Annotated in this window: 105 protein-coding genes and 1 tRNA gene (2 of these 106 running past the window's edge); 32 read left to right on the top strand and 74 right to left on the bottom strand. The window is 59.1% G+C overall.

Annotated elements, in window-relative coordinates:
- Window positions 1-227: the final stretch of a RecB family exonuclease gene (locus tag MHY08_RS03465; protein ID WP_239235336.1), read on the top strand. It extends 604 nt beyond the left edge of the window; only the last 227 of its 831 coding nucleotides appear in the window; its start codon lies off the left edge, out of view; it ends in the stop codon at window positions 225-227.
- A gap of 11 nt (window positions 228-238) precedes the next feature.
- On the opposite strand, the gene MHY08_RS03460 is transcribed toward MHY08_RS03465, so the two are convergent.
- From MHY08_RS03460 to MHY08_RS03420, 9 genes are all read right to left on the bottom strand, one after another.
- The gene (locus tag MHY08_RS03460) at window positions 239-1906 is read right to left on the bottom strand and encodes a formate--tetrahydrofolate ligase (protein ID WP_239235334.1); all 1668 of its coding nucleotides are present in this window, start codon (window positions 1904-1906) and stop codon (window positions 239-241) included.
- 138 nt (window positions 1907-2044) lie between these two features.
- Window positions 2045-3352, bottom strand: a complete 1308-nt coding sequence (locus tag MHY08_RS03455; RefSeq protein WP_239235332.1) for an anaerobic C4-dicarboxylate transporter — start codon at window positions 3350-3352, stop codon at window positions 2045-2047.
- Window positions 3353-3705: 353 nt separating this feature from the next.
- On the bottom strand, window positions 3706-5265 hold the full coding sequence (gene aspA, locus MHY08_RS03450) for an aspartate ammonia-lyase (protein WP_005324790.1): 1560 nt from the start codon (window positions 5263-5265) through the stop codon (window positions 3706-3708).
- A gap of 111 nt (window positions 5266-5376) precedes the next feature.
- A complete protein-coding gene (gene hisG, locus MHY08_RS03445; protein ID WP_204609054.1) occupies window positions 5377-6222 on the bottom strand; it encodes an ATP phosphoribosyltransferase in 846 nt (281 codons plus the stop codon).
- A 29-nt stretch (window positions 6223-6251) separates the two neighbouring features.
- On the bottom strand, window positions 6252-6515 hold the full coding sequence (locus MHY08_RS03440) for a phosphoribosyl-ATP diphosphatase (RefSeq protein WP_204609052.1): 264 nt from the start codon (window positions 6513-6515) through the stop codon (window positions 6252-6254).
- Between the two features lie 52 nt (window positions 6516-6567).
- Window positions 6568-7290: an HAD family phosphatase gene (locus tag MHY08_RS03435; protein ID WP_316971537.1), complete on the bottom strand. Its 723-nt coding sequence runs from the start codon at window positions 7288-7290 to the stop codon at window positions 6568-6570.
- A gap of 128 nt (window positions 7291-7418) precedes the next feature.
- Window positions 7419-7802 carry a hypothetical protein gene (locus MHY08_RS03430; protein WP_005324796.1) on the bottom strand — a complete coding sequence of 128 codons (384 nt, stop codon included), beginning with the start codon at window positions 7800-7802 and terminating at the stop codon, window positions 7419-7421.
- A gap of 24 nt (window positions 7803-7826) precedes the next feature.
- The gene (mshC, locus tag MHY08_RS03425) at window positions 7827-9065 is read right to left on the bottom strand and encodes a cysteine--1-D-myo-inosityl 2-amino-2-deoxy-alpha-D-glucopyranoside ligase (protein ID WP_239235329.1); all 1239 of its coding nucleotides are present in this window, start codon (window positions 9063-9065) and stop codon (window positions 7827-7829) included.
- Between the two features lie 25 nt (window positions 9066-9090).
- Entirely contained in the window at window positions 9091-9945 is an 855-nt protein-coding gene (locus tag MHY08_RS03420; protein ID WP_239235327.1) for an undecaprenyl-diphosphate phosphatase, read from the bottom strand.
- Window positions 9946-10011: 66 nt separating this feature from the next.
- Between MHY08_RS03420 and MHY08_RS03415 the strand changes: the two genes are divergently transcribed.
- Both MHY08_RS03415 and MHY08_RS03410 read left to right on the top strand, forming a co-directional pair.
- Window positions 10012-11058 (top strand): hypothetical protein, encoded by a 1047-nt coding sequence (locus tag MHY08_RS03415; protein WP_239235325.1) that lies wholly within the window; start codon window positions 10012-10014, stop codon window positions 11056-11058.
- A gap of 4 nt (window positions 11059-11062) precedes the next feature.
- The gene (locus MHY08_RS03410; protein WP_239235323.1) at window positions 11063-12178 is read left to right on the top strand and encodes a quinone-dependent dihydroorotate dehydrogenase; all 1116 of its coding nucleotides are present in this window, start codon (window positions 11063-11065) and stop codon (window positions 12176-12178) included.
- Between the two features lie 92 nt (window positions 12179-12270).
- Here the strand turns inward: MHY08_RS03410 and MHY08_RS03405 are convergent, their stop codons facing one another.
- Both MHY08_RS03405 and MHY08_RS03400 read right to left on the bottom strand, forming a co-directional pair.
- On the bottom strand, window positions 12271-12663 hold the full coding sequence (locus MHY08_RS03405; RefSeq protein WP_239235321.1) for a hypothetical protein: 393 nt from the start codon (window positions 12661-12663) through the stop codon (window positions 12271-12273).
- Complete coding sequence (locus MHY08_RS03400; protein ID WP_005324806.1) at window positions 12663-13202, bottom strand: YbhB/YbcL family Raf kinase inhibitor-like protein; 540 nt, start codon at window positions 13200-13202, stop codon at window positions 12663-12665. The genes MHY08_RS03405 and MHY08_RS03400 overlap by 1 nt, the downstream gene beginning before the upstream one ends.
- A 227-nt stretch (window positions 13203-13429) precedes the next feature.
- Between MHY08_RS03400 and MHY08_RS03395 the strand changes: the two genes are divergently transcribed.
- The 3 genes from MHY08_RS03395 (at window position 13430) to MHY08_RS03385 (ending at window position 14942) form a co-directional block, all read left to right on the top strand.
- Window positions 13430-13515: transfer RNA gene (locus MHY08_RS03395), tRNA-Leu, on the top strand.
- Between the two features lie 78 nt (window positions 13516-13593).
- Entirely contained in the window at window positions 13594-14310 is a 717-nt protein-coding gene (locus tag MHY08_RS03390; RefSeq protein WP_204609032.1) for a TVP38/TMEM64 family protein, read from the top strand.
- A gap of 53 nt (window positions 14311-14363) precedes the next feature.
- Window positions 14364-14942, top strand: coding sequence for a MarR family transcriptional regulator (locus MHY08_RS03385; protein ID WP_198493063.1), 579 nt, complete (start codon window positions 14364-14366; stop codon window positions 14940-14942).
- Here the strand turns inward: MHY08_RS03385 and MHY08_RS03380 are convergent.
- Window positions 14939-15778 (bottom strand): DUF3097 domain-containing protein, encoded by an 840-nt coding sequence (locus tag MHY08_RS03380; protein ID WP_239235319.1) that lies wholly within the window; start codon window positions 15776-15778, stop codon window positions 14939-14941. The two genes, MHY08_RS03385 and MHY08_RS03380, sit on opposite strands and share 4 nt — an antisense overlap.
- Before the next feature lie 33 nt (window positions 15779-15811).
- On the opposite strand from MHY08_RS03380, the gene MHY08_RS03375 reads away from it, so the two are divergent.
- Window positions 15812-16585, top strand: coding sequence for a hypothetical protein (locus tag MHY08_RS03375; RefSeq protein ID WP_239228798.1), 774 nt, complete (start codon window positions 15812-15814; stop codon window positions 16583-16585).
- Here MHY08_RS03375 and MHY08_RS03370 read toward each other — a convergent pair.
- The 3 genes from MHY08_RS03370 to MHY08_RS03360 form a co-directional block, all read right to left on the bottom strand.
- Window positions 16582-17655 carry a ferrochelatase gene (locus MHY08_RS03370; protein WP_239235317.1) on the bottom strand — a complete coding sequence of 358 codons (1074 nt, stop codon included), beginning with the start codon at window positions 17653-17655 and terminating at the stop codon, window positions 16582-16584. The genes MHY08_RS03375 and MHY08_RS03370 overlap by 4 nt on opposite strands.
- A 31-nt stretch (window positions 17656-17686) precedes the next feature.
- Entirely contained in the window at window positions 17687-19141 is a 1455-nt protein-coding gene (locus MHY08_RS11730) for an NlpC/P60 family protein (RefSeq protein ID WP_239228799.1), read from the bottom strand.
- A gap of 1714 nt (window positions 19142-20855) precedes the next feature.
- Complete coding sequence (locus MHY08_RS03360; RefSeq protein ID WP_204609022.1) at window positions 20856-21320, bottom strand: DUF6676 family protein; 465 nt, start codon at window positions 21318-21320, stop codon at window positions 20856-20858.
- A gap of 328 nt (window positions 21321-21648) precedes the next feature.
- On the opposite strand from MHY08_RS03360, the gene acnA reads away from it, so the two are divergent.
- Together acnA and MHY08_RS03350 are read left to right on the top strand one after the other, a co-directional pair.
- Window positions 21649-24462 (top strand): aconitate hydratase AcnA, encoded by a 2814-nt coding sequence (gene acnA, locus MHY08_RS03355; protein WP_239235315.1) that lies wholly within the window; start codon window positions 21649-21651, stop codon window positions 24460-24462.
- 191 nt (window positions 24463-24653) lie between these two features.
- Window positions 24654-25229, top strand: coding sequence for a TetR/AcrR family transcriptional regulator (locus MHY08_RS03350; protein WP_239235312.1), 576 nt, complete (start codon window positions 24654-24656; stop codon window positions 25227-25229).
- Between the two features lie 76 nt (window positions 25230-25305).
- On the opposite strand, the gene MHY08_RS03345 is transcribed toward MHY08_RS03350, so the two are convergent.
- From MHY08_RS03345 to MHY08_RS03325, 5 genes are all read right to left on the bottom strand, one after another.
- On the bottom strand, window positions 25306-26442 hold the full coding sequence (locus tag MHY08_RS03345) for an ATP-binding cassette domain-containing protein (protein WP_239235310.1): 1137 nt from the start codon (window positions 26440-26442) through the stop codon (window positions 25306-25308).
- Complete coding sequence (locus tag MHY08_RS03340) at window positions 26433-27125, bottom strand: energy-coupling factor transporter transmembrane protein EcfT (protein ID WP_239235308.1); 693 nt, start codon at window positions 27123-27125, stop codon at window positions 26433-26435. Before MHY08_RS03340 ends, MHY08_RS03345 begins: the two co-directional genes overlap by 10 nt.
- A complete protein-coding gene (locus tag MHY08_RS03335; protein WP_204611436.1) occupies window positions 27125-27835 on the bottom strand; it encodes an ECF transporter S component in 711 nt (236 codons plus the stop codon). Before MHY08_RS03335 ends, MHY08_RS03340 begins: the two co-directional genes overlap by 1 nt.
- Window positions 27836-28017: 182 nt before the next feature.
- Complete coding sequence (locus MHY08_RS03330) at window positions 28018-28989, bottom strand: nucleoside hydrolase (protein WP_239235305.1); 972 nt, start codon at window positions 28987-28989, stop codon at window positions 28018-28020.
- A 21-nt stretch (window positions 28990-29010) separates the two neighbouring features.
- A complete protein-coding gene (locus MHY08_RS03325) occupies window positions 29011-29685 on the bottom strand; it encodes an NAD(P)H-binding protein (RefSeq protein WP_204609009.1) in 675 nt (224 codons plus the stop codon).
- A 104-nt stretch (window positions 29686-29789) separates the two neighbouring features.
- Between MHY08_RS03325 and MHY08_RS03320 the strand changes: the two genes are divergently transcribed.
- Entirely contained in the window at window positions 29790-30059 is a 270-nt protein-coding gene (locus tag MHY08_RS03320; protein ID WP_179386521.1) for an ACT domain-containing protein, read from the top strand.
- A 1-nt stretch (window position 30060) separates the two neighbouring features.
- Window positions 30061-31425, top strand: a complete 1365-nt coding sequence (locus tag MHY08_RS03315) for a PFL family protein (protein WP_239235302.1) — start codon at window positions 30061-30063, stop codon at window positions 31423-31425.
- A 24-nt stretch (window positions 31426-31449) separates the two neighbouring features.
- Here the strand turns inward: MHY08_RS03315 and MHY08_RS03310 are convergent, their stop codons facing one another.
- The 9 genes from MHY08_RS03310 to MHY08_RS03270 form a co-directional block, all read right to left on the bottom strand.
- A complete protein-coding gene (locus MHY08_RS03310; protein WP_239235300.1) occupies window positions 31450-32772 on the bottom strand; it encodes a DUF2254 domain-containing protein in 1323 nt (440 codons plus the stop codon).
- Window positions 32773-32778: 6 nt separating this feature from the next.
- Window positions 32779-34410, bottom strand: coding sequence for an ABC-F family ATP-binding cassette domain-containing protein (locus tag MHY08_RS03305; protein ID WP_005328391.1), 1632 nt, complete (start codon window positions 34408-34410; stop codon window positions 32779-32781).
- Between the two features lie 114 nt (window positions 34411-34524).
- Window positions 34525-34932: a metal-sulfur cluster assembly factor gene (locus tag MHY08_RS03300; RefSeq protein WP_239235298.1), complete on the bottom strand. Its 408-nt coding sequence runs from the start codon at window positions 34930-34932 to the stop codon at window positions 34525-34527.
- The gene (gene sufU / locus MHY08_RS03295; RefSeq protein ID WP_005324831.1) at window positions 34933-35385 is read right to left on the bottom strand and encodes a Fe-S cluster assembly sulfur transfer protein SufU; all 453 of its coding nucleotides are present in this window, start codon (window positions 35383-35385) and stop codon (window positions 34933-34935) included. It abuts the gene before it with no gap.
- Window positions 35382-36629: a cysteine desulfurase gene (locus MHY08_RS03290; protein WP_239235296.1), complete on the bottom strand. Its 1248-nt coding sequence runs from the start codon at window positions 36627-36629 to the stop codon at window positions 35382-35384. Before MHY08_RS03290 ends, sufU begins: the two co-directional genes overlap by 4 nt.
- 45 nt (window positions 36630-36674) lie before the next feature.
- Window positions 36675-37433, bottom strand: a complete 759-nt coding sequence (gene sufC / locus MHY08_RS03285) for a Fe-S cluster assembly ATPase SufC (RefSeq protein WP_198493085.1) — start codon at window positions 37431-37433, stop codon at window positions 36675-36677.
- Between the two features lie 30 nt (window positions 37434-37463).
- Window positions 37464-38618, bottom strand: a complete 1155-nt coding sequence (gene sufD, locus MHY08_RS03280) for a Fe-S cluster assembly protein SufD (RefSeq protein WP_005328395.1) — start codon at window positions 38616-38618, stop codon at window positions 37464-37466.
- Between the two features lie 5 nt (window positions 38619-38623).
- Window positions 38624-40063, bottom strand: coding sequence for a Fe-S cluster assembly protein SufB (sufB, locus tag MHY08_RS03275; RefSeq protein WP_301438137.1), 1440 nt, complete (start codon window positions 40061-40063; stop codon window positions 38624-38626).
- On the bottom strand, window positions 40060-40797 hold the full coding sequence (locus MHY08_RS03270) for a metalloregulator ArsR/SmtB family transcription factor (RefSeq protein WP_005324839.1): 738 nt from the start codon (window positions 40795-40797) through the stop codon (window positions 40060-40062). Before MHY08_RS03270 ends, sufB begins: the two co-directional genes overlap by 4 nt.
- Window positions 40798-41066: 269 nt before the next feature.
- On the opposite strand from MHY08_RS03270, the gene mptB reads away from it, so the two are divergent.
- The 5 genes from mptB to MHY08_RS03245 all read left to right on the top strand — a co-directional run bounded on the left by mptB (window position 41067) and on the right by MHY08_RS03245 (window position 46689).
- Window positions 41067-42791 (top strand): polyprenol phosphomannose-dependent alpha 1,6 mannosyltransferase MptB, encoded by a 1725-nt coding sequence (gene mptB / locus MHY08_RS03265; protein ID WP_239235294.1) that lies wholly within the window; start codon window positions 41067-41069, stop codon window positions 42789-42791.
- A gap of 6 nt (window positions 42792-42797) precedes the next feature.
- Window positions 42798-43727, top strand: a complete 930-nt coding sequence (locus MHY08_RS03260) for an ABC transporter ATP-binding protein (RefSeq protein WP_239228809.1) — start codon at window positions 42798-42800, stop codon at window positions 43725-43727.
- Between the two features lie 57 nt (window positions 43728-43784).
- Entirely contained in the window at window positions 43785-44549 is a 765-nt protein-coding gene (locus tag MHY08_RS03255) for an ABC transporter permease (RefSeq protein WP_239228810.1), read from the top strand.
- A 69-nt stretch (window positions 44550-44618) separates the two neighbouring features.
- Entirely contained in the window at window positions 44619-45647 is a 1029-nt protein-coding gene (locus MHY08_RS03250; RefSeq protein WP_239228811.1) for a heme A synthase, read from the top strand.
- 64 nt (window positions 45648-45711) lie between these two features.
- Window positions 45712-46689: a quinone oxidoreductase gene (locus MHY08_RS03245; protein WP_239235292.1), complete on the top strand. Its 978-nt coding sequence runs from the start codon at window positions 45712-45714 to the stop codon at window positions 46687-46689.
- Window positions 46690-46771: 82 nt separating this feature from the next.
- Here the strand turns inward: MHY08_RS03245 and MHY08_RS03240 are convergent, their stop codons facing one another.
- Window positions 46772-47716 carry a heme o synthase gene (locus tag MHY08_RS03240; RefSeq protein WP_204608987.1) on the bottom strand — a complete coding sequence of 315 codons (945 nt, stop codon included), beginning with the start codon at window positions 47714-47716 and terminating at the stop codon, window positions 46772-46774.
- Window positions 47717-48064: 348 nt separating this feature from the next.
- Here MHY08_RS03240 and tkt point away from each other — a divergent pair, with 348 nt between their 5' ends.
- The 5 genes from tkt to pgl all read left to right on the top strand — a co-directional run bounded on the left by tkt (window position 48065) and on the right by pgl (window position 54636).
- Complete coding sequence (gene tkt / locus MHY08_RS03235) at window positions 48065-50137, top strand: transketolase (protein ID WP_239235421.1); 2073 nt, start codon at window positions 48065-48067, stop codon at window positions 50135-50137.
- A gap of 27 nt (window positions 50138-50164) precedes the next feature.
- Window positions 50165-51250: a transaldolase gene (tal, locus tag MHY08_RS03230; RefSeq protein ID WP_239228813.1), complete on the top strand. Its 1086-nt coding sequence runs from the start codon at window positions 50165-50167 to the stop codon at window positions 51248-51250.
- A gap of 99 nt (window positions 51251-51349) precedes the next feature.
- Window positions 51350-52882 (top strand): glucose-6-phosphate dehydrogenase, encoded by a 1533-nt coding sequence (zwf, locus tag MHY08_RS03225; protein ID WP_239235291.1) that lies wholly within the window; start codon window positions 51350-51352, stop codon window positions 52880-52882.
- Window positions 52883-52896: 14 nt separating this feature from the next.
- Window positions 52897-53832 (top strand): glucose-6-phosphate dehydrogenase assembly protein OpcA, encoded by a 936-nt coding sequence (locus MHY08_RS03220; RefSeq protein ID WP_239235290.1) that lies wholly within the window; start codon window positions 52897-52899, stop codon window positions 53830-53832.
- Window positions 53833-53874: 42 nt separating this feature from the next.
- A complete protein-coding gene (gene pgl / locus MHY08_RS03215) occupies window positions 53875-54636 on the top strand; it encodes a 6-phosphogluconolactonase (RefSeq protein WP_204608980.1) in 762 nt (253 codons plus the stop codon).
- A 146-nt stretch (window positions 54637-54782) separates the two neighbouring features.
- Here the strand turns inward: pgl and secG are convergent, their stop codons facing one another.
- The 4 genes from secG to gap all read right to left on the bottom strand — a co-directional run bounded on the left by secG (window position 54783) and on the right by gap (window position 58365).
- Window positions 54783-55016 (bottom strand): preprotein translocase subunit SecG, encoded by a 234-nt coding sequence (gene secG / locus MHY08_RS03210; RefSeq protein WP_005324856.1) that lies wholly within the window; start codon window positions 55014-55016, stop codon window positions 54783-54785.
- A 184-nt stretch (window positions 55017-55200) separates the two neighbouring features.
- Window positions 55201-55983: a triose-phosphate isomerase gene (gene tpiA, locus MHY08_RS03205; RefSeq protein ID WP_005328415.1), complete on the bottom strand. Its 783-nt coding sequence runs from the start codon at window positions 55981-55983 to the stop codon at window positions 55201-55203.
- A gap of 39 nt (window positions 55984-56022) precedes the next feature.
- Window positions 56023-57240, bottom strand: coding sequence for a phosphoglycerate kinase (gene pgk / locus MHY08_RS03200; protein WP_239228816.1), 1218 nt, complete (start codon window positions 57238-57240; stop codon window positions 56023-56025).
- A gap of 117 nt (window positions 57241-57357) precedes the next feature.
- Entirely contained in the window at window positions 57358-58365 is a 1008-nt protein-coding gene (gap, locus tag MHY08_RS03195; RefSeq protein ID WP_049378190.1) for a type I glyceraldehyde-3-phosphate dehydrogenase, read from the bottom strand.
- A gap of 540 nt (window positions 58366-58905) precedes the next feature.
- Here gap and MHY08_RS03190 point away from each other — a divergent pair.
- Complete coding sequence (locus MHY08_RS03190; protein ID WP_370658781.1) at window positions 58906-60552, top strand: L-lactate permease; 1647 nt, start codon at window positions 58906-58908, stop codon at window positions 60550-60552.
- Window positions 60553-60684: 132 nt separating this feature from the next.
- On the opposite strand, the gene whiA is transcribed toward MHY08_RS03190, so the two are convergent.
- The 25 genes from whiA to pyrR form a co-directional block, all read right to left on the bottom strand.
- Window positions 60685-61674, bottom strand: a complete 990-nt coding sequence (gene whiA, locus MHY08_RS03185) for a DNA-binding protein WhiA (protein ID WP_239235289.1) — start codon at window positions 61672-61674, stop codon at window positions 60685-60687.
- A gap of 162 nt (window positions 61675-61836) precedes the next feature.
- The gene (gene yvcK / locus MHY08_RS03180) at window positions 61837-62832 is read right to left on the bottom strand and encodes a uridine diphosphate-N-acetylglucosamine-binding protein YvcK (RefSeq protein WP_239235288.1); all 996 of its coding nucleotides are present in this window, start codon (window positions 62830-62832) and stop codon (window positions 61837-61839) included.
- A 23-nt stretch (window positions 62833-62855) separates the two neighbouring features.
- Window positions 62856-63737, bottom strand: a complete 882-nt coding sequence (gene rapZ / locus MHY08_RS03175) for an RNase adapter RapZ (RefSeq protein ID WP_239192193.1) — start codon at window positions 63735-63737, stop codon at window positions 62856-62858.
- A 40-nt stretch (window positions 63738-63777) separates the two neighbouring features.
- A complete protein-coding gene (uvrC, locus tag MHY08_RS03170) occupies window positions 63778-65853 on the bottom strand; it encodes an excinuclease ABC subunit UvrC (RefSeq protein WP_239235287.1) in 2076 nt (691 codons plus the stop codon).
- 3 nt (window positions 65854-65856) lie between these two features.
- Window positions 65857-66405, bottom strand: coding sequence for a PH domain-containing protein (locus MHY08_RS03165; protein WP_005328429.1), 549 nt, complete (start codon window positions 66403-66405; stop codon window positions 65857-65859).
- A gap of 75 nt (window positions 66406-66480) precedes the next feature.
- Entirely contained in the window at window positions 66481-66960 is a 480-nt protein-coding gene (gene ribH, locus MHY08_RS03160) for a 6,7-dimethyl-8-ribityllumazine synthase (protein ID WP_049378203.1), read from the bottom strand.
- A 29-nt stretch (window positions 66961-66989) separates the two neighbouring features.
- Window positions 66990-68252 carry a bifunctional 3,4-dihydroxy-2-butanone-4-phosphate synthase/GTP cyclohydrolase II gene (locus MHY08_RS03155; protein WP_239235286.1) on the bottom strand — a complete coding sequence of 421 codons (1263 nt, stop codon included), beginning with the start codon at window positions 68250-68252 and terminating at the stop codon, window positions 66990-66992.
- Window positions 68253-68263: 11 nt separating this feature from the next.
- Window positions 68264-68878 carry a riboflavin synthase gene (locus tag MHY08_RS03150; protein ID WP_239191981.1) on the bottom strand — a complete coding sequence of 205 codons (615 nt, stop codon included), beginning with the start codon at window positions 68876-68878 and terminating at the stop codon, window positions 68264-68266.
- 35 nt (window positions 68879-68913) lie between these two features.
- Window positions 68914-69936, bottom strand: a complete 1023-nt coding sequence (gene ribD, locus MHY08_RS03145) for a bifunctional diaminohydroxyphosphoribosylaminopyrimidine deaminase/5-amino-6-(5-phosphoribosylamino)uracil reductase RibD (RefSeq protein ID WP_239191983.1) — start codon at window positions 69934-69936, stop codon at window positions 68914-68916.
- Entirely contained in the window at window positions 69936-70604 is a 669-nt protein-coding gene (gene rpe, locus MHY08_RS03140; RefSeq protein ID WP_239191985.1) for a ribulose-phosphate 3-epimerase, read from the bottom strand. The genes ribD and rpe overlap by 1 nt, the downstream gene beginning before the upstream one ends.
- Window positions 70605-70623: 19 nt before the next feature.
- A complete protein-coding gene (locus MHY08_RS03135) occupies window positions 70624-72174 on the bottom strand; it encodes an RsmB/NOP family class I SAM-dependent RNA methyltransferase (protein WP_239235285.1) in 1551 nt (516 codons plus the stop codon).
- Entirely contained in the window at window positions 72171-73118 is a 948-nt protein-coding gene (gene fmt, locus MHY08_RS03130) for a methionyl-tRNA formyltransferase (protein ID WP_239235283.1), read from the bottom strand. Before fmt ends, MHY08_RS03135 begins: the two co-directional genes overlap by 4 nt.
- A 76-nt stretch (window positions 73119-73194) precedes the next feature.
- Window positions 73195-73707 (bottom strand): peptide deformylase, encoded by a 513-nt coding sequence (gene def / locus MHY08_RS03125; RefSeq protein WP_239235280.1) that lies wholly within the window; start codon window positions 73705-73707, stop codon window positions 73195-73197.
- 99 nt (window positions 73708-73806) lie between these two features.
- The gene (locus MHY08_RS03120) at window positions 73807-75846 is read right to left on the bottom strand and encodes a primosomal protein N' (RefSeq protein WP_239235278.1); all 2040 of its coding nucleotides are present in this window, start codon (window positions 75844-75846) and stop codon (window positions 73807-73809) included.
- An 11-nt stretch (window positions 75847-75857) separates the two neighbouring features.
- Complete coding sequence (gene metK / locus MHY08_RS03115; protein ID WP_040425247.1) at window positions 75858-77090, bottom strand: methionine adenosyltransferase; 1233 nt, start codon at window positions 77088-77090, stop codon at window positions 75858-75860.
- A 108-nt stretch (window positions 77091-77198) separates the two neighbouring features.
- Window positions 77199-78446 carry a bifunctional phosphopantothenoylcysteine decarboxylase/phosphopantothenate--cysteine ligase CoaBC gene (gene coaBC / locus MHY08_RS03110; RefSeq protein WP_239235276.1) on the bottom strand — a complete coding sequence of 416 codons (1248 nt, stop codon included), beginning with the start codon at window positions 78444-78446 and terminating at the stop codon, window positions 77199-77201.
- A 131-nt stretch (window positions 78447-78577) separates the two neighbouring features.
- Window positions 78578-78880, bottom strand: a complete 303-nt coding sequence (gene rpoZ, locus MHY08_RS03105) for a DNA-directed RNA polymerase subunit omega (protein ID WP_005324891.1) — start codon at window positions 78878-78880, stop codon at window positions 78578-78580.
- A 40-nt stretch (window positions 78881-78920) separates the two neighbouring features.
- Window positions 78921-79490 carry a guanylate kinase gene (gene gmk / locus MHY08_RS03100; RefSeq protein ID WP_239235274.1) on the bottom strand — a complete coding sequence of 190 codons (570 nt, stop codon included), beginning with the start codon at window positions 79488-79490 and terminating at the stop codon, window positions 78921-78923.
- Between the two features lie 8 nt (window positions 79491-79498).
- Window positions 79499-79819 (bottom strand): integration host factor, actinobacterial type, encoded by a 321-nt coding sequence (mihF, locus tag MHY08_RS03095; RefSeq protein WP_005328460.1) that lies wholly within the window; start codon window positions 79817-79819, stop codon window positions 79499-79501.
- Window positions 79820-80078: 259 nt separating this feature from the next.
- Window positions 80079-80918, bottom strand: a complete 840-nt coding sequence (gene pyrF, locus MHY08_RS03090; RefSeq protein WP_239235272.1) for an orotidine-5'-phosphate decarboxylase — start codon at window positions 80916-80918, stop codon at window positions 80079-80081.
- A complete protein-coding gene (gene carB, locus MHY08_RS03085; RefSeq protein ID WP_239235270.1) occupies window positions 80902-84243 on the bottom strand; it encodes a carbamoyl-phosphate synthase large subunit in 3342 nt (1113 codons plus the stop codon). Before carB ends, pyrF begins: the two co-directional genes overlap by 17 nt.
- A gap of 25 nt (window positions 84244-84268) precedes the next feature.
- Window positions 84269-85450: a glutamine-hydrolyzing carbamoyl-phosphate synthase small subunit gene (gene carA / locus MHY08_RS03080; RefSeq protein WP_239235417.1), complete on the bottom strand. Its 1182-nt coding sequence runs from the start codon at window positions 85448-85450 to the stop codon at window positions 84269-84271.
- A 23-nt stretch (window positions 85451-85473) separates the two neighbouring features.
- Entirely contained in the window at window positions 85474-86811 is a 1338-nt protein-coding gene (locus MHY08_RS03075) for a dihydroorotase (protein ID WP_239235268.1), read from the bottom strand.
- 34 nt (window positions 86812-86845) lie between these two features.
- Complete coding sequence (locus MHY08_RS03070; RefSeq protein WP_239235266.1) at window positions 86846-87802, bottom strand: aspartate carbamoyltransferase catalytic subunit; 957 nt, start codon at window positions 87800-87802, stop codon at window positions 86846-86848.
- Between the two features lie 2 nt (window positions 87803-87804).
- A complete protein-coding gene (gene pyrR, locus MHY08_RS03065; RefSeq protein WP_239192044.1) occupies window positions 87805-88413 on the bottom strand; it encodes a bifunctional pyr operon transcriptional regulator/uracil phosphoribosyltransferase PyrR in 609 nt (202 codons plus the stop codon).
- 145 nt (window positions 88414-88558) lie between these two features.
- Between pyrR and MHY08_RS03060 the strand changes: the two genes are divergently transcribed.
- The 3 genes from MHY08_RS03060 to MHY08_RS03050 all read left to right on the top strand — a co-directional run bounded on the left by MHY08_RS03060 (window position 88559) and on the right by MHY08_RS03050 (window position 90978).
- Window positions 88559-89914 (top strand): TIGR01777 family oxidoreductase, encoded by a 1356-nt coding sequence (locus tag MHY08_RS03060; RefSeq protein WP_239235264.1) that lies wholly within the window; start codon window positions 88559-88561, stop codon window positions 89912-89914.
- A gap of 70 nt (window positions 89915-89984) precedes the next feature.
- Window positions 89985-90476: a YbjN domain-containing protein gene (locus MHY08_RS03055; RefSeq protein ID WP_204608924.1), complete on the top strand. Its 492-nt coding sequence runs from the start codon at window positions 89985-89987 to the stop codon at window positions 90474-90476.
- On the top strand, window positions 90469-90978 hold the full coding sequence (locus MHY08_RS03050; protein WP_239235262.1) for a YbjN domain-containing protein: 510 nt from the start codon (window positions 90469-90471) through the stop codon (window positions 90976-90978). The genes MHY08_RS03055 and MHY08_RS03050 overlap by 8 nt, the downstream gene beginning before the upstream one ends.
- A 219-nt stretch (window positions 90979-91197) precedes the next feature.
- Here MHY08_RS03050 and nusB read toward each other — a convergent pair whose 3' ends face one another.
- Both nusB and efp read right to left on the bottom strand, forming a co-directional pair.
- The gene (gene nusB / locus MHY08_RS03045; RefSeq protein WP_370658782.1) at window positions 91198-91836 is read right to left on the bottom strand and encodes a transcription antitermination factor NusB; all 639 of its coding nucleotides are present in this window, start codon (window positions 91834-91836) and stop codon (window positions 91198-91200) included.
- Window positions 91837-91874: 38 nt separating this feature from the next.
- Window positions 91875-92438, bottom strand: a complete 564-nt coding sequence (efp, locus tag MHY08_RS03040) for an elongation factor P (RefSeq protein WP_005324919.1) — start codon at window positions 92436-92438, stop codon at window positions 91875-91877.
- A gap of 253 nt (window positions 92439-92691) precedes the next feature.
- On the opposite strand from efp, the gene MHY08_RS03035 reads away from it, so the two are divergent.
- Window positions 92692-93588 (top strand): GDSL-type esterase/lipase family protein, encoded by an 897-nt coding sequence (locus MHY08_RS03035; RefSeq protein ID WP_239235260.1) that lies wholly within the window; start codon window positions 92692-92694, stop codon window positions 93586-93588.
- Here the strand turns inward: MHY08_RS03035 and MHY08_RS03030 are convergent.
- From MHY08_RS03030 to aspS, 13 genes are all read right to left on the bottom strand, one after another.
- Window positions 93585-94691 (bottom strand): aminopeptidase P family protein, encoded by a 1107-nt coding sequence (locus MHY08_RS03030; RefSeq protein ID WP_239235258.1) that lies wholly within the window; start codon window positions 94689-94691, stop codon window positions 93585-93587. The two genes, MHY08_RS03035 and MHY08_RS03030, sit on opposite strands and share 4 nt — an antisense overlap.
- A 120-nt stretch (window positions 94692-94811) precedes the next feature.
- Window positions 94812-95240 (bottom strand): type II 3-dehydroquinate dehydratase, encoded by a 429-nt coding sequence (aroQ, locus tag MHY08_RS03025; protein ID WP_239235256.1) that lies wholly within the window; start codon window positions 95238-95240, stop codon window positions 94812-94814.
- A 2-nt stretch (window positions 95241-95242) separates the two neighbouring features.
- Window positions 95243-96313, bottom strand: coding sequence for a 3-dehydroquinate synthase (aroB, locus tag MHY08_RS03020; protein WP_239235254.1), 1071 nt, complete (start codon window positions 96311-96313; stop codon window positions 95243-95245).
- A gap of 65 nt (window positions 96314-96378) precedes the next feature.
- A complete protein-coding gene (locus MHY08_RS03015) occupies window positions 96379-96915 on the bottom strand; it encodes a shikimate kinase (RefSeq protein ID WP_204608902.1) in 537 nt (178 codons plus the stop codon).
- Window positions 96916-96918: 3 nt separating this feature from the next.
- On the bottom strand, window positions 96919-98130 hold the full coding sequence (gene aroC / locus MHY08_RS03010; protein WP_204608899.1) for a chorismate synthase: 1212 nt from the start codon (window positions 98128-98130) through the stop codon (window positions 96919-96921).
- 68 nt (window positions 98131-98198) lie between these two features.
- Window positions 98199-98591 carry an A24 family peptidase gene (locus tag MHY08_RS03005; protein ID WP_239192073.1) on the bottom strand — a complete coding sequence of 131 codons (393 nt, stop codon included), beginning with the start codon at window positions 98589-98591 and terminating at the stop codon, window positions 98199-98201.
- 113 nt (window positions 98592-98704) lie between these two features.
- Complete coding sequence (locus MHY08_RS03000) at window positions 98705-99532, bottom strand: shikimate dehydrogenase (RefSeq protein WP_239192076.1); 828 nt, start codon at window positions 99530-99532, stop codon at window positions 98705-98707.
- Window positions 99533-99563: 31 nt separating this feature from the next.
- Window positions 99564-100757 carry an endolytic transglycosylase MltG gene (gene mltG, locus MHY08_RS02995; RefSeq protein WP_239235415.1) on the bottom strand — a complete coding sequence of 398 codons (1194 nt, stop codon included), beginning with the start codon at window positions 100755-100757 and terminating at the stop codon, window positions 99564-99566.
- 38 nt (window positions 100758-100795) lie between these two features.
- A complete protein-coding gene (gene ruvX, locus MHY08_RS02990) occupies window positions 100796-101347 on the bottom strand; it encodes a Holliday junction resolvase RuvX (RefSeq protein WP_204608884.1) in 552 nt (183 codons plus the stop codon).
- 10 nt (window positions 101348-101357) lie between these two features.
- Window positions 101358-104042, bottom strand: coding sequence for an alanine--tRNA ligase (alaS, locus tag MHY08_RS02985; RefSeq protein WP_239192079.1), 2685 nt, complete (start codon window positions 104040-104042; stop codon window positions 101358-101360).
- Between the two features lie 101 nt (window positions 104043-104143).
- The gene (locus tag MHY08_RS02980) at window positions 104144-105535 is read right to left on the bottom strand and encodes a replication-associated recombination protein A (protein ID WP_204608879.1); all 1392 of its coding nucleotides are present in this window, start codon (window positions 105533-105535) and stop codon (window positions 104144-104146) included.
- Window positions 105536-105578: 43 nt separating this feature from the next.
- Window positions 105579-106793: a phosphotransferase gene (locus MHY08_RS02975; RefSeq protein ID WP_239235252.1), complete on the bottom strand. Its 1215-nt coding sequence runs from the start codon at window positions 106791-106793 to the stop codon at window positions 105579-105581.
- A 123-nt stretch (window positions 106794-106916) separates the two neighbouring features.
- Window positions 106917-108749, bottom strand: coding sequence for an aspartate--tRNA ligase (gene aspS, locus MHY08_RS02970; RefSeq protein WP_239192083.1), 1833 nt, complete (start codon window positions 108747-108749; stop codon window positions 106917-106919).
- A gap of 244 nt (window positions 108750-108993) precedes the next feature.
- On the opposite strand from aspS, the gene MHY08_RS02965 reads away from it, so the two are divergent.
- From MHY08_RS02965 to MHY08_RS02940, 6 genes are all read left to right on the top strand, one after another.
- Window positions 108994-109872 carry a neutral zinc metallopeptidase gene (locus MHY08_RS02965; protein ID WP_005328496.1) on the top strand — a complete coding sequence of 293 codons (879 nt, stop codon included), beginning with the start codon at window positions 108994-108996 and terminating at the stop codon, window positions 109870-109872.
- A gap of 240 nt (window positions 109873-110112) precedes the next feature.
- Window positions 110113-111699 carry an inorganic phosphate transporter gene (locus tag MHY08_RS02960; RefSeq protein ID WP_152687338.1) on the top strand — a complete coding sequence of 529 codons (1587 nt, stop codon included), beginning with the start codon at window positions 110113-110115 and terminating at the stop codon, window positions 111697-111699.
- A 146-nt stretch (window positions 111700-111845) separates the two neighbouring features.
- Window positions 111846-112568: a CBS domain-containing protein gene (locus MHY08_RS02955; protein WP_239192089.1), complete on the top strand. Its 723-nt coding sequence runs from the start codon at window positions 111846-111848 to the stop codon at window positions 112566-112568.
- A 75-nt stretch (window positions 112569-112643) separates the two neighbouring features.
- The gene (locus tag MHY08_RS02950; RefSeq protein ID WP_204608869.1) at window positions 112644-113756 is read left to right on the top strand and encodes an LLM class flavin-dependent oxidoreductase; all 1113 of its coding nucleotides are present in this window, start codon (window positions 112644-112646) and stop codon (window positions 113754-113756) included.
- Window positions 113757-113758: 2 nt separating this feature from the next.
- Window positions 113759-114418: an FMN reductase gene (locus tag MHY08_RS02945; RefSeq protein ID WP_239235250.1), complete on the top strand. Its 660-nt coding sequence runs from the start codon at window positions 113759-113761 to the stop codon at window positions 114416-114418.
- A 171-nt stretch (window positions 114419-114589) separates the two neighbouring features.
- Window positions 114590-115343: the 5' portion of an L-serine ammonia-lyase gene (locus tag MHY08_RS02940; protein WP_239235248.1), read on the top strand. The gene runs 656 nt beyond the window's last position; the window shows 754 of its 1410 coding nt (coding positions 1-754); its start codon is at window positions 114590-114592; the stop codon falls past the right edge of the window.

Below are 115343 nucleotides of genomic sequence, written 5' to 3'. Positions count from 1 at the left end.
TGGACTCGATGTTTCTTACCCCGAACCGTGAGGAACTCGAATACTTCGAGCGCGATCTCGGCGAGCTGTGGGCCAAAATTGAGGCGGATGGGCGCGCCGGGGATTTCCGTCCGAAGCCATCCAAGCTCTGCGGCTGGTGCGCCCACCAGGATCTCTGTCCGGAGTTTGGCGGCACTCCGCCGCAGTACCCGGGCTGGCCGGGTTCCGCGGCAGATGCAAAGGACTAGCGCCCACCTGCCTAGAAAAGGCCCGAAATGGTGCCCTGCTTATCGACGTCGATATTATTCGCCGCCGGCTTTTTCGGCAGTCCCGGCATCGTCATGACGTTGCCTGTGAGCACGACGATAAATCCCGAACCGGTGCGCGGCAGTAATTCGCGGACGTGCAGCGTATGGTCTTCCGGCGCCCCCAGAGCAGAGGCATCATCGCTGAAGGAGTACTGCGTCTTAGAGATGACCACCGGCAGCTTGTCCCAGCCATTGTCCTGGATGTACTTCAGATCCTTGAGCGCCTTAGCCCCGTATTCCACACGGTCCGCGCGATAGATCTCGCGAGCGATGGTCTCGATGGAGGCCTCGATTCCCTCCTGCGGATCGTAGAGCTGCTTGGCGCCGCCCTGCAGGTTTTCCAGCAAGGTCTCTGCCAGCGTGGTAGCGCCCGCGCCGCCCTCGGCCCACACGTTGGCTTCCTCCAAGGCCACGCCGAAATCTTCAGCCCACTGCTGCATGAACTCGCGTTCTGCTTCGGTATCGGACCAGAAGAGGTTGAGCGCTACTACCGGTTTGATCCCGAACTTGCGCAGGTTTTCTACGTGGCGCTCTAGGTTGACTATGCCCGCCTTGAGGGCGTCCAGGTTTTCCTCGGTGAGCTTATCCTTGGCCACACCGCCGTTGTATTTCTGCGAGCGGATGGTGGCAACGACCACGGCGCCAGCAACATCTAGGTCGCCAAAGCGCGCCTTGATGTCGACGAACTTTTCTCCGCCTAGGTCGGAACCGAAGCCGGCCTCACTTAAGACGATATCGCCGAATTGGAGCGCGGTTTGGGTTGCCAGCAGGGAGTTGCACCCGTGCGCAATATTGGCGAATGGCCCACCGTGTACCAAGGCCGGCACGCCGCCAAGGGTCTGTACCAGGTTGGGGTTGAGGGCATCACGCATGAGCGCCGTGAGCGCCCCCTCCGCATTCAAGTCGCGCGCAGTAACAGGGCGCTGATCATAGGTGAAGCCGATGGTGATATCGCCGAGGCGCTTCTTTAGGTCATCGAGGTTCGTGGCCAAGCACAGGATTGCCATGATTTCGGAGGCCGCGGTAATGGTGAAACCGGTTTCTGCAGGCACACCGTGAGCTGGCCCGCCCAGACCGGTCACCACGTTGCGCAGGGCACGGTCGTTGACGTCCATGCACCGCTGCCACGTCACTCGTCGCGGGTCGATGCCCAAGGCGTTGCCTTGATGGATGTGGTTATCAATGATGGCGGCCAGGGTATTGGTTGCAGAGGTAATGGCGTGAAAATCGCCGGTGAAGTGAAGATTGATGTCTTCCATGGGGACGATCTGTGCATAGCCGCCGCCAGCCGCGCCGCCCTTAATGCCCATCACTGGTCCTTGGGAGGGCTCGCGCAGTGCAACGATGGCCTTCTTGCCCAACTTGTCCAGGGCGTCGGTAAGGCCAATGAGAACGGTGGACTTGCCCTCGCCGGCAGGTGTGGGCGATACACCGGTGACAAGCACCAGCTTGCCCTGGTTTTCCTTGGAATAGTCAACCTTGGTGATATCGACTTTGGCTTTGGTGGTGCCGTAGGGAATCACGGCGTCGGCAGGAATGCCTGCCTTGGCCGCGATCTCCGCGATTGGCTGCAGTTGGTGGGCTTGGGCAATTTCAACATCGGATGGCTGAGTAGTCATGTTTTTAGCCTACCGAGCCTGCGAGTTAAATAACCCGCATTTTTCTAAGAAAGTGAATTGAATCAACCAGCCCGTCCTTGCTGCGATCCAAAAAGGCGCCCTCCAGGGCGCCTTGTGGGTGGACTTGTCGTCTATCTTTTACAGGATGACGAGGCCGAATGCGTAGCCCAACAGGACAGAAACCACGATGCTGACCGTGCCTGGGATAAGGAATGGGTGGTTGAATACGGCCTTGCCGATTCGAGTCGAACCTGTATCGTCCATCTCCACCGCTGCCAGCAGCGTTGGGTAGGTCGGCAGGATGAACAGAGCCGAGACGGCCGGGAAAGCAGCGACTGCGGTAAGGGGGCTTACGCCCAGAGCCAGGGCTGCTGGCATGAGGGCCTTGGTCGTAGCGGCCTGCGAGTACAGCAGCGCTGCGGCGAAGAACAAGACCACCGCGAGCAGCCACGGCGAAGACTCAATAACGCTGCCAGCCATAGACTGAATATCGTCCATGTAGTGGTTGATAAGGCTGGTACCCAACCAAGCAACGCCCAGCACACAAATACATGCGGACATACCGGACTTAAATACCGGCGTATTGAGAACATCCCCCGCCGGGACCTTCGTCATCATGACGATGATGGTGGCCGCGGTGAGCATAACCGTCATAATGGCCTCATTACGTGGCAGGGTTGGCTCTGCAATTAGGCCGACCTGCTCCGAGGTCAGCGTGGCCCAGGCCATCACGATGACGATGGCTACCAGGAACACCAGAACAGAAGCCTTGGCACCCTTCTGCGGCTGGAAGTTCTCAGCACCCAGTGGTTGCTTAACCAGGCCTTGCGCCTTGCGCTCCTGGTACACCGGGTCATCATCTAGTTCCTTGCCAAACTTATTAGCAATCCACGCAGCCGGGAAGATAGACAGGAACGTTGCCGGAATGACGACCGCCAGCACCTGCAAATAGCCCACTCCAGCTGGTTCCAACAGGCTGGCTAGGAGAACCACTGCGGCAGAAATAGGCGAGGCACAAATTGCCATCTGAGAGGCAACTACCGCAATGGAAAGCGGGCGTGAAGGGCGAACCTTGCCTTCTTTAGCTACCTCAACAATGACCGGTAGCGTGGAGAATGCAGTGTGGCCGGTACCAGCCAGTACCGTCATCAACCACGTAACGATGGGCGCGTAGAACGTAATCCGCTTTGGGTTCTTGCGCAGAAACTTTTCTGCAATGTGCACCAGGTAGTCCATGCCACCAGCCCTCTGCATCGCGGCGATGGCGGCAATAACGGTCATGATGATACCGATGACATCGAACGGGATGTCTTCCCTAGTAACCGGGACACCGGTAAGACCAAGGGCCAGCACACCGAGGCCGCCGGCCATACCGATACCAATTGACCCAATCCTCGCGCCCAGGAAGATGGCGGCGAGAACGATGACTATATGAACAATAACCATGGACATACTCCATACGCTCTGTATGCAAACTAAGGGCACGCATCTCCATACAGAGTGCATGCCGTCCTCAACACCTTCTATTTTGCACCTGTCACGTCGATTTATTCACTCGAATTGTCCGTTTGTGTTGATTCCCACATGTATTTAGCGTCTCGTTATAAGACGGTCGGTATCCTTCTCCACATTCTCCCTGCACAGGGACGTAAAAGGAAACTAGCAACCGCCGATTCCAAACACGCAAAAGACCCCCGCGGCCTTCGCCAGATTTCCTTCTCATGAAGTGAAAGTGGCAAAGACCGTGGGGGCCTAAGATGCGGGGCGCTATGCCCTACTGCTTCTCAAAAGCCGCGACTTTAGTCCTCGTCGATGAAGAGCTGACCGCGGAACTCTGGGTGCATGAGGTTTTCAACGGACAGGACCTTGTTCAAGGTTGCTTCATCCAGCAGGCCCTTCTCCAGGACGAGTTCCTTGACGCCCTTGCCGGTCTCCAGGGACTCCTTGGCAATCAGGTCACCGTTGTGGTGGCCGATGAACGGGTTGAGGTAGGTGACGATACCGATGGAGTTTTCCACGTAGGCACGGCAGACATCCGGGTTGGCGGTGATTCCGGTGACGCACTTTTCGCGCAGGGCATCGACGGCGTTACCCATGATGCGAATGGACTGGAACAGTGCCTCGCCGATGACCGGCTCCATGACGTTGAGCTGCAGCTGACCAGCCTCAGCGGCCATGGTGACGACGTGGTCATTGCCGAAGATCTTGAAGCAGGTCTGGTTCACAACCTCCGGGATAACCGGGTTAACCTTACCCGGCATGATGGAGGAGCCGGCCTGACGGGCAGGCAGGTTGATTTCAGCCAGGCCAGCGCGTGGGCCGGAAGACAGCAGGCGCAGGTCATTACAGATCTTGGCGAGCTTCATCGCGGCGCGCTTGATGGTGGCGTGCAGCAGCACGTATGCACCACAGTCAGAGGTTGCCTCAATGAGATCGCGGGCTGTCTTCATTTCCAGGCCGGTGACCTCAGACAGAGCTGCGGTGACCTGGTGGCGGTAGCCGGCCGGGGTGTTCACGCCGGTGCCGATTGCGGTTGCGCCCAAGTTGATCTCGAGTAGGCGGCGCTGGGCATCGCGCAGCAATGCCTGCTCCTCGTTCAGGTTATTGGCAAAGCCCTTGAACTCATCACCCAAGGTCATCGGAACCGCATCCTGAAGCTGAGTACGACCCATCTTCAGGATGTCCTGGAACTCATTGCCCTTGACCTGGAATGCGGCACGCAGACCATCCATGCGCTCAATGAGGTGATCGACTGCTGCGTGCAGACCCAAGCGGAAGCCGGTCGGGTAAGCATCGTTGGTGGACTGGGACATGTTCACATCATCATTCGGGTTGATGATGTCATAGGAGCCCTTCTCCTCGCCGAGGTACTCCAGCGCAAGGTTGGCCACAACCTCGTTGGTGTTCATGTTCAGCGAGGTACCAGCACCACCCTGGAAAACGTCCAGCGGGAACTGATCCATGCAGCGACCCTCTTCCAGGATCTGGTCACAGGCCCAGATGATGGCTTCAGCCTTCTTCTTGGGCAGTACGTGCAGGCGGCGGTTTGCCATGGCGGCCGCCTTCTTGACCTGGACCATTCCGCGAATGAAGTGCGGGATGGTGTTGATGGTCACGTAAGAAATCTGGAAATTCTCCATGGCGCGTACGGTGTGCACACCGTAGTAAGCGTCAGCGGGTACCTCCAAAGAGCCAAGAAGGTCGGTCTCGGTGCGAGTCTTCTTGCTGGAGTTCTTAGGTGCCTTTTGTTCGGCCACCTTCTGCTGTGCGGCGTGAGTGGAAGTGTCAGCTTCCTTCTTCTTCACGTCCTTTGCTGCAGACTTGGTGTCCTTTTCTTCTTTCTTAGAGGACTTTGCCATGATGGCTCGGCTCCTTTGCCTGTCGAGACTTATATTCGAATGAGTAACCTCAAGCGCTAATGTTAGCCACGACTGAATCTATTTGGGCCGACCCAGAGAAATTGCTCCCCCCTAAAAGCGGGCGATGCGCAAATCGGAAGCCAAAATTGCTTCCGCTCCAAGTTGGGAAAGTCGGTCCATGACTTGGTTAGCTTGCTTCTTCGGAACCATCGCTCGCACTGCCACCCAGTCCTCACGGGCCAAAGGCGACACCGTAGGACCGGTCAATCCTGGAGTAATACCAGCGGCTGCGTCGAGGTTGGATTGAGCGATGTTGTAGTCGATCATCAGATAGGTGCGGGCGTGCAGAATTCCCTGAATGCGGTCGAGCACTACCTGCTCTTCCTCAGTGACCTCTACCCCCGTGCGCTTAATGACTACCGCCTCGGATTCAATGATCGGCTCCCCGAATGGTGCTAACCCTTGCTGGCGCAAAGTAGTACCAGTTGACACGACATCAGCAATAACATCGGCAACCCCTAGCCGGATGGAGATCTCTACGGCGCCGTCCAATCGAATAACATCGGCCTCAATCGCATGTGTGGCGAGGTTTGCGCGGACAAGATTGGGGTACGACGTCGCGATCCGCCGCCCAACCAGTTGAGAGATATCCCACTCCTCCCCTTGCGGGGCTGCGTACCGGAACGTGGACCCACCAAAGCCTAAAGGCAGCACTTCATCAAAGTTCGCTTTAGAATCAAGCGCCAAGTCCCGGCCCGTAATGCCTAGGTTTAAGACGCCGCGGGCAACATAGATGGCGATGTCTTTTGGTCGCAGGAAAAAGAACTCAACTCCGTTATCGGAATCCACTACGTTGAGCGCCTTGGAATGCCCGCGGCCCTTATAACCGGCCTCTGTAAGGATCTCCACGGCAGCTTCTGACAACGAGCCCTTATTCGGTACAGCAATCTTGATCATGCGGATCCTTCCATCCTGTGGGGTGTTGCCTAGAGGTACTTATAAAGGTCTTCAGGGGTAAGTCCGCGCTTAAGCATCATGACCTGAGTCCAATAAAGCAGCTGGGACATCTCTTCCGCCAGCTCATCGTCGGACTGATATTCTGCGGCGATCCATACTTCCCCGGCTTCTTCGATGATCTTTTTACCAATGAAATGCTCGCCTTTATCCAGCGCGGCAACGGTGCCAGAACCAGCTGGACGCTGGTCGGCCTTCTCGGCTAACTCGGCAAAAAGAGTCTCAAAGTTCTTCACGTCTACCTATTGTTCCACAGGTAGTTAGAGAATGTAGGGGAACTCTGAATTTCTACTGCCCCGCCGAAATCTTAGCGAACCACTCATATACGTCAGCGGCCTTAGCCCCAGCGAGATGCCGCGAATCGCGGAGGCGAGAAATTTCGGTGACCTCTGGCGGTATCTCAACCTGGTTATCTTCTGGCAGCCCGATCACCGCACAGCCGGCATCGACTGCGGCGCGCATGCCGGTTGCGGAATCTTCGAAAACTAAGCAATCCGCGGGATCTGCTCCGATGCGTCGGGCGGCCTCGCGGTACATATCCGGCGCTGGTTTGCCGGCGGGAACCTCATCCCCGCAGATAGTATCGACGAAATAGTCCCGCCCCAACGCAGTGATGGCAGCGTCAGCGACATTGCGCTCGGTATTCGTCGTGACCATCATGGGCACCCCATCGGCTTTCAGTTCCTGAAGCAGTGCAGGGATTCCCGGGAAGATCTCCAGCTTGCGAGCAAAAAGGCCTTTGACATAGTCAAACATTCGGGCGCGGTAACGCTCGCTGTCACCGGGTTGCAGCGTCACCCCCGCATTATCCGCGCAGATTGCCAGGGTGGTATCAAAGGTCGCGCCCACAGTAGCTAGGCGCTGGGTGGGAGTGAGCCGTTTGCCCAGCAGTTCTGAAAGATAAAATGTTGCCTCCGCCCAGAGGGGCTCCGAATTGGTGAGGGTGCCATCCATATCCCAGAAGATGGCGGCGGGCTTAGTCAGGTTGGAAGCGGCGGTGGAGTGCGGCACGAGAATAAAGCTAGCTTTCTCTTTCAGGAAGGAAATAGTGTCACCGTCTACAGTGCAAGCACACGGCGGGGAAGTGCCAGCCGCGCAGTTAGCGCGAGCTGGCACTTACTAAGGCGGAAGGGTCTGAACTAAAAGTCCAGTTCCGGAATCTGCGAGAGGGCTTCGTCGTCCGCTCCGGTGGCCGCGCTGGCGTTATAAATAAGCTCAGAGAGCTCTTCCTTTTCCTCTGGCTCGAGAACGGCATCGTGCTGAGCGCGATTAAAATCTGCCAACTTACGAACGGTCTTGGACAAGACGGTGACCAACTGTGGTCCGTCTGGATCGTCCGGAAGAGCATCCAGCCCATCGAGCATCTGCTCAAGATGGCCGCGCAGCTCTGGGAGGACGTTGGCGTCAAACGGTGCCTCCCAAAACTCCTTTTCCTCTTCCTTGAGGTAATCGCCGGTGGCGAAGGACTTCAGGTCACTAATGAACTCATCTACGGTGGGCTGGAAATCGGCGCGAATGCTCATGCTGTAGATACTGCCCTATCTTGCCTAAGCCCGCACGCCGAGGAGCGAATTTAGTGCGGTGCGAACCAAATCGGCTGCGCCGTCCTCGTCCGTGCCACGGTCGGCCTCTGCCCACTCATCCACGGCAGCGAGCGCGGCCGGGGTATCAAGGTCGTTGGCGATTGCGGCACGCAGCTTGGCGACGACCTCTTCGGCCCCAGCCATGCTTCCCGGCTGCGCCAAGGCCTCCCGCCATGCGGCGAGGCGGCGCTTAGCGCCATCGAGCACCTCGTCGGACCAGTCGCGCTCGTCGCGGTAATGGCCTGCGAATACGCCCAAGCGGATCGCGGAGGGATCTTCACCCGCTTCTACGAGCTTGTGGACGAAGACGAGGTTGCCCAAAGACTTAGACATCTTGACCCCGTCGAGGCCGATCATGCCGGTATGCACGTAGAACTGTGCCATGCGATCGACGTTGAGGGCGGCCTCGGCGTGGGCAGCGGAAAATTCATGGTGTGGGAACTTCAGGTCGCTGCCGCCACCCTGGATATCAAAGGTTGATCCCAAGCGGTTGGTGGCGATGGCGGAACATTCAATATGCCAGCCTGGGCGGCCAGGCCCAAAGGGCGACTCCCAGGCTGGTTCGCCCTCGCGGTGGGCTCGCCAGATGAGTGCGTCGAGCGGATTCTTTTTCCCTGGGCGATCGGGATCGCCGCCGCGCTCGGCAAAGAAGGTGCGCATCTCTTCGGCAGAGTAATTGGACTCATAACCAAAGTGCTCGGTGGCTTCGATGGAGGCATAGATATCTGGGTGCTCGGGGTCGTCTACGACGTAGGCCGCTCCGGCGTCGAGAAGCTTCTGTACCATTTCCACGATTTCATCGACGGCTTCCATAGCGCCGATATAGTCCTGCGGCGGGAAAACGGAGAGTAGCTCCATATCGGAGCGGAAGAGGCCAATTTGAGAAGTGCCGAGCTCGCGCCAATCTACACCGTCGCGTTCAGCACGTTCGAATAGCGGATCATCGACGTCGGTGATGTTTTGGACGTAGTGAACCTTCTTCCCGGCATCCAGGAACGCACGGTAGATGAGGTCAAAGGTCAGGTACGTGGCGGCATGGCCCAAGTGGGTGGAGTCATAGGGCGTGATGCCACACACGTACATGGTGGCGGTATCCCCTGCGACCTCTACGGGAGCGATGGTTTGGTTCGCAGAATCGTACAAGCGCAGCTGTGCCGCATCACCCGGCACAGGACGGAAGGAAGGTGTTGGCCAAGAATGCATAGCCACCATACTAACGCGGCGTGCCTTAGAGCGGCTGCAGGACTCCCAATGCCAAGAGGATCATGACGAGCACGCCGACCGGGATGCGGTAAGCGGCAAACCAAGAGAAGGAGTGGTTGCCCACAAACTTCAGCAGCCACGCAATGGAGGCGTAGCCCAGTACAAAAGCGATGCCAGTGCCGACCAGAAGCTGCAGGCCGGAGGCTGCTTGGCCGGATTCGGGAGAAAAGGCGTCGGGAAGCGAGAAAAGCCCCGAAGCCAGCACGGCTGGAATGGCGAGCAAGAAGCTAAAGCGAGTAGCCACCTCGCGGTCCAGTCCCAGGAATAGACCACCGGAAATGGTGCCGCCGGAGCGGGAGACACCCGGGATGAGCGCCAAGCATTGGCACAGGCCCATAATAATGGCGTCTTTCATGGTCAACTGGTCAAAGCTGCGTTCCTTCTTACCCAGTTTTTCTGCGGCGATGAAGACAAAGGAGAAGAGGATGAGCATTGCGGCGGTAATCCACAGGTTGCGCAGGGCGCCGCGAATCGCATCCTCGAATGCGTAGCCGATGATGCCGATGGGAATGGAACCCACGATGACCATCCACCCCATGCGCCAGTCCTGGCCACGAGAGGCCTTATCGGCCCAGCCGCGGAACCAGCCGGAGAGAATCTGCCAAATCATTGGGGCGAAATAGACCAGCACAGCCAACTCCGTTCCCAGCTGGATAACTGCGGTGAAGGACGCGCCGGCGTCGTTGCCCCAAAAAAGCTCGGAAACAATGCGCAGGTGACCGGAGGAACTTACCGGAAGAAACTCGGTAAGCCCCTGCACGATGGACAAAACAATGACCTGCGCCCAAGAAACAGCGTCAGTTGCGGTATTAGAAATCACCCGCTTCACACTACAGCCGCGCTGGGCTTCGAGTTTTTACAACGCGCGCTGTTAGGATTAGTAGCCGTGAAATCTCAATCTGGCTCCGCACTTATCCTTTCCAGTTTGCTGGCGCTGAGCGCCACCGCGTTGGCCGCCTGCCAGCCCGAAGTGGGCGTGGGCGCCGATCCAGAGACCGCGGTCAAGGGCAATGCCACCCCAGCGGTCTCCCCGGCTAAGGCGGATGCGGAAGGCACTGTGGTCGACCTTAAGGCAGACATCACTGACCTTGCCGCCTTTGATGACTCACTGGCAGTGCGCACCAAGGACGAGCTTCTCATCGGTAGCCAGAAGGATTTTGAAGGGAAGAAGGCTACCTCGCTAGACATTTCTGCGGAGTGTGGTGACCTCAGTTCTTCGGAGTCGGGCTTCGTGCTCGCTTGCCCAGATAAGGTTCTCCTCATCGATCCCGCTTCCCCGGATTCTCCCCAAGAGGTCGATATGGAAGAGGACTCCCCCGTCACCGCCGCCACCCAGCTATCCAGCGGCGAGATCTTTGCCACCTCGGCCGATTCCACCACGGTAGGCGTCTATAAAGACGGCAAGCGTGACGGAGACATCGAGGTGGAAGCCGGCTCGGACCAGCTATTGGCCGTGCCCAATTCCTCGGGTGATGACGGAGTGGTGCGCATCCACCGGGAGGATTCCACTATCCAAAACGTGGACTGGACGAATGATCGTGCGGGCGGCCGACTGCGCGTTGGCCAGGGAGTCGGCAGCATCGCGGTGGGCGATAACGGCGTGGTCCTCGCCTCCGATACCGAGGGCGGCCGCTTGGCCATCTACACCTCCGATGACGTCGTCCGCCTGCACCAATACGGCAACGTTGAGGGCACCCCATGGGGCGTAGCCTGGGATAATAAGCGCAATCTGGCGTGGGTAAGCGCCACCGATACCAATAAGGCTTATGCCTATGAAATTGGCAAAGGCGTCCCAGAGCTGCGCGGAAGTCTCTCCACCGTGCCGGATGCGCAGAATATTGCAGTGCTTGGCGACGGCACCTTTGTCGCCGCCTCCGCCACCGGCCACGGGCTGCAGTTCGTGGACACCCCGCACCTGAAAAAGGAGTCTTAACACCATGACCAGCACTATTGACCAATTGCGCGCGCAGGCTTACCAGCTTGCCTTGCGGGGCATGTTCACACTGAGCCCGGAGCGCATCCACGAAATTATCAACACTGCGCTCAGCGGACTCCAAGCCGCCGGGCCAGCCAACCGGGCCCTGGCAAAGATCCTGCCGGTCAACGATCCAGTGCTGCGCCAAGAGGTCTTCGGAGTAGAATTCCCCCGCCCGTTGGGACTTGCCGCCGGCTTCGATAAAAACGCCGCGGCTGCTGATACGTGGACTCCCATTGGCTTTGGCTTTGCAGAGTTGGGAACCGTCACCGCCCAAGCACAGCCCGGCAATCCTGCTCCGCGACTCTTCCGCCTGAAGGCCGATAAGGCCATCTTGAACCGGATGGGCTTTAACAATAAAGGTGCGGCAGCCGCCGCGGAAAACCTGCGCAAGCGTCGCTACAGCGATGTCATTGGCATCAACATTGGCAAAACCAAAGTCACCCCTGCCGAGCATGCAGTAGAAGACTACCGCCGCTCCGCGTCGGTGTTGGGCGATTTGGCAGATTTCCTGGTGGTCAACGTTTCTTCCCCGAATACCCCGGGTCTGCGCGACCTGCAAGCAGTGGAATCGCTGCGCCCCATTCTCTCCGCCGTGCAAGAATGCACCGCGGTTCCGGTGCTGGTGAAAATTGCCCCAGATCTCTCCGATGCCGACGTTGACGCCGTGGCAGACCTAGCCCTCGAACTAGGCCTCGACGGAATCGTAGCGACAAATACCACCATTTCCCGCGAGGGGCTCAAGACCTCAGCCGCCGAGGTAAAGGAGATGGGTGCCGGTGGCGTATCCGGCCCTCCGGTAGCTGAGCGCTCACTAGAGGTACTGCGCCGCCTTAATGAGCGAGTCGGCGGCCAGCTCACCCTCATCTCCGTGGGCGGCATCTCCACGCCAGAACAGGCATGGGAGCGCATCACTTCCGGTGCTTCCCTACTGCAGGGCTACACCGGTCTCATCTACGGCGGACCGGACTGGATCCGCGATATCCACCGCGGCATTGCCGCTCAAATCCGTGCCCACGGTTTGAGCAATATTTCCCAGGCCGTAGGCTCCGGCCTCCCCTGGAAGCCTTTGGATTAGTCCAGCCCAAGGCTTTTCAACACAAGGTCCGCCTACTTCTCCTGCTGCACGCGCAGAGGAAGTAGGCGGACCCTTTGTCTTTGCGGTGCTGACTAGGTCTGCGCCATAACGCTGCGCCTGAGAACCAGTGCGCACAACACCGCGAAGCCGGCGTAGAACACGACCCAATACTGTGGTTGAGCAAATAAGACATCGCCGGGCACAAAACGGCTGGCTGCAATGATCACAATGGCGATGACCAATGCGGCAACCTGCGCGCGACTTCCCGCCTGACTTTTGCTCATGGTGCTAAAGGCCCCGACGATGACCGCGGCGACAATAATCGCCCCTTTGGAATACGTCCATTCGAAAAGGGCGCCCCAGCCATCCGTGAAGACGGAGATCAACGCAAAGAGCACCAGCACGAATGCGACCACCATGAAGGCGCCGCCGACCCGCAGCGCCGTCGGCGGGCTAGGCTGCGATGAAGTAGAGCTACTCGCCATTACTTCGCCTCGTACCAGCCCCACAAAATGGCGCGGCCAAGAGCGTGGAAATGCAGGTTGAACCCAAGCACGGTCGGCGAAGCATCTGGGTCGATGTCGAGTTTTTCTACGTCGACCGCGTGGACGGCATAGAGGTAGCGGTGCGGGGCGTGTCCGGCAGGCGGGTTCGCACCGAAGTATGTGCGCTCGCCCGAATCGTTGCGCAAGCTGATGACGCCGTCAATGCCCAAGTCCTCGGCAGCGCCGGCATTGGTAGGCAGCTCGCTTACCTCGACGGGGATATTGAACGCCGCCCAATGCCAGAAACCAGACGCTGTTGGCGCATCTGGGTCGAAACAGGTCACGGCCAGGGACTTAGTGCCTTCCGGCAGTCCGGACCACGCAAGCTGCGGCGATACGCTCTCTGGGGCGCGGAGCTTTTCCTGCAGCTCGTCTCCTTCCACCACATCAGTGGACGAAAGAACGAAGGAAGGGACATCGCGCAGCGGTGCGTAAGGATCTGGACCGGGAAAGCGGGAATCATCTGCATAAGAAGTCATAGACCCATTTGTACCCCACCTCACAAGCCGATGTCGATGTGGTGTAACCGCCGCACCCTGCATATTATTTGCCGCACACGCTGAAAGCCCCCACCCAGACTTACAACCATGTATTTCCACACCTCACTAACGGTAGCTTTTTCACACCATACGCTGGCGATTTGTAAAGCAAGCATCGAGCAGGATACAGTATCGGAGTGCCCAGCCGAGAGGCTGATAAACACCCTGCCCGGGTGGCGGAATGGCAGACGCGCTAGCTTGAGGTGCTAGTGTCCTATTAACGGACGTGGGGGTTCAAGTCCCCCCTCGGGCACAGCGTTCCGGCGGTTACCACCAAGGTAGCCGCCGGATTTTTCTATTCAGTACTCCCACAAGGACTACGATCTCCCCCATGACCACACTTTTGAGTTGGGCGCGCAGCTTCGGCCATTTCCTCATGTCGCTCGCCCGGTCCGCTCGGCGGTCAATTCTCCAGTGGTCGATGCAGCGTTGGATCACCGTCCTCGCCGCCATCGTCGCCGGCGCCACCCTCCTTTATCTCTTCGATCTGCCGGACGTGGCTCAACTTCGCGGCGCCTCCACCCGCTATGGCGCGTGGTTTCCCCTCCTTTTCACCCTAGGTTATGTCATATTTACGCAGCTTCCATTTCCCCGCACGTTGTGGACGGTAGCCGCAGGAATACTTTTTGGCCCATGGAAGGGCCTCGCCCTCTCCCTGTGCGCCCTGACGGTGTCAGCGGTCCTGTCGCTCCTCATCGTCCGCACGCTCCTTGGAGACTGGATCCGCCCGCACCTAACCCACCCCGCAGTGTTTAAAATCAATGCCCACTTAGAGCGGCGCGGCTGGCTGGCCATCGCTTCGCTGCGAATGGTGGCCGGCGTGCCCTTTAGCCTCCTAAACTACGTTGCCGCCCTAACTCCGGTGAAGCTTAGCCATTTCACCGTGGCCACTCTCCTCGGTTCCATCCCGACTACTGCCCTCGGCGTCTTCTTCGGCGATGCCCTCACTGGCCACACCTCGCCCGGCATCATTGTCGCCATGGTGGCTTTTGCCGCCGTCGGTATGGGCGGGCTGTATATGGATTCGCGTCTACCCACTCGCCCATAAGTCAAGTACGAGCGGTAGACTATGTCGCAATTGGTTCCTTAAGGAGGATTTCCGTGCTTGCTGTCCACGCCCGCTACCGGGGCCGCTCCGTGCGTCGCGCAGAGTTGGTCCAACGCTCTGCAACGGCGCTATCCACCCTCAACGGTGTGGGCGAGTTCCACGTGCTCGGCGTGGAAGATATTTGCGCCGTAGTAGATTCAGCAACTGCCGTGTGCGACGTGGTCATGGCCCTGCTTGCCGACGGCGACTGGGCCATCGGCATCGGCATTAGTCCCGGAAACCAAGAAGATGAGGAAGGCGCGCGCCAGGTAGCAACCGCCGCATTGCGGAAGTCCGCCCGCATGGGGCAGGTCTACGCCAAACTCAATAAACGCGGCCGCGCTTCGGAGGCGAGCGATATCGCGGCCACCTTTGCCCTACTTGGGTACGTTCTCCACAAGCGCACCATCGAAGGCCGCGAAGCAACCTCGCTTGTCCGCGCAGGGCTCAACCAGAATGAGGCCGCCGAAGAGCTGGGGATTTCCAAGCAAGCCATGTCACAACGCCTCCAGGCGGCCGGCTGGAGCGCGGAGATGGCGGGGTGGCAGTTGGCCGTCAACCTCATTGAACGCGCCAACCTTGCCCACCCCTAGAGCAAGTCGGACTTGCTCAACTCAGGTGTAGTAACGAAGTCCACGAGGCGCTCCACGGCACCGATCAGGCTGGAGTCTAGGTCGCGAAAAGAATGCACGGCGTTATAGACATGACGCCACCCATCCTTCGGGTCGCTCCACCCTACGCGGCGGCAAATACCGGTTTTCCAATCCTCGCCGTAGGGCACATCTGGCCATTCGCGCAGTCCTACGCGCTGCGGTTTTACCGCCGCCCAGATATCGATGAAGGGGTGTCCAGTTACCAGGACATGCTCTCCCACGGTTTCCGTTAAGCGGGTTTCCTTGGAGCCTTGAACCAAGTGATCCGCCAATACTCCGACCCTGCGGCCCGGCCCCGGCTGAAACTCTGCGAGGCGCGCCTCCAAGTTGTCCAAACCCTCGAGGTATTCGACTACCACGCCTTCCACACGCAGGTCGTGACCCCACACTTTTTCCACAATGGCGGCATCATGCACGCCTTCTACCCAAATTCGCGACGGCGCGGCGACCTTAGCCTCCACGTTTTCTACGCGGCGGGAGCCGGAGTTAGACTTACGGGGAGCCTGCTTTTCGACGTACCGGGTAAGCGTCACTGGCTTGCCTTCCACTAGGAACCCGCCTTTGACAAGGTTAAAGACCCGTTCTACGCCGTGGCGATCCTCAAGGCGTACCACCTCACCGAAAACGGTTTTGTCCACGCCCATAACAGCCCCCACAAAGTCATCGCCGCGCACTTCCACTACCATTCCGCGCTCGGCTGGTACTTCCGGGTACTGGCGCGGCTTCGACCGCGAGTGGCCAGCAAAAATATCTCCGCCATAAGGATCAAAACTCATGGCCCGTTAGTCTATCTACTAGACTGGCTCGCCATGGATATGCGCGCCGAAGTATGGTCACCTTTACAAAACACCGCCGTCTGGCTTGGCTCGTGGCTATGGGGACATGAAACCACCGATGACTTGCTGGACGCGCTTACTGAGCTTGGCGGACGTCCAGAATGCTGGGACGAATCCCCCTTCGTCGATCTGCTAGCCATGCTGCGCGCGGAGACCTCCGAGCTTACGGCTCATCGCGGTGTACGTGCAGAGCCTATTGTGCGCCTCGCACTGTCCGGGCCAGGCGAGCCGCCTGCATTGCCGGCAGGATCGGAGTCTTATCGCGCGGCCGCACAAAGTTCTGCCGGGGCAATCATAGTTCGTACCAATGATCCCTTGCGTAACTTAGTCCTCATCGCCCACATTCACCACAGCCATACAGCGTGGCAAGTGGTCGTCGAAAAGCAGCAGCTCCCCGCGCCCGCCTGGCTAAGCCCCGGTGAAGCTGATGCGCTCCTCTCTCAAGCAACCAATGAGTCCGCCGATCTCATCGCCGCAACCGGGTATACCACCGAGGCCTTGCCCAACCCCCGCCTCACCGTGGGAACCCTGAGCGACTTCTATGACACACCTGGCCTTCCCCACTCAACGCCAGCTCGAGCAGCCAAGCTCTTTGCCCGAGCCGATCGGGTAGCCGCAATCATCGAAACCGTCACTGACCGCATCAATGACCACAGCCTTGACCCACAATTGCTTCGCTTGTGGCGCCACATACGCCAGGCCCGCATGACAGGCGTGTCTTATGCGCTGGGAGAATTTGCCCGTTAACGGGACCAGATATCGCAGCACCCCGCCGCACACGGTGCACCATTGACTGTGCACCCTTGCACCGTGACACTCCCGCTGGTCTCCCACTCGCGGCCGTGCTCTAGCTCATCGATGAGATCAACGACCATCTCCGCAAACCGTGGAGTCGGACCCGCTGTCCGGGTGCGCAGGACCTTGACACCCATCTCGTCTGCCGCCTTCTGCAGCTCGGAATCGAGATCCCAGATAACCTCCATATGATCAGAGATGAAGCCAATCGGACACACCACTACCGTGTCGATACCTTCGTTATGGTGAATATCTGTGGTGTGATCAACAATGTCTGGCTCGAGCCACGGAGTGCGTGGGTTGCCCGAACGTGACTGCCATACGAGGTCGTAGTCAGAAATATGTGCCTGCGACGCCACCAACCGCGACGCCTCTGCTACCTGGCGGGAGTAAAGGTTTTTATCACCTTCCACACCGCCCACGTTATCGTGCGCGACGGGAACCGAATGGGCGGTAAACAGCATGCGAGTGGATTCCTTCTTTTCTTCCGGAACCTGTCCCCAGACCTCTGTGACGGCGGCTGCCATTTCGACCACGAACTTCGGATGATCGAAGAATTGGCGAATCTTAGTAAATTCAATGTCCGGCAACCCCTGCTCCGCCAGATGCTCACGCATCTGCTGAATGTCCTCATCATATTGCCGGCATGCGGAGTACCCACCCCATGCAGAGGTAGCGAAGACGGCCACCTTGCGGACCCCGTCCTGGGACATCTTCTCCGCAGTCTCGCTGGCAAAGGGATGCCAATTTCGATTGCCAAAGTAGACTGGTAGATTATGCCCGCGTTTTTTCAGCTCCCCTTCGAGATGATCGATGATTTCGCGGTTAAGCGCATTGAGCGGACTTACACCCCCGAAGTGGTAATAATGCTCGCCCACCACTTCTAGCCGCTCGCGAGGGATACCTCGGCCTCGGGTAACGTTCTCCAAAAAAGGAACGACCTCCTCGTTTCCTTCCGGGCCACCGAAAGAAAGAACGAGGAGGGCGTCGAAGTTTTGGGCATTCTGTTGTGCGTCAGTCATGCCCTAAACCATACCAACCAAAAGTTGGAGATTAGAGAAGGCGCACGACATCGGGAGTAGCGCCACCCCAGCGAACTGGAACTACTGAAACAGTCTGACCAGACTGTGGCGCTTCAATCATTTGGCCGTCGCCTAGGTAGATAGCTACGTGCTGGCTTCCACCAGCTCCGTAGAAGATAAGGTCACCACGCTGTGCGTTCTCGCGAGGAATCTTCTTGCCCTGCTGGTACTGCGCACCAGTGTAGTGAGGAAGGTCCAGGCCGGCTGCCGCGTAGGCATACTTAACTAGTCCCGAGCAGTCGAAGCCAGACTGGCCGAAGTCGCCGAAGGAATCAGCCACGCCACCGTCTCGAAGACCGCCGGTTGGACCATTATTATCGCCGCCACCCCACACATAAGGGACGCCGACCTGAGACTCAGCGCGAGAAATCACGGCCTCGATCTGAGCGTCTCGGCCCGCGTCTGCACCAGTGGTGGTTTCCTCGGACTCAGTTACCTCATCCAATTCGGGAGCATCAACATTGGCGGCAGGTGCAGTGTTCGGACTGCCCAAACCAAGCAAGTCAGAAGAGCCCTGCATGAGGGTGCGCACATCGTCCTCATCAACGGCTGCAGCGATATCATTCGCAAGTCCGAGCGCATCGTTAACAGAGGACCCAGTGCCGAAATCGACGTTCTGGAACGTCGGAGTAGCACCCTTGTTGAGGGCGTTTCCAAAGTCCGCTTCTGGAGTAGTCTTATCCTGCTCAGCAACGGATGGAGCCTCCGGATTATCGGCAACGTCCGCACTGCCAGGAGCCTCAAGCGATCCCCGATCTACTACCTCATCCGTAAAGCCCTGAGACTTGTCCTCGGAAGTCAAGTCTTCAGAATTGACCGTAAAGGCGTTAGCCGGAGCTGCAGAATCAAGATTATCAACTTGATTTGGCGAGGTTGGAAGAGAATCCTGCTGCGAGAGCTGCATCCCGCTTGCTGCCTCCTCTTGGGGCGCAGCCTGCTGCTGGCGGGCAAAAGTGGCCTCCGCAAACCTTTGGGTAGCGTTTAGTCGCGCTTCATTCTGGGCCAGCTCCCGACGCTCCTGCGCAACCCGATTCTCGGCTTCTCGCTTTTCCTCACCGGCCTGGCGCAGCTCATCTTCCAAGCTGGCAACGTACTCTTCATTAGTGCCCGGCTCGCCGTTCACTTGTTCCAATTGGGTTCGGATCTGAGCAATACGGTCTTCCGCTCCGGAAACATCTGCTTCCGCGCGACCTAGCTCTGCCCGGGACTCCTCCACAGCGGCCTGCAGCGAATCTGCATTGGCAACCGCACGGTCAATTGCTACGTGGTCTGACTCTTGGTCCTGGACCGAACCCGGATTTGGCGTCGATACTTCATCGGCGCCTGCTGGGGCTACGGTGGAAAGTGTTGAAATGGCTGCGGTACCTGCTACTGCAGCAATGAAAGCGCGAACATGTCGAATGCGCGGAAGGCGAATGGTGGCCACTGAAATACTCCTAGTTTGGGCCCACCCTGCTCCTTTTGTGAGAGTCCACGAAGACCTCCGGACATAGGTATGCCCGGGCTCCCCGCCTGCATATTTCGCACAAACACAGGCGTTATCGCATGCCTTATTGGGTGGCCTAGGAAATCGCTTCGACTAGATATCTATAGCTACGCGAAACTATCCCCTAGCGCCCGCAGACACTAGAGCGGTAACTGGTATTGGACTGCCTACATTGGCTGAGACTTCACTCCGGGTGTGCACATTCTGTGGACGCTCAGCAGACTTAGGGCTTTCATGTTGGAACTAGAGAGAGTTGAGGACGATTGCTGCGCCGATACTGGATGACTCTAACCGCTACTGTTTCCCCACAACAGCGATATCCAGCCAACTAGTGCTCCGACAAGAGAGCCTAAAAGTCTACTTGCGTGAGTCCGACAAGTCGGCCACAAATGGTCTACAACTATTCTCTGTTCAAACAAATTCCCACGACTGCGAAATCCACTTCTATTCTTCGCTGTGCGCGACATACGCTCCAGGATGCGTCTAACAACCCGCGATTCCGTATGCCCCGATCACGTCTTCGTTGCACTGAGCACCGTGAGAACTGCTCTACGGGTTCTGGCAGACCTCGCCGCGGCGCCGACCGGAACCCAAAAGGTCTAGCCTTTTAGTACTACCGAGCCGTCGAGGGCAAGCAGCCACAAACCATGAACAGGCCGCACGAAGCTGACCCTTGTGGAGTGATTCGGCGTTCCCAGACCCTATCCCTATGGACCTCTCCGTACGCACCTTCTGCAACAACAGGCTTTCAGCCTTAGCCATATAAAGGTTCGCACCAAAATTTCCACACGGTGGAGTTCTAATGAACCCGTCTCACCTCATAAACGGAAGGTGGGTTGATGTGTAATTTTTCGAACATTGTAATCGCTCAAGTTCTTTGCCTGCGTTCCCAATCGCTATCGAAAGGTCCCGGTTCATTGACTTCCAAGAACGGCCACTCGACGTTCTAACTTTCGCTCGAGGCGTGCTTCCCCACATACCCGTGCGAGTTCTCTCGTGACAGTCAAGGCTAAGCCCATGAACCCAGGAAGCAAGAAATGTCTCCTGAGTCGACACCCGAACCTTACGTCACGACACGCCCGTTTCGCACAATTTTCCCGCAATTCACGTGAGTCAAGTTAATTCACATGACTCAACATGTGCACCTAACCTGCAATGATTTTGTTACCGTCCCGTTATTGTGACTTTAATCACTATCAAACCGGAGTCCCATACGCTCTACCAACCCCGAGTCTGACCACGACCAGGACAACTGAACCACTCCCCCACCGGATGTCAACCCCTAAGGGTTTACTTTGACCACTCCCCCGCCCCATCCACGATCCCCAATTAGGCATCCGGCTCACGCTAAGTCCAGGCCGAACTTCTGCCTCCCCAATCCGCAACCGACTCTCCCGGCACCCCGTGAGTGAACGAAACTGCGTCATCCACATTCGCCCGGAGTTCTTCAGTACACGCCTTCGGGACAGTTGCCCGAATTTTCCGCGCATCAAAGGCTCGCAAAAGTTTCACCCTCTAACGCGATACTTTCTCGAACAAACTTAATTTTCAGGTACTATTTGTCGAATTCTGGAAGGCCATGTTCCACGCTTCTCGCCCGGCTTTCATTACTGGCCGGCTCGCACCCTCAGCTTCCGTAGATCCTCTTCAACTATTAGGGCTTGCGACGGCCGGCCGCTAGGAAAGAGCCAACCAATACAATCACGGCGATTACGGCAACTGCCCCCACCACTGCGCCGACCGGGAAGCTGATTTGGTCTAGCCCCCTGTAGTACTCAGACAGAAGGTCTACTTGGTTAGCCCCAGGCGCGATCTGCGCCTGTACCGACTCAATGTCAGCGCGGCTATAAGTGTCACTAACGGAAGAAACATGGCGAGGGGTTTGTACGATGACGGTGTTTAAACCTGTCGCATCCTGGAGCTCTTGGGCAATGTCACGGACATCAGGTGTACGATCAGCCACCACATCAACCACGGCCACTCCGTCACCGTCTCGCAAGCCTTGAGCTACCTCCGCGTTGAGCTGTGCATCTTGGCTGAGCGTTGGGGACGTGTAGGCCACGCCGTCCTCTTCCAGCTGGCCTGCCAAATCAGCTACATCTACGCCCGCGGGAACCATGTGTATCTCTTCCTTATATATAGGGCTCCTAAACTTCTTCTCCCCCAAGATACGGGCGGGCCACAGACGTCCATCCCCTCAACTCGCCGAATTTCTCAAAAAGGTGAAAACAGAACGCTTGTACTGTTACAATGGCAGCGACCGAAGGTTTTAGCCTCTACAATATCTAGGTGAACCATCGCGTTCTTTGTCGCCTTCAACACAGCAGGCCCCATGGTCGCGTCGAGTCACACTCGTGACCGTTGACGCTGAGCACTGCCCCGCTGTGACGAAAGGCGGCGAGTACCAAACAGAACACACTGTTTATTAACAAGGAATGGAGCTCCCTGTGACTGAAAGCTTGAACTCCTTCGAGGCCAAGAAGACCCTTGACGTCAACGGCAAGTCTTATGACTACTTTGACATCAACACCGTCTCCGGCTTGGAGAAGTTGCCTTACTCCCTCAAGGTGCTGGCAGAAAACCTGCTGCGTAACGAGGACGGCAAGAACGTAACCAAGGATCACATTAACGCCTTGGCAAACTGGGATCCGGAGGCAGAGCCGGACACCGAAATCCAGTTCACCCCAGCGCGCGTCCTCATGCAGGACTTTACCGGTGTTCCTTGCGTTGTTGACCTCGCCACCATGCGTGAGGCCGTCTCCGCACTGGGTGGTACCCCAGATCAGGTTAACCCTCTCAACCCGGCCGAAATGGTCATTGACCACTCCGTCATCGTTGAGGCTTTCGGCTCTACCGATGCGCTGGAAAAGAACGTTGAAATCGAGTACCAGCGCAACGAAGAGCGCTACCAGTTCCTGCGCTGGGGTGCTGAGAACTTCTCCAATTTCCGCGTAGTTCCTCCGGGAACCGGCATTGTCCACCAGGTAAATATCGAGTACCTGTCTCGCGTTGTATTCGACAACGAGGGCCTTGCTTACCCGGATACCTGTATCGGCACCGACTCCCACACCACCATGGAAAACGGCCTGGGCATTCTGGGCTGGGGCGTCGGCGGCATCGAAGCAGAGGCTGCCATGCTCGGCCAGCCGGTATCCATGCTCATCCCGAAGGTCGTAGGCTTCAAGCTGACCGGTGAGATTCCCACCGGCGTTACTGCAACCGACGTCGTTCTTACCATCACCGAGATGCTGCGCGAGCACGGCGTTGTTCAGAAGTTCGTTGAGTTCTATGGCAACGGTGTTAAGTCTGTCCCGCTGGCAAACCGCGCCACCATCGGCAACATGTCCCCTGAGTTCGGTTCCACCGCTGCGATCTTCCCGATTGACGAGGAGACCACCAAGTACCTCGAGCTCACCGGCCGCCCGCAGGAGCAGATCGACCGCGTCGAGGCCTACGCCAAGGCACAGGGAATGTGGCTGGAGGAGGACGCTCCAGAGGCAAAGTACTCCGAGTACCTCGAGCTGGACCTGTCCACCGTTGTTCCTTCCATTGCCGGCCCGAAGCGCCCGCAGGACCGCATCCTGCTGACCGAGGCCAAGGAGCAGTTCCGCAAGGATCTGGCTAACTACACCACCGACGAGGTTTGCGTTGACGAATCCTCTGTCGAGGCAAAGCGCATGTCCGCAGAAGGCGGCGCCCCAGCTATGGAGGACGTCACCGGCGGCTTGAACAAGGCTCGTGAGGGTCACGGCGAGTCCTCGGCTACTGGCGCGAAGGGCCGCCACTCCAACCCGATTACCGTTGAGTCCCAAAACGGTGGCGAGTTCACCTTGGACCACGGCATGGTTGCCATTGCCTCCATTACTTCCTGTACCAACACCTCTAACCCATCCGTCATGGTGGGCGCAGGCCTTATCGCCCGTAAGGCAGCAGAAAAGGGTCTGCAGTCCAAGCCATGGGTTAAGACCATCTGTGCTCCTGGCTCCCAGGTTGTTGATGGCTACTTCCAGCGTGCAGACCTGTGGAAGGACCTCGAAGCCATGGGCTTCTACCTCTCCGGCTTCGGCTGCACCACCTGTATTGGTAACTCCGGCCCACTGCCGGACGAGGTTTCTGCAGCCATCAACGAGAATGACCTCGCTGCCACCGCGGTCCTTTCCGGTAACCGCAACTTCGAGGGCCGTATCTCCCCGGATGTCAAGATGAACTACTTGGCTTCCCCAATCATGGTTATTGCCTACGCAATCGCCGGTACCATGGACTTTGACTTTGATGCACAGCCACTGGGTCAGGATAAGAAAGGCAACGACGTCTTCCTGAAGGACATCTGGCCATCCCCGCAGGAGATTGAGGACACCATCCAGTCCGCTATCTCCCGCGAGATGTACGAGGCTGACTACGCCGACGTCTTCAAGGGCGACGATGCTTGGCGCAACCTGGACGTGCCGGAGGGCGAGACCTTCAAGTGGGATGAGGATTCCACCTACATCCGCAAGGCTCCTTACTTCGACGGCATGCCAACCGAGCCGAACCCGGTTGAGGACATCAAGGGCGCACGCGTGCTGGCAAAGCTGGGCGATTCCGTCACCACTGACCACATCTCCCCTGCTTCCGCTATTAAGCCGGGCACCCCGGCTGCGCAGTACCTCGATGAAAACGGCGTTGCCCGCCAGGACTACAACTCCTTGGGCTCCCGTCGCGGTAACCACGAGGTTATGATGCGCGGTACCTTCGCGAATATTCGCCTGGCTAACCAGCTGGTCGACGTCACCGGTGGCTACACCCGTGACTTCACCCAGGAAGGCGGCCCGCAAGCCTTCATCTTCGATGCTTGCCAGAACTATAAGGAAGCCGGCATCCCGCTCGTTGTCATCGCCGGCAAGGAGTACGGCACTGGCTCTTCCCGTGACTGGGCAGCCAAGGGCACCAACCTGCTTGGCGTGAAGGCTGTTATTACTGAGTCCTTCGAGCGCATCCACCGCTCCAACCTGATTGGTATGGGCGTTATCCCACTGCAGTTCCCACAGGGCGAGTCCCACGAGACCTTGGGCCTGGATGGTACGGAAACCTTCGACATCGAGGGCATCTCCGCATTCAACGATGGCTCCATCCCGAAGACCGTCCACGTCACCGCTACCAAGGAGTCCGGCGAGACCGTCGAGTTCGATGCCGACGTCCGCATCGACACCCCGGGTGAGGCTGACTACTTCCGCCACGGCGGCATCTTGCAGTACGTTCTGCGTCAGATGGTCAAGAACTAAGCGTCTTCGCGCAGTCCTTTAGCCCAACCGATGGGTTAAAGGACTAAGTTCAGTCGACAACGCGGGGTTGCACCGCCCTCTCTCAGGAAGGGCAATGCGGCCCCGCGTTTCGTCACGTCGACTTTATTTCTTATTTAAAATTACTGATTAAACAATCTTTAGATATCCCCCATTAAGGAGAGTTCCCTACTATGCCCATCGTGAGCGAATCTGAACTTAGCCGCCGCCGGCACGACATTCTCGTAGGTGCCCGCCGCTGCTTTGCAGAGCACGGGTACGAGGGAGCAACTGTTCGGCTACTCGAGCAAGCGACGGGTAAGTCACGTGGCGCAATTTTTCACCACTTCGGTGACAAAGAGTCACTATTTCTTGCCTTGGCGCAAGAAGATGCCGCTCGTCAGGCCGAAGTCGTGGCTCAAAATGGCTTGGTAGAAGTCATGCGGGAAATGCTCCAGCATCCTGAGCGCCACGATTGGTTGGCCACTCGCTTGGAAATCACTTCCCTGCTACGCACTGACCCCTCGTTCGCCGCTCGGTGGAAGGAAAATCAGTCGGTTCGTGATGAAGCCGTTCGCGCACGCTTGGCATCTAATGCGGATAAGGGCCGCCTTCGGGATGATGTAGAAATCGATACCTTAGCCATCTATCTTGAGGTGTTCATGGACGGATTCATTAACCGGCTTGCCTTGGGCGATACAGCGGAGCTGGAGAATGTTCTTGACTTAGTAGAGCAGTCCATCCGCGGTGCTCAGGCGGGCGCACAGTAACCCCCATACAACTACTTTTGCTCCCGGCAGCGTTTTAACTGATGTTGGAAACAGCCGGGAGCAATTTTGTATGTGCTTATAGATGCTGCGCCGGCAGTGTCTTTTCCGTTACTTCAGCATAGGTTTCTATTTCAGCCACAAACTTAGGATCGTGGCAGGTAACCACCAGCGCGCTGCCGGACTGCAGTGCGTGGTGGATCAGTTGGTGCATGAGCCAGCGGTCGGCAGATGAAAGCAAGGTGTCTGGTTCGTCGAGCAGGACCACTGGTCGCTGCTGCCCTATGACGTGGGCAACTTGCGCAAGTCGCAGGCGAGACGATGATAAATCGAGAGGATGGTCTGCAGGATTTAGTCCCATCAGGTTGCGCACGGTGTCATTGGGGACGAATTCCTCCACTGTTTGGAATACTGCCTGATCAAATGGCGATTGCAGGGCAAGAGCGGGTGGATTCGGGACGACTCCGGCGCCATCGAGCCCAGCAGCAGCGCGCAGGAGCGTGGTCTTGCCACTGCCATTATCGCCTCGCAGCCACGTAACCGCAGATTTCGCAATAGGGATTTCTACCGGTCCGACGCTGAAGGAAGTGCCACGGGGCTGAGAAAAGTGCCACCATTTTTTCTTTGCTGCACCCCGGCGAGCCGTTAGCGGACCGATACTCCCCGTCCGGAGGCTCGCAGAAACCCGCGGTAAGTCGACGGCCGCTACGAGTGGGTCTGTGCCAATGATGTCGCCACCCAATTCTGGCCAGGAGGAACTAGAAACGGAAATAACGCAAGTCTCCGGCATCGACTCCAAGAGTCGAACCACTTGCGTGCGCGAATCAGCATCAAGCCCGGCTGCGGGCTCGCACACAATCATGATTTCCGGCTCGCGAATGGCGACACAGGCTGCCGCCAACCTGCGTGTTTGGCCACCGGATAGCTGTGTAGGGTCATGTTCACAGTAGTCAGACAGGCCCACGGCGCGAAGCATTCGCTGCCCGCGCCGCTGCATTTCAGGGGCAGGAACGCCGGCATTTTCGAGGCCTAAAACTACTTCTTCGATACAGGCTTCCCGCAGGAAGCTAATCTGTGCTGAGGCATCCGTACCGATGATGGCTTCGGTAGATAGGTGCTCGGCTAGTTCCACGGCAACGTCTTCGACGGCTGTGTCAGGTTCGACGAGTACTTGATATATAGCCCCAGGACTGGGCTTAATGCGGGCTAAATCCATGCAGCAATCACCACCACAAGGCTAACTAGCGGAATGACGAAGCGTAAGACGCGGGAGACCATGGAGTCGGCAACGGGGCGCAATAGGGTGCGTTGCCCTTCCTGGTCGAATCCGACGGCGGCCAGGGCCTGACCGCGTTGGGTTCCTTGGGTAAGGAGGCGAGCGATGACGGGAATAATGACGCGCGAGATGGTATTGCGCCAGGTCACGGTGATGCCGGCGAGCTGGTTGGCTTCACACACGCAACGCCAAGCATGCGCGCCTTGAGGCAGGGTTTGTAGGGAGGCTCCAACGATATACGCGACCTTGTGGCCAGCGCGCGAAACTTGCAGCCACTTGGCGATATCAGCAATGCGCAGGGCTGCCATGGCCGCGATGAAGCAGGCCATGAGGGCGCAGAATCGGAGGGTGAGGGTGGCGGCGAGAACCAGGCCGTCGCTAGTGACCAGCGGCAGCACTGGGTCATCACCGTAGGGGGCGTGAATGACCAGCATGGAAAGGGCCGCTGGGGCGCTTAACGCCATAGTTGTCAAAATCACGGAGGCGTTGCGGGTAGCGGCAGTACCGCAGGCTAGGGCGATGAGCACTACGCTTGCCGACGCCACCGGGGTATTCAGCGCCAAAGTAAGGACCCAGCCGCAGGCCGCGATGGTGACGACGGTGGCGGGATGAAGGACGTGCATTAACGTGGCTGGAGGGATTCTCGGGTGCGCTGCGGCAGTGCTTTGACCGCTGCCCAGACAATGAGGAAGACCAGTGCCTTATCCAGGGGATCCGAAATAAAGGACTGCAGCGTAACCGAGGCGATGAGGGAATTGCCCAGTTCTCGAAAGAGCGAAACAACTGCGCCCGTACCAAGACCTGCGGTACCGCCATAAACAAAGGCAGCTACTGGTGCGGCGAGCATGCCGGAAATGATGCCGATGATGGCGCCGCTGAGAATGACCCACCACACCTTAGTGAAAGCGCCCTTCTTGATTACCAGTCCAGAGAGGAACCCCGTGGCGGCGGACACAGCGGCGAAGGGCAAAGCGGCGGGGTTCAACAGTCCCCATACGACGGAGGACAAGGTACCAGTAGCCAATCCGGCGATGGGTCCCGCGAGCGCGGCTACCAGGATCGTTCCCACGGAGTCGATATACAGCGGAACGCCGATAGAACCGATGATTTCGCCGACAACAATATTGAGCACTAGCGCTACCGGGATGATGGCGATGGTTCGCGCCGGTAGCGCCGGAACGGTGCCGGCTAGAAGGAGCGCGGCGCCAACGAGGTAGCCGGCGAGGGTAATAAGCGCCTCTGTCGAGCCGGCAACGGATTCCCAATCAGTAGGACGCAGAAGAACCAGATAAATCCAGGTTGCGGCGACAATGAGAGCACCCGCGATGACCATAGCCTTGCGGGCGGGGGTGAGAGAAAGCTGTGACACAGTAAAAGTCCAAATCCATATACCGAAAAATGGGCAAAATAAACGACGACCGCGGATGGTGCTGCGTTCCTATGTCACCTCGGAAAGCGAGCTTGCACGGCACGTGCGCCGCGGATAATAGTAGAGGCTCTGCGTGTTAAAAGCTACTAATGCGAAGCTAATAGCGTGAATCCCCGCGCGCATTCGTGGTGTGCGGCCTCTATATCTGCGCCTGTTACCAGCCGCGCGTTGTGGGCGCGGCCCCAATGGTTGCGCAAATCCGCAACGCTCGTGCCACGCATCAGTGGCGATTCCGCCTCGACATCCACGGTGGTTTCTATCGCTTCATCAGGGATACGCCCCAGGGCAATCATGCAGGTCAAGAGGTCGTGGATCTGGGCTTGATAGCCCTCTCCCTGTGCCTGGTGGAATTCAAAATAAAAACGCAGCACGTCCGGCAGGATCTGTGCTGTAGGGTGATCCCCCAACAATTCCAGGACCTCGTCTAGGCGCTGCGGAGTAATGAGAAACTGTTCCGTTACTTCGAGGGAACACAGCGTGGTGAGAACGCGTGGGGCGGTTGAATGAAAATGTTGGGCGGCGGCGTGTGGATCCACCCAAAAGTTCCACTCGGCAGTTGGCGTGGTGTTTCCGCGGTAATTGACCGCGCCGCCCATGATTGTGATGGCACCGAAGCGCGCGGCAGCCTCGCTATGGGTTGCCTCGAAAGCAGCAAGGTTGGTGACCGGTCCAGTAACGATCAGCTGCAGATCGTCGTGGGTGGCTAATGCTTCTTCCCATACCTGCTGCCAATCGCGCTGTTGCAGCTTGGCGGCGGCAGCGGGGGCATGTGCATAGCCCAGCCCTGTCGGGCCATGGGTCTCAGGGGTGGTGGTGAGATCCACCTTGAGGGGTTGGGGTACGCCGGGGGCTACGGGGACGTCGGCAAGCGAGCAAAGGTCCAAAATCCAGCGGGCATTAGCCGCGGTCTGGTGGACCTCGACGTTGCCGGCCGTGGTGGTAACGCCCACCAGCTCGATCTCACCGGCATGATGCAGACCCGCCAAGTACATGAGGGCGAGGCAATCATCGATACCGGGATCGCAATCAATAAGTACGGCTGGTGGCTTAGCAGTCATAATGCCAGCCAGTTTAGCGCCTTACTTGATAGAGCTCACTGGATTGTCGCCATCAACGAAGGCAAGCGGGGATTCCGGCAGGTTTTCGCGGCCAAGGGCCTCGACGATGACGTCCGCAACCAGCTCGCGGGAAGAAGTCATAGACTCCTTCAGCATCTTATCCTCAATCATTTCCAGGCCCTTGGCTGGTTCCTCGGTCAGCATCGCTGGCTTGAGGATGAGGTGCGGGTAGCTGGCCTGTACAAGGCGGTTGTCTACTTCCTTCTTGGACTCCACGTAGGCATACCACTTCTCATCGGCAGGATCCGTGGTTGCTACCTGGGAGCCGACGTAGGAGATCATCACATAGGCAGGTACATTCTTGCCCTCCTGCTGTAACTGGTCCATCGCGTCGAGGGTAGCGAGGGCGCCGTCGCGGTCGACGGCCCAAGTGAGGTCTGCCCCACCGCGGCCGCCATTGCCGGCGCCCCAGACTACAGCGTCATAAGCGGCGAAAAGCTCTGCCCACTGATCCACGGTTTGTTCAGTAATATCCGCCATAACCGGGGTCGCGCCGAGCTTTTCAATCTCGGCCTTTTGCTCCGGATTGCGGATGAGGGAGTGGACCTCATGACCGGCCTCAACCAGCTTAGGTGCGGTCAGCAGCCCGACCTTGCCGTGTCCACCGATGTACAGAAACTTCTTCTTATCAGTCATACCTCCCCACCGTAACAACGGCGCGGTCGGCGTGCAGACGGCCTCCTTACTCCGGCACGCACAAACCACCGCGGCGCGCCCGGCAAGCAGATAGAATTGCATGCATGTATGCCATTATGACCGTCACCGGTGCCGATAGCACCGGCATCATCGCCGCGGTGACCACTACCCTTGCAGAACTCGATATCAACGTCATCGACGTCTCCCAGACGCTCATGGGCGGATACTTCACCATGATCCTGCGCGTCGAATTCGATGCGGACAAGGTCTCCATCCAGACCATTAAGGAGCGCATGCGCCCCGTTGCGGAAGAAAAGCACCAGTCCATCCGCATTCAGTCCGAAGACCTCTTCACCGCCATGAACGAGATTTAGAATGAGTACGCGTTTTAATACCACCAATATCTTGGACACCATCGAGATGATTGAGAACTATCGTCTCGATATCCGCACCGTGACCATGGGCATCTCGCTCCTCGGATGCACCCGCTCCACCATGGAGGCTACCTGCCAGGCCATCTATGACCGCGTCACCCAGCAGGCAGGGCGCCTCGTCGAGGTATGCGAAGGCATCGAGGGCGAGCTCGGTATCCCCATTGTGAATAAGCGAATCTCCGTAACCCCCATCTCGTTAGTGGTGGCCGGCGTAGAGGGAAACCCCGTTGACGCAGCAAAGGCGCTGGACAAGGCGGCAAAAGAGGTTGGCGTCAACTTCGTGGGCGGCTATTCCGCCTTGGTAGAAAAAGGCGCTACCACCGCGGAGCAAAAGCTCATCAGCTCCATTCCGGAGGCGCTGGCTACTACGGACGTTGTGTGTTCCTCCGTGAATATCGCTAGCTCCCGCGCCGGCATCAACATGGATGCAGCCAAGAAGATGGGCGAGGTCATCAAGGAAGCGGCTGAGCTGACCAAGGACGATTCCGCCATTGCGTGCGCCAAGCTCGTGGTCTTTGCTAACTCCGTGGGAGATAACCCCTTCATGGCCGGCGCCTTCCACGGCATTGAGGAACCCGATTGTGTGGTCTCCGTGGGCGTTTCCGGCCCGGGTGTGGTCGACCGTGCCTTGGGCTCGCTCGAGGGGGCCAGCTTAGACCAGGTTGCAGAAGAGGTGAAGAAGGCTGCTTTCAAGATCACTCGCGCCGGGCAGCTGGTGGGCAACATGGCCTCGGAGCGCCTGGGAGTGCCCTTCGGCATCATCGACCTTTCGCTTGCCCCCACCGCCGAATTGGGCGATTCGGTTGCGCACATCTTGGAGCACATGGGCCTGGACCAAGTGGGCACCCACGGCACCACTGCGGCCTTGGCTCTGCTTAACGACGCCGTTAAGAAGGGCGGCATGATGGCTTGTTCCCGCGTGGGCGGGTTGTCAGGTTCCTTCATCCCCGTTTCCGAGGACAAAGGCATGATCGACGCGGTCAAGTCCGGCTCCATTTCCATGGACAAGCTGGAGGCCATGACCGCTATTTGCTCGGTTGGCTTTGACATGATTGCCCTGCCGGGCGATACCTCGGCCGCGACGATCTCGGGCATGATCGCCGATGAGGCCGCCATTGGCGTGATGAACCATAAAACCACCGCGGTGCGAGTCATCCCGGTACCTGGAGCCCAGGTAGGCGACGAGGTCAGCTTCGGTGGGCTTCTCGGCTACGCCCCAGTTATCCCGGTCAATCAGGTGGGCAATGCGCAGTTCATTAACCGCGGCGGCTTCATTCCGGCCCCGGTGCACGGATTCCGCAACTAGCGCCAGCAACAACCACGCCGCGGTCTAGTCCGCGGCGTGCTCCTCGCCCGGCTTATCGGATTCCGCCCACGCAGCTAGGTTGGCCTGAAAGTGCTGGTAGGAAGCCTCCAACTGTTTCAGCTCCACCTCGCCGCCTACTTGGCGGCGGGCATCGGAGTAGATGGCCCGGGCGGCGTCATCAAGCACGCGCCGGCGTTCCGCTGTGCGAAGAAGGGCAACCACCTTAGCCAGGTTATCCAGCAGGCTGAGGTAAATCTCCGCGTTATCGGCCGCATCGCGCCGAATCTGTGTAAACATCGCTTCGACGATTTCGGCATAGCTAAAGGTCTGATAATCCAGCCGAAACTCGCCGCCCACATGCACAATGCCCTGCGGAAGCCGCTTATCCCCAATCACCGTAAGAATCTGGGTGAAGCGGTCGATGATATCAATTACCGTGAATGGGTCATTAACGCCGGTACTCAAAGCGCGGGCAGCAATTTCTGCGAGGTGCCGGGCGGTAAAACGCGGGTCATGGGCAGAGGCGTTTTCGCGGTGTTGCGTGAGCACGATATGACGCTCAATATCTTCCGGCAACCGTGGCACGCCGTGGGCAATGACCTCGCCTTCCAGCACTAGGTCTCCCGGTGCCACGCCGAGGTGCACCGCGCAATTTTCCCGCGCCGCAGCCTGCGCGATGGCGTCATAGTCCACGAATTTGAGATAGCCAGTCTCACCACTGCGGCGCTTTTGCGCGTTCGTGTAGAACTCTGGCCCCGGCGCTTTTACTCTCTCTTCCTCCTCACCGCGGCGGATGAGCCGGCGCATGTGGCTTTCTACGTCTTGGGCAACCACGTGCACCACGTGGGACATGCTGATCGATTGCGCAATGTGCACGATGAAGTAGATGAGGAAGACAACGCAGGCGATGGCCAGCAGCACCGTTACGGCTACATTGAGGGAAGGAACGTATTCTTCTTCCCCACTGCCGCCGCTACGGACCGCGCGCAGGGATAGGAGCGCAAAAATAAAAGTTGCCAGGTAGATCGCCAACGTGGATTGAATGGAGCGATCCTTTAAAAACTCATGCAGGAGGCGTGGTCCCATCACCGTGACCACGCCCGACAGCGCGGTCAGGGTGATGAAAAAGACGGTGCCGGCCAAGGAGAGTGACGAGGTTGCTACCGCGCTTAAAATCCCTTGCGCGCTATCGGCGCTGCCGTCATAAAAGGGCGTGTCCGACACGTCAAAATTGCTACCAACCGCAATGAGCAATTCCGCGCCGACTGCGGCGAGGGCCACCGCCACAGCAGGAATGAGCCAAAACTTTTCCCGCCAGGCGGGCATCCTCTCCAGCAGTGTCTTCATATATCCCTAAGCTAGCTCCACGATCTCCATATAATCATCGGACCACAGGTCCTCATCACCATCGGGCATGATGATCACGCGTTCCGGATCCAGTGCCTTAACCGCACCCGGGTCGTGCGTCACCAGCACCACAGCGCCCGTATACGTTTTCAGTGCATCAAGCACCTGCTCGCGGGAAATTGGGTCTAAGTTATTGGTGGGCTCATCGAGCAGCAGTACATTCGCGCGACTGGAGACCAAGGCGGCCAGTGCAAGGCGTGTCTTCTCGCCGCCGGAGAGGGTACCCGCAGGCTGTTCCAGCTTCTCGCCGGAAAACATAAAGGCACCAAGCAGGCTGCGCAACTCCTGCTGATCCGCATCCGGGCAGGCATCGATGGTGTTTTGCCACACGGACTTATCCGGGTCGATGGTGTCATGTTCCTGGGCGAAGTAGCCGATACGCAGGCCGTGGCCGCTGACGATGCCACCTTCACCATCGGTGCGTTCCACACCGGCCAGCAATTTCAACAGAGTGGTCTTACCTGCACCGTTATAGCCGAGAACGACCACCCTAGAACCTTTGTCGATAGCGAGGTCTACGCCCACGAAAACCTCCAGCGAGCCATACATCTTGGTCAGGCCCTTGGCATTCATGGGGGTCTTGCCGCACGGCGCCGGCTCGGGGAACTTAATATTGGCCACCTTATCGGCCACGCGGACTTCATCCAGCTCGCTCATCATGCGTTCAGCACGGTGGAGCATCTGCTTTGCCGCGGCGGCCTTGGTTGCCTTAGCACCGAGCTTGGCCGCCTGCTTTTGCAGTGCAGACGCCTTCTTTTCGGCATTGGCACGCTCTCGGCGACGCCGCGCCTCATCGGTAGCACGGGCATCGAGGTACTTCTTATAACCCATGTTGTAGACGTCGGCCTCGCCGCGGACCGCGTCAAGGAACCACACCTTATTGCACACGGCTTCTAGCAGTTCGACGTCGTGGGAAATCATAATGAGCCCGCCCTCATGCTTGGACAGGAATTGGCGCAGCCACGTAATAGAGTCGGCATCCAAGTGGTTAGTCGGCTCATCCAGGAGCAGGGTGGTCTGGGATTTGCCGGAGCCTTCGGTAGCCGCAAAGAGAATCTGTGCCAGCTCCACACGGCGGCGCTGGCCGCCCGAGAGAGTCTTGAGCTTTTGATCTAGGACACGCTGTGGCAGGCCCAAATTATCGCAAATCTGAGCACACTCGGAGTCGGCCTCATAGCCGCCGAGCGACTCAAACTGCTCCTCTAAGCGGGAATACTTACGGATGGCCTTATCCCGGAACTTATCGTCCGTGGCCGATTCCATGAGCTCTTGTTGCTTCGCCATGCGGCGCTTAAGATCATCCAGGCCGCGTGCGGAGAGAACGCGCTCGCGCGCCGTTTGCTCGATATTTCCCTCGCGGGAATCCTGGGGCAGATAACCAATGGGGCCCGAGCGAGTCACAGAACCACCATAAGGCTCCGTCTCCCCTGCCAAGATGCGCATGGTCGTCGTCTTGCCCGCGCCGTTGCGGCCGATGAGGCCGATGCGGTCGCCGGGCTGCACGCGGAGGTGCTGCCCGGGGGCGTCGAGAAGCGTGCGCGCTCCTACCCTGACTTCGAAATCATTGGTTACAATCACGAAGAAATAGTCTAGCAATTGACGCGGCCAACGCTAAGACGCACTAACGCCCCCAACAGTCACTTCCCTAATCCGAGAAATGCGCTGCTGGGGGCGCGGGATTGCTACGCGACTCTACACCGCGAAGCCGAGGGCCTGAAGCTGCTCGCGGCCCTCCTCAGTAATCATCTGCGGACCCCATGGCGGCATCCATACCCAGTTGATGCGGACGGCATCTGCCAGCTTATTGGCCTTGACGATGTCTTCCACCTGCTCTGCAATGACATCGGTCAGCGGGCACGCCGGCGAGGTCAGCGTCATATTGATCATGACGATCTCCTTGCCATTGTCCTCTTCAAACCAAAGATCATAGACAAGGCCCAGGTCAACGACGTTAATGCCGAGCTCGGGGTCAATGACATCACGCATGAATTCGGTGACATCAAAGGCCTTAGAAATCTGCTCTTCAGTCTGCTCCGGGCGCTCGCCGCTGCCGGAGAATGAAGAGCTCTCGTTCTGATAAGGATCTACGGGTTCGGTCATCTAGTTCTCCACTTCAGTTAGTGCATCGGCGGATGCAGCCTGGAAGGCCTTCCATCCGAGGAGCGCACACTTTACGCGCGCTGGGTACTGGGACACGCCGGCGAAGGCAACACCGTCACCGATGAGGTCTTCATCGCCCTCTTCTTGTCCACGCGAGGTAATCATCTTCTCAAACTCGGCCAGCTTCTCATTGGCTTCCGCAAGCGGCAGTCCAACGATCTCTTCAGCCATAACCGAGGTAGAAGCTTGCGAAATGGAGCAACCTTCCGCGTCATAGGAGACGTCCTCGACGGTCTTGCCGTCGTCGGAAAGGCGCACGCGCAGGGTCAGCTCATCGCCGCAGGACGGGTTCACGTGGTGAACCTCGGCCTGATACGGCTCCCTCAGGCCGGCGTGTTGGGGGTTCTTATAGTGATCCAGGATGACGTCCTGGTACATGGAATCTAAGTTCATGAGGCAACTCCAAAGAATTCGCGGGCAGCCTTGATTGCGTCCACCAGCTTATCTACTTCTTCCTCGGTGTTATAAAGGTAGAAGCTAGCGCGGGCGGTGGACTGTGCGTCGCAGGCACGGTGCAGTGGCCACGCACAGTGGTGGCCAACGCGAATGGACACACCGTGGTCATCGAGGACCTGGCCCAAGTCGTGCGGGTGAACGCCCTCCACAGTGAAGGAAATGGCGCCACCGCGATTTTCGGTGGTCTCTGGACCGATGATGCGCAGACCAGGGATTTCCTTGAGCTGGCGCAATGCGCGCTCGATGAGCTTCTTTTCGTGCGCGTGGATTTTGTCCATGCCCACTTCTTCCAAGAACTTCACCGCTGCGCCGAGGCCAACCACCTGGCTGGTCATCTGCGTGCCCGCTTCAAAGCGCGTCGGGGGCTCGGCAAAGGTGGTCTCTTCCATCTTGACGATCTCAATCATGGAGCCACCGGTCAGGAAGGGCGGCAGCTTCTTGAGCAGCTCATCCTTGCCGTACAGCACACCCACGCCGCTGGGGCCGCACATCTTATGGCCGGAAAAGGCCGCAAAATCCACGGCCAAAGCATGGAAATCCACCGCCATATGTGGCACCGACTGGCAGGCGTCGAGGACGACCATGGCGTCGACCGCGCGGGCGCGGCGCACCAGTTCATCCACGTCTGCTACAGCACCAGTGACATTGGATTGGTGAGTAAACGCAACTACCTTGACGGAGTCATCAAGCTCGAGCGAATCGAGATCGATGCGTCCGTCTTCGGTCATGGAATACCACTTCAACGTAGCGCCAGTGCGAGCACACAGCTCCTGCCACGGCACCAAGTTGGCGTGGTGCTCCAATTCGGTGATGACAACGGTATCGCCCTCGCCCACGTAGAGGTCCCCCGCGCGCTCGTCGCTCAGCACATAGGCAACTTCGTTCAGGGCCTCGGTGGCGTTCTTGGTAAAGGCGATTTCGTCGCGGTCCGCACCCACGAATGCGGCGATAGCTTGTCGCGCGGACTCGTAGGCGTCATCGGCCTCTTCCGCCAGCTGGTAGGAACCGCGGTGGACAGGAGCGTTCGTGTGCAGCACAAACTCCTCCTCCGCCTTCCATACCGGCAGCGGGCGCTGGGAAGTAGCGCCCGAATCCAGATACACCAGTGGCTTATCGCCGCGCACAGTGCGCTGGAGGATCGGGAACTGCTCCCTAATTGCGTTTACATCAAATCCAGTCATGAATCTTCTTTAGATAGTCGCGGTTGACCGGCCCGTGGTCGGTCCTTACTTCAGGAACTGGTCGTAGCCGTCAGACTCGAGCTGATCCGCTAATTCGGCGCCACCGGTCTTGATGACTTGACCGTCTGCAAAGACGTGCACAAAGTCCGGCTTCACATAGTTCAGGATGCGCTTGTAGTGGGTAATCATCAAGATGCCACCATTGGTTTCCTTCTGGTAGCTATTGATGCCCTCAGACACGATGCGCAGAGCGTCAACGTCCAGGCCGGAGTCGGTCTCGTCCATAACTGCGAACTTCGGCTTCAGGATATCCAGCTGCATGACTTCGTGGCGCTTCTTCTCACCGCCGGAGAAGCCTTCGTTGACGGAGCGGGAGATGAAGGACTTATCAATCTTCAAATTCTCGCGGGCCTGGGTAAGCTCCTTGTTCCATTCACGCAGCTTCGGTGCTTCACCGCGAATGGAGGTAACTGCAGAGCGCATGAACTGAGAGACCTTTACGCCTGGTACCTCAGTTGGGTACTGCATAGCCAAGAAGAGGCCGGCGCGAGCGCGCTCGTCGACGGGCATCTCCAGCAGATTTTCGCCGTCGAGAAGCACCTCGCCCTCGGTGACCTCATACTTTGGGTGGCCGGCGATGGTGTAAGACAAGGTGGACTTGCCGGAACCGTTCGGACCCATGATGGCGTGGATCTCACCGGAGTTGATGGTCAGGTTAACGCCCTTGAGGATTTCCTTCGGCTCGCCGCCTTCTTCCGTCGGCAGCACCTGGGCGTGGAGGTTCTTAATTTCCAGAGTAGACATAATGTGTGTGGTTTTCCTTCTATGAAAGATTTAGGCGGAGATCTTTTCCAGTTCTTCGGAAATGCGGTTTTCCAATTCCTCGGACAGGGACTGCACCGGAATACGGTGGATGACCTCATTGAAGAAGCCACGGATGATGAGGCGGCGGGCTTCAGCCTCTGGAATACCGCGAGACATCAGGTAGAACAACTCGATGTCATCGAAGCGACCAACGGTGGCCGCGTGGCCTGCACCGGTAATTTCACCGGTCTCAATTTCCAAATTAGGGATTGCGTCCGCGCGAGCGCCCTCGGTCAGAATCAGGTTGTTGTTGGTCTCGTAGGTATCGGTGCCCTGTGCATTGGAGCGGATAAGGACATCGCCCACCCAGCAGGTGCGGGCCTCATTGTCCTTGGTGCCCTGCAGTGCGCCCTTGTAAAGGACGTGGGAGCGGCAATTAGGGACGGAGTGATCCACCAACATGCGGTTTTCAAAGTACTGGCCTTCGTCAGCGAAGTAAACACCCAGCAGCTCTGCATCGCCGCCTTGCTCGGTGAAGTTCACGCGAGGCACGATGCGTACCACCTCGCCGCCAAAGATGGCGGAGTTGTGGCGCAGCACGGAATCGCGGCCGAGCTGTGCCACGTGGTTAGACAGGTGTACGGCATCGTCTTCCCAATCAACGTCAACAACGACGGTCAGGTGAGCGCCATCGCCCACGATAAACTCGACGTTATCCGCGTGGGTGCCAGAGCCGACGTACTTCAAAATGACGGTGGCTTCCGCATGGTGGCCTACCTCGATGGAGGTGGCGCCAAAGGAAGTTACGCCCTCGCCCTTGCCGGTGTAGGTAATGACCACGGGCTCTTCCACCTGAGCCTCGGCGTCAATAGTGACAACCTGGCCTTCAGGCATAGAGGTCCACGCCTGTGCAGCAACGCGGTCAGACGGGGTACCAACGCGGCCCAAGCGCTCGTCATCGCGAGCGACGGTCTCGGAGCTTACGCCGGGATGTTCGCTCACGGTGACGTCCTGTGCCACTGCCTCAGCGAACTCGCCATTGTGCAGTCCACGGAGCTTGCGCAGGGAGACAAAGCGCCACACCTCATCGCGGCCGTGCGGCACCGGGAAGTCCTCCACGTTGGTGGAGGTAAAGACATCACCCTTGGTAATCTTATCCGGATTGAATTCGTTCGAAGCGACCATTTTCTTTAGCCGACCGATCCTTCCATTTGCAGTTCGATGAGGCGGTTGAGCTCGAGGGCGTACTCCATCGGCAGCTCCTTAGCAATCGGCTCAACGAAGCCACGTACGATCATCGCCATTGCTTCTTCTTCCGCGATACCGCGGGACATCAGGTAGAACAGCTGCTCCTCAGAAACCTGGGAAACGGTTGCCTCATGGCCCAGCGTGACGTGGTCATTGCGGATGTCGTTATACGGGTATGTATCCGAACGCGAGATATTGTCCACTAGCAACGCGTCGCACTCGACGTTAGAGGTGGAATGGTGCGCGTTCTGATTAACCTGTACCAAGCCGCGGTACGCGGCGCGGCCGCCGGCACGGGCAACCGACTTAGACACGATATTGGAAGAGGTGTGCGGAGCCATGTGAGTCATCTTGGCGCCCGTGTCCTGGAACTGGTTCTCACCAGCAAAGGCAACGGAGAGAACCTCACCCTTGGCGTAAGGACCGGTCATCCATACGGCCGGGTACTTCATGGTGACCTTGGAGCCAATGTTGCCGTCGACCCATTCCATGGTGCCGCCTTCTTCTACCTTGGTGCGCTTGGTCACCAAGTTGTAGACGTTGCTGGACCAGTTCTGAATGGTGGTGTAGCGGCAGCGGCCGCCCTTCTTCACGATGATCTCCACTACTGCGGAGTGCAGGGAATCAGACTTGTAGATAGGAGCGGTACAGCCCTCGACGTAGTGAACATAAGCGTCCTCGTCGACGATGATGAGGGTGCGCTCGAACTGGCCCATATTTTCCGTGTTAATGCGGAAGTAAGCCTGCAGTGGAATATCTACGTGCACGCCCTTGGGCACGTAGATAAAGGAGCCACCGGACCACACAGCGGAGTTCAGCGCGGAAAACTTATTGTCACCCGCCGGAATAACGGTGCCGAAGTACTCCTCGAAAAGCTCAGGGTAGTCACGCAGTGCGGTATCAGTATCGACGAAGATGACGCCCTGGCTTTCCAGGTCCTCACGGATCTGGTGGTAGACAACCTCGGACTCGTACTGGGCTGCCACACCGGCAACGAGGCGCTGCTTCTCGGCCTCAGGAATGCCCAACTTATCGTAGGTGGCCTTGATATCGTCAGGGAGTTCCTCCCAGGTCTGGGCCTGCTCCTCAGTGGACTTCACATAGTACTTAATCTGGTCGAAGTCGATGCCAGACAGATCCGCACCCCAGGTGGGAACGGGCTTCTTATCAAAGATGTTCAGCGCCTTCAGACGCTGGTTAAGCATCCATTCCGGCTCGCCCTTCTTGGCGGAAATATCGCGTACTACATCTTCATTCAAGCCGCGGCGAGCAGAAGCACCAGCCGCGTCCGAGTCGTGCCAGCCGTACTCATATGCACCAATGGAATCAATGATTTCATCATCGGTCATCTTGTTCTCGGGTGCCGATTGTGCCTGGGTCATGACTCGCTCCTTTCAGTATTTGTATTAACGGGTGTCAAGGGGATGTTTGTGGTACAGATCCCATGACCGCCGGCGATGGAGGCCAAAGGCTGTACGTGTTTGCCTAATAGAGCAGAAAAGACTTCTTGTTCCGCCTCACACAGCTCCGGATGCTCGGCCGCCACATGGGAGACCGGACAATGGTGCTGACAGATTTGCACTCCCTGACCAGCGCGGTCCACCGTGGCGGCATACCCGTGCTCGTCCAATACCTCGGCCAGCTTGCGGGCCACATCCTCTACAGATTCGCCCTCTTCTACGAGGGGGCGCACATCTGCAACGAGACGCTCGAAGCGGACCTTGGCAAAGCGCTTAACGGCCTCAGACCCGCCGACGTCGCGAAGCGCCGTCAAGGCATCAGAGGCCAAATCATCGTAGGCGTGGCCGAATTGCGCTCGGCCACGATCGGTGAGGCGGAAGTGTTTGGCTGGTCGCCCGCGACCAGAGCCGCTACCCGCTGAACCGCGGGTAACTGGGCGGCGGCGCACAACCTCCGTCAATTCCTCTTCCACCAAATTGTCTAAGTGCCGGCGGATTCCGGCAGCAGAAAGGCCAAGGCGTTCACCCAAGTGGGAAGCGGTAACGGGCCCGTCCTTCAGCAGCAACAGCATCACTTGCCGGCGGGTATCGCCATCCGTAGTGCGGGATTCCTTAGCCGCCTTATGCGTAGTTTCTACGCGCTGAGGTGTGCTCATGCCGGGACCTCCCTTCGTGCTTCGCTCACTTACAGCCGCCCTGCAGCCGGCTCCCGTAATTCCGAGAGTCGCGCCGCAGTCCAACTGCGCCTCCTTTATTAGACAACACTAGTGTTCCTTAATTCATTCCGGAATGCCACCATTAGCCATTCTTCGGCGTGGCACGGGGGTGGCTTACTCCCCTCATCGCCACAACTGGCGGTGCTGCGCGCGTCAAAATGGCGGGCCTGCTGGGGTTGGGGCGGAGGATTCGCGTAAGGTCTTAACCCATGACAGGCAAATTCCGCGGCTTTCTTTCCGGCGTCAAGGCCGAGCTGCCGCAGCTGGGCACCGCTGGTTCCCGGTCTGCGCGGCTACACGCCGAGGACACCGGAGCCGCAGAACCTGATTCTCGTTTTGATTTTGTCCCCGCCAAAGAAGATGGCCTAAAGCGCACCACCACCGCACAATGGCGGACATTTTTTATCTTGCGCTGGGTGGGCACAGTGGGTTCTCTACTTATCGCCTTCGGCGCGTTAGGTGCCGGCGCCCTCCCAGTAGTGGGAAACCCTTATGACAACGTGCCTTTTGGATCCCTCATGTCTCGCATGCTGCAGACCTCTTCTGCCATAGTCATGGTGGGAGTAGGCCTGATGGTGGCCGCCTGGGTTTTCTTGGCCCCTTTTGTAGGCACCCCGCTGCGCCAACCCCAGGAAGGTGCCCTCACCCCAGCGCGCGCTCGCCGGCTCGTGACCACACACCAACTATGGCGCACGTGGGCCGGCTGGGTCATCCCGCTGATTTTTACCGCCCCGCTCTTCACCCAGGACATTTACTCCTACTTGGCCAACGGTTCCATCGTGATGCAGGGCATGGATCCGTATTCTGCAGGACCGGTGCAATTGCTTGGCGCGGGTGATGAGCTCGCCCGATCCGTACCGTTTATCTGGGCCAACTCCCCTTCTCCCTATGGCCCCGTAGCACTCGGGCTTGCTGGGGTGGTGAGCGCAGTTACCTCAAATTCCATCCTCTTGGGAGTTATCGCCCACCGCCTCCTATCCATCGCCGGTATCATGGTTGCTGGGTGGGCCATAAGCTGTTTGGCGCGGCGCTGCCGGGTATCTCCAGAATCTGCCCTATGGCTCGGCATTCTCAACCCTCTCACTATCTTGCACCTGGTGGGCGGAATCCATAATGAGTCCATCATGTTGGGCCTGCTTCTAGTGGGTATGGAGCTGGGCCTGCGGGGCGTCGACAAGCTGGAAAAGTCCACGCGCAGTGCCTACCTAGCACTAATTGCTTCTGGATTTTGTCTGTCCTGCGCCGGGATGGTCAAGGTTACCGGCTTTATCGGGCTGGGCTTTGTAGGGATGGCCTATGCCCGCCACCTGATAGACAAGGACGGTGCAACACGCTGGAGGGCTTTGGTCTACGCCATTGCCCTGCAGCTAGTTATTTTAATTGCAACCATTGCACTTATTAGCGCCTTGACCGGTATTGGCCTGGGGTGGATCACGGGACAAGGCGGGGCGGCCTCCATCCGCTCGTGGCTTTCTACCTCCACCGCCGTAGGCGTGGGCACCGGCTTCATCGGAATGCTGTTGGGTCTAGGCGACCACACCGAAGCTATTCTCACCGTAACCCGTACCTTTGGCGTGCTGGTGGCAGTAGCTTTCATGGCCCGCATGCTCTTTGCAACGTTGCGCGGCTACATCCACCCTGTGGGAGGACTCGGCACCGCCTCCTTAGTACTGGTTATCTTCTTTCCCGTCGTCCATCCGTGGTACATCCTGTGGGCGGTACTGCCTTTGGCCGCATGGGCCAACCGGCTTATATTCCGTTTCTGCGTCGTGGCTTATTCGGCAGCTATGAGCTTCTTTGTACTGCCGCGCGGCCTCGGGTTGCCGCCCAGCACTATCATCGTGATCTACGTGTCGGCAGCCTGCACTTTCGCCGTCATCGCCACCCTGTGGTGGGTTGCAGTGCGGCGCAGCGGAATCCGTGTCCTAAACTAATCCCACGTGAATTCCATTTCAGCCGATCGCCCAGCCCTCACCGTGGACAACGTGGTGAAGAAATTTGGCCCCACCACCGCCGTTAACGGTCTAAGCCTTAGCGTTGCCACAGGTGAGGTCTTTTGCCTCCTTGGCCCCAATGGCGCCGGAAAGTCCACAACGATTGAGATGTCAGAGGGTTTTATCCACCCCACCAGCGGCACAATCGACGTCCTAGGACTCGACCCGAGTTCCGCACCGGACAAGGTGCGCGAAAAGGTCGGCATCATGTTGCAGGGTGGTGGTTCCTACTCCGGCATCCGTGTTCTGGAAATGCTAGAACTTTCCGCTAGCTACAGCGCCCATCCCCTCTCCCCGCACTGGCTACTGGAAACGCTCGGGCTTGATGGAGTAGCCCGGACTCCCTATCGCAGACTCTCCGGCGGGCAGCAGCAACGGCTTTCCCTCGCCCTAGCAATCATCGGTCGGCCCGAGCTAGTTTTTCTCGATGAGCCCACCGCTGGCATGGATGCACAATCCCGTTTGGCGGTCTGGGACCTTGTTCGGGCCCTGAGGCGCGATGGCGTCACCATTGTTCTTACCACCCACCTCATGGATGAAGCGGAGTCACTAGCGGACCGAGTGGCAATCATGGATCATGGCGAGCTTGTAGCCCACGGCACCCCCGCGGAACTTACCGCCCAGTCGGACTCGGCAGGGCTTAGTTTCAGCACCGATATCGATGTTGATATGGAAGCTTTGGCTGAGGCTGGAATTCGAGCAACCAAATCCCGGCCGCTGCATTACCGCTTGACCCAGGCCGGCACTCCCGAGACGATTGCCGCGCTGAGCGCCGAACTCGCCCGCCAAGGAGTCCTGCTGCGGCGCTTAGACGCAGCCCACCGCAACTTAGAGGAGGTCTTCCTTGACCTTACCGGGCGCCATTTGCGCAGCTAGCTGCGTCCTCCGCCAGGATCGAATTCAATCAACTGCGTTGCGGAAAGAAACCACCACATGAGCACTACATTTAACATTGGAACCTTTACCCCGGCCCCCAAACGGGCTAGCGCCGGCGCCATGTTGCTCGCGCAAGGAAAGATGGAAGCAAAACTCATGCTGCGCCACGGCGAACAGCAATTGCTCAGCGTCATCATCCCGCTGGCCCTGCTCATTGGCGCGGCCCACCTAGAGTCGCTCACCGGACATGGCTTGCACGAAGTCTTTCCCATGGTGCTTGCAGTAGCGGCCACCTCCGCAGGCTTTACCGGTCAGGCCATTTCACTTGCCTTTGACCGGCGCTACGGGGCCCTTAAACGCACCGGCGCGTCCGGTGTGCCCGCATGGGCCATTATTGGCGGCAAAATCCTCGGCGTGCTCACCATGGTGGTATTCCAAATCCTCGTTTTGGGCATAGCTGCCTATATCCTGGGCCTCCGCATCAGCCTGGGCGGGGTGCTGCTCATGATTCTTTCGCTATTTTTTGGCGTTGCGGCTTTTACCGCCATGGGGCTGCTGCTCGGCGGCACCCTCAGCTCTGAGGTGGTACTCGCACTGGCCAATCTCATCTGGTTCCTGCTCCTCGGCGTAGTCGGATGGACCCTCTACTCCCAGGGGCTGGGCGATAACGGCATCCTCAACGCGGTGCCGACCGTCGCCCTAGCAGGCGCGCTTACCGACGCCTCTAATTCCACCTTCCCCGGCCTCGAGCTCCTGTCCTTGTTGGCGTGGCTTGCGGTGGCGTCGTTCGCTGCGGTCCGTTGGTTCCGCTTCGATGGCTAAATGTGACTTTTGTCCGGTTCCTCTCGAAACGAGAGGAATTTTTATGCCCGAAATCTCCCGACTAGTAGGATGCTATGCGTGAATTACTGGACGAAGATCAAGCGCTTCTTTAAGGAAGCCGCCCCTACACTGCAACAGCAGCGCCTCATCGCGCTCATCCTCCTCTTGTGCCAGGGTGGCATCACCGTGTCTGGTTCCATTGTCCGCGTGACCGGCTCGGGATTGGGTTGTCCCACCTGGCCGGAATGCCAACCAGGCTCCCTTGTCCCCATGGAAGGCGCTGCGCCTGCTCTCCACCAGGCCATCGAGTTTGGTAACCGCCTGCTTACTTTCGTCGTGACCGCAGCGGCTGTCGCCGCCGTCATTGCCATGCGCATGGCGCGTCGCCGTGCAGAGCTCAAGGTGTACGCATGGCTCAACGTCGCTGGCATCGTACTGCAGGCGATCATCGGCGGTATCTCTGTCCACCTAGACCTCCGGTGGTGGTCCGTGGCGCTGCACTTCCTACCTTCGATGCTCTTGGTATGGCTGGCGGCAATGCTTTATTCCCGCATTGTGGAACCCGATGACGGAACGCCACGCGTTCGCTTCCCTCAAGCGATTCGCCTCCTTGCAGCGGTCGCTACCGTTGCCCTGAGCATTGTGCTCATCACCGGCACGATGGTTACCGGTTCGGGCGTTCACTCTGGCGACTCCGGGGTGGGAATGGAAGGCCGCCTGCAGGTAGATACCGAAGCCATGGCCGTCACCCACGCCATGTGCATGTACGTCTACCTGACGCTTACGGTTATTACCGTCTTCCTGCTTTACAAGAACCGCGCACCTCAAGACGCTAAGAAGGCTGGCTGGGTCCTCGTTGTATGCATCCTCATTCAGTGGGCAGTAGGCGTTTACCAGTTCTACATGAGCATTCCGCGCTGGACTGTCCCCTTCCATATTGGCCTCTCCTCCTTCGTCACCGCGTATACCGCCCTGCTATGGGCACACGGTGTACGCCGCACCGACGGCACCGCGGATCTCATCACCGGCTCCCCCAGCGGCGATGAAAAGTACGCGGCGCGCCAAGCCTCTCTCGAACGGGAGCGCGCGAACGCTTAACCCATAACGCTCACGGCCGGCCGAGGTACTGCACTCGGCCGGCTTTTTGCGCTAGCCTGGCTATATGCACGCAATTCAGGTCACAGAAACCGGCGGACCAGAAGTACTTCGCTATACCGAAGTTCCCGCCCCCACCCCTAATGACGATGAGGTATTGGTGGACGTCATCATGGCTGGCGTCAATTACATCGATACCTATTATCGTGAGGGTATTTATAACGCGGCCACCCCGTTCATTCCCGGATTCGAAGGCACCGGGCGCGTAGTCCACGACCCCAAAGGGGAGATTGCCGAAGGCACTATGGTGGCCTGGAACCAGGCTTTTGGCTCCTATGCGGAGCAGGTCTGCGTCCCACGAGAGGGACTAGTGGCGGTCCCGGATGATTTCCAGCCAGAAGTCGCTGCCTCTATGCTGCTGCAAGGCATTACCGCACACTACTTGGCGCATGGCGTTTATCAACTGGGTGAAGGCGCTTCCTGCCTGATTACTGCCGGCGCCGGCGGTGTAGGCCAAATCCTCACTCAAATGGCATCGTCGCTCGGCGCTACCGTTTATACGGTGGTATCCACGGACGAAAAGGAGGAACTCTCCTACGCAGCCGGTGCGGATAAGGTATTTCGCTATGGCGACGCACTCGCCGAGCAGGTCCGTCGCTACAACGGTGATAGGGGTGTTGACGTGGTTTACGACGGCGTCGGCAAGGCTACCTTCCACGAGTCCCTCGAAGCAGTACGCCCCCGTGGCACCGTCGCGCTATTCGGCGCCGCCTCTGGCCCAGTTGAGCCTATCGACCCGCAGCTGCTAAACAAGCATGGGTCTATCTTTCTCACCCGACCTTCCATCGGCGCATGGACAGCCCAAGAAGGCGAGTTCCAAATGCGTGCCCAGGCTGTCGTCCAAGCTGTTATCGACGGCGATCTGAGCTTCAACGTCACGGCATCTTATCCACTGGAAGATGCCGCTGCGGCGCACCGCGATCTACAAGAGCGCAAGACTACCGGTTCCATCGTGCTGCGCGTCCAAGCTGGCGATAAAGCCTAAACCCACCCACAAACGCCAAAAGCGCGGGAAAGCATTTGCCTTCCCGCGCATTCGCCTTCTTATCCTAGGTATTTGGGCACAATTAGAATAACGTGGCTGACCAGCCGAGCATCCGGCCTAGTGGCTCCCAGCCCAATACTGCGTCGATGGACAACCCGATAAAGAGCACTGACAGATAGTTATTGGAGTAAATGAACAGGCGCATCGGCTTCACCTTGGCGCCGTTCTTGACTCCCTTGTGCAGGCGGATAGCCATCCACAGGAATACCGCGCCGGAGGCAAGTGCTGCGACCAAGTAAATCCACGATGCAGCGGGGACGATAAGTAGGGTCACGATAACCGTGCCCACGGTATACCACACGATCTGTCGAGTGACTTCCTTCTCATCAGCCACTACGGGCAGCATCGGCACGCCGGCCTTGCGGTAGTCTTCCTTGTACTTCATGGCCAGCGCCCACGTGTGTGGCGGAGTCCAGAAGAAGATGATGAGGAAGAGCACGATTGCCTGCCACCAGCGGTCAGGCTCTCCAGCAGGAGCGTTATCCCGGATAACCGCCCAGCCGACCATCGCCGGCATGCAGCCTGCCAAACCGCCCCAGACAATATTTTGAGCATTGCGCATCTTCAAAAACTTGGTGTAGACGAAGACGTAGAAGAAGTTCGTCAAAACCACGAAGAAGGCCGCCAGCCAGGAATGGGCAAGGACGCCCAACCATAGGACGGAGATGATGAGCATTACCCAGGCGAAAATTGCCGCGTTTCGCTTAGTAATCTTGGCCCTTACCAACGGGCGGGCCCTCGTGCGCTGCATTTTTTGATCCAGCTCGTAGTCCACGACGTTATTAAACGTGTGGGCAGCGGCAGCGCCCATCCAACCGCCAAAAATGGTCGACACGATAAGCCAGATATTGTCTGAAACGGCCTCCACGCCGCGTTGCGCTTGGAGCATCGCCGGGATTGCGGCCACGAGGAGGAGTTCAATGATCCTCGGCTTCGTTAGCGCAAAATAGGCCTTGATGGTCTCCAAGGGATTCCTCCACTATCTGAACGTTGGTGAACTGTGCCCCGCGCACTTCCTGCGCACGGTCACCCCTAGCGGTCGCACATGCCCGTGAAAAAGTTCCAGTTCTCTCACTCACAATTTTCGGCGCAGGGGCGAAAGACTACAGGCCTATGGCCGCTAGATTCAGTGCGCGCTCTAGCGCCCGCGCGCACTCCACTTAGCCATGCCAGCATACCTTTTATGCCTAGCTTTCTATAATTGCGCACCGCCGGTTAGAAAATTACTAGACTGAATAAAGTTAAGTACTTTTTGCCTAGACGTAAGCGAGGCTTTCCAGTGTCGAAAGATAAGTTGTCCCCAGAACTCCAAACTATGGTCGAGCGCCGTTATCCGGAGGATTGGTCGGAGTTTGACACCCGCGCCGTCGACACCGTACGAGTACTAGCCGCAGATGCTGTACAAAAGTGCGGTTCCGGCCACCCCGGTACGGCAATGTCCCTCGCTCCCCTCGCCTACACTCTCTACCAGCGCGTCATTAACCATGATCCCGCCGATGTGCACTGGGCCGGCCGCGACCGCTTCGTTCTTTCGGTTGGTCACTCCTCCCTCACCCAGTACATCCAGCTCTACCTGGGCGGCTTTGGCTTGGAGATGGACGATCTCAAGCAGCTGCGTACGTGGGGTTCGCGCACCCCAGGCCACCCTGAGGTACACCACACCGATGGCGTGGAAATCACCACTGGCCCCCTTGGCCAAGGCTTGGCTTCCTCCGTGGGCATGGTCATGGCGGCACGGAAGGAGCGCGGCCTTTTTGATCCTAAGGCACCGGCCGGCGAGTCTCCTTTCGACCACTACATCTACACCATCGCTTCCGATGGTGATCTACAGGAAGGCGTTACCGCTGAGGCCTCTTCCCTGGCGGGTACGCAAAAGCTCGGCAACCTGATTGTCTTCTGGGATGATAATCGCATTTCTATTGAGGACGATACGAATATTGCCTTCAACGAAGACGTAGTAGCCCGCTACGAGGCCTACGGCTGGCACGTCCAAACGGTCGAATCCGGCGAAGACGTCGTAGCTATTGAGGAGGCCGTCAAGGCCGCACAGGCAGAGACCGAGCGCCCGTCCTTCATCCGTGTGAAGACCGTCATCGGCTACCCGGCCCCGAATAAGATGAATACCGGCGGCGTGCATGGCGCTGCACTGGGCGATGACGAAGTTGCTGCCACCAAGGAGGTCTTAGGCTTCGATCCCGAGCGCAGCTTCCACATCGACGACGAGGTCATCTTACACACCCGCAAGCTGCGCGAGCGCGGCGCAGAGAAGCACTCCGCATGGCAGAAGAAGTTCGACGAGTGGGCTGCGGCTAATCCGGAGAACAAGGCACTCTTTGACCGCATGCACGCGCGCGAACTGCCGCAAGATTTCGACGCTGAATTGCCGGTCTGGGAACCGGGTGAGTCCTTGGCCACCCGCAAGGCTTCTGAGGCCACCATCCAAGCATTGGCCGCTTCCCTTCCAGAGATGTGGGGTGGCTCTGCTGACCTTGCCGGCTCCAATAACACCGTGATTAAGGGCGCGGATTCCTTCGGCCCCGCAGCCATTACCACCGATATGTGGTCGGCTCAGCCGTATGGCCGCAACCTCCACTTCGGCATTCGCGAGCACGCGATGTCTGCGATTATGAACGGTATTGCTCTGCACGGCAATACCCGCGTTTATGGCGGCACCTTCCTTATTTTCTCCGAGTACCAGTACCCCGCTGTGCGCTTGGGCTCGTTGATGTCTACCGATACCTACTATGTCTGGACCCACGACTCCATCGGCTTGGGCGAGGACGGCCCAACCCACCAGCCGGTAGAGACCCTTTCTGCCCTGCGCGCTATCCCGAACCTGTCCGTTATTCGCCCGGCCGATGCCAACGAAACTGCACAGGCATGGGCCGCAGCTCTCGAGTACAAGGCCGCACCAAAGGGCCTGGCACTGAGCCGCCAGGGACTGCCGGTACTGGAAGGCACCAAGGAAAAGGCACATGATGGCGTGCGCCGCGGCGCTTATGTTCTGGTGGAAGCATCCAAGGAAACGCCAGACGTAATCCTCCTCGCTACCGGCTCTGAGGTGCAGCTTGCCGTCGCCGCCGCTAAGGAACTGGAGGCCGCCGGAACAGCCACTCGCGTTGTCTCCGCACCGTGCCTTGAGTGGTTTGATGAGCAGGATGACGCATACTGCGAGTCCGTGCTGCCTAGCGAAGTGCAGGCCCGCGTGTCCATCGAAGCCGGCATCGCTATGCCGTGGCACAAGTACACCGGTTCTTTCGGCCGGACCATTTCCATCGAGCACTACGGCGCCTCCGCTCCTGCGGGCGAGCTCTTTGAGAACTTTGGCTTCACCACCGCAGCGGTTGTTGAAGCGGCGCAGGAATCGCTCGCCGCCGCGAAGAAGTAAACCTCCAGGACTGGATAAGGAGTAATCATGAACCACATTTCCGAACTTGCCCAGCTGGGAACCTCAACCTGGCTCGATGACCTTTCTCGCGAGCGCCTAGTATCGGGCAATCTCGAGGAGATAATTTCCACGAAGTCCATCGTGGGAGTTACCACCAACCCGGCTATTTTCGCCGCAGCGATGACCAACGGCACCGCCTACGACGCCGAGCTTTCCACGTTGAAGGAAGCCAAGGCTTCCGCGGATGAGGCGGTGTACGCATTGGCTATTGAGGACGTCAAGAATGCCTGCGACCTCTTTGCAGATATCTACTCCTCTACCAACGGCGCAGATGGCCGCGTGTCCATCGAGGTCGACCCGCGCATTTCTGATGACGCTAACGCCACCCTTGAACAGGCGCGTGAGCTATGGTCCAAAGTTGATCGACCCAACGTGATGATTAAGATTCCGGCCACCACCGCATCCCTCCCAGCCATCGAAGATGCCCTGGCAGAGGGAATCAGCGTCAATGTCACCCTTATTTTCTCCGTGGATCGCTACCGCGATGTCATTGAGGCTTTCCGTACTGGCCTCAAGCGTGCCGCCGAAGCAGGCAAGGACGTCTCTACCATTCACTCCGTGGCTTCCTTCTTTGTTTCCCGTTTGGATACCGAAGTAGATAAGCGCTTGGAAGCCATTGGCAGCGAGATTGCTCTGGCACTGCGGGGCAAGGCGGGCGTCGCCAATGCGCAGCGCGCCTATGCCCTCTTCCAGGACGCCTTGCTTGACGACGCCGACTTGCCCGAGGGCGCCCACCTCCAGCGTCCACTGTGGGCTTCTACCGGCGTAAAGAATCCGGAGTACCCAGCCACCTTGTACGTATCGGAGCTGGCTGGCCCGCATACGGTAAACACCATGCCGGAAAAGACCATCGATGCGGTTCTCTCCGAGGGCAATCTCCACGGCGACGCCCTGTCTGATAGCCGCGAGGCTGCAGAAGGCGTCTTTGCCCAGCTAGAAGAGGTCGGCATTGATTTCGATGATGTCTTTGCAGTGCTGGAGCGCGAGGGCGTAGATAAGTTTGTCGCCGCGTGGGAGGAACTGCTTGCTTCCATTGAGGAGCGACTCGCGTAAACTAGCCGTGTGACTTGTGCCCCGCCGAGAATTCGGCGGGGCATTCTGCCGCTAGAATATTAGCGAGCTTAAAGCCCATAAACTCAGGAAGGATTCTTCGTGACCGACTCAGCCGCTTGGGTCAACCCCTTGCGCAATGCCAGCGACAAGCGATTGCCGCGAATCGCAGGACCCGCGGGCATGGTCATCTTCGGCGTTACCGGTGACCTAGCATATAAAAAGCTACTGCCCGCAATCTACGACCTAGCAAGCCGTGGTCTCCTCCCCGCTGGCTTTACCCTTGTGGGTTATGGTCGCCGTGACTGGGACAAGGTCGCATTCTGTGACTACGTTCGCTCAGCCGTCATCGCTGGCTCACGTACCGAGTTCAATGAAGATGTCTGGCAGCATCTATCCCAGGGCATCGAATTTGTCCAAGGCTCTTTCGACGATGCTGGATTCGATCGCCTCTCGGCGCGTTTGGGCGAGCTAGATCGCGAGCGCGGCACCGGCAGCAACTGGGCATACTACCTTTCGGTTCCACCGGAGTTCTTCTCCAATATCTGCCACCAGCTGGAGCGGGTGGGTATGGCCAACTCCGTCGAGGACTCGTGGCGCCGAGTAATCATTGAGAAGCCTTTCGGCCACGATCAAGAGTCTGCCCGCAAGCTCAATGAGATTGTCAACGCCGTCTTCCCTGAGTCCGCGGTGTTCCGCATTGACCATTATTTGGGCAAGGAGACGGTGCAAAACATCATGGCTTTGCGCTTTGCCAATCAAATTTTTGAGCCCATGTGGAACGCCCACTACATCGATCACGTCCAAATCACCATGGCCGAAGATATTGGCTTGGGCGGCCGTGCCGGATACTATGACGGCATCGGTGCGGCTCGAGACGTCATCCAGAACCACCTGCTGCAGCTTTTGGCTCTAGTTGCAATGGAAGAACCCTCCTCCTTCGAGCCCGAGGCCCTGCAGGCAGAAAAGGTCAAGGTGCTGCGCGCTACCCACGCTGTGCACCCACTCAATAAGACGACTGCTCGCGGCCAGTACTCCGCCGGCTGGCAAGGCTCCGAGTTTGTCAAGGGCTTGCGCGAAGAAGAAGGCTTCGACCCGGAGTCCACGACGGAGACCTATGCAGCCTGCACCTTGGAAGTAAACTCCCGCCGCTGGGGAGGAGTACCCTTCTACCTGCGCACGGGCAAGCGCTTGGGCCGCCGCGTGACCGAGATTGCGCTGGTATTCAAGGCAGCGCCAAATCAACCATTCATCGACGGCCAGACCGATGCGCTGGGACGAAACGCCGTAGTCATCCGCGTGCAGCCGGATGAAGGCGTCACCATGCGATTTGGTTCCAAGGTCCCCGGCTCCACCATGGAAGTCCGCGACGTCAATATGGACTTTGCTTATGCTGAGGCCTTTACCGAGGAATCTCCGGAAGCATACGAGCGCCTGATTTTGGATGCCCTCCTCGATGAGTCCTCGCTCTTCCCCACCAACGAAGAGGTGGAACTTTCCTGGTCGATTTTGGATCCCATTATCGATTACTGGTCCGAAGCAGGCCAACCGGAGGAATACCGCGCTGGCACGTGGGGCCCAGAATCCGCCGATAGAATGTTGCGCCGCCGGGGTCACTCCTGGCGCCGCCCATAGGAGGGACGCAGACAATGATTATTCCATTGCCCAACACCACTACTCGTGAAATCTCCAAAAAGCTAGTAGAGGCCCAAGAGCATTACACCCTTACTACCGGCCGAGTACTCACCCTCATCGTGGCTGCCCGCGAGGACGATGATCTGGAAAGCATCCTGGCCTCCGTGCGCGATGCCTCCCACGAGCACCCGTCGCGCGTTCTGGTCGTCGTGACGGGCGACCCGCAGGCAGATACCCACTTGGACGCGCAGCTGCGCGTGGGCGGTGAAGCGGGTGCTTCTGAGATGGTAATCATGAAGTTGCACGGCGCTTTGGCAAACCAGGACGAGGCAGTCGTTACTCCACTGCTGCTTCCCGACACCCCTTTGGTCGCCTGGTGGCCTACCTTGTGCCCGCCTGACCCAGCTTCCAGCTCGGTGGGTAAACTGGCTCAACGCCGCATCACCAACGTTGCCTATGACGGACGCGTCACTGGCGAAGATCTGCGCACCTTATCCGCCGGTTACACGCCGGGCGATTCCGATATGTCCTGGGCCGCCATCACTTTGTGGCGCGGCGTCGTGGCCTCCGCATTGGACCGCCATCCTCACGAGCCGGTGCAGTCCGTCGAGGTAGCGGGCCCTGCGGGCCACCCAGCTCCAGACTTCGCGGCCGGATGGCTCCTCGATCGTCTGGCAGTGCCCGTCCACCGCACAGTGACCGACTCTCAGGAGCCGCACTTCCCAGTGACCCACTTGCGGTTTAACCGGGAAACGAGCCACGTCGACGTAGATGTCGTCGACGAGCGCACGGTGCGTGTGTGCGTTCCAGGTTCCCCGGATTCCTTGGTGAGCCTTAGCAAGCGCTCCCAAGCTGAGGTTCTCTCTGAAGAATTGCGCCATCTGGATGCCGATAAGACTTATGCGCAAGCGCTCCGTGCGCTAGCCCAAGTAGACTACAGTAAGCAGTAAAACGGCTTAACTCTGATTCTTTGCAAAGGATAGCGATACCTCATGGTAACTCTTCACCGCGTAAGCGATGTGGATGACCTTATCTCCCAGGCCGCGCTGAAATTCGTGGATACCGTAGCGCGTATCCAAGCCGCCGGTGGCGGGCTCCACCACGATGGGGTCGCGCGAGTTGTCCTAACCGGCGGCGGCGCTGGAATTGGCGTTCTTCACGAGCTGGCCCGTTTGGATTTCGCGGCACAGCAGCAAGGCGAGGACTTTCCAGCCCAGCGCATCGATTGGTCGCGCGTTCACGTCTTTTTCGGCGACGAGCGTAATGTGCCCGTCTCTGACGCAGATTCTAATGAGGGTCAAGCACGCAGTGCCCTGCTCAACCACGTAGATATTCCGGACCAGAATATTCACGGTTTTGATCTAGGTGCGGTGTCCATGGAAGCCGCAGCGAGTGCGTATGAGCCAGAGCTAAAGGAATTCGCCCCGAACGGATTCGACCTGCATCTGCTGGGAATGGGCGAAGAGGGCCATATCAATTCCTTGTTCCCCCATTCTGAGGCGGTTCGGGAACAAGAAGAGCTAGCTGTTCCCGTTCATGACTCTCCCAAGCCGCCGAGCGAGCGCATTACCCTTACTCTTCCCGCGGTAAACAAGTCTGCTCGTATTTGGCTTCTTGTTGCAGGCGAGGCCAAGGCGGAAGCTGCCAAGCACGTCGTTGAAGGCGCTGAGCCCGAAGAATGGCCGGCTGCAGGCGCGCACGGTAAGGAAGAAACCATCCTCTTCCTTGCCGATGACGCCGCATCCGAGCTCTAGGCACGGCCGCCTAGCGCGCAGCCGAGCTGAACTTGTGGCTCGGCGCCACACAAAAAGCGCCGGTACCGCTTCCCCACCGCCAGTTCCCACAGGGAACCAAGAGGTTGGAAGCCGATACCGGCGCTTTCGCTATTCCAGCTGGTAGCTTAAGCGAATGCCTGGATGAGGTTGAGGCCTACGATGCACGCAAGCCAGATAATTACCATCACCACGGTGTAACGGTCCAAGTTCTTTTCCACGACGGTCGAGCCGGAAAGGTTAGACTGCACGCCGCCGCCGAAGAGGCTGGACAGGCCGCCACCTTTGCCCTTGTGCAGCAGCACGAAGATGGACATCAAAATAGCTGCGATGACCAAAATGATTTCCAGTGCCAAGACCATGAGGATAATCCTTATTTCTAACGTGCGCCCTGCGGGTAACTCTCGCCACCCGCTAGCGCGGAATCGTACTTTTAGGCTTCGCGTACAGCGAAGTAATCACACCGGCCCACTGTACACGATGGCGCGGGCTGGAACCATTCCAACCCGCGCCTTAGCGCGAACCTGTGACAGGTGATAACTCCTGTTAGCTCAGAGCATTAGCTGCGTTAGCAGCCAACTTGGCAAACTCCTCGCCGACCAAGGAAGCGCCACCAATGAGGCCGCCGTCGACGTCAGGCTTGCTGACAATCTCTGCAACGGAATCAACCTTGACGGAACCACCGTAGAGAATGCGAATACCTGCAGCAACTTCCTCACCTGCGAGCTCCTTTACGAGCTCGCGGATGGCGGCGCAGACTTCCTGGGCATCGTCTGCGGAGGCAACCTTGCCGGTGCCAATCGCCCACACTGGCTCGTAGGCGATAACGGTCTTGGCAAGCTGGTCTGCGCTCAGGCCAGCCAAAGAATTGCGGGTCTGGTTAACCACGTAGTCCACGTGGGTACCGGCCTCGCGTACAGCCAACGGCTCGCCTACGCACACGATGGGGCTGATGCCATTGTCCAATGCTGCGGCTGCCTTCTCTGCAACGAGCTTATCGGTCTCGCCGTGGTACTGACGGCGCTCCGAGTGGCCCACGACCACCCAGCTGCAGCCGAGCTTGGCCAGCATCTTGCCAGATACTTCACCAGTGAATGCGCCGGACTCGTGCTTAGAGATGTCCTGCGCACCGTAGGTGACCTGCAGCTTGTCGCCCTCTACCAACGTTTGGATGGTGCGAATATCAGTAAACGGGACCATGTAGGCCACGTCGACCTTCTCGTAATAGTCCTTTGGCAGGGAGAAGGCGAACTTTTGAACGGAGCCGATGGCCTCGACGTGGTCGAGGTTCATCTTCCAATTACCTGCAATAAGTGGGGTGCGTGCCATGAATTTTTCCTCTCTTTTTGGCAAGTTGATCAGGCAGTTTTAGGCTTCCAGGACAGATACGCCCGGAAGTTCCTTGCCCTCGAGGTACTCGAGGGAGGCGCCGCCACCGGTGGAGATGTGGCTAAAGCCGTCCTCGTCCAAGCCAAGCATGCGCACGGAGGCAGCGGAGTCGCCGCCACCGACGACGGAGAAGGAACCGTTGTTTGCGGTGGCGTCGATAATAGCCTGCGCTACACCAGCAGTGCCCTTGGAGAAAGCTTCCATTTCGAATACGCCCATTGGGCCATTCCAAAAGACGGTCTTGGAAGAAGCAAGAACATCTGCAAACTTTTCCACGGACTTTGGTCCAATATCCAGGGACATCCAGCCCTCAGGAATGCCATCGAGCTCGACCACCTGGGTCTCTGCATCCGCTGCGAACTTGCTTGCAGCAATGAGATCAACCGGAAGCACCAGCTTGTCGCCAAAGCGCTTGAGCAGGTCCTTGCAGTTTTCGATCTGGTCTTCTTGCAGCAGGGACTCTTGGACGTTATAGCCCTTGGCGGCCAGCAGGGTGTAGCACATGCCGCCACCAATGATGACCTTGTCAGCCTTGCCAGCCAGTGCTTCAATCACACCGAGCTTATCCGAAACCTTGGCGCCGCCGAGGACAACCACGTACGGGTGCTCCGGTTCCTTAGCTACAGTGGAAAGAACCGACAGCTCCTTTTCTACGAGCTTGCCTGCGTAAGCCGGTAGGCGCTTAGCGACGTCATACACAGATGCCTGCGCACGGTGGACAACGCCAAAGCCATCAGAAACAAAAGCGCCGTTATCGGCTGCCAGAGCAACGAGCTCGTCAGCGAACTGGCCGCGCTCAGCCTCGTCCTTGGAGGTCTCACGGGGGTCGAAGCGGACGTTTTCTACCAACATCACGTCGCCGTCGTTGAGGCCGTTGGCGCGCTCATGAGCGTCTTCTCCGGTGACGTCGCCGGCTAGGGCAACGTACTGGTCAAGCGCCTCAGACAGCGCTTCAGCTACTGGAGCCAAAGAGAACTTAGAGTTTACCTCACCCTTTGGACGACCCAGGTGTGCGGAAAGAATGACCTTTGCGCCACCTTCTACCAGTGCCTTGATGGTCGGAAGAGAAGCGTTAATACGTCCGGGATCGGTAATGTTTCCCTCTTCATCAAGTGGAACATTGAAGTCAGAGCGGACGAGGACGTGGCGGGATTCGACGCCCTCCTTGAGAAGATCGTCAAGTGTCTGGAAAGCCATTATTTACTCCTTAAATAATTCGGACGGGTCAAAAGGCTATAGATATAAGAATACCGGCCGCGACGCGGCGCCGTTAAGGCTTGCATCAGGCCGGTTCCTCATTGCTAGAGCTCTAGTTTAGAGCTTGTCTGCCACCAGGTTGGTCAGGCGAACGAGCTGGGAGGTGTAGCCCCACTCGTTGTCGTACCAGCCCAGAACCTTGACCAGGTTGCCGTTGGAAACCTTGGTCATGCCGGAGTCGAAAATGCAGCCGTGCGGGGAGGTAACAATGTCGGTGGAAACCAGCGGATCCTCGGTGTATGCGAGGGTGTCCTTGAGCTCGCCCTCAGCAGCTTCCTTCAGGGCGGCGTTGATTTCCTCGGCGGTGACATCGCGGGAAGCGGTGAAGGTCAGGTCGGTAGCGGAGCCGGTGATAACCGGAACGCGCATTGCGTAACCATCCAGCTTGCCGTCCAGCTCAGGCAGAACCAGGGATACGGCCTTAGCAGCGCCAGTGGAGGTAGGCACCATGTTTACTGCAGCGGCACGGGCGCGGCGCGGATCCTTGTGCGGAGCGTCCTGGATGCGCTGGTCGCCGGTATAAGCGTGAACGGTGGTCATCAGGCCCTTTTCAATGCCGAACTTGTCATTGAGAACCTTTGCCATCGGTGCCAGGCAGTTGGTGGTGCAGGATGCCGCGGAGATGACGTTGTGATTTGCCGGATCATAGGTGTCAGAGTTGACGCCATAGACGAAGGTTGCGTCTACTTCCTTGCCCGGAGCGGAGATGATGACCTTCTTGGCGCCCGCCTCGAGGTGAGCCTTGGCATCGTTGCCGTTGGTGAAGCGGCCGGTGGACTCGATAACGAGGTCTACGTTGTACTCGCCCCACTTGAGCTGCTTCGGGTCCTTCTCTGCGGTTACCACGATGCGGTGGCCGTTAACAGTAATGGACTCATCGTCGTGAGTAATTTCGCCATCGAAGCGGCCCAGTACGGAGTCGTACTTCAGCAGGTTAGCCAGCGAGCCGTTGTCGGTCAGGTCGTTTACTGCAACAACTTCGAGGTTGTTGTCACCCTGAGCGACTGCACGGAAAAAGTTACGGCCGATGCGGCCAAAGCCATTGATACCTACGCGGATAGTCACTGTATTTCTCCTCAAAGAGTCGAGTAAATGTGTGTACGGGCATTAGCGCGGGTCCTTCAATGAAGTCTGTGTTTGAGAAGCGCCCGAGCGTTTTCCCTTACATTGCCGATACTACCGAGCGTTTTTTGTCAGCGCAGGCTCCCAGCGGCCTTGAGAACTAGTGGATGACAGATTTTCCAAAAGCGCGTACACTCTTTCCGATCCTTTTTATTTCCCACATACAAACCAGCTGGATAGGCCCGAACACGTGGGTTTGTGTTGGGTTTACACCGTTATCGTGAGATATACCACTGTTACACTTCAGGGGTTACACCCACCTCTGTCCGATCGGACATTGAGAAATGCTCCCGCTAACACCAAACAAGACGACCGTATTGTTTCCATGACGCCCACCGCACGATATGCTTTCCTTACTCACTGGCTCACAAAGCGTTTAAGGCAACCCTGCCTGCTCTAGCGCCACCGTTGGTCACCGTGAGAATGCTTCATGTGCCCGTAATTTCCTACGGGCAAGACCACCGTAGAAATCAAGGACTTCTCTTGTTCGAAATAAATACCTCTGCTGTGGGTGACAGCCTCGGGCTTACCGCCCTGGTGGCGATTCTCCCGCTCATTGCATTCTTTATCATGCTGCTAGGCGTTAAGGCACGCGCGCATACTTCTGGCGCCGTTGCCCTGGCAGTATCCCTCATTATCGCCATCGTCGGCTTCTCCATGCCGGTAGATATGGCCTTGTCCTCCGCCGTACGTGGCGGTCTATTCGGGCTCCTGCCCATCGTCTGGGTCATCATTACTGCAATTTGGTTCTATGAAATCACCGTAGCTTCCGGGCGCTTCGAAGATCTGCGCAAGACCTTTGACCTTTTGGGTGATGGCGATATTCGCATTCAGGCTATCCTCATCGCCTTCTGTTTTGGCGGTTTGTTGGAGGCCCTCGCTGGCTTCGGCGCCCCCGTGGCCATTACCGCAACCATGATCATGGCCCTTGGCGTGAAGCCACTGCGCGCGGCAACAGTAGTTCTGATTGCTAATACCGCTCCGGTTGCCTTTGGCGCGGTTGGCATCCCGGTAACCACTGCTGGCGAGGTAGCCGGTCGCAGCGCCGAGCAGACCCAGGACATTGCAGCACTTATCTCCTTGCAGGTGCTGCTCATCGCCGCTATCGTGCCATTCCTCATCGCCTTTATCTTGGACGGCATCCGCGGTGTTAAGGAAACTGCCCCAGCAGCTGCCGTGATTGGCGTTTCCTTCGCGTTGGCTCAGTGGCTGTCCGCGACCTTCTTTGCGTACCAGCTCACCAACGTCATCGCCTGCATCGTCTCCTTGGGCTGTGCTTTCGCCTTCCTCCGGGTATGGAAGCCGAAGGGCGTCAAGGAGTTGCGCGAGCGTCTCGAGCTGCCTGCCGCCGAGTCCACCACCGACCTCAACGGGCGCCGTATCTGGATGGCGCTGCTTCCCTACGCGGTAGTAACCGTTGTCTTTGCTGTGGCAACCGCAGCCCCCGCCATCTTCGGATTCCTCAAGATCCACTTTGCCTGGCCTTTGCTTGATGACGCGATTGTCGACGCCGACGGCAACCTCATGGATACCAGCTTCAGCTTCAATGTCTTTGGCAACCCAGGTACGCTCCTGCTGCTCTCGGGCATTATCGTTGCGGTTGTCTACCACTTCTTCAATGAAAATGGCCGCTACAGCCTAGGCTTTGGACAGCCGGTAAGCGCCTTTGGGGACGTCGTCAGCCGCATGAAGTTCTCGGCTCTTACCATCATCCTGGTGCTGGCCTTGGCCTATACGATGAACTACTCCGGCCAGACTATTGCTATTGGTGAGTTCGTCTCTTCTGCCGGCAGCATCTTTGCGCTCTTCGCCCCAGTCCTGGGCTGGATTGGTACCGCGGTTACTGGCTCCGATACGTCTGCTAATGCCCTCTTTGCCAACCTGCAGGTTGCAGCGGCAGAGCGAATCAGCGTGAATCCTGACCTCATGCTCGCGGCCAATACCGCAGGTGGCGTTGTGGGCAAGATGATCTCCCCGCAATCCCTGGCTATTGCGGCTACCGCCGTCAATATGGAGGGCAAGGAATCTGTCATCCTGAAGAACGTAGTGGGCTACTCCGTGGCTTTCCTAGCCTTTGTATGCGTCATCGTGTTCTTGATGACCAACGTCCTAGGATTCCTCGTGCCCTAGTTCTTTGACGCTTCTGTCAAGCAGGCTGCGCGCCTGCTTGCCGCTAAGGTTTTAAAAATCTCCCCGCAGCTGCGCCTACCGCTTCGGTATCCGCGCTGCGGGGAGTTTTGTCTACGTTAGTGCTTGCGAGCGTTAGGACTCGTTAAAGAGATCGTCTGTAATCGCTTGATTGGTATCGGGGATATCGAGCTCTTCGGCTCGTTTATCGGCCATCGACAGCAAGCGGCGAATGCGCCCGGCCACCGCGTCCTTAGTCATGGGTGGCTCGGCCAGGCGGCCCAGCTCTTCTAGAGATGCCTCGCGGTGCTGAACACGCAAGCGGCCTGCGTCTGCCAAGTGCTCAGGAACATCATCTCCTAGGATCTCCATGGCGCGGTCAACGCGCGCTGCCGCGGTAACTGCGGCGCGAGCAGAGCGCCGAAGGTTGGCATCATCAAAATTGTCCAAGCGCCGAGACGTATCGTGCGCCTCCCGCTTGACGCGCTTCTTTTCCCAGCTCAATCGAGTCTCCTGAGCACCCATTCGGGTAAGAAGCGCCCCGATGGCATCGCCATCGCGTACAACGACGCGGTCTTCACCGCGGGTCTCCTTGGTCTTCGCTGAGATACCAAGGCGGCGGGCGCAGCCTACCAATGCCAATGCTGCTTCTTGGCACGGGCAGGTGACTTCCAGCGCGGAAGAGCGGCCTGGCTCCGTGAGGCTGCCATGGGCAAGGAAGGCTCCGCGCCATGCTGCTTCGCTATCGGCCACGGTGCCGGAGATGACCTGCGGCGGCAGACCCACGACTGCATGGCCGGAGCGGGTGATAAGGCCCAGCCGACGGGTCAGCTCTTTCGCACCGGTGGAAATGCGGACCGTTACGCGAGTCTTCTTGGTGGTTCCTGCTGGGCCGGCAACGTGGCTCTCGGCGGATATCCCATAGAGGTCATCGAGTGCGGTCATGACGCGCCGCGCAATGGCGTGGCTTTCTAGCTCCAGCTCATAGGACATGCTGTCACCGGAAAAATCTAGCTCGCCGGCGAATCGCAACATCGCCGCCAGTTCGGCAGCGCGAGCGGACTGGCGTGGCACGTCGACAGCCGTCAATTCTTCTTTGACCTGGTCGGTCAATGGTGTGGTCACCTAGTTCGCCCCATTTCTATTCTCACAGTCACGAAGTATGCATACAGGCTAGAGCTTTGGCTCACGGCCTAGTGCGGTGAAAGGATTTCTGACATCATACCGCGCGGACTCGGTCGCCGCGCAGTCGGTCGAGTGCGGCCGCTCGCACGATGCCGCGGTGAATTAGCGCCGGTTCTGATCCCGAGTGCTGCGATAGTCCGAATATAGGTCCAAGAGCGCCGCAGACAGCTTTTCCGGATCGTGCTTATTGATGCTGCGACCATTGGCATCAACTTGGCTCACATCCGCAAAGGTAGCGCGAGCGCCTAGGGACTGCGCGGCGCGCTGAATATAGACGCGCTCACTATCGGTGGGCAAAGCCGCCTCATCCACCAAAATGCGGTCAATCCGCAGATCAGGGGCGTGTTGAGCGAGCACATGCAAGTGACGCTCTGCGGAGAAGCCATGAGTTTCGCCCGGCTCGGCCGAAAGGTTCAAAACGACGACGCGCAACGCATCGGAAGCAGAAATCGCATCCACTACCTGTGGCACGAGAGTATGTGGCAATACCGAGCTAAACCACGAGCCTGGGCCGATGGTAATGAGGTCCGCGCGCTGGATGGCATCGAGCGCATCAGGATTCGCTTCGGGCCGTTCGGGCACGATGCGCACGCGACGCACCTGGCCCGGCGTGGAAGCGACGGCAACCTGGCCGCGGACTTGGCGCATGACACGGGGGTCGTCGTCAAGCCCGGCTACGTCCGCTTCAATCTCTAAGGCCTGGTTGACTACTGGGAAGACTCGCCCCTGGGAATTAGTAAGTTCTGCGATGGTATCCAGGGCAGCTTGATAATCGCCGAGCACATCCGTCAATCCCGCAATCATCAGATTGCCCACCGCATGCCCTGCCATCGCGCCATTGCCACCGAAACGGTGTTGCAAGGTTCGTGCCCACAAGTCCCCCACTGGGTCACTATTAGCCAAGGCGGCCAGCGCCATGCGCAAGTCACCCGGTGGAATGATTTCCAGCTCGCGGCGCAAACGGCCAGAGGAGCCGCCATCATCCGCGACCGTAACAATGGCAGAAATATCGGCCGCCTCGCTAAAGCGTGCGGACAGAAGGGTTTGATAAAGTCCATGGCCGCCGCCAAGGCAAACCATGTGTGAAGGATTGGTCATAAAAGTGTTAAAACTCCTGTGCTCTAGCCTCGAGCGATATCCCTATGCAGGGTGCTGACGTCTAATGTGTCATTGTCCCGCAGGCGCGCCGCAATAGCCTCTGCGACGGCAACGGACCGGTGGTGACCGCCCGTGCAACCGACGCCAACCGTGATGAAGTTCTTGCCCTCATGGCGGTAGCCATCCAGCATGGTAGAAAACATCTGCAAGAAATTGTCCACGAATTCCTGCGCCGCTGGCTGCGATAGCACATAGTGGGCAACCGGTTCATCCGTGCCGCGATATCCTCGCAGTTCTGGAACCCAATAGGGGTTGGGCAGGAACCGCACGTCTACCACTAAGTCGGCATCGCGGGGCGAGCCATTTTTAAATCCAAAGGATTCAACGGTGACATGCTGCTTTTCATTTTGCATCTCACCAAAGGCGGCCTCAATGGCACGGCGGAGATCATGAATGGATAGGTTTGTCGTATCGATAATGATATCCGCATGGGAACGCACATCTGCCACTGCCCGGCGCTCGCGTTGGATTCCTACTTTGAGCGTGTCCCCCTCCTGCAGCGGGTGGGTGCGCCGCACCGAATCGAACCGGCGGATAAGCACATCATCGCGAGCATCCAAAAAGAGCACGGTGGGCTTCATATTTAGTTCCGTAAGCTCATCCATAATCTCCAACAGAGACCCTGGGAACATGCGCGAGCGCACATCCGTTACGGCTGCTACCTTGCCCACTGGAGTTTCCTCTTGGTTGCACAGCTTGAGCAGGTCAACAATGGCGCGAGGCGGAATATTGTGGGCCACGTAGTAGCCCTTGTCCTCAAACACTTTGGCAGCGGAACTCAACCCGCCGCCGGACATGCCGGTTATCAAAATGGGTGGAGTTTCGAAATGCGTCATGCTCTTCAGTCTAGCGCTTCAAGATTCGCTGCCTCTAGGAGAATGCCACTTAATTGCTCGCAGAATCATGCAAGCTCTCGTACACGGTCTGGGCCAGTTTGGGACCAAAACCGTTTACCTCACAGATCTCTTCCACAGTGGCGGCCTTGAGCTTTTTCACCGAACCGAAATGCTTGACCAGATCGGTGCGCCGTTGCGGACCCAATCCAGGAACGGAATCGAGTACCGAGGAACGCATCCGCTTTGAGCGCTGCTGCCGGTGGTAAGTAATGGCAAAGCGGTGGGCTTCATCGCGAATTTGCTGCAGGAGGAAGAGCGCTTGCGAGTTTCGCGGCAAAATCACCGGCTCATCATCGCCGGGAACCCAGATTTCCTCGAGGCGCTTGGCCAAGCCCACCAGGGTTACATCCACGATGCCTAACTCATCAAATACTTCTTGAGCCGCGGCCACCTGGGGCGCACCGCCATCTACGATAAAAAGCTGCGGTGGATACGCAAAGCGGCGACCCGCTTCGGCAGATTCTTCCGCCACCTTCTCCTCTGCAAAGGAAGACTCTTCTACTTCCTCATCCGGATGGGCCAGCTTATCTTGCTTGTGGCGCTTAAACCGACGGCGCGTGATCTCTGCGATAGAACCGACGTCATCCGAGCGGCCATCGCCAGCCGCCTCCTTGATGCGGTAGCGCCTATAGTCCGACTTCTTGGGCAAACCATCTTCAAAGACCACTAGAGAAGCAACCACATCTGTGCCTTGAATGTGCGAGATATCGGTACATTCGATGCGTAATGGGGCTTGTTCCATGCCTAGGGCTTCTTGAATATCCTGCAAGGCCGCCGAGCGTGCGGTGAGGTCTCCTACCCGCTTGAGTTTATGCTGGCGCAATTGCTCCTTGGCGTTTTTCTCCACCGTGGCCATAAGCTGTTTTTTGTCGCCGCGCTGAGGAACGCGCAGGTCTACTTGGGCGCCGCGCAGCTCCTCCAGCAGCGCGACGACCTGCTCCGGTTCATCCGGCAGGGCCTGAACCAAAATCTGGCGTGGAATAACCTGCACGCGGCGGGATTTCATGTGCGATTCTTGGTCCACCCCGCGCCGCTTCACGTCCGCGGCGAGCGCAGCATCTTCCCGCGCCTCTTGTTTCTCGCGCTCTACCGCATCGGAATAGAACTGGATGAGGAAGTTTTGTACCAACGCGGGCAGCGCGGGATCAGGCTGCCCCTCTTCCAAGGGCTCTGAACTCGCCTGATCGCCGACGCGTTCGACTACCCAACCGCGCTGACCGCGAATGCGCCCATCGCGAACGTGGAAAATCTGTACCGCTGCCTCAAGTTCATCCGAGTTAAAAGCAATGAGATCAGCATCCGTGCCGTCTGTAAAGACCACGGCTTGCTGTTCCATGATCTTGTCAATAGCGCCCAAGTCATCGCGCAGGCGCGCAGCGCGTTCGAACTCTAGGTTCTCGGCGGCCTGCTCCATGTCCTGGGTGAGTTTGCGGCGCACTGAACCGGTGTTGCCATTCATGAAGGACACGAGATCGTTAACCGTCTCGCGGTGGTCTTCTTTGCTTACTCGGCCAATGCAGGGTGCATCGCATTTGCCGATATAGCCCAATAGGCACGGACGCCCGAGCCGCTCATGCCGGTTATAAACGCCCTTCGAGCAGGTGCGCATGGGAAAGACGCGGGTAAGCAGGTCCAAGCTTTCGCGCACGGCCCAGGCATGGGAATAGGGGCCGAAATAGCGCACGCCTTTGCGCCGCGGGCCGCGGTAGAAGAAGGCGCGAGGGACCGTCTCCCCTACAGATACCGCGAGCATAGGATAGGTCTTATCGTCGCGGTACATGACGTTGAAGTGCGGATCAAAGCGCTTGATCCACGTGTACTCCAACTGCAAGGCTTCCACCTCGCTGGCAACTACCGTCCACTCCACCGAGTTGGCGGTGAGCACCATTTGGCGAGTACGCGGGTGCAGTTGCGTGATGTCCTGAAAATAGTTGGACAGCCGAGCGCGAAGGTTCTTGGCTTTGCCCACGTAGATAACGCGGCGGTTTTCATCGCGGAACTTATAGACGCCCGGGTCGGTGGGGATGGTTCCTGGAGCCGGGCGGTAGGTAGTGGGGTCAGCCAATTGTTAATCCTGGGGCATGTACTTAGCTTCCACGTCACGGAAGCGGCGGACGTTGTCGATGACGGTGTCCTTATCGCCGGACTGCAACGCCCAGACGGGGACGAACTCGAACTCGGGCAGCTCAAGGCGTGCCATACGTTGCCCTACGGGGAAGGAAAGCCCGTAGACCACCTGCCACGGATAAAAGCGCGTGCCCACGATATTGCGGACCTCTACCCCATCCTCATTGGCGCGCAGGCGTGGACGGTTAAGAGCGATCCAGGACAGAACGGAAATGAGAACACCTACGCCAGGGAAGGCGAATTTGTCGATGGTAGTCACGTGCGCACCGGTAAAAGACACATCCAAGGTGATTCCCATGAAGATATGGATGGCCATAACGAGGATCACCCAGGCGATAGCGACCTTGCGCAAGAAAGGCGAGGTGGCCGTAAACTCCCATGGCTTAGACGTGGTCTGGGCGAAGGGATCGGCACTGGTATAGGCCAATACTTCGGCGTCGCTAAGCTGGCGGCTGTGCTGCGGGTTCTTTGGGGCCTGCGCCTCGTTCATGTGCATACTCCTTTGGGGCGCGACCCGCCGGCCACCTTAGTGGTCAAGCATCGCGCGCTGACGCATTGCTAGAGGTTACTTCTGTGCTGCGTTTAGTGTACGCAACTGCAGCGCGGTATCTAAAGCCGCAATCATAGCTTCGGCACCCTTGTTTTCTACCGAATCTGCAAAACCGGCGCGGTCGATGGCTTGCTGCTGGTCGTTGACGGTCAGCACGCCGTTAGCTACCGGGGTAGATTCATCGAGGGAGATACGGGTCAGCGCCTGGGTGACGGAATCGCATACGTAGTCAAAGTGCGGGGTGCCGCCACGGATAACGCAACCTAGGGCCACCACGGCATCGTAGGAGCGGGCTGCGGCTTGGACCACAACGCCAAGTTCCAGGGCACCTACCACTCGGTATTCGGCAACCTCAGCTCCATTATCGGTAGCAGTCTGCACCGCCTGGGCATGGAGCTGGTCGCAGATTTCTGCGTTCCACGTAGCAGTAACCACAGCAACGCGCAGTCCACTGCCATCAACCTGGGCAATATCAGGCAGGCCTTCTTTACTCATCGCTATCCTTTCGATTGGACGTTAAAGCTTTACTTATGTTCGGCATCCCACTGGGCAACCTGCGGGAGGTCGTGGCCCATGCGGTCGCGTTTAGTACGCAAGTATTCAATATTATCCGCGTGGGCTGGGGTGGCCAGCGGCGTGTGGTGGCTGGCATCCACGCCAAATCCGCTCAGCCCTTCGCCCTTATGCGGATTATTGGTTAAAAGGTTCGCGGATTCTATGCCGAGATCGCGAAGGATCTGGCCGGCAACGGAATACTCGCGGGCGTCCTCGGGAAGCCCCTGCTCCAGGTTGGCATCGACGGTATCCATGCCCGAATCCTGCAGGCGGTACGCCTCCAACTTATGCAAAAGCCCGATGCCGCGTCCTTCCTGACCGCGCAGGTAGATGACCACGCCGCGGCCTTCCTGGCTGATAAGGCGCATGGATTCATGCAGTTGGGGCCCGCAATCGCAGCGCCGTGAACCAAAGGCATCACCGGTTAGGCATTCGGAATGGACGCGCACCATGACGTCGCGCGCGCCGCGCAGTTGGGCGGGATCCCCTGCGACCAATGCAACGTGTTCCTGTCCGTCTACCTCATGGCGGTAACCGATGGCGGTGAAGTGACCGTATTCGGTGGGTAACTCAGTGGCAACCTGGCGGGCGACCTGCGTTTCATTATGGCGGCGCCACTCGATGAGCTGCGCGATAGAGATCATGGAGAGCCCATGCGTATCGGCAAAGCGACGCAACTCTGGCGAGCGCGCCATATCCGTGGGGTCATCCTCGGAGACGATCTCGCACAGCACACCAGCCGGGCGCAGTCCCGCCAATCGGGCCAGATCAATGGAGGCCTCAGTATGGCCGTCACGCTCCAGTACGCCGCCCGGGCGAGCACACAGCGGCACCACGTGGCCTGGACGGGTGAACTCCCCTGGAGTGGTGCTGGGGTCTGCCAGGCGGCGGATGGTTTCTGCGCGCGAGGTGGCAGAAATACCGGTACTGCCCGTTGCTGCATCCACGGTCACCGTGTAGGCGGTGCCGCGTACATCTTGGTTGACCGCCAGCATCGGCGGTAGGTTCAACCGATTGCAATCGTCTGGCAATAAGGGTGCGCAGATATATCCAGAGGAATAGCGCACCATGAAAGCCACGAGTTCCGGGGTGGCTAGCTCCGCGGCGAAAATCAGATCGCCTTCATTTTCGCGATCCTCATCATCGATGACAACAACCGGCTTACCAGCGGCGATGTCCGCGATGGCCTGGTCGATGGAATCTAGACGGATGGAATTATCACTCGCGCTCATAAGGTAGCAGTCTAGTCCTTAGCCTCAGGGGGTTGAGCTTCGGGGTGAAGCATCTTTTCAACATACTTGGCCAGCACATCCACCTCGAGATTTACCTCTCCTCCCACCGGCAAGGCGCCATGAATAGTATCGCGCAAAGTGGTGGGGATAAGGGATACCTCGAACCAGTCTGGGCCCACGGCGCTCACGGTCAGCGAGGTGCCGCTCACGGCAATGGAGCCCTTTTCCACGACGTATCGGGAAAGCTCCGACGGCAAGCTAAACCGCAGCACATCCCAGTTCTCGGAACTAGTTCGGGTCTGCAGCGTAGCGGTACCGTCCACGTGGCCTTGCATAATGTGCCCGCCCAGCCGGGTGGTGGGAAGCAGTGCCGGTTCGACATTGACCGGATCGCCCTCGGCAAGGCGCCCCAGTGCGGTGCGGTCGAGGGACTCCTGCATCACATCCGCACAAAAAGTATCCGCCGACAGATCCGCCACGGTAAGGCATACGCCGTTAATGGCAATGGAATCACCCAGTGCGGCCCCCGCAACGGTACGCGGGGCACGAATGCTCAGGCGAAGCGCGTCTGCGTGCGGCTCCATTGCATCCACGGTGCCCAACTCTTGTACTAGCCCAGTAAACACTTCCAACCTTTCTCGCTCACTACTATGTCCAGCGTCTAGCGCACGTACTCAATAAGAACGTCGTCACCCAGCGCCTTCATTCCCACCCTGTGGAAACGGGTGGCCTCTGCCAGTGTCTGGGTCACGGGGTGCGCAAGCACGCCACGGCCCTCGCCCAGCAAAAGTGGCGCGATATAGGCCGAGATGGCATCTACCAAGTCAGCCTTGAGAAAGCTGCTGGCCAGGCCTGCGCCTCCTTCCACGAGGACGTCGCGGGCACCGGTGGCGTAGAGTTCGTAGAGAGCTTCTTCGATGCTGTCGTACTGCTCGTACCCCAACTCGCGCAGGTGGCTTGCTGCATCGCCTGCCGATTCCAAATCACGCTTGCCAATGACCACCCGGCGGGGCTGGTGCGCGCGCAAGCTGCCGTCGCTCAAGCGCGCGGTGAGCGAGGGATTATCAGCCAGCGCCGTGCCGGTACCTACCACGATGGCATCGCGGTGCGCCCTATCGGCATGCACCCAGTCGCGCGCTGCCTCGCCCGTAATCCATTGGCTGGTTCCATCGGCCGCGGCCGTGAAACCGTCCAGCGTTTGCGCGAACTTCAAGGTGACGTGGGGCCGTTGGGTGCGCACGGCGAATAGCCATGGCACCAAAGCATCCTCGACGTGCGGGGGCTTTTCTAGCTTGGCGACGTCCACTCCAGCCTCCGCCAACACTTCTGCGCCACCCGCAGCCTGCGGGGTGGGATCGGCGTGGAGGTAGTACACGCGGGCCACGCCGGCATCGATAAGCGCCTGCGCGCAGGGACCCGTGCGGCCGGTATGCGCGCAGGGTTCCAAGGTGACCACGGCCGTGGCGCCGCGCGCCTTATCTCCGGCCTCCTGCAACGCCATGACCTCGGCATGCGCGCCTCCCACGGGCTGGGTGGCGCCGACGCCCACAATTTCCCCAGCTGGGGACACAATGACCGCGCCTACCGGTGGGTTAGGGCTCGTGGTTCCACGGACTTCAGCACCCGCGGCCATTGCGCGCAACAGCGCTGCGGAGATGTTGCGGTCTTGTAGCTCCGCACTCATTAGGCACCGGCCGCCAGATCACGCAGCTGCTTCACGATGCCGGCTGGGTCGTCCGCCTTGAATACGGCTGAGCCTGCCACGAAAGCGTCGCAGCCGGCCTCGGCGGCTGCCTCGATGGTCTCTGGTGAAATGCCGCCATCGATCTCGATGATGGTGTCAAGGCCCTGCTCGTCAATGCTGCGGCGCAGCTTATGGACCTTCTCTAGCATCTCCGGCATGAACTTTTGCCCGCCGAAGCCAGGCTCCACAGACATCACGAGCACCTCATCGAAATGGTGCAGCTTATCCAACCACGGCTCGATGGCGGTGCCTGGCTTGATGGAAAAGGCCGCACGCACGCCCAAATCGCGGATGCGCTGGGCCAAGTCCACTGCCGCCTGGTCATCGGCGACGGCCTCCACGTGGAAGATAATCGTATGCGCGCCCGCCTTGGCATAGGTCTCAACCCACTTTTCGGGTTCCTCAATCATGAGGTGGACATCTAGTGGCTTATCGGTGCTGCTATGGACCGTGGCCGTGATATCTGGGCCGAAAGACAGGTTGGGCACAAAGTGCCCATCCATAATGTCCACATGGACCCAGTCTGCGGTATCAATCGCCGCTAGCTCCTCGCCCAAGCGAGAAAAATCAGCGGCCAGGATGGAAGGGGAAATAATCGGTGCGGACATGCCCACCAGTCTATCGCGATTAATCGGCTGCGCGGCGAAGGGCTGCAAAGAACATGGCGTCGGTACCGTGGCGATGCGGCCACATCTGCACGGATTTCTCGTGGCCTACATCGCCCATATCAGGAATGAGAGCATGTGCGTCGAGTTCTTCGGCGCCGAGTTCGCGCACGGCGCGGTCAACTATGCCTCGGGTTTCGCGCAGATCTGGCGAACACGTGGAGTAGATGACCACGCCACCTGGGCGCACCAGGTGTAATGCGGAAGACAAGAGCTCGAATTGCAGCTGGTTAAGCTCGGTGATGTCAGACTCGGCCTTGCGCCACCGCGCCTCGGGGCGGCGACGGAGGGCGCCGAGACCGGAACAGGGGGCATCGACAAGCACGCGATCAAAGCCCTCTCCCACGCCGGGATTGCGGCCATCTGCCACATGAACGTCCACGGGCAAATCGCTCACTGTCTTTTCAATCAGCGCCGCTCGGTGTGGGGATACCTCCACTGCATCGACGTGCGCGGAGTCTATGCGGGCAAGCGCCCCCATCAAGGCCGCCTTACCGCCGGGGCCGGCGCAGAGATCCAGCCACCGGCCGGTGTCCTCGCCCTCGAGGGTTGCCTCGCATACCGCCCGGGCAATCAGCTGCGAGCCCTCGTCCTGCACGGCCGCCAATCCTTGGCGCACAGGTTCCAATTGTCCGGGGTCACCAGATTCCATGTACACCGCATAAGGGGAATAACGCCCCTCCTCATTGCCGGTCATCAGGGCCAATTCCTCGGCCGAGATTTCACCTGGGCGCGCCACTAGATGCACCGAAGGTCGATCCGAATCCGCCGCCAGGGCAGCCTCCAACTCCCCTAGGCCCAACACGCGGCTAAACGACTCCGCAATCCAGGTCGGGTGGGCATGCTTAAAGGCGATGCCGACGATTTCCCCCTGCGGGGCGAGCTTGTCCAGCCAGGCCTTAGCTGGCGTCCGGGTAATGGTGCGCATGATGCCGTTAGCAAAGCCCTTGGCCTTGACTTCACCGGCGGCTTCTACCAAACGGACGGTGGTATCAACCGCCGCGTGTGGCTCCACGCGGGTATAAAGAACTTGATAGGCGCCCAGGCGCAAGGCATCAACCACGGCTGGGGAAATGGCCTCGAGGCCGCGCGAAGAACACGCTGCGATGACGGCATCAACTACGCCAAGGGTGCGCAGCGTGCCGTAGGTGATTTCGGTGGCGAAGGCGGCATCGCGCCCCTTGAGCTTTTGTTTGCGCAGCGCCTTGGGCAAAATGAGGTTGGCGAAGGCATCATCATCGCTTACCCTGCGCACCACGTCGAAGGCGACCGAACGCGGCGCATCCACGCCCGCGGCCAGCGCGGCCTGAATCAGACCGCCTTCCTGGCGCTTGCCGGGACGCTGGCCCTTAGCAGCCTGCCGGCCCCTATGCTGCCCACCGCGGCTGCCACGCTGCTGCCGTTGCGGGCGGCCATCTCGGCCCTTCGCACCAGCGGATTTGTGGGAATCCTTCGGCTTGCCCGCCGGCGACTTATCCCCGGACTTGCTGCGGGAACGGAAACCACCACTCATTGAAACTTCACCTCGGCATCCTTGCCTAGTCCGCGGGCCCAATCGGCCGCATTCATCATCTTCTTTCCCGGAGGCTGGATTCTACCCAGCTGGACTGGCTGCGTACCGGTACCGATGAATACGGCATTCTTAGCAATGTACAGCTGCCCTGGTTCTAGTTCCTGTGGAACCGCCGCCTCTTCTATGAGGCTGACCGGTCCAATCTTCACGCGGGCCTCGTCCCACATCGTCCATGCACCCGGCCCAGGCGTGTATGCGCGAATGTGCCGATCGATGGCAAAGTCCGGTTGGGTCCACTCCACGCGGGCCTGCGCGGTAGAGATTTTCGGCGCATAGGTAGCCTCCCCCTGCTGCGGTTGCGCCTCCAGCTGCCCCGCCGCTAAGCCATCCATGGTGGCCACGAGCAAATCGCCGCCGGAATAGGCAAGACGCGTCAACAGGTCATCGGCAGTATCGGTGCCTTTAATCTCCTCCGTCACGGTGCCGAGCACTGGGCCGGTATCAAGGCCCTCCTCAATGCGGAAGGTGGATGCGCCGGTCACGTCATCGCCTGCAGCAATGGCAGCCTGCACTGGTGCAGCACCGCGCCATGCCGGAAGCAAGGAAAAGTGCAGGTTTACCCAGCCATGCTTCGGTAGTTCCAGCAAGTCCTTGGTCACCAGATTGCCGTAGGCCACCACCGGAATCGCCTCTGGTTGCAAATCCTTTAAGCGGGAGCGCAGCGCCTGACCGTCCTCCGAGTCAGGGCGCAGGGTGGTCGGGGTCAATACTTCAATGCCATGTTCTTGGGCGAGCGCCTTCACGGGGCTCGGATGAAGAGTGCGGCCGCGGCCCTTTTTCGCGTCTGGGCGAGTAATTACCGCCACCACCTCGTGCGACGAGGCAAGTAGCTTTTCCAAGGCCACAACGGCTGGCTCAGGGGTACCGGCAAAAATGATCCGCATGCGGGGAAACTCTCCTCTTAATATCGTTCAAAATACTAGGCTACAACGCCGCAACGCTGCCGCCACAGCGAGCGGGCTACGAGGCGTTAAACCACTCGGATTCACGGATGGCGCGCATGGCCTCCTTGCGCACTGGCGCATCCAAGCGTTGTAGGAAAAGCACCCCATCGAGGTGGTCGGTCTCATGCTGGATGCACCGAGCCATCAGTCCTGAGGCCACCATGGACACAGGGCGCCCCTCAATATCCTGGCCAGACACAAAAACCTGGTTGAACCGCGTGGTTTCCGCGCTAATTCCCGGAATGGATAGGCATCCTTCCGGACCTGTTTGCTGCTGCTCCCCCACCGGAGTCCAGGCCGGGTTAACAATCGCCCCACGCAGCCCAGATTGGGTATGCGAGCAGTCATAGACAAAGATTCGCTGCAAAATCCCTACCTGATTAGCCGCTAGCCCTACTCCCCCGGCTTTGTCCATGGTCTCGAGCATATCGCTCGCCAGAGCACGCAGACCGGCATCAAATTTACTAATTTCCTCCGCGCGGCTGCCCAAGACTGGGTCGCCGTAGATACGCAGCTCTCGAAGGGACATGGCAATCACACCTTTCTCATGGCACCGAGACCAAGCCGGCCGGCGGTGGCGGCTTCCTCCGTCGAGATTAGCGCATGAGTGCCAATGGCCCCGATATGGCTAACCCACGTGGATAGGGTCAACCACAATGCGCAAAGGCAGATCATCCTTGCGGGCGCTGCGCGACGCATTGGCGCTGCGTAAAGCCCGCCCCAATTGGGAACGCGGCCCCAGCGGGGTGCGCACGACCAACCGCTGGGGTGGGCCAAAGCGCTGGCTATCGTAGTCACCAGGCAGGCTCTGCCCCGGCGGAAGGGGAACTGGTCCTAATACCTCCGCATGGTCTGGAAGATCCACAAGCTCGGCAAAGCCATCTAGGGATGCATCCGCACCGTCGATGGCTGCAAAATGCACCGCGGGTGGGAAGCGCACTTCGCGCCGGGCAGCAAGCTCTGCCGCGGCCGCGCCCACCATATCCCAACGCAGGAAATGCTGGACTACGGTAAGCGACTCATCAGCCGCGAGGATTACCCGCCCGCCCTTGAAATGCGGCTGCACCAAGGTAGCCGACTGCGCCCACTTCGCTAGGGTGTCCTCCGTGGCGCGTAGGTCTTGCCGGTTGAGCAATGCTCCGGCGTCCAAGAGCAGGGCCGCGCCATAGGCACCATCGTTTACTCTCGGTTCCGCACCAGGGGTGGCAATGACCAGCGCCGGCGCATTGTCCACTGCATCGAGCACCTTGTTTCCACCCGAGACCACCACCCGCGTATTGGGAAAGGCCCGGCCCATTTCTTCCGCAGTGCGCTCCGAGCCCAACACGATGGCCCGCAGGCGCGGGGACCCGCATTCGGTGCACCGATGTCGCGCCTCAATGCGACCACACCAGCGGCAGGTAGGCATTCCCGCTTCGTCCGGGCCTGCGCTTGCCGACGCCCCCTTGGGCGGCAGCCCCAATGGCCCATTGCAATGCCGGCAACGAGCCGGCGCTCGGCACTGGCCACAGGCCAAAATGGGAGCATAGCCCTTGCGCGGTACCTGCACCAGCACCGGCTCTCCCCTATCCAGCGCCTGGTGGGCGGCTTGGAAGGCCTGCGCTTGCACTTTTGTGGTGCCGCCCTGCAGGTCGCGAGCGATCGATAGCCCAAAGGACCCGACCGCCTCGATAGCCGGGCACCGCGCCGTTATGGTTTGCTCTTTGGCCACCACGTCGTGCGCCCATCCTGATTCCACGAGGAGCTGTGTCTCCGCCGTCCGCGCGTGGTTGGCCAAAACCATGCTGCAGCCTTCGAAGGCTGAGCGAGTGGTGAGCACTTCCCTCGCGTGAACATAGGGCTTGAGGTTGTCGACCAAATTATCATTGCCATCATCGAGGATCACTGCCAGTTGCAGGTCTTTGACCGGAGCAAAGGCGGCGGACCTGGTACCAATGACCACGCGCGCTTGGCCCACTAGGGCGGAGAGATAGCGGCGATAGCGCGCCTGCGGGCCCATGCTATTAGTCAGCACCGTTATCTGCTTTGCCCCAAGTACCTGGCGCAGCGCGGCCTCTAAGGCATCAACACTCTTTTGGTCCGGGGCAACGAGGAGAACTCCCCCTCCGCCAAGCGCCACTTTGGCAGCGAGGGCAGCCAGCGTGTGTGCCCAATCATCGCCCGGGGCGATTTGCCAGGCGGCACGGGCGAGCTTGCCGCCCAGAATCGAATCGACAAAAGCCTCGCCATGTTGATAGGCCGACCATCCTGATAGGTCGGGCTCGCTCGTGGTGCCGAGCTCCTCCCACGGGGTTTCTAGGTCGGATTCCTCCGCCTTGGCGTGCCGCGGCGGGATAGCGGAGCGGACAATATCCGAGCGCACGCCGCCGTAGCGGTCTGCCAGGGCGTCGACAAGCCTGGCCAGCTGCGGCGGATAAACCTGGAAGGGTGAGATAATACGCTCGATAAAGCGCAGGTTGCCCCCAAATTCAGAATCATGCCGGCGTTCTAAGACAATCGCGTCCACCAAGCGCCCGTTGAAGCGGATGCGCACCTTAATCCCCGGTTGGACTTCTTCCGAGTCTGCCTCTTCAACGAGGTAATCAAATCCTCGGTCTAGGTGCGCAACCCCCAAAAGAGGCAACACCCGCGCAACCGGCTTCCGGGTGGCGGGTGTTTTCTTAGGCATAGGCCTCGATTCTACAGACCAGCGGCAGCACGCAATGCTTCCACTCGGTTCAACTGCTCCCACGGCAACTCAACGTCGGTGCGACCAAAGTGACCGTAGGCCGCAGTTTGCGCATAGATGGGGCGCAACAGATCGAGCTCGCGAATGATAGCGGCCGGGCGCAGGTCAAATACCTGATTCACCGCAGCCTGGATATTCGCATCGCTCAGGCCCTCCTTGGCGGTACCGAAGGTCTCCACGTACAGACCCACCGGCTTGGCGCGGCCGATTGCGTAAGCCACCTGGACTTCAGCGCGATCTGCCAAGCCCGCGGCGACGATATTCTTAGCCACCCAGCGCATGGCATAAGCAGCGGAACGGTCCACCTTGCTCGGGTCCTTGCCAGAGAACGCGCCGCCGCCGTGGCGAGCCATGCCGCCGTAGGTATCGACGATGATCTTGCGGCCGGTTAGCCCGGCATCTCCCATCGGACCGCCAAGGATGAAGGAACCGGAAGGGTTGACCAACAAGGTCGTGTCTTCGGTGTAGTACTTCTCCAAGCCGGCGTCCTTGATAACCCATTCAAGGACCTCACTGCGCAAGGGGCCTTCCAACCAAGCACTATCGACCTCGGCATCGTGCTGCGTGGAAATGACCACGGTATCCAGGTGGGACGGCTCATTGTCATCGGTGTAGGCAAAGGTCACCTGGGTCTTGCCATCCGGGCGCAGGTGATCGACGATACCTTCCTTACGTACCTGCGTCAGGCGGCGGGACAGGCGGTGCGCCAAAGCGATGGGCAGCGGCATGTACTCCGCGGTCTCATTGGAGGCATAGCCGAACATCAGGCCCTGGTCGCCTGCGCCAGCGGTATCGTTTTCGGCGTCATAGTCCTCGTCATGGGCGCGGGCTTCAGTAGAGTTGTCTACTCCAGCGCCAATTTCCTGGGACTGCTCGCCGATGGCGATGTTCACGCCACAGGTGTTGCCATCAAAGCCGACTTCGGAAGAAGTAAAGCCGATGGACTTAAGGGTGTCGCGCACCAGCGCCGGGATTTCTACGTATGCCTCGGTGCGAACCTCGCCCACCACGTGGACCTGGCCGGTGGTTACCAACGTCTCGACGGCGACGCGGGATGCTGGATCCTTTTCCAGCAGGGCATCAAGGATGGCGTCAGAAATGGCGTCACAAATCTTATCGGGATGGCCTTCTGTCACGGACTCGCTGGTAAAAAGACGAGTTGCCACTGCAGCGTTATCAGTCACAAAAACTTCCTTCGTTCTCACTGTTGATTCGATGCTGTGGGTTTCTACGCCCAAGCCTAATACCTCGCAAGCCTAGACCAAGCGGTCTATAAATGCAATTTTAGTTGTCTACCCGTGAAACATTTCATTCACGGCCAAAAGAATCTGAGCGGCGACAACCTGCTTCGAGCCATGCTCCACGCGTTGCGGCGCGGAACCCGGACGCAAAATCCATCCCTCATTGGACTTTTGACCAAAGGTTTTTCCGCGCCCGACCTCATTGGCCATGAGCACGTCGCAGCCTTTACGCGCAAACTTTTCCTGGGCATAGTCCAAGGCGGACTTCTGGGCATCGCCGGTTTCGGCGGCGAACCCTACAATTACGCACTCCGCAGGGATCTCCGAGCGCTCGCGCGCAGCGACGAGCCCTTTGAGCACATCCGGGTTTTCCACCAGATGGAGCGTCGAGAGTGCATCGTCTGCCTGGCCCTTCTTCATCTTTGATTCGGCGACCTCCGCCGGACGGAAGTCAGAGACTGCAGCGGCCATGATCACCACGTCCGCATCGCGGGATTCCTCGCGCACGGCGTCCTCCAACTCACGGGTGGAGACAATGTGGCGGAGTTTCGCGCCACTTGGCACAGGAAGTTGGGCGGTATTACCCGCAACGAGGGTGACTTCGGCCCCCATCTGCGCGGCCCATTCCGCGAGTGCAAATCCCTGCCTGCCGGAAGAACGATTACCCAAGTAGCGGACCGGATCCAGCTCTTCCTGGGTGCCGCCGGCTGATATGACGACCTTCTTGCCCTGCCAGGTGTGCTGCACTCGGTAGCCCGCCAGTTCAGTGCGGACAATCTCCGCAATCTGTTCCGGCTCCGGCAAACGACCAGGGCCAGAATCCTTGCCGGTAAGGCGGCCGTGGGCGGGCTCGATGACGGTGATACCGCGGCGTCGCAAAGTAGCCACGTTGTCCTGCGTAGCGGGGTTATGCCACATTTCAGTATGCATGGCGGGGGCCACAATAACCGGGCACGTCGCGACCAATACGGTGGCCGTGAGTAAATCGTCTGCACGGCCTGCAGCCAACCGCGCGATAACGTCTGCGGTGGCAGGCGCAATGACCACTGCATCCGCATGCTGTCCTACGTTGACGTGCTGTACCTCGTCCACGGCTTCAAACACGCTCGTGGAGACGGGATGGCCGGATAGTGCCTCAAACGTAGCCGCCCCCACGAAGTTCAGTGCACTTTCCGTGGGGACAACGCGGACGTCATCGCCAGCTTCCTTGAGATTGCGCACGAGGTGGCACGCCTTGTAAGCGGCGATGCCGCCAGCGACGCCCAGAACAATATTGCGAGAGGTATCTTTATCAGTCACACCGCACGATGGTACCTGCCGACATAGAGAAAGGCCCCACCCGCCGCGACCAAGAGGTACACCCCGAATCGGGGATGCACATCCGTGGCGGCGCGTGGAGCCTTAAAGCTATTACACGCTTAGTGCTAGAGCTACTTGCCTTCCTCGTGGTCAAGCAGGCCAGCATCAATCTCGCGCAATGCGATGGACAAAGGCTTTTCGCCTGGCTCTGGGGTAACCAGCGGGCCTACGAACTCGAAGACACCTTCATCCTGCTCTTGGTAGTAGCTATTGATCTGGCGTGCGCGCTTAGCGGCAAAGATGACCAAAGCGTACTTAGAGGAAACCTTGTCCAAAAGCTCATCGATCGGGGGATCGGTAATGCCGATCGGATCATCAAATACTGGTTCCGCCTTTGCGGCTTCAGTGTTAGAAGGGGTGGTCACGTTAGTCACATGCACCTTTACATTGATTGAAGATGGTCAAAAAGGAGGTCTATGCCCGCAGGATATCACTAATGGCAGCTACTGCCTCGTCCAGATCCTCGTTCACAACGACGTGATCGAACTCGTCCTGTGCGGCTAGTTCCTCATGCGCAGTTTGCAACCTACGGTCAATGACGTCTTGCGGCTCGGTAGCGCGGCCGGTGAGCCGCTCCACAAGTACCTCCCATGACGGGGGCGCCAAAAAGACCAGGTCTGCCTCCGGCAGCGCTTTCTTAACACTCCGGGCACCCGCGAGATCCACCTCAACGAGTACTGGGCGGCCAGCGGCCAAAGCTTCCTCTACCGGCTGGGCGGGCGTTCCAGAGCGTTGCAATCCGCCGTGGATATCAGCCCATTCGAGCATCTCCCCGGCATCAATTCGCTCCTGGAAGGTTTCTGGGGTGACGAAGAAATAATCGACACCGTCCTGCTCCCCGGGGCGGGGCTGGCGCGTGGTCATAGACACGCTGAAGTACAGCCCCTCGACGTCACTGCGCAGACGCGAAACTACGGTGGATTTTCCCACTGCGGAAGGCCCCGCCAGAACGACGAGGCGCCCGCGTGCAGTTGCGTCAGCCATGGTTGTGACTATTCGCCGTAACCGAAACGCTCGAGGAGAGCACGACGCTGACGCTCACCCAGGCCGCGCAGACGACGGGTCTGAGCAATCTCCAGGTCCTCCATGATTTCCTTAGCCTTGACCTTGCCAACCTTCGGCAGAGCCTCGAGGAGCGCAGAAACCTTGGTCTTGCCGATGATCTCATCGGTCTCAGCCTTTTCGAGCACGTCCTTCAGGTCGGTCTCGCCGCGCTTGAGCGCAGCCTTGAGCTCGGCGCGAGCCTTGCGGGCCTCAGCGGCCTTTGCGAGAGCTTCCTTGCGCTGCTCATCAGTCAACTTTGGAAGGGCCACGGGTTTCCTCCGATTCATTAGATTGATTCTGTTACGTCTAGTACTTGGTACCAGATTACGGTTGCCTAACGCAGTTAATACACCGCGGAAAGTTATTAATAACCTTCGAGCAAACCGACTTCTGGTAATCCTAGCACTGCTCATTGAACGGTGACGATTAACGGGTCCAAAAGCACGCCTATTTTAGCACGTCACCGCACATACCTTAAACAAAGTACCAGGTAAACGGCGCGGCTGTTAATCAGCCGCGCCGCCCCTATTAGTCCCGGAACTCTGCCACTACCTGAGCAACCGCTTTGCGCAGGTCAGCGACACCAGGACCTTGCTCGAGTACTGCTCGAGACACATTGGCGAATCCCAGCGATGGATGAGCAGAAACAATGCCGTTCACCTGCTTTGGGCCAGCGCCCTGGGCGCCAACACCGGGCAGAAGAACCGGACCATTGAGCGCATCGAGGCGCGGCGGATTGTCCAACGTAGCGCCGACGACTACGCCGACATCGCCCGGCTTGCCAGCCTTGTGCGCCTCTACATTGAACGCGGCGCATTCATCGACGACGCCCTGAGCGATAGTGCTCTCCTCGCCCACCGGGACCGATTGGATGGCACGTGCCTCCGGGTTGGAGGTAGCCGCCAGGACGAATACACCGCGGCCGGTTTCTTCGGCCTTGGTGAATACCGGCCCCAAGGCGCCAACGCCTAGATAGGGTGACAAGGTCACAGAGTCTGCGCGCAGCGGCGAACTTTCGCTGAGCCACGCATCTGCGTAGCCGGCCATGGTGGAGCCAATATCGCCGCGCTTGGCATCGGCCACAGTCAGGCACCCCGCTTCTCGCAGGGCAGCCAAGACTTCTTCCAGGACCGCGAAGCCCTGAGAGCCAAAGCGCTCAAAGAAGGCAACCTGTGGCTTTACCAAGGCCGCGGTATCGCTAAAGGCTTCAACGCAGCGCAGGCTAAAGGTCCGCAGACCTTCAGCGGTGGGTTCCAGCCCCCACTTGTCCAAGAGATACGGATGTGGGTCGATCCCAACGCACAGGCGCCCACGTTCCCGGCCGGCTTCTTCTAGCCGCTCGCCAAATCCTTTAGTGCTGTGGGCCATGCTCAAGCTCCTGAAGTGCGCGTACCTGCAAGTTGCCAATGCGCATCGCTTCGATACCCTGGACAGCTGCGGTTACGCCCTGCACAGTGGTCACCAGCGGGATCTCCATGTGTACGGCGGCGGCGCGGATATCGTAGCCATCGTGGCGGGCCCCAGCGGAGCCGGCTGGAGTATTGAGAATCCAGTCGATGTCGCCGTTGAGAATCTTATCCACGATGGACTCTTCGCCATCCTTGGCCTCAGAGACCTTGGCGGCAACCTCGCACTCGATACCGTTGCGGCGCAGCATCTGGGCGGTGCCGGCGGTAGCGACGATGTTGTAGCCCATGTTGGCCAGGCGCTGAATCGGGAAGATCAGGGTGCGCTTGTCGCGGTTGGCAACAGAAACGAAGACGGTGCCCTCCGTGGGCGGTACGGCAAAGGCCGCGATTTCGCCCTTGGCATAGGCCGCGCCAAAGTTGGTAGCCAAGCCCATGACCTCACCGGTGGACTTCATCTCTGGCGAGAGCAGCGTATCGAGCAAGCTGCCATCAGGACGGCGGAAGCGGTTGAATGGCAAGACTGCTTCCTTGACGGCAATCGGGTGCTCCAGCGGCAAAGAGCCACCGTCATATTCGGAAGGAATCATGCCTTCGGCACGCAGATCCGCGATGCTCGAGCCCATCATGACGCGAGAAGCTGCCTTAGCCAGTGGTACGCCGGTGGCCTTGGAGACAAACGGCACGGTACGGGAAGCACGTGGGTTCGCCTCGATGACGTAGAGGATGTCATCCTTCAAGGCGAACTGGACGTTCATCAGGCCCTTGACGCCAATGCCCTCGGCGAGCAAGCGGGTGGACGTGCGGACCTTTTCAATGTCCTCTGGTCCAAGGGTCATCGGTGGCAGCGCACAGGAAGAGTCACCGGAGTGGATACCGGCCTCCTCGATGTGCTCCATGACGCCGCCTAGGTAGACCTCATTGCCGTCGCACAGGGCGTCAACGTCAATCTCGATGGCGGAATCCAGGAAGCGGTCCACCAGAACCGGGTGGTCCGGAGACAGCTCGGTGGCACGCTCGATGTAGTCTTCCAGCGCCTTTTCGTCGTAGACGATTTCCATACCGCGGCCGCCCAGCACGTAGGACGGACGAACCAGTACTGGGTAGCCGATGGAGGAAGCAACCTCGCGGGCCTCCGCGAAGGAAGTGGCGGTGCCGTATTCCGGTGCTGCCAATTCTGCCTCATCGAGGACCTTGCCGAATTCGCCGCGGTCCTCGGCGGAATCGATTGCAGCAGGGCTGGTGCCCACAACCGGAACGCCTGCCTCCTCCAGGCGGGCAGCGAGGCCCAGCGGAGTCTGGCCGCCCAGCTGGACAATCACGCCAGCAACGTCACCGGAAGCGGCCTCCGCGTGGTAGACCTCCATGACGTCCTCGAAGGTCAGCGGCTCGAAGTAGAGGCGGTCTGCAGTGTCATAGTCGGTGGAGACGGTCTCCGGGTTGCAGTTGACCATGACGGTCTCGTAGCCCTGCTCCGAAAGCTCAAGGGCCGCGTGAACGCAGGAGTAGTCAAACTCGATGCCTTGACCAATGCGGTTGGGGCCGGAGCCCAAAATGATGACCTTGCCTTTAGAGCCTACCGGTGCCGGGCGAACCTCGGTCTCGGCATCCGGGTCGAGCTCATAGGAGCTGTAATGGTACGGGGTCTGGGCCTCGAACTCGCCGGCACAGGTGTCTACGGTTTTGTACACGGGGCGAATACCCATGCGCCAGCGCAGGCTGCGTACGCCATCCTCGCCGTTGAATTCGGGGCGAAGGGCGGCAATCTGGGCGTCGGAAAGCCCAAAGACCTTGGCCTCGCGCAGCAGCTCCTCGGTGAGCACTGGGGCGTCGATAAGCTCCTGGCGGAAGGCCACCAACGTGGCCAGCTCAGCGATGAACCATGGGTCAACGCCGGAAGCCTCGTGGACCTCGTCGATAGAGGCGCCAAGGCGAAGGGCCAGCTCGATGTCGTACATGCGGCCCTCGGTCGGGCGCTCCAGGTCCTTTAGAACGGCCTGCAGGTCAGTGGCACGCTCGCCCGCGAAGTACTCATCCGGCTTGGTCCAGAAGCCATTGGGCTTGTTTTCCAAAGAACGCATGACCTTGTTCAGGCCCGCGATGTAGTTACGACCGATACCCATGGCCTCGCCCACAGACTTCATGGTGGTGGTCAAGGTGTCATCGGCGCCTGGGAACTTCTCAAAAGCAAAGCGTGGGGCCTTGACAATGACATAGTCCAGGGTGGGCTCGAAGGCTGCCTTGGTCTCGCCGGTGATGTCGTTTTGCACCTCGTCCAAGGTGTAGCCAATGGCGAGCTTGGCCGCCAGCTTAGCAATCGGGAAACCGGTGGCCTTGGATGCCAGCGCGGAGGAACGGGACACGCGCGGGTTCATCTCGATGACGATAATGCGGCCGTCTTCCGGGTTAACCGCGAATTGGATATTGCAGCCGCCAGTATCGACGCCGACCTCGCGGATGATGGCAATACCCAAGTCACGCATCTTCTGGAACTCACGGTCAGTAAGCGTCAGCGCCGGGGCGACGGTGACGGAATCGCCGGTGTGCACGCCTAGGGCGTCGACGTTTTCGATGGAGGCGACAACCACGACGTTGTCATCGCCATCGCGCATAAGCTCGAGCTCGTATTCCTTCCAGCCCAGGATGGATTCCTCAATGAGCACGTTGGCTTCAGGGGATGCGGCCAAGCCGCCGCCGGCAATGCGGTCCAAGTCCTCATTATTGAAGGCCAGACCGGAGCCCAGGCCACCCATGGTGAAGGAGGGGCGGACAACAACGGGCAGGCCGAGCTTGTCGACGGTCTCGTGGACCTCATCCATGTTGTGGCACACAGCGGAGCGGGCGGACTCACCGCCGATGGAGGCGACGATGTCCTTGAACTTCTGGCGGTCCTCGCCGCGCTCGATGGCGTCAATATCGGCGCCGATGAGCTCGATGCCGTACTTGTCCAGAATTCCTTGGCGGTCAAGCTGAACTGCAGCGTTCAGCGCGGTCTGGCCGCCCAGGGTTGCCAACACGGCGTCGATGGGGTTGCCCTCTTCGCGCTCCTTGACCAGAATCTTTTCAATGTATTCCGGCTCGATGGGCTCGACGTAGGTGTGATCCGCAAACTCAGGGTCGGTCATGATGGTGGCCGGGTTGGAGTTGACCAGCGTTACGCGCAGGCCCTCTTCCTTGAGCACGCGGCAAGCCTGGGTACCGGAGTAGTCGAACTCGCAAGCCTGGCCGATGACGATCGGGCCGGAGCCGATGACCAGGACGTGGTTGATGTCGTTGCGCTTTGGCATAGTTATTCTTCCTTTTCCTGGTTGTCTACTTATTTGGGGTGTGGTTAGCCATCAGTTCTTCAAACTGATCAAATAGCGGGTTGGCATCGTGCGGGCCAGCAGCGGATTCCGGGTGGTACTGCACGGAGTAAGCCATGCCGTTTCGCAATGCCACTCCCTCGACGGTGTCGTCGTTGAGGCAGATGTGGGTGACCTGGGCGGGACCGAAGTCGGTGGCGAACTCGGCGTCCTTGCTATCTAGGTCGTAGCCTTCCGGTGCCTTCAGCGCGAAGCCGTGGTTCTGGGAGGTGATATCAATCTTGCCGGTCACGTTATTGCGCACCGGCACGTTGATGCCACGGTGGCCGAACTTCATCTTGTAGGTGTCCAGGCCAAGCGCGCGGCCCAGGAGCTGGTTGCCAAAGCAAATGCCGAAGAACGGAATCTTGGCTTCGAGCACCTGCTTGATGATGCCCACCATTTCATCGGCGGTAGCCGGGTCGCCCGGGCCGTTGGAGACGAAGACGCCATCCGGGTTATAGGACTTCACCTTGTCAAAGGAGGTATTTGCGGGCACGACGATGGTTTCGATGCCGCGCTGGGAAAAGTGGCGCGGGGTTGCGGTCTTCACGCCCATGTCGAAGGCAACGACGGTGTACTTCTTCTCCCCTACGGCCTCGACCGTGTAGGGCTCGTCGGTAGATACCTCTGCGGCTAGGTCGGCGCCTTCCATGGAGTCCTGGGACTTAACTTCCTTGAGCAACTCCTCGACCGGGCGCTTTGCATCTTCGCCGGAGAACAGGCCGGCGGCAATGGAGCCGTAGTTGCGCAGGTGGCGAACCAAGGTGCGGGTATCGATGCCGCGGATGCCAATGACACCCTGCTTTTCCATCTCTTCGCTCAGGCTGCGCTCTGCACGCCAGTTGGATACGCGCTGCGCGAGGTCGCGGATGACGAGGCCCGCAACCCAGATGTGGTTGCCGTGGGACTCATTGTCCTCGTCGTTCCAACCGGTATTGCCAATGTGCGGCGCTGCGGAAACCACAATCTGGCGGTGGTAAGACGGGTCCGTCATGGTCTCCTGGTAGCCGGTCATCGCCGTGGTGAATACGGCCTCGCCCAAGGTGGTGCCGGTGGCGCCAAAGCCATAACCGCGGAAGGTGCGCCCGTCCGCGAGAACGAGGATTGCTGGGGTTCTATCAGTCACGTCGTGGCCTTTCTCTGCCATATAGGTGGTCTCAGTGTGCAAGGTTAGTCTTCTTCGGAGGCTGCCAAGTCAAAAGTGACGGCACCTCGCAAAATGGTGTGGGTAACACGGGCGCCAAATTCTTCGCCAGCGTACGGGTTGTTTTCGGACTTGGAGGCCAGCTTGGCGGAATAAGAAACCCAGTGGTGGTCAGGGTCCACGATGGTCAAGTTAGCTGGCTCGCCCTCCGCGATGGGGCGGCCATGGCCCGGCAGGCGGGTGATTTCTGCGGGGCGCTCGGACATCACGCGGGCGACAAAGCGCCAATCGGCCAGGCCGGTCTCGACGAAAATCTTGGCGATGACAGCCAAGGAAGATTCCAGTCCCAACATGCCAGGGCGGGCGTTTTCAAACTCCACGCACTTGTCTTCGGAGCCGTGCGGGGCGTGGTCGGTAGCAACGCAGTCGATGGTGCCGTTAAGCAGCGCCTCGCGCAGTGCCGCGGTATCGCGCTGTTCGCGCAATGGCGGATTAACGCGGAAGAGGCCATCGTAGGTGCGCAGCTTGTCATCGGTCATCAATAGGTGGTGCGGGGTTACCTCGGCGGTGAGAGGAATATCCTGCTCCTTTGCCCACTTCAGCAGCTCCACGGTGCCCTGGGTCGAAGCGTGACAGATGTGCACGCGGTTGCCGTAGTCGCGCGCCAACAGTGCGTCGCGGGCCACGATGGATTCCTCCGCCACGCGCGGCCAGCCGCGCAGGCCGAGCTTGGCCGCGGTCTCGCCTTCATGGGCGGAAGCGCCGCCGGTCATGCGATCATCCTCGGCGTGCTGCGCAAGCAGAACGTCCATGCCCTTGGCGTATTCCAGAGCACGACGCATTAGCTGCGGATCCTGGACGCACTTGCCGTCATCGGAGAACATACGCACCTTGGCGTCCGAGCGGGCCATCATGCCGAACTCGGTGAGGGTCTTGCCTTCCAGGCCCTTGGTAATGGAGCCCACCGGGTGGACATCGCACAGCGCCAGTGCTTGGGACTTGGCCCATACGGACTCAGCGATGATCGGCTGGTCGGTCACCGGGTTGGTATTAGCCATGGTGAACACTGCGGTGAAACCGCCCTTGGCGGCAGCCTTGGAGCCGGTCTCGATGGTCTCGGTATCTTCGCGGCCGGGCTCGCGCAGGTGCACGTGCATATCCACTAGGCCTGGCAAGAGCACGTTGCCCTGGCCGTCGATAACCTGTGCATCCTCGGCTTCTGCCGTGGCGCCGATGGCAGCGATGATGCCGTCCTTGACCACGACATCGGTGGGCTCGCCTTCGCCGTACAGGCGCACATTCTTAATCACAAGTGGGGTTTCCGCCGGCGCGGAAAGGCGACCGGTTTCCGGGTAAGTAGTCATTGTCTCTCCCTAAATTTGAGTGTGGGTCGCGGTTTTAAATGCCGGCGTTTTCGCCATTGGTCAGCAGGGTAAACAGCACCGCCATGCGGGCGTGTACACCGTTGTGCACCTGCTGCAGGACCGCAGTTTTGTCCAAATCTGCGACGCCGTAGTTAATCTCCATGCCGCGCAGCATCGGGCCTGGGTGCATGACGATGGCGTCCTTGTGCATGGCCGCCGCGCGATCCTTGGACAGGCCAAAGAGGTTGGCGTATTCGCGGTGGGAGGGGAAGAAGCCGCCATTCATGCGCTCTTGCTGCACGCGCAGCATCATGATGACGTCGGCGTCAGCGATTTCCGCATCAAAGTCATAGGACACGCGCACCGGCCAGTTCTCTACCCCAAAGGGCATGAGGGTGGCTGGGCCTACGAGGGTTACCTCAGCACCAAGAGTGGTGAGCAGATCTACGTTGGAGCGCACGACGCGCGAGTGCAGGCAATCGCCCACAATCTTTACCTTCAGGCCGGCAAAGCCTTCGTCGCTGTGCAGTCCCAGGCGCTGGCGCATCGTGACGGCGTCGAGAAGCGCCTGCGTTGGGTGCTGGTGCGCGCCGTCGCCCGCGTTGATCACTGAAGGTCCCTTGCCGTTAGGGGCTACCCACTGGGCCAGCTGCTGCGGCGCACCAGAGGAAGGGTGGCGCATGATGATCGCATCAGCGCCAATAGCGGCCAAGGTAAGGCCCGTATCCTTCAGGGACTCGCCCTTCTTTACCGAGGACGAAGAGGCGGACAGGTTAATGACATCCGCGGACATCCACTTGCCGGCCGTTTCAAAGGAAGAGCGGGTGCGGGTGGAGTTTTCATAAAAGAGGGTATAGATGGTCCGGCCCCGCAGTGTCGGCAGCTTCTTTACCTCGCGGCCTTCGAGGGCTTCGCGGAAGCGATCCGCTTCATCCATCAGACCGACAATTTCGCTTCGGTCCAGCTCTGCCATATCGATGAGGTGCTTCATGGTTATGCCTCCCCCGTTTCGGAGCCACCTGCATCGGTTGCAGCAGCGGCTCGGGTCAATACGACCGCGTCCCGGCCGTCAATCTCGCTGTTGTATACGGTGACATCTTCTTCTCGCGCGGTGGGGAGATTCTTTCCCACATAATCGGCGCGAATAGGAACCTCGCGGTGGCCGCGATCTACGAGGACGGCCAGCTGAATAATGTCCGGACGGCCCACGTCACTCAACGCATCCAAGGCGGCGCGGATAGTGCGGCCGGAATACAGCACATCGTCGACCAAAATAACAGTGGCGCTATCGATGCCACCGGTGGGAATGGTCGTCGGTTGGAGTGCGCGATGCGGCTTTCCTAGCAGGTCATCGCGGTAGAGGGTGATATCGAGGGAGCCCCATGGGACTGCAACCCCGGAAAATTCTTCAATCTTGTGCGCTAGGCGCTGTGCAAGCGGCACGCCACCAGAGGGAATGCCAAGCAAAATGACCCGCGGTGCGTTCGCGGAATCGAGCGCCGTTTTTTCAATGATCTGGTGCGCGATGCGTGCAACGGTACGCGAAACATCATCGGAGCTTAAAAGCTCTAGCTGCTTCGCGGTAGCGTCTGTTCCACTCATCGTGACCTCCTTCCCCGCCTCACGGTGCGGTCTTTAAAGGATGCCGGTTGATGGTCTCAAAAATGTCTATGCTGTTAGACACAAGATACTCTAGCACCTTCCCCACCATTTGGGTGAGGGCGAAAAGAAGGAGGCACTCCACACAGTGAGTTTTTCCGCCGAACACATAGTCCCCGCCCCGCGCGAGCAGGTCTGGCAATGGCATACCCGCCAAGGCGCTTTAACCCGTATGAACGCCCCCTTTGCCTTCATGAAGCCCATCCAGCAGGCAGAGAGCCTGGGCGATGGCACCTCCATCCTGGGCCTTCCGGGCGGCCTGCGCTGGACCGCTCAGCATAAACTTTCCCAGTACCGCAAGGGCTATGAGTTCACCGATGTGTGCGTAAACTCCCCCATTCGCAAATTTGCCAAATGGCAACACCATCACACCTTTGCGGATCACCCGGACGGCACACTCATTCGCGATGAAGTTACTACCCGCATCCCTTCGGCGGCGCTGGAATCGGTCTTTGCTTATCGACAGCACCAGCTCATTGAGGATCTTTCCTTTCTCCAGCGGCTTGCCGACGCCTCCTTAAACACCCAACCACTAACCATCGCCATGACCGGCTCCCGCGGCAGCGTGGGCGCAGCGCTCACCGCACAACTGCGCACCGCCGGGCACACGGTGATCCAGCTCGTGCGCGGCACGGCCAGCAAAGGTCAGCGCACCTGGCGCCCGGAGCAGCCCGATCCCGACCTCCTGCGCGGCGTCGACGTCCTCGTCCACCTGGCGGGCGAGCCCATCTTCGGCCGCTTCAATGACGAGCACAAGGCCGCCATCCGCGACTCCCGCGTTGGCCCCACCGAGCGCCTAGCGCGACTTGCGGGGGCTACGGATTCCGTCCACACCATGGTCTGCGCCTCTGCCGTGGGCTACTACGGCTCCGACCGCGGCGATGAGATTCTCACCGAAGACTCCGCACCTGGCGAGGGCTTCCTCGCAGACGTCGTAGTCGACTGGGAGCGCGCCTGCGAGCCCGCCCGCGCCGCGGGCACCCGCGTGGTCAATATTCGTACCGGCATCGCCATGTCGGGCGGTTCCGGCCTCCTGCCACTGCTGCGCGCCCTCTTCTCTACCGGACTGGGCGGCCCCTTCGGCGACGGTGAGTTCTGGTTCAGCTGGGTCGCCCTCGATGACCTGACGGATGCCTACTTCCGCGCCATCGTGGACGATTCGCTGGAAGGCCCGGTCAATGCGGCCTCGCCTAACCCGGTGCTCAATAAGGACTTCGTCAAAGCCCTTGGTGCCGAACTACACCGTCCGGCATTGCTCCCCGTTCCGCCCTTCGGTCCCGCAATCTTGCTGGGCAAGGAAGGCGCCCAAGAGTTGGCCTTGGCGCAACAACGCGTAAGCCCCACGGTTCTACACAAAATCGGGCATACGTTCCGCTACCCCACGATCGATACTGCTCTCGCCCACGAACTTGGCGGCGAGCACCTATGGAGTCCCAGTAACTAGATAAGAACTTAGGTAAACTAGTAAAGGTTGACCTTTATCCCCGATTAGTACATGGATTGAGACTACTTAAGTGTCTGAAGAACCAACCCTGTATCCCGATACGCCGGTAGAGCCCGTAACTCTCGAGCGCATCGGCGAAATCTTTGCATCTGAGAACCTAGAATACCGCCTCGAAGAGCAGCCAGTGAGCGAGGAGGAAACCGTACAGATCCTGCGCACAGGTTTCTCCAACGTCGCCATCGCCATGCAGGTGCGCGATGATGTGCTCGTGGCGGATTCCGTCTGGCGCGGCAACGTGCCTTCTTCTGAGGGCCCAACCCTGTTGACGGTGCTCAACCAGTGGAACCAGCAGCACTTCGCGCCGACCCTGCGCTTCTTTGAGTCAGCCGAGAATAACCTCGCCGTCTCTGGCGTGCGCGAGATCAACATTGCCCACGGTTTGTCCCGCAATCAGATCGGCGCCTTCGTGATGTCCACGCTGGATTCTATGCTGCAGTCCTTCGCCTTCGTGGAAGAACACTACCCACAGCTCGTGACTTGGGAGGAGCACAAGCATGACTAATGCCTCTACCGAAAACAATCTGCCGGAGATCACCCTGGACCGTGTTGTCGAGGCCATGCGTACCTTCGACATCGAATTGACCAAGATGGACAGCGATATTGAGGCAGCTACCGCCAACCTCAACGGCCTTCCCACCATGTTCGCGGTTCTCGATTCCGTGGTTATTGTCCGCTGCGATGTGCCTACCGACGCCGCCTATTCCAAGGCCGACGCCGGCCTCTTCCTCGCGGCTAACCAGATCAACTCCGTAGCCTTCGGCGCGCGCGCTGTTATCTCGGAGCACGATGACATGCTCGTGGTGCGCACCGAGCGCGATATCCCTGCCGCCGCCGGCATGACCGACGAGCAGCTGCAGGCTGCCCTGAAGACCGCCGTAGATGGCGTCATCCGCGGCCAGGATGCCATGGTTTCTGCCGCCGAAGAGATGGCCAAGCTTGGCTCCGAGACCGCAGCCAATGCCGGATCTGGCGACGCCGCCGCAAGCGACACCCCGCAGAGCTAAGCCGCACTAACATCCGCCGCTCTCCCCCTCTCCTTCCGCCTTAACAACGGCGCAAGGGTGACGGGGAGAGTTCTTTTTACTCTCGGCCGTTCTGGGCACATGGAGACGCGAGGATGGGCGTCGAAAGACACTGTCTTGGGCATGAAAATACCGCCCGCCACAGCTCTTCGCCATCGAGCTGGGCGGGCGGTTTAAGTATGCGGGCCGGTTTAAACCTGACTATTCCGCAGTGGGGTCCTGCTGCGCAGAACCGTCTGCTACAGCCGAGTCGTCGTCCGCGGCAGCGGAGTCCGAAGCGGTGGATGCGGAGGTATCCACGGCCGCATCATCCGCACGCTCGGACTCTACCGAGTCCTCGTCAGTCGAATCTTCGCCGTCCGCATTCGCATCGCTGCCCTGGTGTTCTGCGGACATCGGGTTTTCCGCAGAACGGGACTGCGCCACGTCATCCAACACAGCGTGGATATATGGCGCCGCTTGATCGTTGGAATACTGGGAAGCAATCTCCACGCCTTCCACGACCGCAGTAGCGGTAGGAATATCCGGGTTGAAAAGCAGCTCCCACACCGATAGGCGCAGGATAGCGCGGTCAACGGCCGGGATGCGGTGCAGTTCCCAGTCCTCGGCAAGGAACCGAGAAATGGTGTCATCGATGGCATCCAGCTCTTCAGCGACGCCTTTGACAATCACCTGGGTGTATTCGGCCACAGGTGCTACCGCGTTGCGATCCTCACGTGCCAAGGCGATGCGATCCTCCACGATGGCAACGGGGTCAACGTCCCTGTTTTCTGCTTCGTAGAGGATATCGGCGGCACGACGACGTGCACGGTACCGCGCGGTGTGCCGCTTGTAGTTGATATCGCGCTTAGGGGTGTTATCAGACACAGTCAGATGCCCTAGTTGTTAACGCGGGAGAGGTACTCGCCGGTACGGGTATCGATCTTGAGAACGTTGCCGATCTCGATGAACAGCGGAACCTGGATTTCAGCACCGGTTTCCAGGGTGGCGGGCTTGGTGCCGCCGGAAGAACGGTCACCCTGCAGGCCCGGCTCGGTGTGCTCGACCTTAAGGTCTACGGAAATAGGCAGTTCTGCAAAGAGTGCCTCATCCTCGTAGAAGGAAACCTGGACGCGCATGTTTTCCAGCAGGAAGCGAGCGGCATCGCCGAACTTCTCCGGCGGGAGCTCGTACTGCTCGAAGGTCTTTTCATCCATAACAACGTAGCTGGTGCCATCGTTGTACAGGTAGGTCATATCGCGGCGGTCCACGGTAGCGGTCTCTACCTTAACGCCAGCATTCCAGGTCTTGTCCACGGTCTTACCGGAGACAACATCCTTGAGCTTGGTACGCACGAAGGCTGGGCCCTTGCCCGGCTTCACGTGCTGGAACTCAACGATCTGCATCAGTTTGTTGTCGATCTTCAGAACGAGCCCGTTCTTGAAATCAGTAGTATCAGCCATTGCGGTTAAACTCCCGAAAATTGTGGACTAAAGGTTGAAAACAATGTTTAAGCCTACCGGACAACTGCCCCTTGGGGTATTACCGGTCCCCCATTTCTTCCCCACAGTTGACAGCGGGGTGCCTTTCGGGGCCCATCGCCTGCCCTAAACCGTCAGACACGCAAGCAATCAAAGGTTTTTAACCAGCAATAACTCGCTGTACGATAAGGCTTTGCTTAATTGATTTTTCACATACCTACCAAGGATTTTTGCGATGCCTCTCAAGCAGCTCTACGCCGCGGCTACCGCTACTGGCGCAGCCCTAGCAGCACTCTCCGCCCCGCAGGCCATGGCAGCAGACGCCCAGACCGTGATGTTCGGCGATTCTGTCTTTGCCAACCCAACCTATGGCCAAGTTGGCACGACCTCGAGCCTGTCCCCTTCGGCGGGCACTACGCTATCGTCTGCCACCCACGGCATCGAAGACGCCCCGGGCGTGCCGTCCCCACAGGGTTGCCCGCAGGGTCAGAGTAATGTTAGCCGCGAATTGGGGCGGGTTTCTGGTCAGCACATAGCCAACTACGCCTGCTCTGCGGCAAAGGCCGCCGGCCAATCGCACCGTAAGGACTTCGATGAGCAGATCAACGGAGCCATTGCTAATAATGATCTCAATGGCGAAACGAAGAACGTTTTGATTCAGTTTGGCGCCAATGATCTCCAGGAAATCCTGCGCCCATCTCTTTCTTCTTCCAATCCCTACTACGACGGCATGAAGCAATCGATCCAGCGGATTCGCCACGCCGCCCCGAATGCCCGCATCACCGTTGTAGGCTATCCCGCCATCTCCGCCCGCAATGGCGCGGTATGCCCGCTGCGCACCTCCGCACCGGGATCCTCTGAAGCCGGGTTCAACATGGACTATGCGGGCCTGGTTCGCACCGGCGAGGACCAGGTCAATAGCGCCATGTACAAGGCAGCCCGCGCAAACGGCGTGCAGTACTATGACCTACGCGCCGACTCCATTGATCACGGCATGTGCGCGCCGGACAGCACCCGCTGGATTTCCGGCAAGTGGGAGTACTCCGTACCGCACAACCTCTTCAATCACCTCACGCACCTGGGCAACCGTAATGTCGCCCAGCTGCTCAACTCCAAGGTGCTGGCCCACTAGGCGGGCAGTTCAGTAAATTCCTTCGTCGCGGCGGTAATGATCTTCGGCGCACCATCGGTGATGATGAGGGTATCTTCGATGCGCACGCCGCCCTTGCCCGGAACATAGATGCCCGGCTCAATGGTCAGGGTCATGCCGGCGGCGAGCTCACCCTTACCGGTCCGTGCCGCGAGCGGGGCTTCGTGGACGTCTAGGCCCACGCCGTGGCCCGTCGAATGCACAAAGTAGTCGCCATAGCCGGCGGCGGAGATGACATCGCGGCAGGCGGCGTCGACGTCGGCAAGCTTAGCGCCCGGCACCGACGCTGCCACGCCTGCCTTTTGGGCGCGGAGCACCACATCATAGATTTCCTTGGCAAAGTCATTCGCCGTGCCCACGACGTAGGTGCGGGTGCAGTCGGAATTAAACCCGCGCAGGTACGCACCGAAATCGATGGTCACAAGGTCGCCATCCTCGATGACCCGGTCATCAGCGCCATGGTGCGGCATCGCCGAGTTCGGGCCGGAAGCCACGATGGTATCGAAGCTCACTCGCTCCGAGCCAAGCATGCGCATCCGATATTCCAAATCGGCAGCCACCTGGCGCTCGGTGCGGCCGGCACGCAACTCACCAGCGGCGAGCAACTCCTCCAGTGCCTGATTAGCCAGCGCGGCAATCTCTTCCAGCTTTTCTAACTCGAGCGAATCTTTGACCAAGCGAATTTTCTCAATGACCCCGGCGATAGGAACCAAGGTAACCGACTCCGGGGCGGACTCTTCGAGGTCCTTCAGTTCAGAGACCGAGAGGTAGTCGGCTTCAAAACCGACTCGAACCGGCCCCTCGACATCGGCAAATTGCTGCAGCAGCACCTTTCCTACCGCGCGGCCTTGGATAGCCTCCAGATCGGGAACTTCGCGGGCGATTTGCGTGGTGTACCGGCCGTCGGTAGCAACCTGCGCGGTAAGGTCCTTACGCAAGAGTAGCCCGCCATTCGAGCCGGAGAATCCCGAAAGGTAGCGCACGTGCGTGAGGTGGGTGACCAGAACGGCATCGATGCGCTGGCCGGCCAGTTCCGCGGCAAGCTTGCGGCGCCGGTCACTAAAACGGGTATCTGCCAAAGCCATGATTTCATCCTTTTAGGGTCGACTGCGGTGTAGAAAGTATCCACCCAGTATATCGACCCTGCCACCGCAGTTGGGCGGATTTCTTTCTAGCCGGCTGCCGCCCAGCCCGTTCGTGGGGGTCTATTGGCAGAGGTAGTCCACTGCCGCCACGTAGCCGAAGACACCCAACCCGGCGATGACGCCGCGGGCGATAGGGCTGAGATAGGAATGATGGCGGAAGGGCTCGCGCGCATGCACATTAGAAATATGCACCTCTACGAATCCGGCGCCATCGGCTACCTCTGCCAGGGCATCCCGCAGGGCCACTGAGGTATGGGTAAATCCTCCCGGGTTAATGATTACCGGGTGGCCCGCATCCGCGGCGGCATGCACTTTCTCTATCAGCTCACCCTCATGGTTCGACTGGAAGCACTCTACTTCTGCACCGTGCGCGGCAGCGCGCGAGGAGATCATCTGTTCTACATCCGCCAGGGTGGTGGAGCCGTAGACATCCGGTTGCCGCTTTCCCAAGCGGTTCAAGTTCGGGCCATTGAGGACAATAATCTTCATTTCTACTCCGAAATCGCGGCGTAGGCCGCTTCTAGCTCTTCCGTACTGGGGCCTTCGAGACGGGTGGTCTCGCCCACCCCAGTCAAGGCTACAAACCGAATCTTTCCGTCGCGGTTCTTCTTATCGTGGGTCATTGCCTCATACAGGTCCCTGAACTGGCCCGGCCTATACGTGGTCGGCAGCCCAATGCTGTCAAGAATCCGGCGGTGCTTTTCCACCAGCTCTGCGTCAATGAGGCCGCGCTCATGCGCCAGGTGGGCGATGAACATCATGCCCACGGCCACCGCGTTGCCATGGCGCCACTGATACTGTTCATGGCGCTCCACCGCATGGCCAAAGGTGTGGCCGTAGTTGAGCGTTTCCCGCAGGCCCGATTCTTTGAGGTCCTCGCCCACCACCGCGGCCTTGACCGCGATGGAGCGCGCAATAAGTTCTGGAAGGAAGCCCTGCGGGTCCACGCATGCGCCGGGGTCACTGTCATAGCGTTCAAGGATCACCGGGTCATGGATGAATCCGGTTTTGATGATTTCTGCCGAGCCAGCAATGATCTCTGCCGCGGGCAGGGTATCCAGGCGCTCGAGATCCACAAACACAGAATCTGGCTCATGAAAGGCGCCAACGAGGTTCTTGCCGGCTGCGGTATTGATACCGGTTTTGCCGCCGACGGCCGCATCAACCATGGCCAATAGCGTGGTAGGCGCCTGAATGACCTTGATGCCGCGCATCCACCCAGCCGCAGCGAACCCAGCCAAATCGGTGGTGGCGCCGCCGCCGAGGCCGATAATGACGTCACGGCGGTTAAAGCCCTTTTCCCCCAGCTGATCCCATACGCCACCGATGACGCTGAGTTGCTTGGCGGCCTCGGCATCGGGGACGTCGATAAGCGTAGGCTCCACCCCCTCAGCGGCAATGAGTTCCGCTAGGCGCTCGGCCGCGGCACGCAGCGGCGGCTGGTAGATAATGCCAGCCTGGCCTGCACCAATCTGCGCACAGCGCCGCGCGATGTCCCGGTTGAGATCAGCGCCAATGCGAACTTCATAGGGCTGTGGTCCATTAACGGCAATACTGGGCATGGTGGTCCTTTCCGTTCGACGCCGAGCCAGTGGGGCGAGAGACTAGTGCTAGCGCGGCGGGGAATCTACAGGGTATCGAGAAAGCCGAGGATATCGCCCACCACCTGCTGTGGGGTCCGGGCATCGGTGCGCACCCGATAATCGGCTACCTCCTGGTAATACGGGCGACGCGCCTCCACGAGGTTGCGGTAGTGCTCGAGGGGATCTGCGGCCGCGAGAACCGGCCGATTGCTATCCCCAGACGTCCGCCGTGCACCTTCTTCAGGGGAAGTATCCAAAAAGATGACGGTATGGCGCTCCAGCAGCCCGCGGGTGGAGTCCGTCAGCACTGCCCCGCCGCCGAGGCTAACGACTCCACCAGTGCGCAGTGCCGCAGCAACGTGCTCGGCTTCAAGCACGCGAAAGTCTGGTTCACCCAGCTCGCTAAAGATTTCCCCGCACGGCTTATTCTTAGCCTGCTCAATAAGGTGATCCGAATCCACCAGTTCGCAGCTCAAGGCGTGGGAAAGGCGGCGGCCAATGGTGGATTTACCCGCACCTGGCGGGCCAACCAAAACAACACGTGGACGGGGCAGGCCCGTAACGGCGGTTGGGGTGGTCATAACTTACTCCTGGTCAAAAGCAAGGCGGTCCGAAACGTATTTATCATACGCGGCGATGGCCGCGGAGGTTTCTTCGAGGCTATCGCCACCGAATTTTTCTAGCACGGCGCGCGCAAGAACGAGGGCAACCATTGCTTCTGCAACGACGCCCGCCGCCGGAACCGCGCACACATCGGAGCGCTGGTGAATGGCAGTAGCTTCAGCGCCGGATTCCATATCAATAGTGCGCAAGGCACGCGGAACGGTAGAAATCGGCTTCATCGCCGCCCGCACGCGCAGCTGCTGACCGTTCGTCATGCCGCCTTCGAGTCCGCCTGCACGGTTGCTAAGGCGGGATACGCCTTCTTCGGTTCGCACCATCTCATCGTGGGCAGCGGAACCGCGACGACGGGCCTCGGCAAAACCATCGCCAATTTCCACGCCCTTGATAGCCTGGATACCCATCAACGCGCTGGCCAATTGGGCATCCAAGCGGTCATCGCCGGAAATATGCGAGCCCAGGCCGATAGGCAGGCCATCGACCACAACCTCAACGATGCCGCCCAAGGTATCGCCCTGCTTCTTTGCGGCCTCAATTTCCGCGATCATGGAGGCTTCAGCCGCCTTATCGCAGGCGCGGACCGGCGAGGCATCGATAGCCTCAATGTCCGCGAACGCTGGCGCAGGCCCCTCATAAGGCTCGGAAGCGCCAATGGAAATCACGTGGGAAAGAACCTCGACGTCCAAGGTCTCGCGCAGGAAGTTACGCGCAACGGTAGCTGCGGCCACTCGCGCCGCCGTCTCACGCGCAGAGGACCGCTCGAGGATGGGGCGTGCTTCACTGTGGCGGTACTTCACCATTCCGGCAAAGTCCGCGTGCCCAGGGCGCGGCCTCGTCAAGGCGGCACCGCGGCCGGAGTTCATCGCCTTGATGGTTTCTTCATCGTCCATATCCAGCGGATCGGCCGACATGATGGTGGTCCACTTGGGCCACTCCGTATTGCCAATCATGATGGCAATGGGACTACCCAAGGTAAGCCCGTGGCGGACTCCACCCAGCACGGTGACCTCATCAGCCTCAAACTTCATACGGGCACCGCGGCCATAGCCTAGGCGGCGCCGGGAAAGCTGATGAGAGATATCGGCGCGGGTAATGGGGACCCCAGCGGGCATGTGCTCCAGCATTGAAATTAGAGCTTGGCCGTGCGATTCACCTGCAGTAGTCCAACGAAGCATGCGGGTATTATCGCACGGCCTGGCCAATCCAGTACCAACTTGGCCCCGCAAAATATTCTTCCACCCCCTCAAAGAGGGTGTGCACATGCGATTACGACCGTTGCCGCTAGCAACATTGCAGGGCCGTGCGGGCTCTTCTTCTGTCCGACACACGCAGACCAGACCAAAGTCAGAAGGGACGCACAGCCGCTTGCCGCTACCACACCCATAAACCCGGCCACTTGCCCCACCAGCATTCCCAGGGGCCAAGCGAGTTTTATGTCGCCTCCACCGACTCCTGCACGGGCTAGCCCTAGCACCAGGTACAACCCCGGCCACCACAGCCCACTCCAATTGACAACGGCGAGCGAGAGCACCGCAGCTGGAAGCGTCAGCCAGTCTGGCAATCGGCGCTGCCGAATATCCCACCAAGACAAGGCTGCTGCCCATAAACAATAGATAATTCCCCCGACTATTAGCACGGGGTTCACTCTAAGGCACGCTGTGAGGAAGCGCTGGGCGTCAATGTCTACATGGCGAAGTCTGCAGTTCCTACGGCACGAGGGTTGCCGGCCCCGCTTGCCGACGTCCCCTTCTACTTAGTCGTCTGCGACCGCCGCTGCAGCTCCTGGTGCAATGCCTTGAGCATCTCTTCCCGCGGGGCGGCCACCCCGGTAAATTGCTCGAACTGGCTAAATGCTTGATACGCGAGCATGACATGCCCGCCGACGGTCTTGTACCCATTGGCCGCCGCGCACGTGGTCAGCGGTGTAGGCCAGGGATCATAAATGACGTCCAGCACCGGTGCGTGGGCGAGGTCAAAGACATAGTCTTTCACCGCCGCGGCTGGAACCGTGGACACAATGACATCGACGGCGCGAGCCAGCGCGGATAAGTCCCCGTCGAAACTGACAAAGGAAAGTTCCAGCCCTAGGTTCTGCGCGAGCGGCAACAGTTCGGCGCTACGGTCGGAACGGTTGAGGACCGTAACCTTTTTCACCCCGCGCTCGGAAAGCGCCCACAACGCGGGACGAGCGGTGCCCCCAGCACCAATAAGCAGCGCATGAGCTACTGGGCTATCCCCCAGGAGTTCGGCGAGCGCGCCGCGTACGCCCTCGGTATCGGTATTGTCCGCATACCAACCATCAGCCCTGCGCACCAAGGTATTTGCTGAGCCAATCAGTTGGGCCCGGTCACTTACGGTGTCCGCAAAGCGGAGGGCGGCAAACTTGCCGGGCATGGTCACGGAGAAACCAACAAACTCTGAGTCGCTTGCCGCCACCAATTCCGGCAGCCCCTCCGCCGATGTTTCACAGCGGGTATAGTCCCAACCGGCCAGTCCGGCGGCCTCGTAGCCAGCATTGTGAAGCACCGGAGACAAGGAGTGCTTGATGGGGCTACCAAGGACCGCCGCACGTGGCATGGTGTTCTACCTCTTTGTGGTTGTCGCGACTCTACTGGGCGGGCTGCTCGGCAGCGGCGTCGCCGTTGCCGGAACCAGCGCCCTCACCTTCGCGCTTGGAGTCAAGCACGCCGGAGCGGATGGCGTCATCGACACGGCCCAAGTGCTCATCGTAGCTATCGGAGAAGACGGTAGTGCCCTCCTGGTCCACGGTGACGAAGAACTTCCAGTTGCCCTCGGCCGGCTCTTCCATGGCCTTGATTGCATCGTCCGAAGGAGAAGCAATCGGGGTATCCGGTAGGCCCTCCTTCGCATAGGTATTCCACGGGGTCTTCTCCTCACGGGCCTCATCGGTGGTGGCCAGCTCTACGTCTTCCAAGCCGTAGTTCACGGTGGAGTCAAACTCCAGGCGCATTGGCTCGTCCAAGCGGTTGAGGATAACGCGGGCAACCTTGTCGAACTCGCCTGCCGGCGCCTCGCGCTCCACCAAGGAAGCGGAGGTGAGTAGCTCATAAGGGCTCAAGCCGATAGCCTGGGCGCGTTCCTCAATATTGGTCTCGTTGTAGCGCTCGGTGGAGCGGGTGATGAGGTCCTTGAGGATATCCTTGGCCTCCATATTGGGGTCCAAGACGTACTGGCCTGGGGCGATAAGGCCCTCAATGCGCTTGGGGTCATTACCGCGCTTGTTGATAGCGTCCAAGGCCCACTCCGGTGCGCCCAACTCGGCTGGGTCGGTTTCCGCCGCAACCTTTTCCAGGTCCTCCTTCTTCAGGCAGTTGCCATCGTTGCAGCTGACCTCGGAAATCAGGGAGTAAATGCCGTAGCGGACGTCTCCGCCCACAACCTTGACGTCCTCCAAGGTGGCGCCACCTTGTACCTCGAGCATGTCCACGCGGTTATTCTCATCCAGCAGTGCCTCGACTGCTGCATCCGCGCTCATTTCTTCCTGCAGTCGATAGAAGCCCGGCTGAATTTGGCTTGCGCTGTGGTTCATCGACGCAGCAGAATCGAAAGCGTCTTGCGTCTTCACCACATTCTTCTCTACCAATGCAGGTCCGAGCTCGGACATGGACGAGCCTTCCGGCACCTCCACCAGTTGGGTGGTACCGTTGCCGGTTCCTTCATAATCGGCGGAGGTATTGCCGAGGCGGAATCCGATGTAGATAAGGGCGCCAAGGATAACGATGATCGACGCAATGACAACGGCAATGCCGCGCTGGCGGCGCTTGACGTATTTCGGCTCCATCGATCGGCCGAGGCGTTCTTGGTTACGGCTCACGTGTTTTAGTCTCCTGAGTCTGAAGGCTGGTCTATTGCATCATGGGAACGTAGCGCGCTCACACGCCCATCCAACCAAGTCTGCAATATCTCCACCGCTGCTGCTTGGTCGATGACTTTACGGCCCTTCTTCTCGGACACGCCGGACGCGCGCAGCGCGCTGGTTGCTGCCACGGTAGTCAGACGCTCATCAGCCAAACGTACTGGTGGTGGAACCTTATCTATACTTGCATCTCGATTCAACCGACGGCGGATCCGAAACGCAATTTCCTTAGCATGTTTTACGCTTTTTGAGCCATTTCCCTGCAGGTCCCGTGGCAGACCTACGATGACCTCAACTGCGTCGTAGGAATCAATGAGTTCCAGGATGCGGTCAATATCGCCCTTATCGCGGTCCTTGAACCCAGTTTCCCGGTGCACGGTCTCCACTGGGGTGGCAAGCGTGGCTTCCCTATTGGACACTGCCACGCCAATGCGCACGGTGCCGACATCGAGTGCGAGCCGGCGGCCCTGCCCCGGGTCATCAACTCCGGGGGTATCTGGTTCCACTTTTGCCACGGTCGAACTCCTACAGGGACTCGAGCATGTCCTTGACGGCTGCAAAGCCGCGCTCAGCACCGGCCGCAGTAGAACCAGAGCCCTGAGCCATATCCGGCTTACCGCCGCCACGACCGTCGACGTACTGGCCAAACTGCTTGACGATGTCCCCGGACTTCACGCCGCGCCCAACGGCCTTGTCCGTGGCCGCCGCGATGAACGGGAACTTGCCCTTATCCTCGGCACCCAGGACGATAACAGCTTCTTCCTCGCGCAGGCGATTGCGCAGATCCGTAGCAACGGTGCGCAGGTCCCCACCTGTGGTGCCTTCCGGCAAGGTCAGCGCAATGACCTTGAATCCATTGATGTCCTTGGCCGCGCTGACGAACTCGGAGGCACGTGCAGCCAGCTGTTGCTTGCGCAGGGTTTCAATTTCCTTCTCCGCTGCCTTGAGCTTTTCAGACAGCTGCGCGATGCGCTCCGGCAAATCCTCGGTCTGCACCTTGAGCTCGCGGGAAACGCCTTCTACCAAGGCGGTCTCCTTGGAGTAGTAACGGAAAGCATCCAAACCGGAGTAGGCCTCGATGCGGCGAGCACCAGAGCCAACGGAGGACTCACCCAGCACAGAGACCGGTCCGATTTCAGCGGAGGACCCAACGTGGGTACCGCCGCAGAGCTCGATGGAGAACGGTCCGCCGATTTCTACTACGCGGACCTCCTTGCCGTAGTTCTCACCGAATAGTGCCATAGCGCCCATGGCCTTGGCCTCCTCCAGGGAGGTCTCGATGGTGTTGACGGCAAAGTTGGAGTCGATCGCCTGGTTGGTAATCAAAGCGATCTCCTCCAGCTGCGCCTGGCTGAGCTGCTCGGTGTAGTTGAAGTCAAAGCGCAGGTAGCCCGGGCGGTTCATGGAGCCGGCCTGGACGGCGGTGGGGCCAAGCACCTGGCGCAGTGCGGCGTGAATGAGGTGGGTGGCGGAGTGCGCCTGGGTGGCACCATGGCGCCACTGCTCGTCGACGGCCGCCTCAACGGACATGCCCAAGTCAAGACCGCCGGCGGTAACCGTAGCCTTGTGTACCCACAGCTTCTTGCCAATCTTCTGGACGTCATTAACCTCAAGGAGGGATTCGCCGGCCATAATGCGGCCGCGGTCTGCCATCTGGCCGCCAGCTTCGGCGTATAGCGGGGTGTGGTCCAAGATGACCTCAACCTGCTCGCCCTCGTGCACCTGGTCGACCTTCTCGCCGCCGCGGACGAGGCCGATCACTCGGGCGTCGGAAGTAAGCTCCTCAAAGCCAGTGAAGACGGTGGGGTTATTGTCCACCCAGTCGCGGTAGAGGGAAAGGTCAGTGTGGCCGTGCTTCTTGGCCTGATTATCGGCCTTGGCGCGGCGGCGCTGCTCGCCCATGGCATCGTTAAAGCCGTCCATGTCAACCTCAAGGCCGGCCTCCTGGGCCATCTCCAAGGTCAAGTCGATGGGGAAACCGTAGGTATCGTGCAGCTCAAAAGCCTTCTCGCCCGGCAGGACCTTTGCGGTTTTCGCGCGGGAAGTGGACTTGAGCTCCTGGACGGCATCATCGAAGAGCCGGGTGCCGGACTCGAGGGTCTTCAGGAAGGCCTTTTCCTCACTAACCGCAACGCGCAGGATGCGCTCGCGGTTGTCCGCAATCTCCGGGTAGGACGGGGTCATGGTATCCATGACCGTATTCATGAAGCGCTCCATGGTGGCGCCCTTAGCACCCAGCAGCTTGGCGGAACGGATAATGCGACGCAGCAGGCGGCGCAGGATGTATCCGCGGCCCTCGTTGCCCGGGGTCACGCCATCCAAGATGAGCATCATGCCGGTACGGGAGTGGTCAGCTACCACGCGGAAGCGGATATTGTCCTCGTGGGAGGCCTTGTCACCATAGGTGGCGCCGGTAAGCTCCTCGGCTACGTCAATAACTGGGCGCAGCAGGTCCGTTTCATAGACGTTGTCTACGTCCTGCAAAATGCAGGCCACGCGCTCGATGCCCAGGCCGGTATCGATATTCTTCTTGGGCAGCTCGCCGACGATCTCAAAGTTGCCCTTGCCAATGCCCTCGCCGCGCTCATTTTGCATGAAGACCAGGTTCCAAATCTCCATGTAGCGGTTGTCATCGGCAATCGGGCCGCCGTCCTTGCCGTACTCAGGACCGCGGTCATAATAAATCTCAGAGCACGGGCCACAGGGTCCAGGGATACCCATGGACCAGTAGTTGTCCTCCATGCCGAGTCGCTGAATGCGCTCTTCTGGAACACCGATCTTGTCGCGCCAAATTTCGGCGGCCTCATCATCATCCAGGTAAACGGTGACCCACAAGCGCTCTGGGTCTAGGCCAAAGCCGCCCTCCTCAACGGAGCCGGTAAGCAAGGTCCACGCATTGGTGATGGCGCCTTCCTTGAAGTACTGGCCAAAGGAGAAGTTGCCGGCCATCTGGAAGAAGGTGTTGTGGCGGGTGGTAATGCCCACCTCATCAATGTCCAAGGTACGTACGCACTTTTGGATGGAAGTGGCAAGGCCCTTGGCAAAGGGCGGGTTCTGCTGGCCTAGGAAGTAGGGCTTAAACGGAACCATGCCGGCATTAACGAAAAGCAGGTTAGGGTCATCCAGGATCAGCGAGGCGCTTGGTACTGCCTCGTGACCAGAATTGACGAAGTGCTGGGTAAACCGTTCCCGGATCTCATGAGTCTTCACGAGCAACAATCCTAACTGTCTGAGCTTTCATCTTCTATCAAGAAGTTTCTAACCCGCCCAACTCTACCCTTCGCTGCACAGCGATTTCCCATCGGTGGGGATCAGCGCGGCCGGCGAGCGTTTTTGCCTGGGCCGTGATTGCCCCGAATAATGCTGCGCAAGCGGCCTATATAGTCATAAACACGCTTCTCAGCCCCATGATCGGTCGGCTCATAGTACACAGAGCCCTCCAGCTCATCGGGCAGGTACTGCTGCTCTACAACGCCGCGGGGATCATCGTGGGGGTAGACATAGCCCACGGCATTTCCCATCCGCTTGGCGCCCTCATAGTGCCCATCGCGCAGGTGCGGTGGCACGTGGCCCACCTTGCCGGCGGCTACATCGGCTTGCGCCTGCGTGATGGCAGAAATAACCGAGGGCGACTTAGGCGCGGTGGCCAGGTGGATGGTGGCCTGCGCGAGCGGGATTCGCGCTTCTGGCATGCCAATGAGCTGAGCGGCCTCGGCCGCCGCCACGGCCACCTGGAGCGCGGTCGGATCGGCCATGCCGATGTCCTCGGATGCGTGCACAATGAGCCGCCGGGCGATAAAGCGCGGGTCCTCCCCGGCCTCCACCATGCGGGCGAGATAATGCAGCGCAGCGTCGACATCGGAGCCGCGAATGGACTTAATGAACGCGGAAACCACGTCATAGTGTTGGTCGCCGTCGCGGTCGTAGCGCACCACTGCCTTATTGACGTTATCCGTGACCGTTTGTGGGGTAATTTCCCCGCCATCGTCAACCGCCTCGGCCGCGGCCTCGAGATAGGTCAGCGTGCGCCGCGCATCGCCACCGGCGAGGAGCACCAACTGATCCAAGGCTTCATCGGTAATCCGAATCTTGCGCTCGCCCAGGCCACGGTCGCTTTCGAGCGCGCGCTTGGCGACGCCCCTTAAGTCATCATCGCTTAGCGAATGCAACTGCAACAGCAGCGAGCGAGACAAAAGCGGCGCGACGACGGAGAAGGAAGGGTTTTCCGTGGTTGCCGCAACGAGCAGTACCGTGCGGTTTTCCACGGCTGCGAGGAGCGCGTCCTGCTGGGTTTTGGAAAATCGGTGCACCTCATCAATAAAGAGCACGGTCCGCCGGCCGTGAATGAGCTCTTGCCGGGCATGGGTGATGACCTCGCGAACCTGCTTCACACCCGAATCGAGGGCCGAGAGGCCCACGAAGTTCTGCCCCATTTGGCTGGCGATGAGCGAGGCAATGGTGGTCTTACCGGTGCCCGGCGGCCCGTACAAGATGACGGAGGCCTCCCCTGAGCCTTCCACGAGGCGTCGCAATGGCTTGCCGGGGGCCAGAAGGTGGTCTTGTCCGACCACTTCATCGAGGTTTTGGGGACGCATGCGCGCCGCCAGTGGGGACCCAGCGTGGGTGGCGAAGAGGTTCTTGCCGGGCAGCGGCGAGGCGCTGCGGTCCGGAGTGGGCCCGCCAAATAATGAGTCTTGAGACACTGGAAAGCTACCTCCTATAAGGGTGCGGGCACATCGTGATTGTCTATTCGTCATCCAAGCGGCGCGCAATGGCGCTGCCAAATTCCGCGATGGGCGCGCAGGCGGGGCCATCGCAACGCGCGGCATATCGGGATAGCGCCTCAAAGGTTTCATAGAGGTCGCGGCGCACGAGCAATTCATCTTCCGTGAACGGACCGTGGTTAGCAGGGCGCAAGATGGAGCGCTGCGGATCGTGGACCACTTCGGCTTCACCCCTGGCTAGGGCAACCAGCCCTTCGATACCGCCGGCGTGCATCGTGGTCACGCTCGATAGCGCCCAACCAATGAGCGAGGCCACGATAAGGCCGTGGATTTCTTCCGCATTGGAAAATAGCGGCCACACCTCAGATACGGCACGAGACCAAGCAGAGATGAAAATATCTGCCTCTTCGTCCGTAATCGGCTTGGAGAAGAGGAACTGCGGGAAGCCGGCGATAACGCAGGCTACGTCGAAGCCAACATTGCGGAATCCTGCCCATTCATAGTCCAAGAAGTGCAGGCGCTGGGACACAATGATGTTATCCGGTGAAAGGTCGAAGGGAGTAAAGGCCCGGTCCTTGCCGGATGCCAGGGAGCGTGCGGCTTGACCCGCTAGCTCTCGGAAGCTCGCCGGTGCTTCAAGCCCGGCTTTATCCAGCAAGTCGAGGCCGATGCCAATGGAGCGCTCCAGCGCCTCATCGCGCACGGACTGGTGCGGGGCCAAATCGGGATTCTTGCGCAGCATCCTATTGAGCAAGGTTTCATAATCTTGCTCATGGCCTGCGGTTCCAGCGTGCATGTGCCCCAACGCACTGCCCAGCGAGCGCAGCACCCGCACGCGGTCATCATCGGTGGACTGTACGAGGACGTCGGCAAGCGTTTCGCCCTCGCCCAAGTCCGTCAACACAATAATGCGCTGCTCCAGATCGTGGGCCAGAAGTACGGGTCCCGGGCGCACGTCCTCAGATAACGCGGTGGTGAACTGATAAGCCACCACCTCGCGCAGCATCGCGGCATCATCGACACCATAGCCGGTGACTGGGATGTACTTAATAACTACCGAGCGGTGCGGCAAAAAGGCTCCAGGGGCAATCCTGGCGCGTAGGACCATTGCATTGCCGGAACCGTCCAAGCGCTCCACGCTCGACATCTCCGGGCTACCACCAAAACGGCGCGACAGCATCTCCGAGGCGGCCTTGATGACATCCTCGGGTGATAGCACAGCTTCGTTATCAACCATAGTTCTATCCAGTATGCCCCCTCACACCAAAGCGGGGTCACAAGTTCGCCCGCAGCGAAATTGCAGCGGACTACGATGTGCCCCGCACGGTGCGCCTTAAAGGCTGAGGTTTAAGCCTTCTGCTTACTTCTCCTCAGCGGTTTCACCCGCAGTGGAACCAGACTTTTCCTGTTCCTTCTTCTTTTCCGGCTTGTAGTCTACGCCGGTCTCCTTACGCTGTGCAGCAGGGATAGCCGCAGGGGCGTCGGTAAGCGGATCCACGCCGCCACCGGACTTCGGGAACGCAATGACGTCGCGGATGGAGTCAAAGCCGCCCAACAGGGAGACGATGCGGTCCCAGCCGAAGGCGATACCGCCGTGTGGTGGGGCGCCGTACTGGAATGCATCGAGCAGGAAGCCGAACTTCTCCTGGGCTTCCTCGTCACCGATTCCCATGACGTCGAAGACGCGCTTCTGCACGTCCTGCTGGTGGATACGAATGGAGCCGCCGCCAATCTCGTTGCCGTTGCAGACAATGTCATAGGCGTACGCCAGCGCCTCGCCCGGGTTCTGGTCAAAGTTGTCCAGGTACTCCGGCTTCGGGGAGGTAAAGGCGTGGTGAACCGCGGTCCACTTGGAGTGACCCAGTGCGACGTCGCCAGAAGCGGTCGCGTCAGCGGAAGGCTCAAAGAGCGGAGCATCTACAACCCAGGTAAAGGCCCAGTCGCCTTCCTTGATAAGGTCCAGCTTCTTGGCAATCTCGCCACGTGCAGCGCCCAAGAGGGCACGGGAAGACTTAGTGTCACCAGCGGCAAAGAAGATGGCGTCGCCCGGCTTAGCGCCGACGTGCTCTGCAATGCCCTCGCGCTCGGCGTCGGTAATGTTCTTAGCTACCGGACCGCCCAGGGCGCCGTCCTCGCCCACGGTGATGTAGGCCAGGCCCTTGGCTCCACGCTGCTTTGCCCACTCCTGCCAAGCATCGAACTGGCGGCGCGGCTGGGAGGCGCCGCCTTCCATGACCACGGCGCCGACGTATTCGTTCTGGAAGACGCGGAAAGTGGTGTCCTTGAAGAACTCGGTGCACTCTACAATCTTGATGTCAAAGCGCAGGTCCGGCTTATCGGAACCGTAGTACTTCATCGCATCCGCATAGGTCATGCGCGGGATCGGAGTCTTGATCTCGTAGCCGATGAGCTTCCACAGCTCGGTGACGATCTCTTCCGCCAAGGCGATGACATCGTCCTGGTCTACAAAGGACATCTCCACGTCCAGCTGGGTAAACTCCGGCTGGCGGTCAGCGCGGAAGTCTTCATCGCGGTAGCAACGCGCGATCTGGTAGTAGCGCTCCATGCCGGAGACCATGAGCAGCTGCTTGAAAAGCTGCGGGGACTGCGGCAGTGCATACCAGGTGCCTGGTTTCAAGCGTGCTGGAACCAGGAAGTCGCGCGCACCCTCCGGGGTGGACCGGGTCAGGGTTGGAGTCTCGATCTCAGCAAAGTCATGCGAATCCAGCACCTTGCGGGCCGCGCGGTTGGCTGCAGAACGCAGGCGCAGTGCCTGTGCCTGGCGCTCGCGGCGCAGGTCCAGGTAGCGGTATTTCAGGCGAGTCTCCTCGCCTACCTCACCCGAGGTGGAAGGATCATCAATTTGGAACGGCAGCGCTGCGGACTTATTCAAAACCTCAAGATCCGCGACGTTAACCTCAATCTCACCGGACGGCAGGTTGGGGTTTTCCGAGCCTTCTGGGCGAGGCTCCACGGTACCGGTGACCTTAACGCAATATTCGGAACGCAGGTCGTGGGCGCGCTCCGCCACGTCAGATTCACGGAAGACAACCTGGGCGATGCCGGAGCGATCGCGCAGGTCAATGAAGATCACACCACCGTGATCGCGGCGGCGGGAAACCCAACCGGTTAGGGTGACGGTCTCTCCTGCGAGTTCTTTGCGGAGCTCACCTGCTAAGTGGGTACGCAGCACTGTTGTTCAATCCCTTCTGAAAATTGTGTCACTTGCGGGTCCCGCCACGCGTAAACAGCGCGCGCCAAACCAAGCACAAGACTAGGAACGCGCACAATTCTACATCCCTACCGGTACGCGGAGCGCAGTTAGGTGGACGCAAGCTAACCCCGAAGGCCGCAGAAGAGCCACCGTTTCCCTCCTTCGGCCTCTTTGCAACAATCTCCATCCAGTGTATGAGGGGACCATGTGGCACTATTTAGGCATGACTTTTAGATCAGGTGCCGATTTCGGCGGCAAAGAAGCGCGTTCGGGTGGTGGCGGCGGTGGTATCGCCATTGGCGGTGGCGTCGGCTCGATTGTTCTAGTAGGCCTCTTCCTCCTTCTGGGCGGCAATCCCTCAGACTTGGGTTCAATCCTGGGCAGCGAGCAGACCCAATCCGACGGCGCTGCACAAGGCGAAAGCCCCGAATGCGAAACTGCAGAAGATGGCAACACCAAGGATGAATGCCTCGTAGAGTTCACCGGGCGCAGCGTGGATAACGTCTGGTCCAAGGTCTTGCCGGAACAGGCCGATATCCAATACACCGAGCCGGAGCGCGTGGTCTTCCACGGCGGCGTTAATACCGGTTGCGGCGCGGCCTCATCTTCTACCGGCCCCTTCTACTGCCCACGCGATGAGTCCGCCTATTTCGACACCGCGTTCTTTGATTCCCTGCGCAACTTCGGCGCGGAAAATGCTCCTTTGGCCCGCATGTACATCGTGGCGCACGAGTTCGGCCACCACATTCAAAACCTTGAGGGCACCCTCGGCCTGTCGGACTATGACGACCCAGGCGCCGATTCCAACGCGGTGAAGATCGAGCTCCAGGCTGACTGCTACGCAGGCCTGTGGGCTTCCTACGCCGACAAGGGCGATAACCCCTTGCTCGAGCCGATTACTAAGGAACAGGTCTCAGACGCTGTCGCGGCTGCCCAGGCGGTGGGCGATGACAATATCCAGCGCCGATCCGGCGGCCAGGTCCAGCCTGATTCCTGGACGCACGGTTCCTCCGAGCAGCGTGAGAAGGCATTCCTCGCCGGATATAACTCTGGCAAGATGTCCCAGTGCGACACCCTGGAGCGCGGCGCCTACCGCGGCTAAAACCCTCAACGTGGCCGTCGCCGAGAGCGGCGGCCATTATGTTCACAAATAGCCACATTGCTTTCACGAACTCCACATCTTGAGTTCACTTTCCCGACACCTAGGGCCTTTAGTCTGAGCGTGCATTCTCTACATAAGAATTTCCTTTGAGAATCCCCTTAACCACGCTGACAAGCGCGGCCATACCCCTCGTGCACGCTTTCCTGAAAGGTTCTTCCTGTGTCTACCCCTACCACCCAGATGACGGACATTGAGGCCGTCAATGGCAAGGGCAACGACTGGATTTGGCACGCCATCTTTGGCGGCCTTACCGCCGTTACCCTCATCGGTTTTATGATCTGGGGCCACGACTACGTCGATGGCTCTAAGCCCATTCTCCTTGGCACTGCCATTCTCTTCGCCCTTTTCATGGCCTTCAATATTGGCGGCAATGACGTTGCCAACTCCTTCGGCACCTCCGTGGGTGCCGGAACGCTATCCATGAAGCAGGCCCTCGTTGTCGCCGCCATCTTCGAGGTCTCTGGCGCCATCCTCGCCGGCGGCGAGGTTACCGATACCGTGCGTTCTGGCATCGTCGACCTTGACGCCATTGATGGTCTCGACCCCATGGAGTTCGTCTACATCATGATGTCGTCCCTTTTGGGTGCGGCCATCTGGCTCCTCGTTGCCACCCGTATGGGTTGGCCGGTGTCTACCACCCACTCCATCGTTGGCGGCATCGTCGGCGCCGCGCTCACCGTCGGCTTCGTCACCGGCAAGGGCGGCCTGGACATGGTGCAGTGGGGCGGGATTGGCACTATTGCCATCTCGTGGGTGCTCTCCCCTGTCCTCGGCGGTCTCGCCGCTTTCATCCTGTTTAAGTGGATTAAGACCTCCATCTTGGTCTACAACGAGGAAGCAGACCAGAAGCTGCGCGAAATCAAGACCCGTCGTGCGGAGCTACGCCAAGAGCACAAATCTCGCTTTGCTCGCCTCAATGAAATCCAGCAGATCAGCTACACCAACGCCATGGCCCGGGACGCCGCTTTGGTGGCAGAAGAGGACTTCGATCCGGATCAGCTGGAATCTGAGTATTACCGCGATCTGTATAACCTCAACAAGGACATGGATGATGTCAAGGCTCACCGCGCCCTGGAGAGCTGGGTACCGGTACTAGCCGCCATTGGTGCCATCATCATCTCCGCCATGGTGATGTTCAAGGGTCTGAAGCACACCGGACTCGATTTCAGCGTCCTCCAGAACCTGTTGGTCATGGGCATGGTCGGCGCAGTGGTGTGGATGGCCGTCTTCATTTTCGCCCGCTCCCTGAAGAAGAAGTCGCTGGCTAAGTCCACCTTCCTTCTCTTTTCTTGGATGCAGGTCTTTACCGCTTCCGCCTTCGCCTTCTCCCACGGTTCCAACGACATTGCCAATGCCATTGGCCCTTTCGCTGCGGTTATTGACGTCCTCAAGACCGACCAAGTCAGCGACGAAGCTGCCGTGCCCGTTGCCGTCATGATTGCCATGGGTGTCGCCCTGATTTCTGGCCTGTGGTTCATCGGCCGCTTCGTGATTCAGACTGTGGGCTCGGGCCTAACCCAAATGCACCCCTCCTCCGGCTTCGCTGCTGAGCTTGCCGCCGCCGCTGTGGTGATGGGTTCATCGATCTTGGGCCTTCCGGTTTCTTCCACCCACATCCTCATCGGCGCCGTGTTGGGCGTGGGCATTGTCAACAAGGCAGCTAATTGGAACCTGATGAAGCCTATCGCTTTGGCGTGGGTCATCACCCTGCCCGCCGCGGCAGTCATCGCTGCTATTACTGTGTCTGTGCTGCGCGTAGTCTTCTAGGGATAGCTCAGCGTCGCATATCCTCGACACTCCCCATTGCATCCGCTAGCCGCACCGGCCATCGAGCCGGGGCTAGCGGATTTTCCATTGGGTAGCGTGGACTAATGCCCTGCTTGGCGACGCCCCCCTTCTCTACACTGGCCCATATGACCGCGCATCGAGCTACTGCATTCCTGGCCGCATTCAACGACATAGAACAACACTTGCGCTCGGCTCTCAACGCTGAGAACTCAGATTCCTTCTGGTGGATAGTAGACAGGGCACGAGACAAGCACGTGCTTTCCAGTAAACAAGCCGAAGCGCTTAAAGATTTTTCTAACCTTCGCAATGCCATTGCCCACGGGCGCTACTACAAATCAGAGCCCATAGCTGAACCGCACGAAGCAGTGGTCAAGCAGATCTCCGCTCTCCGAGACATTGTGGTATCCCCGCCCGCCACCCTCCAGGTTTTGCAGCCGCAAAAGGTATTTACCTTGACGTCTGCCACATCAATCATGGAAGCATTTGACGTCATAAAGGATAAGGACTTCTCTCAAATCCCCATCTACGATGAGGGCCGCTTCACCGCTTTGCTAACCACCAACACCATTGCGCGATGGGTAGCCGGGGACCTCAGCGATAATCACGTGCTCGATGCTGCGGACATCGCGGACATTGTGGAATATCAAGAACCCAGTGATCGCGCTATCTTTCTTGCCCGCACAGTAAGCGTGCAGGAAACGGTGGACGCCCTTTCAGAAACCGACAACCAAGGACATCGCCCGTGCGCAGCGGTCATCACGGAACACGGCAAGGTCACTGAGAGGCCCCTGCGCCTCGTTGCACCGGCCGATCTACCGGCACTTTTTGATGCTCTAGAATGGGAATAATTCTCCCGCAGTCGGCTTTCCCGCAGTCGACACTGCGTCTATCTTTACTCCTGTGCACCGCATTGAAAGGCAAGCATGCAATTCGGCATCTTCACTATCGGGGATCTAACTACTGACCCCATCTCAGGGAAGACACCCACTGAGGCTGAGCGCATCCGCAACTTGACGGAGATTGCGTTGAAAACCGAAGAGGTTGGCCTTGATGTCTTTGCTACCGGCGAGCACCACAACCCACCCTTCGTTCCGTCCTCTCCTACAACGCACTTGGCGTATATCGCCGCGCAGACGGAGCGCTTGCTGCTATCTACTGCGACCACGCTCATTACTACCAATGACCCGGTGAAGATCGCAGAGGACTATGCCTTTCTGCAGCACCTTGCTGACGGCCGCGTAGACCTCATGCTCGGCCGCGGAAATACCGGCCCAGTCTATCCCTGGTTTGGCAAAGACATCCAGCAGGGCATTCCTTTGGCTATTGAGAATTATCACCTGCTGCGCAGGCTGTGGCGTGAGCCCGTTGTTAACTGGCAAGGAAAGTTCCGCGCGGGTTTGGAAGGATTTACCGCTACTCCGGCACCACTAGATGGAATTCCGCCCTTTGTCTGGCACGGCTCCATTCGTTCGCCGCAAATCGCTGAGCAAGCGGCATACTACGGCGATGGCTTCTTCCACAACAATATCTTCTGGAATAAGGAGCACACCGCCCAGTTGGTGGACCTCTACCGCCGTCACTTTGAAAGCTATGGCCATGGTCAAGCGGACCAAGCAATCGTCGGACTTGGCGGCCAAGTCTTCATTGGTGAAACCGAACAGGAAGCTAAAGACTTCTTCCGCCCCTACTTCGACAACGCCCCAGTCTATGGCCACGGGCCAAGCCTCGAGGACTTCACGGCACAGACTCCACTGACCGTCGGCACCGTGGAACAGGTAATTGAAAAGACCCTCAGCTTCGCTGACTGGGCCGGTGACTACCAACGCCAGCTATTCCTCATCGACCACGCCGGACTACCCCAAGAGGTAGTTCTCCAACAGATAGAAATCCTGGGCACACAAGTAGTCCCCGAGCTGCGACGCCGCTTTGAGCAGCGCCGCCCGAGCCACGTGCCTTCTGACCCGCCGACGCACGCAAGCTTGCTCTCTGCGCCTCATCCTTCGCACCTTCAGGTCAGCCCAGGAAAGGAGAACTAGTTATGCGCTCCCTCCTCGTTATCTCAGCTGGTCTTTCCCAGCCGTCTTCCTCTCGCAGGTTGGCGGACATGCTCGCTGAAGCCACCCGGGCCAAAATCGCCGCGCGCGGTGAAGGGGCCGAAATCGACGTCATTGAGGTCCGCGATCTCGCCTTCGAACTAGCTACCGCCATGACCGATCAGACTGCGCAAACACCCCTTTTGGCTAGAGCCAAGCAGCAGGTTGCCGAGGCCGATGGACTCATCGCCGTCACCCCTGTATTCCAAGGCAGCTATTCGGGCCTTTTCAAGATGTTCTTTGACACCTTGGAGCCCCATGCCCTCGACAACCTTCCCACCATCATCGCAGCTACGGCCGGTTCTTCGCGCCACGCCCTCATTTTGGACTACGCACTTCGCCCGCTATTTAACCAACTCCACGCAAACATCGTGCCGACGGGTGTTTTTCACGCCACAGAAGACTTAGGCACTCCGGAAGGAGAGCGCATTGCCGCCCGAATTGAGCGCTCTGCCATCCAGCTGGCTGACCAAATAGTTGCCCCGCGGGACAGGGTGGCCGGAATTGCCGGTGACCTGACCGGACTGGGAGGCCGCTCCACCGTCCGGCTAGCAAAGGAGAACTTCATCCCCCTTGACAAGCTCCTGAATGGGTACGGCAAATAAACCACAACGCTAGCCGTGCTACGCATAGACGGCGATTGATAGAAGGTGTGACTTTCGCTACCCTGGTCACATAAAATCTGCCTCTACTCTTTGGGTCCAGCTCTGACCGAAATAGCGGCACAGCAAGCACCCGATAGCTATCCCTTCAGAAAGGTTCGGCACAGCTTAACTATGACAATTAGCGTCACGGACATCTTCTCCATCGGCATTGGCCCTTCTTCTTCGCACACCGTCGGGCCCATGCGCGCGGCTAAGCAATTCCTCGATTCCCTAGAGAAGCACCCAGCTAAGGTATATACGGAGTTGCGCGGCTCGCTTTCCGCCACTGGCCGTGGCCACGCTTCCGATCGCGCCGTCATCCTTGGGCTCGCCGGCTGGGATCCGCTAAGCGTGCCTATCGACGCCGAACCTCACGCAGGCGGCTTTATCCCCAGCGAGGGAACTATTTCTGGCCCCCGGGGCACGGTGGACTATGAGATTGTCTTTGATAATGAACCGCTGCCCCAGCACCCGAATGGCATGATTTTTAGCGCCTGGGATGACAGCGGCAACCTCCTCGCAGAAAAGGAAGAGTACTTCTCTGTGGGCGGCGGCTTTATCCTCTCCCGCGCCGAGCTCGATGCGGAAGTAGCCGAAAGCAATGAGGTTCCCGCCGGCGTAGCCGCCGCCCAGGTAGATGATTCCGTTCCCTATAAGTTCACCACGGGCGAAGAATTGCTCAACCTGTGCGAGGCGCATGACAAAGCACTTTGGGAGCTCGTCCTTGCCAACGAGGAGGCCTTGCACCGCGATGAAGGCGGAGCGGAATACGTTTTGCGCCACCTTGATTTGGTCTGGGACATCATGCGTGAGTGCGTAACCGAAGGTATTTCCACCAAGGGCCTTCTTCCAGGTGGCCTGCGTGTGGCACGCCGTGCCCCGAAGA

The sequence above is a fragment of the Corynebacterium sp. ACRPJ genome, assembly GCF_022347345.1.
GTDB classification, from domain to species: domain Bacteria; phylum Actinomycetota; class Actinomycetes; order Mycobacteriales; family Mycobacteriaceae; genus Corynebacterium; species Corynebacterium tuberculostearicum_D.
This window is presented reverse-complemented; position numbering and strand designations above follow the sequence as displayed.

What these genes read in the sequence shown, in the direction of transcription:
- MHY08_RS03460 (WP_239235334.1), bottom strand. Translation starts at nt 1,906, where the DNA reads ATGACTACTCAGCCATCCGATGTTGAAATTGCCCAAGCCCACCAACTG.
- MHY08_RS03455 (WP_239235332.1), bottom strand. Translation starts at nt 3,352, where the DNA reads ATGGTTATTGTTCATATAGTCATCGTTCTCGCCGCCATCTTCCTGGGC.
- aspA (WP_005324790.1), bottom strand. Translation starts at nt 5,265, where the DNA reads ATGGCAAAGTCCTCTAAGAAAGAAGAAAAGGACACCAAGTCTGCAGCA.
- hisG (WP_204609054.1), bottom strand. Translation starts at nt 6,222, where the DNA reads ATGATCAAGATTGCTGTACCGAATAAGGGCTCGTTGTCAGAAGCTGCC.
- MHY08_RS03430 (WP_005324796.1), bottom strand. Translation starts at nt 7,802, where the DNA reads ATGAGCATTCGCGCCGATTTCCAGCCCACCGTAGATGAGTTCATTAGT.
- mshC (WP_239235329.1), bottom strand. Translation starts at nt 9,065, where the DNA reads ATGCATTCTTGGCCAACACCTTCCTTCCGTCCTGTGCCGGGTGATGCG.
- MHY08_RS03410 (WP_239235323.1), top strand. Translation starts at nt 11,063, where the DNA reads ATGACCAGCACTATTGACCAATTGCGCGCGCAGGCTTACCAGCTTGCC.
- MHY08_RS03405 (WP_239235321.1), bottom strand. Translation starts at nt 12,663, where the DNA reads ATGGCGAGTAGCTCTACTTCATCGCAGCCTAGCCCGCCGACGGCGCTG.
- MHY08_RS03400 (WP_005324806.1), bottom strand. Translation starts at nt 13,202, where the DNA reads ATGACTTCTTATGCAGATGATTCCCGCTTTCCCGGTCCAGATCCTTAC.
- MHY08_RS03390 (WP_204609032.1), top strand. Translation starts at nt 13,594, where the DNA reads ATGACCACACTTTTGAGTTGGGCGCGCAGCTTCGGCCATTTCCTCATG.
- MHY08_RS03380 (WP_239235319.1), bottom strand. Translation starts at nt 15,778, where the DNA reads ATGAGTTTTGATCCTTATGGCGGAGATATTTTTGCTGGCCACTCGCGG.
- MHY08_RS03375 (WP_239228798.1), top strand. Translation starts at nt 15,812, where the DNA reads ATGGATATGCGCGCCGAAGTATGGTCACCTTTACAAAACACCGCCGTC.
- MHY08_RS03370 (WP_239235317.1), bottom strand. Translation starts at nt 17,655, where the DNA reads ATGACTGACGCACAACAGAATGCCCAAAACTTCGACGCCCTCCTCGTT.
- MHY08_RS03360 (WP_204609022.1), bottom strand. Translation starts at nt 21,320, where the DNA reads ATGGTTCCCGCGGGCGTAGATGTAGCTGATTTGGCAGGCCAGCTGGAA.
- MHY08_RS03350 (WP_239235312.1), top strand. Translation starts at nt 24,654, where the DNA reads ATGCCCATCGTGAGCGAATCTGAACTTAGCCGCCGCCGGCACGACATT.
- MHY08_RS03345 (WP_239235310.1), bottom strand. Translation starts at nt 26,442, where the DNA reads ATGGATTTAGCCCGCATTAAGCCCAGTCCTGGGGCTATATATCAAGTA.
- MHY08_RS03340 (WP_239235308.1), bottom strand. Translation starts at nt 27,125, where the DNA reads ATGCACGTCCTTCATCCCGCCACCGTCGTCACCATCGCGGCCTGCGGC.
- MHY08_RS03335 (WP_204611436.1), bottom strand. Translation starts at nt 27,835, where the DNA reads ATGGTCATCGCGGGTGCTCTCATTGTCGCCGCAACCTGGATTTATCTG.
- MHY08_RS03330 (WP_239235305.1), bottom strand. Translation starts at nt 28,989, where the DNA reads ATGACTGCTAAGCCACCAGCCGTACTTATTGATTGCGATCCCGGTATC.
- MHY08_RS03325 (WP_204609009.1), bottom strand. Translation starts at nt 29,685, where the DNA reads ATGACTGATAAGAAGAAGTTTCTGTACATCGGTGGACACGGCAAGGTC.
- MHY08_RS03320 (WP_179386521.1), top strand. Translation starts at nt 29,790, where the DNA reads ATGTATGCCATTATGACCGTCACCGGTGCCGATAGCACCGGCATCATC.
- MHY08_RS03315 (WP_239235302.1), top strand. Translation starts at nt 30,061, where the DNA reads ATGAGTACGCGTTTTAATACCACCAATATCTTGGACACCATCGAGATG.
- MHY08_RS03310 (WP_239235300.1), bottom strand. Translation starts at nt 32,772, where the DNA reads ATGAAGACACTGCTGGAGAGGATGCCCGCCTGGCGGGAAAAGTTTTGG.
- MHY08_RS03300 (WP_239235298.1), bottom strand. Translation starts at nt 34,932, where the DNA reads ATGACCGAACCCGTAGATCCTTATCAGAACGAGAGCTCTTCATTCTCC.
- sufU (WP_005324831.1), bottom strand. Translation starts at nt 35,385, where the DNA reads ATGAACTTAGATTCCATGTACCAGGACGTCATCCTGGATCACTATAAG.
- MHY08_RS03290 (WP_239235296.1), bottom strand. Translation starts at nt 36,629, where the DNA reads ATGACTGGATTTGATGTAAACGCAATTAGGGAGCAGTTCCCGATCCTC.
- sufC (WP_198493085.1), bottom strand. Translation starts at nt 37,433, where the DNA reads ATGTCTACTCTGGAAATTAAGAACCTCCACGCCCAGGTGCTGCCGACG.
- sufD (WP_005328395.1), bottom strand. Translation starts at nt 38,618, where the DNA reads ATGGTCGCTTCGAACGAATTCAATCCGGATAAGATTACCAAGGGTGAT.
- sufB (WP_301438137.1), bottom strand. Translation starts at nt 40,063, where the DNA reads ATGACCCAGGCACAATCGGCACCCGAGAACAAGATGACCGATGATGAA.
- MHY08_RS03270 (WP_005324839.1), bottom strand. Translation starts at nt 40,797, where the DNA reads ATGAGCACACCTCAGCGCGTAGAAACTACGCATAAGGCGGCTAAGGAA.
- mptB (WP_239235294.1), top strand. Translation starts at nt 41,067, where the DNA reads ATGACAGGCAAATTCCGCGGCTTTCTTTCCGGCGTCAAGGCCGAGCTG.
- MHY08_RS03255 (WP_239228810.1), top strand. Translation starts at nt 43,785, where the DNA reads ATGAGCACTACATTTAACATTGGAACCTTTACCCCGGCCCCCAAACGG.
- MHY08_RS03250 (WP_239228811.1), top strand. Translation starts at nt 44,619, where the DNA reads ATGCTATGCGTGAATTACTGGACGAAGATCAAGCGCTTCTTTAAGGAA.
- MHY08_RS03245 (WP_239235292.1), top strand. Translation starts at nt 45,712, where the DNA reads ATGCACGCAATTCAGGTCACAGAAACCGGCGGACCAGAAGTACTTCGC.
- tkt (WP_239235421.1), top strand. Translation starts at nt 48,065, where the DNA reads ATGGTCGAGCGCCGTTATCCGGAGGATTGGTCGGAGTTTGACACCCGC.
- tal (WP_239228813.1), top strand. Translation starts at nt 50,165, where the DNA reads ATGAACCACATTTCCGAACTTGCCCAGCTGGGAACCTCAACCTGGCTC.
- MHY08_RS03220 (WP_239235290.1), top strand. Translation starts at nt 52,897, where the DNA reads ATGATTATTCCATTGCCCAACACCACTACTCGTGAAATCTCCAAAAAG.
- pgl (WP_204608980.1), top strand. Translation starts at nt 53,875, where the DNA reads ATGGTAACTCTTCACCGCGTAAGCGATGTGGATGACCTTATCTCCCAG.
- secG (WP_005324856.1), bottom strand. Translation starts at nt 55,016, where the DNA reads ATGGTCTTGGCACTGGAAATCATTTTGGTCATCGCAGCTATTTTGATG.
- tpiA (WP_005328415.1), bottom strand. Translation starts at nt 55,983, where the DNA reads ATGGCACGCACCCCACTTATTGCAGGTAATTGGAAGATGAACCTCGAC.
- pgk (WP_239228816.1), bottom strand. Translation starts at nt 57,240, where the DNA reads ATGGCTTTCCAGACACTTGACGATCTTCTCAAGGAGGGCGTCGAATCC.
- yvcK (WP_239235288.1), bottom strand. Translation starts at nt 62,832, where the DNA reads ATGACCAATCCTTCACACATGGTTTGCCTTGGCGGCGGCCATGGACTT.
- MHY08_RS03165 (WP_005328429.1), bottom strand. Translation starts at nt 66,405, where the DNA reads ATGAACGAGGCGCAGGCCCCAAAGAACCCGCAGCACAGCCGCCAGCTT.
- ribH (WP_049378203.1), bottom strand. Translation starts at nt 66,960, where the DNA reads ATGAGTAAAGAAGGCCTGCCTGATATTGCCCAGGTTGATGGCAGTGGA.
- MHY08_RS03155 (WP_239235286.1), bottom strand. Translation starts at nt 68,252, where the DNA reads ATGAGCGCGAGTGATAATTCCATCCGTCTAGATTCCATCGACCAGGCC.
- ribD (WP_239191983.1), bottom strand. Translation starts at nt 69,936, where the DNA reads ATGAGTGCGGAGCTACAAGACCGCAACATCTCCGCAGCGCTGTTGCGC.
- rpe (WP_239191985.1), bottom strand. Translation starts at nt 70,604, where the DNA reads ATGTCCGCACCGATTATTTCCCCTTCCATCCTGGCCGCTGATTTTTCT.
- MHY08_RS03135 (WP_239235285.1), bottom strand. Translation starts at nt 72,174, where the DNA reads ATGAGTGGTGGTTTCCGTTCCCGCAGCAAGTCCGGGGATAAGTCGCCG.
- fmt (WP_239235283.1), bottom strand. Translation starts at nt 73,118, where the DNA reads ATGCGGATCATTTTTGCCGGTACCCCTGAGCCAGCCGTTGTGGCCTTG.
- def (WP_239235280.1), bottom strand. Translation starts at nt 73,707, where the DNA reads ATGTCCCTTCGAGAGCTGCGTATCTACGGCGACCCAGTCTTGGGCAGC.
- MHY08_RS03120 (WP_239235278.1), bottom strand. Translation starts at nt 75,846, where the DNA reads ATGCCTAAGAAAACACCCGCCACCCGGAAGCCGGTTGCGCGGGTGTTG.
- gmk (WP_239235274.1), bottom strand. Translation starts at nt 79,490, where the DNA reads ATGGCTGACGCAACTGCACGCGGGCGCCTCGTCGTTCTGGCGGGGCCT.
- pyrF (WP_239235272.1), bottom strand. Translation starts at nt 80,918, where the DNA reads ATGGCCCACAGCACTAAAGGATTTGGCGAGCGGCTAGAAGAAGCCGGC.
- carB (WP_239235270.1), bottom strand. Translation starts at nt 84,243, where the DNA reads ATGCCAAAGCGCAACGACATCAACCACGTCCTGGTCATCGGCTCCGGC.
- carA (WP_239235417.1), bottom strand. Translation starts at nt 85,450, where the DNA reads ATGGCAGAGAAAGGCCACGACGTGACTGATAGAACCCCAGCAATCCTC.
- MHY08_RS03075 (WP_239235268.1), bottom strand. Translation starts at nt 86,811, where the DNA reads ATGACTACTTACCCGGAAACCGGTCGCCTTTCCGCGCCGGCGGAAACC.
- MHY08_RS03070 (WP_239235266.1), bottom strand. Translation starts at nt 87,802, where the DNA reads ATGAAGCACCTCATCGATATGGCAGAGCTGGACCGAAGCGAAATTGTC.
- pyrR (WP_239192044.1), bottom strand. Translation starts at nt 88,413, where the DNA reads ATGAGTGGAACAGACGCTACCGCGAAGCAGCTAGAGCTTTTAAGCTCC.
- MHY08_RS03050 (WP_239235262.1), top strand. Translation starts at nt 90,469, where the DNA reads ATGACTAATGCCTCTACCGAAAACAATCTGCCGGAGATCACCCTGGAC.
- efp (WP_005324919.1), bottom strand. Translation starts at nt 92,438, where the DNA reads ATGGCTGATACTACTGATTTCAAGAACGGGCTCGTTCTGAAGATCGAC.
- MHY08_RS03035 (WP_239235260.1), top strand. Translation starts at nt 92,692, where the DNA reads ATGCCTCTCAAGCAGCTCTACGCCGCGGCTACCGCTACTGGCGCAGCC.
- MHY08_RS03030 (WP_239235258.1), bottom strand. Translation starts at nt 94,691, where the DNA reads ATGGCTTTGGCAGATACCCGTTTTAGTGACCGGCGCCGCAAGCTTGCC.
- aroQ (WP_239235256.1), bottom strand. Translation starts at nt 95,240, where the DNA reads ATGAAGATTATTGTCCTCAATGGCCCGAACTTGAACCGCTTGGGAAAG.
- aroB (WP_239235254.1), bottom strand. Translation starts at nt 96,313, where the DNA reads ATGCCCAGTATTGCCGTTAATGGACCACAGCCCTATGAAGTTCGCATT.
- MHY08_RS03015 (WP_204608902.1), bottom strand. Translation starts at nt 96,915, where the DNA reads ATGACCACCCCAACCGCCGTTACGGGCCTGCCCCGTCCACGTGTTGTT.
- aroC (WP_204608899.1), bottom strand. Translation starts at nt 98,130, where the DNA reads ATGCTTCGTTGGACTACTGCAGGTGAATCGCACGGCCAAGCTCTAATT.
- MHY08_RS03000 (WP_239192076.1), bottom strand. Translation starts at nt 99,532, where the DNA reads ATGCCACGTGCGGCGGTCCTTGGTAGCCCCATCAAGCACTCCTTGTCT.
- mltG (WP_239235415.1), bottom strand. Translation starts at nt 100,757, where the DNA reads ATGGAGCCGAAATACGTCAAGCGCCGCCAGCGCGGCATTGCCGTTGTC.
- MHY08_RS02975 (WP_239235252.1), bottom strand. Translation starts at nt 106,793, where the DNA reads ATGGTTGATAACGAAGCTGTGCTATCACCCGAGGATGTCATCAAGGCC.
- MHY08_RS02965 (WP_005328496.1), top strand. Translation starts at nt 108,994, where the DNA reads ATGACTTTTAGATCAGGTGCCGATTTCGGCGGCAAAGAAGCGCGTTCG.
- MHY08_RS02960 (WP_152687338.1), top strand. Translation starts at nt 110,113, where the DNA reads ATGACGGACATTGAGGCCGTCAATGGCAAGGGCAACGACTGGATTTGG.
- MHY08_RS02955 (WP_239192089.1), top strand. Translation starts at nt 111,846, where the DNA reads ATGACCGCGCATCGAGCTACTGCATTCCTGGCCGCATTCAACGACATA.
- MHY08_RS02950 (WP_204608869.1), top strand. Translation starts at nt 112,644, where the DNA reads ATGCAATTCGGCATCTTCACTATCGGGGATCTAACTACTGACCCCATC.
- MHY08_RS02945 (WP_239235250.1), top strand. Translation starts at nt 113,759, where the DNA reads ATGCGCTCCCTCCTCGTTATCTCAGCTGGTCTTTCCCAGCCGTCTTCC.